The sequence below is a fragment of the Dyadobacter sp. HNCC25DJ184 genome, assembly GCF_056895215.1.
Genome location: NZ_JBXHAQ010000012.1, coordinates 115,344 through 230,686, shown reverse-complemented (window position 1 = coordinate 230,686; position 115,343 = coordinate 115,344). Strand labels below are relative to the sequence as shown.

The window sequence follows — 115,343 nt, the reverse complement described above, 5'->3', positions numbered from 1 at the left end:
ACCTCGGAAAGTTTGCCGAGGCCAAGCGAAACTATGATCTGCTGACAAAAGTAAATGACCGTGCAATCGCATCTGTGGCGCTAAGTCAGGTAGGGCTTATTCAAGTGGCGGAAATGGATACTGCAGCTGCGTTGGGATCTCTCATTGAATCATTGCGACTGGAATCGGATAATAAACTGGCAAGAGAAAACTATATTTTTTTAAAATCACATTTTTCGGGAATTGAACGGCAGAATCCGGAAAACCGGTCTTCGGAAAAAAGAAATCAAGAATTAAAAGAAGAACAAGCCACTCCCAAAGTATCTCAGCAGGAGGTTTTGGCCGATAAGAAGAAGGAGGATTTTCTAAATTCCCTGAAAAAAATGAATATGACCGAAGAGCAGGCACGGGCCGTGCTTGACGCCATGAAAACAAGTGAATCTCAATATATTTATCAGCTACGTAGAAAACAGTATGCTTCTCAAAAGCAGACAGATAAAAAGGTAGAATGGTAATTAACTTTAATCGATGAAAAGTATATCACAAACCAATTTTCAATTTCCGGGACAAACTGCGTTCTACAAGGGAAAGGTGAGAGACGTCTATTCCTTTGAAAACAAGCTTGTAATGGTTGCGACCGACCGTATCTCGGCCTTTGACGTCATTCTACCCCGTGCCATTCCATTTAAAGGTCAGGTACTGAACCAGATAGCGTCTCATTTTTTGAATTCTACCAGAGATATTGTTCCAAATTGGCTGGAAGAAGTGCCGGATCCGAATGTGAGTATTGGTTTAAAATGTGATGCATTTCCGGTTGAAATGGTAGTGAGAGGATATCTGGCAGGACATGCCTGGCGTGAATATTCAGCTGGTCGCAGGTTGCTTTGCGGCGTGGCGTTGCCGGAGGGACTGAAGGAAAACGACAAGCTTCCGGAGCCCATTATTACGCCGACGACGAAGGCTCATGAGGGGCATGATGAGGATATTTCGAGAGAACAAATCATTTCGTCAGGACTTGTGTCCGAGGAAGACTATACCCACCTGGAACGCTATGCTTTGGCACTTTTTGGTCGTGGTACCGAAATCGCTGCGGATCAGGGGTTGATTTTGGTAGATACAAAATATGAGTTTGGCAAATTGAAAGACGTCATCTACCTGATAGACGAAATTCATACGCCAGATTCTTCAAGGTATTTCTATAAAGATATATATGCTGATAATCAGCGGGATGGTAGGGCTCAAAAGCAACTTTCAAAAGAATTTGTCAGAGAATGGCTTATCCAGAATGGCTTTCAAGGCAAGGAAGGGCAATCAATCCCCGAAATGACGGACGACAAAATCGCCGAAATTTCAGAAAGGTATATCGAGCTTTTCGAAAAAGTAACAGGAAACAAATTCCAGAAAGGCCACCAGGAAGACCCGTTGGCTAGAATAGAAAAAGCAATTCTGAGAGCGGTTAGCAACTAGGTATCAGCTCTTAGTTCGTGTGCAGGCTTAACACCTAACATGTATGCGATACTCGCTAACCCCTAATAGCTAACAGCTAAAAGCTAAAGAACATGGAATATAAAATTGAAAGAAAAGAACAATACGCATTTATAGATCTGGAAGAGTCGGCGTTTTCAGGTGAAATTTCGGCCGAGTTTGAGCAGGTTGCACGTACTTTATTCAGAGAAGATTACCACAGCCTGATTGTTAATATGCAGGTTACTAAATCGGTAGACGCAGCAGGGATTACGGTGCTCAAAAAAGTTAACCGCTTATGCGCCAATGATCTTGGCCTGCTTGTGCTGGTAAGTCGCGACGATGATTTTATTGATATGATTGAAGCATTGCGAATTCCTGATCTAAGTATATTGCCCACAAAAGAAGAAGCAATCGATGCCGTATTCATGCACAACCTTGAAAACGAATTCGGCGCGGGAGATGACGATTATGACGATGAAGACTACGAAGGAGTAAGCGAAACTTCGGAATAGAAATATATTGACATAAATTTTACAGCCAGTAAGATGCCTCATGCAGGTTCTTTCTGGCTGTGTTCGTTTACGAAAATCCTGGCGGTGTCACCCCTTCGGGGTTTTGTGAATATGGGTGATTTGTCGTTTTCTATAATCGTGTCAGCCTTTCAGGCTTTTGATGCATAACGGGTGCCAGATTTTATCGGTTCTAATTTTGCAACAATCCCGAAGGGATATCATCATTAATTTTGTTTTCTATAATCGAGTCAGCCTTTCAGGCTTTTTATTCAATGCGGTTGGCAGATTTATCGGTTCTGATTTTGTAAAAATCCCGAAGGGATGTAACTATTATAGGAAGGAATGACAACGACAGCAAATAAATCCCGAAGGGATGATATCATTAATTTTGTTTTTTATAACCTTGACAGGCTTTTGATTCAATTCGGTTGGCAGATTTATCGGGTTTTATTTTTCAACAATCCCGAAGGGATGTAACTATTATAGGAAGTAATGACAACGACAGCAAATAAATCCCGAAGGGATGACATCATTATAACTGTTAATAGCCGAGCACCCCGGCAGAAAATGTCGGCGCTTTTATCGTTTACAATACTACGTTGCCCGATACCGAACTAATAACTAACCTCTAATAGCTGGCATCGCCCTATACGGTTGAATATACTTCCCAGAAAATGGTGGACTATGTACAGTGAAATTCACATATACGTCGGATTTATCGCAAAAAAAGCCATCTGTGCTTGGGCGGCATAGGTTTTTAATATCAGGGATCAATAACGAAATTTTGAAACCAACATTAAAAATCAAAATACCATGGAAACGAACAGCAAATTGGCAGAAGTATTAAACGATCTGATAAAAATAAATAATGACAGGATTGATGGCTATGAAAAAGCGATCGAAACTGTAGAAGGAATCGATGTCGACCTAAAAGGAATATTTCATTCAATGGCGAGCGAGAGCCGTGAAAACGTGGCCGAATTAACGCGGGAGGTTTTGGCTTTGGGCGAGGAAGTTGCAACTGGAACAACTGGTTCAGGGAAAATTTACCGGGTATGGATGGATATCAAAGCGACCTTCACCGGAAAAGACCGTGAGTCAGCACTCGAAAGTTGCGAATATGGTGAGGATGCCGCCCAAGAAGCATATGAAGATGCGTTAGCGTCTGATGCGGACCTTTCGGTAGAAATTCGCCAGTTGATCACAGATCAAAAAGCGTCACTTAAAAACTCGCATGATGCGATTAAAAAGTACCGTGACATGCAGAAAGCGGTTTCGCATTGATTATAAAATAATGAAGAATTTAGTGGAAAGCACCTCTTACCGGGGTGCTTTTTTTATTGGGTTTCGACATGAAATCAGTGCAGATTTCGATCTGAATGTCTTATATTGGATTATCAAAATGACATGTCGAAACGAAAATTGTTGCATTGTTAGCAATATTTTCAGAAAAATTGTAATAATAATATCAACTTCGCCCCATTGTAGAAAATTTTGCCATTTCGCTATTTCGCCAAATATTTTTTATGGTTAAATTGCGTGACTTTGCCCTATTCTATGGAAAGGCAAGGATTAACGAGCGTTTTAAATTGCTTATTTATATAAATTCTATATACGAATTTGTTAATTACTCTACAATCTTCGATATATGTCGCAAATGTCTGAACCAATGGTAGAAAATCAAGGGCTATACCGTCCTGAATTTGAGCACGATGCATGTGGGATAGGTTTCCGTGCAAACATTAAGGGTCGCAAGTCACATCAAATTGTGGCCGATGCTATTCATATGTTAGAACGTATGGAACATAGGGGGGCTACCGGTTTTGATCCGAATACGGGAGATGGTGCAGGTATTCTGATCCAGATTCCGCATGAGTTTTTTGTAGATGAGTGTTTGAAACTAGGGTTTCAATTGCCTCCAGCCGGTGAATATGGAGTCGGGATGGTTTTCTTCCCAATGGATGAGAAAGTGAGAGAGGAGAGCAAGGATATCCTTAACCGTAAGGCCAAAAAATTAGGTCTTCAAATATTGGGGTATCGTAAAGTTCCTACGTTAAACAGCACGTTGGGAGAAGGATCTCTTTCTGTTGAGCCATATGTTGAGCAGGTATTTATTAAACGTCCGGACGATATCACTGAAGACACCGCGTTCGAGCGTAAGTTGTTTATCCTTCGTCAGGTTTCGGCCCGTATCATAGCAGACACTGTTAAAGGTGTAAAAGGTACTTTTTATTACTCTTCGATGTCGTGTCGCACGATATCATATAAAGGCCAGCTGACTACTGCTCAGCTGAAATATTATTTCCCGGATTTAGAAAATGAATCGGTTGTGTCTGCTCTCGCGGTGGTTCACTCCCGTTTCTCAACCAATACTTTCCCGTCATGGGAGCTAGCTCAGCCTTTCAGATATATCGCTCACAATGGTGAGATCAATACCGTGAAAGGAAACGTAAACTGGATCAGAGCCGGAGAAAAAACGTTCTCATCTGACAAGTTTTCAAAAGAGGAAATGGATATGATTCTGCCAATTTGTGACAGAAACCAGTCTGACTCCGCAAACCTTGACAACGCAATTGAAATGTTGCATTTGTCAGGACGTTCACTGCCGCACGTGATGATGATGCTGATCCCCGAAGCATGGGATGGCAACGAGCAGATGGATGCAGAACGTAAAGCTTTCTACGAATACCACGCTGCCATTATGGAGCCGTGGGACGGTCCTGCATCTATCTCATTTACAGATGGAAAAATGGTAGGAGCGACCCTTGACCGTAACGGTCTTCGCCCTTCAAGATATTGGGTATTGGATGATGATACCATTATTATGGCATCTGAGGCTGGTGTGCTGGAAGTGGATCAGGCTAAAATTGTTACAAAAGGACGTTTGCAGCCAGGTCGTATGTTCGTTGTGGACATGGAACAAGGCCGCATTATTCCTGATGAAGAAATTAAGAATTCAGTTTGTTCGGCCCAACCATATCAACAATGGCTGGACGAAAATAAATTGCAGTTGGAAGAGTTGGATGCTCCGATTCGTACTTACCGTCCATATGAAGAAAATGCCTTGCTGAAACGTCAGGTAGCATTTGGATATAGCTCGGAAGACTTGCGTATGATCCTTGCTCCGATGGCTCAAACTGGCGCAGAAGCGATCGGATCGATGGGGACTGACGTTCCTTTGGCGATTCTTTCAGACCAAAGCCAGCATATGTCGAGTTACTTCAAGCAACTGTTTGCGCAAGTAACAAACCCGCCGATTGACTCGATTCGTGAGCGTGCGATCATGTCGCTGATTTCTTTTGTGGGATCGACTGAAAATATCTTGACAGAAACACCAGTTCATTGTCGCCAGATTGCCCTTCCGCATCCTGTGTTGACGGTTCATGAATTTGACAAACTTCGGTTTGTTGACAAAAGTGGTTTCCAGGCAAAAACGATCAATACATATTTCCGCGCCGATCAGGGTGGAAAAGCTTTGGAAAGAGCTTTGGAGCGCATATGTCGATATGCAGTTGATGCAATTGAGGACGGATTTGAAATCATCATTCTTTCTGATCGGGCCATCGACTCCGATCACGCACCGATTCCATCGCTTTTGGCAACCGCAACCATCCACCACCATTTGATCCGCGAAGGATTAAGAGGTCGTGTTGGACTACTTGTTGAAGCAGGTGATGTTTGGGAAACTCACCATTTTGCAACATTGATCGGATATGGGGCATCGGGCGTTTGTCCGTATATGGCTTTCGAAACCTTGAGTAATATGAATACCAAGGGCATGATCGAGCCGGGCTTCACGGACGAGAAATTGCATTACAACTATATCAAGGCAGTCAATAAGGAGCTTTTGAAGATATTCTCCAAAATGGGAATTTCAACGCTCCAGTCATATCAGGGTGCGCAGATTTTCGAGTGCGTTGGTTTGAATAAAGAAGTAGTTGACCGTTATTTCACAGGTACGATTTCACGTATCAGTGGTATGGGTATCGCGGAAATTGCGAGAGAAATTCTGGTTCGTCATAAAGTAGCTTACCACGAAACTCCTGATAAGCATCCAAGACTGGAAGTAGGGGGATATTACCAGTGGAAACAGCGTGGGGAATCACACATTTTCAATCCGCAGACGGTTCACTTGTTGCAACAGTCAACAAGAACGAACAGCTATGAGCAGTTTAAAAAATATTCGAAACTGATTGATGATCAGTCTCATAAGGCGTTAACATTGAGAGGCTTGCTTCGTTTCAAAAAGGGTACTCCCGTGCCACTTTCAGAAGTAGAACCTGTTGAAAGTATATTCAAAAGATTCGCAACGGGCGCGATGTCATTCGGCTCTATATCGTGGGAAGCGCATACTACGCTTGCCATCGCGATGAACCGTATCGGCGGAAAATCCAACTCTGGAGAAGGTGGTGAAGATGAACTTCGATATACCAAACTTCCGAACGGCGACAGCATGAATTCACAAATCAAGCAGGTTGCTTCAGGCCGTTTTGGTGTAACTAGCCATTACCTGAGCAATGCAGGCGAACTTCAAATTAAAACTGCTCAGGGTGCAAAACCAGGAGAGGGTGGACAGCTTCCGGGCTTCAAAGTGGACGACTGGATCGGACGCACGCGTCACTCAACTCCGGGTGTAGGTCTTATTTCGCCGCCGCCTCACCATGATATATATTCGATTGAGGATTTGGCGCAGTTGATATATGATTTGAAAAATGCCAACAGAGCTGCTCGTATCAGTGTTAAACTGGTATCAGAAGCAGGTGTGGGTACTGTAGCTTCCGGTGTCGCAAAAGCGCACGCTGACCATATCCTGATCTCAGGATATGATGGTGGTACAGGAGCATCGCCTTTGAGTTCGATTCGTCACGCTGGTTTACCATGGGAACTTGGGTTAGCTGAAACGCATCAGACTTTGGTAAGAAACAAACTTCGCGGCAGAGTTACAGTACAGGCTGACGGTCAGCTTCGTACAGGTCGTGATCTTGCGGTTGCTGCGTTGTTGGGTGCAGAAGAGTGGGGTGTGGCTACGGCAGCTTTGGTTGCAGCAGGTTGTATCATGATGCGTAAGTGTCACCTTAATACTTGCCCGGTTGGAGTTGCCACACAAAGAAAAGAATTGCGTGCGCTGTTCTCCGGAAAACCCGAACATGTGGTGAATATGTTTACGTTCATGGCTGAGGAACTTCGTGAGATCATGGCGCAACTTGGTTTCCGTACCGTAAATGAAATGGTAGGCCAGGCTCAATATCTTGAACTAAGAAATGATATCAAGCACTGGAAATATAAGAATCTGAATTTCGATTCGATCCTGTATAAAGAAGGTGATATTTCTGTCGCTCAATTCAAACAGGAGGAACAAGACCACGGCATCGACGGCGTAATTGACTGGGAATTGATCAAGAGTGCGGAAGCAGCTTTGGAGAACCAGGAAGAAGTGTATGGCGAGTTCCCGATCAATAACCTGAACAGGGCGACTGGCACGATGTTGTCGAACGAAATATCCAAGAAATATGGTGGCGCAGGATTGCCTACAGGTACAATTCATTATAAATTCCGCGGAACAGCCGGACAAAGTTTTGGAGCTTTCAACACAACAGGTCTTCGCCTGGAATTGGAAGGAGATGCCAATGACTACTTCGGAAAAGGACTTTGCGGAGCTGAACTGATCGTATATCCTGACCGCGATTCCAAGTTCAAACCGGAAGAAAACATCATTATTGGCAACGTGGCATTCTACGGAGCAACCTCTGGCGACGCGTATATCAGAGGTACTGCCGGTGAACGTTTCTGCGTTCGTAACTCCGGAGCGCGGGTGGTTGTTGAAGGTGTCGGAGACCACGGGTTGGAGTATATGACTGGCGGTCTGGCTGTTATCCTTGGTGAAACGGGCCGTAACTTTGCGGCTGGTATGTCGGGTGGTGTGGCTTATGTATTGAATAAGTCGGGCAATTTTGAGGAAAAAGTAAACAAGGAAATGGTTACCCTCGAAGCACTCGACGAGCAGGATCAGGCTATTTTGAGAGAATACCTTGACAAGCATTTCCAATATACTACCAGTAATGTCGCTTTCCAGCTGATTCAGGATTGGGAAGAGTCTGTGAAGCAGTTTGTTAAAGTAATGCCTGGTGACTTCAAGAAAGCTTTGGATAGCAGGGGTGTGACGCTTGCACAGCAGATTGCCGATAAAAATGTTGTTTATCAGGACATTGTCGTAGATGTTGAACATCTGTAAGACAAACCAATAAGCAAGTTTTTTATTTTTTTGAACGATTTTAATTAGTAAGTATATAATGGGAAAACCAACCGGATTTTTAGAGTTTGAAAGGGAATTGCCAAAAAAACGACCAGTTGCCGAACGTCTTAAAGATTACCAGGAAATAGAAGCTGCGCCAACCGATGCAACCTCGAAACAACAGGCTGCCAGGTGTATGGACTGCGGTATACCGTTTTGCCACAATGGCTGCCCACTTGGAAACATCATTCCTGAATTCAACGATGCTGTATATGACAGCAACTGGGGACTGGCATATGAAATCCTGACTTCAACTAATAATTTTCCAGAGTTCACCGGGCGTATCTGTCCGGCTCCGTGTGAGGCTTCATGCGTACTTGGAATCAATAAACCAGCCGTTGCGATTGAGTTTATTGAAAAGTCAATTATTGAAAAGGCATTTGAACTGGGTCTTGTAAAACCTAAGTTTCCTAAACATAAAACGGGTAAAAAAATCGCGGTTGTTGGTTCTGGCCCTGCCGGATTAGCCGCTGCGAATCAGTTGAATCAAGCCGGTCACGATGTTGTTTTGATCGAACGTGCTGACAAAATTGGTGGTTTGCTGCGTTATGGTATTCCTGATTTCAAGCTTGACAAGAGAGTGATCGATCGTCGTCTGGAAGTGATGCAGGAAGAAGGCGTTGAGTTCCGCACCAACGTAAATGTGGGTGTAGATATCAAGGCTGATGATCTGTTGAACGAGTTTGACGCCGTTGTTCTGACAATGGGCTCAACTGTTCCCCGTGACGTTAAAATAGAAGGAAGACATTTGAAGGGCGTTCACTTTGCTATGGAGTTCCTAAGTCAGCAGAATAAACGAGTGGCTGGTATTGAGCCAGTTGTGGATCACAAGGGTGCTGCTTATACCAATGGACAAATACTGGCGACTGACAAGCACGTAGTGGTGATCGGTGGTGGAGATACTGGATCTGACTGTGTTGGAACTTCCGGAAGGCATGGTGCAAAATCAATCACTCAGATTGAATTGATGCCGATTCCTCCAAAAGACCGTGATACGAGCACACCTTGGCCAAACTGGCCGATGATGTTGCGCACGTCGACTTCGCACGAGGAAGGCTGCGACAGGCATTGGTCGATCAATACGAAAGAATTTGTTGGTGACGAAGAAGGAAACCTTAAGTTCTTGAAAATTGTGGATCTGGACTGGCAGAAAGATGCGGAAACAGGAAGAATGCAGATGAAAGAAGTGGCGGGAAGTGAGCGTAAAATTCCTTGTGAATTGGCGTTCCTTGCGGCCGGTTTCCTTCACCCACAGCAGGAAGGTATATTGAATGACCTTGGACTAGAATACGACGAAAGAGGTAATATCAAAACCAACGGATATCAGTCTACTACCAACGAAAAAGTATTTGCAGCCGGTGACTGCCGTCGTGGACAATCATTGGTTGTCTGGGCGATCAGCGAAGGCAGGGAAGCTGCTCGCGCAGTAGATGAATACCTGATGGGAGAGTCGTTCCTGGAAGCGAAAGCTGTATCGATGTTGAGTCCGCAATTTGCAAACGCATAAAATGATATTGTCAGGTCTTGTAAGAATGGTCGCTGAACCATTCTCATAAGGAAGAGAATAATGTGTTCAGAAAACGATAATCTCTCTGATATAAAATTTCATAAAAAAGCTACCTAATGGTGGCTTTTTTACGTTAGAGATTTATATGCCGCGGCAAAACATATTGATGGCTCTATACGTATCTTTGGACAAGATTTAAAATTTCTTTCCGCTCATAATGAGTAAATATTTTCTGAATGTTTTTGCATTATTCTCCCTTCTGGCTTAAAGCGTTTTATCCAAAATTTTTGTGGCATATGCCGACGAAAGAAAAGGTTTTGTACCTCACTTTTGACGACGGCCCCATTCCGGATGTGACTGAGTTTGTGCTGGAAACCCTTGATAAATGGAACGCAAAAGCCACTTTTTTTTGCATTGGAGACAACGTGCGCAAGCACCCTGATATTTTTGCCAAGGTAGCATCGTCAGCACATTCTATCGGCAATCATACCTTTAATCATATGAACGGCTGGAAGTCTGACACTAATGAGTATATATCAAATATGCTCAAATGTAAAGATCAGCTTGCGATGCAAACGGATTTGTTCAGACCCCCATATGGCCGCATTCAAAAAAAGCAGGCCAGATTACTTCCTGAAAACACAAAAGTGGTGATGTGGGATGTGTTAAGCGGAGACTTCTCCGCAACAATTTCACCGGACCAGTGCCTTCGGAAATCCATTCAACACAGCCGGCCAGGGTCCATCGTTCTTTTTCACGACAGCATCAAAGCATCGCGGAATATGGAGTATACCCTGCCGCTATTTTTGGAGCATTTTACGAAGGAGGGATATGCTTTTGAGGCAATTCCTATGAAATGAGGAAATTCAAGTCGGGCATAGCTTGTGATTTCGAAGTGTTACGCAAAGCTAAAAACGATGAAAATGCGAAGACGGGAAAGTCATTGAATGAATCTTTGCAACCTTTGCCTAAACTTACCTTACTTTGCGTGAAACAAAAACAACGATGCGCACGAACGAATGCCTCTCCCAAATCAATCTCCCAAAATAAGTATCCTTATAGCCGCAAGAAATGAGGAAGAGAATATAGGGCGCTGCCTTGATTCCGTGGATCAACTTCATTTTCCCAAACACGATTTAGAGGTATTAGTCGGCGACGATGGTTCGACCGATGCAACGGCGATGATTGTCAGCCAGTTCATTCACGATAGGCCAGAATTCAAGTATATTCTTATCGATAAGCAAATAGCAGACTTGCGCGGTAAGGCCAATGTTTTAGCACAGCTAGCCCAGGCTGCGGAAGGGGAATATTACTTTTTTTGTGACGCAGATATTGCTGTAAATACTGAATGGCTGAATGCCATGCTTGCTGAATTTTCGGAAAAAACCGGGGTTGTCGTTGGCGTAACCAGAATGAATAAGGATACTATTTTTGCCAATTTCTTATCATTGGAATGGATGCAGGCGATGTTGGTCACCCGCTTTTTTTCTTTGCTGAGAATTCCGATAACTGGTTTGGGAAACAATATGGCAGTTTCCCGCAAAGCATATCAGGCAGTTGGAGGATATGAAAAACTTGGATTTTCGGTCGTTGAAGATTATACTCTTTTCATGGCCATTGTGAAGAAAGGCTTTGAGTTTAAAATGTGTTATAAAACAGAAGTCCTCTCACAGTCGGAACCGCTCGATTCATTATCAGGCTGGCTAGCGCAACGAACCAGATGGATGCAGGGCGTAATGCTTTCGACCTGGACTACCCAGGCAGTACTTATTCTAACAGCGCTTCTAGCGCCATTATTACTTTTATTAGCTATATGGCAGCCCGTACTGGCATTCTGGCTGTTTCTGGGAAATTATTTATTTGTAACGCTGTTAACCATTATTTCAGTGGTAATTTTGCGGCAGAATGACTTGTGGAAATCGGTTCCGCTGTTTTGGTTTTACCTTTCCTGCAGTACAACTTTGATGCTTTTTAATTACTTCAAGTCAGGTAAAGTGAGTTGGAAGGGGAGGGAATATTGAGTTACTTATTATAGAATAAGATTTTGGATATGATAGAAACGCATGCACATATATATAGCGACGAATTCGCCGACGATCGTTCAGGAATGTTATCCAGAGCCTGGGATGCAGGGATAGCGCAGATTTGGATGCCCAATTGCGATCACACAACAATCGAAGGAATGATGGTACTGGCAGAAACATATCCTGATCGGTGTTTGCCGATGATCGGTTTGCATCCATGTTACGTGAAGGAAGATTTCGAAAAGGAACTTGCCATTGTGGAAGATTATCTTTCCAAATATCCTTTCCTGGCAATCGGCGAGATTGGTATGGACTTGTTCTGGGATAAAACCTTTCGTGCGCAACAGGAGGTTGCTTTTTTGCACCAGTGTGAGTTGGCAATAAAACATGATCTTTGGATTGATATACATAGTCGAAATGCTTTTTGGGAGACTGTAGCATTGATTGAACAATTTGGTAACGAGCGTTTAACCGGCATATTCCATTGTTTTACAGGGAATCTGGAGGAAGCTCAAAAGGCGATTGAGTTGGGGTTTAAAATTGGAGTTGGAGGGGTTGTTACTTTCAAAAATGGCGGTTTGGATAAAGTGCTGCCTTATATAGATCTCGATCATGTAGTACTCGAAACGGATGCGCCTTACCTGGCGCCTGTTCCGTACCGGGGCAAAAGAAACGAGCCGGCTTATCTCCAGCTCATAGCTCAAAGAGTGGGCGATTTAAAAGAGGTTTCCAAAGAGGTTGTAATTGAATTAACGACTCAAACTGCATTATCGCTTTCCAAAAATTACTCAATAAATGGCATATCAAAGAATTGAAATCATGCCCGTTTCGCCTCAGCCGGGTCGTGGGTCGGTTTTGGTGATATATACGGGAGGTACACTCGGGATGGTATATGACGTAAAAGGTCGTCAGCTGGTGCCGTTCAACTTTGACCAGGTGGTGGAGCGTGTGCCCGAAATGCAGCGTCTTGATTTTGCCGTAACTTTTTTGTCTCTCGAAAAACCGATTGATTCCTCCAATATGTCGCCGGCGATATGGATCGAACTGGCGACTATCATTGAGACTGAATACGAACATTTCGACAGTTTTGTGATTTTGCACGGAACAGACACGATGGCCTATACTGCGTCAGCGCTTAGCTATTTATTGGAGGGGCTGAACAAATCTGTGATCCTCACAGGAGCTCAATTGCCGATAGGTGTGGCTCGATCGGATGCTCGTGAAAACTTCCTGACAGCTTTGGAAATAGCAACCGCAAAAGCTCAAAATGGTAATCCGATTGTGTCGGAAGTATGTATATTTTTTAATTCAAGATTGCTTCGGGGTAATAGGGCAAAAAAGCAGGAAAGCTCTGATTTTGATGCTTTTCATTCGGAAAACTATCCACTACTGGCAAATGCCGGAGTTAGGATTGAATTTTATTATCCATTTTTGAAGCCGTACAATCCTGCAGAAAAACTAAATGTTGAAAAGCATCTGAATACGGAAGTGGCTTTCCTGAAGGTCTTTCCGGGTATAACTTATGAAGTTGTGAATGCCGTTTTTAATATCCCGAACTTAAAAGGAGTGGTTTTAGAAACCTACGGCGCGGGTAATGCGACTACCGACGAATGGTTTCTGAACGCTGTTAAAGAAGCCATTGATCGTGAGTTGATTATATATAACGTTTCGCAATGCGATGGCGGCCGGGTCAATCAGGGGCAGTATGAAACAAGCCGGTTTTTGGGGCAGGTTGGTGTGGTGAGCGGCTCGGATATCACCATTGAGGCTGCGATAACAAAGCTGATGTATGTGTTGGAAAAGGAATCAGATTACAATACCCGTCGCAAATTACTAGCCACGCCGCTCAGAGGAGAAATGAGTGTGGAGTAAATTCCCGCTCAGGACTTGCCAGGTTTTCAGAGCCAGTTAAGTCTAATAGGAAGATCCCCAGTTACTTTGAATTTTTGAAATCCTTCGGAGATACCCCGTATTTCGTCTTGAAAACAGTCGAGAAATAGCTCTGGGAGCCAAAACCGGCCTCTTCGGCAACTTCTGCTATCGACACATCAGGGTTGGTAAGCATGCTGCACGCCTTTTCCAGCCTGATCGCCAGTATTAAATCGTTTACGCTACTTCCGGACAAGGCTTTGGTTTTTCGGTAAAGTTGAACGCGCGAAAGCCCTAGTTCTTTTCCTATATATTCCACACTCAAATTTGCATCCGCCATATTTTGCTGAATAACAGCCCTTAAATCATTCAGGAACTTTTTGTCTAACCGGGAATGAGTATTTCCCGATTCTGTAATATTCTGGCCGAAACCAGAAGAAGCCAGGATTTTCCGGTTAGCCAATAAACTTTTGATACTTTCAAGCAAAAATTGGGTACTGAAAGGCTTCGTGATATACATATCTGCCCCCGTTTGCATGCCTTCTATTTGTTGCTCTGTACTTCTTTTTGCAGTTAAAAGTATAATGGGGATATGCGATGTACGCATATCTGATTTTAAAGTCGTAGCCAATTTCAAACCATCCATTTCCGGGAGCATCACATCGGAAATAACCAAATCGGGAACAAAATCAAAACAGTTTTCCAGCCCGGTTTTTCCGTTTGTCGCGGTTACGACATGAAACTGAGTTTGCAAAAGGTTTTGTAGAAACGGCAACAAATCTTCGTTGTCTTCAACAACCACGACGGTCGGGGCGTCTGCGTCCAGTGCGACCGACTGATCATTGGATGCCTCCGATATCGTCTGCTTAAATCTTGAACCTGTAAGATGCTGAGTTTCGGAGCTAATGTCCTCCGGTCGAAGATGAGCGTTTCCGAGTGGCAAGGTAACAATAAATAGTGCCCCTTCACCCTTTTTGCTTTCGGCTTCAATGGTTCCCTGATGCAGTTCCACAAATTCCCGCGAAAGCGGCAGGCCCAACCCAGTACCTTTTACACTATTTCTGCCCTGATAAAACATTTCAAAAGCACTCGCAAGGTCAGTTTCTGACATTCCGGTACCATTATCCTGCACTTTGATCACTACCGATTCAGCCGTTTGTTCAAGATAAATGTAAATCCTGCCCCGGTCTTCAGTAAACTTAAATGCATTGGAAAGCAGATTAAATAATACTTTGTCTATCATATCCGTGTCAAACCAGACATTCAATTCATGGACTTTGGATATCAACCTGAAATCGATCTTTCGTTTTTTAGCAACGTATTCGAACGGAGCCATCAGATCATTAATGAAAGGCACAATGTCATTTTGCTGTGCGTGCAAGGTGATTTTTCCACTTTCAATTTTTCTGAAATCCATTAGTTGATTTACCAGCCAAAGTAATCTTTGCGCATTTTTTTGAATAAGGGCAAGGTGTTTTTTGGCAAAGTGATTATCATTTTTCCCTCTCAATAATTCTTCAAGTGGTCCAAGGATAAGCGTTAATGGAGTACGGAATTCATGCGAGATATTGGTAAAAAACCTGAATTTGGATTCAGTCGCCTCTTTCGCTTTTTCGGCAATATCCTGAATTCTATTGCGCTGAATCAATATCTCTTCATTTTTGGCCTTGAGTTCCTTATTTATTCTTTTATTTTCATACAGCGAATACAATACCACTGAGCCTAATATGATCGCGAGAAGGAACAGCGCCGTCATGACATACAGGAGTCCTTTCTGAGTTTTGTAAATTTCAAGTTGCTCGTCAATTCGTTGCTGCTGGCGTTCGATATCATTTTGGTGTTGAATAATCTTATCGGTTTGCATCCTGATCATGCGCACATTTGAAGAGTCGATGATGGCTGTCTGGAGTAAATTTTCTTTTTGAAACGGCTGTTTTTTAAGAATATTCAGGGCCACTCGAATAGCTTCCTCACCACCGGTGGGATATAGCGCCGTTGCGGTAATTTTCCGGTCATATACCATTTGAATATCGCCAAACTCACCCGGAAGGCCATCAACGCCAATGACTTTGATGTTTTTGTCAGGAAAAGTGGCTGCGCATACCTCGCTGGCTCCCAGCGCCATTACTTCATTTTGAGCGAAAACCAGACTCAGATCCGGGTGATTAGGTAATATCTTTGCCAGCTCTTTTTTTGCAATCGGTTTTTCCCATTGTCCATTCAATGTAGCAATAAGCTGGATATCCGGATGAGACGCGAGTGCATCCCTTAAGCCCTTCGTTCGATCGGAGGCCGGTGAGGATTTTGGTAATCCGGTTATTTCAATAATCTTGCCTTTTCCCTTAAGAATTGAGGCAATATACTGACCTGCCGTTTTCCCGACTTCATAATTATCGCCACCAACATAGGCTGTAAAGTAAGGCGAAGAAGTTCTACGATCTACCACCACAACGGGAATGCCGTTTTTATATGCTTCTTCAACGATGGGAGTGAGCGGCTCCGCCTCGTTCGGTGATACGATCAAAAGATTGATACCACTTTTCAGAAGCTCATGGATTTGGGCCACCTGGGTTTGGCTATTCGCATTCGCGTCTTTGAAAATCAGTTGCGTGTTGGGAGAAAACGCCAGTTCCCGCTTCATGCCATCAAGCATTGCTTTTCTCCATTCGTCGTCGCCTGTACATTGCGAAAAACCGATGACGTATTTTTCATCGGTTTTTACATCGCATCCCCAGCAGAGGGATACTAAAAATATCAGGACTAAACGAAACCTCATGGCGGCAAGTTCCTTTACTTATAATTCGTTTTTTTAGTAAATCAAACGCAGAGTTAGGGGTGTTAAACGCTGAGTTTCGCAGTGAAATCTTACCTGTCGCCTGTGTCTCGAAAGGATCTTCTTCAAAACACTCAAAGTTCCGTGTGAACAAGGCAAACGGTCGTAGAAAAACTCAGCGTAACCCCCACGATCCACTCAACTTAACTTAGCGTCTCAATCTTGATAGTGAGGATCCGGGCCACTATTGGATAAAAACGCTGCATAACTCCGCGACCCACTCCCACAACTCAGCGTTTCAACCCAAAGCGATCATCTACATCGACGGCTTCAACTTCGCATATTTCAAACTTTCTATTGATATCCCCGACGCCGACTTAATATACAATTTCGACATCTCTTTTTCCGGGAAAAATATATCGGTCATCACAGTCAACCCGCCGTCGGCAAAAAGCTCTACTGAGGCTACATCCGCCAGTAATGTGATCGACATAGCTTTGTTTTGAGATAATCTCGGAGCGATATGCTTTTCTGCAAAACCTTTTTCAAAATCCGTTTTACCAGATTTTGTCCGGTCGATATAATAATTGTTGCTAGCCTTGTCATACCCAATCACCATCTCATTGCCAGCGTCATTTGCCAGCACAATCGAGAAATCGCCGGCAACAGGAGCCGTAAAGTCAAGCCTGAAAAGTCCGGTTTTATTGTCGGCTTTTGAAGTTAAATCAAGAGAGCCGTTTACTTTGGTATTGTTTACCGAAAAACCGGTTTGCTGATACGCTGCCAATTCTTTCACAGGAACAGACGTCAGGTAAAGTTCTTTTCCAACCGCGGCCAGTCCCAATTCACGGGCTATTGTATTGGCACTTCGCCACGGATCGGTCGGCACCACGTTGGCATATTGCCAGTTGCTCATCCAACCCATCAATACGGTGCGATTTCCAGTGTTTGAGAAAGTAACTGCGGCATAATTGTCCGTTCCGAAATCCAGCCATTTGGTTTCTTTTGAATAAGCCGTAAAGACTTTCCCATCAAAATCACCCAAAAAATATTGTCCTGCCGAACCCAAATTTGGCCCACCCGGATTGATATTGACTATCAAAACCCAAACTTGCTTCCCGTTGTGCATGATCGGAAACAAATCCGGGCATTCCCATACACCACCGTGGCCACCTGCGTCGTGTCCAAACTCACTTTCACGAGTCCAGTCTTTCAGGTTTGGCGAAGAAAAAAATGTGATACGGTCAGTAGTAGCCAGTGTCAAGATCCACTTTTTGGCAGGTTCGTACCAACGCACTTTCGGATCTCGAAAATCGTTAATTCCCGGGTTTTTGATTACTGGATTTCCTGCATATTTGGTCCACGTTTTGCCTTCATCCAAACTATATGCAATGCTCTGCGTTTCGTGCGTACCGGTTTTCTTTTTTTCTAAAACAGGATCATGACTGGTAAAAATGGCCACCAGAGGCGTCTTTCCATCTTTTCCAAAGCCGGATGTATTTTTTGAATCCACGACTGCGCTTCCTGAAAAGATATATCCCAGACTATCAGGATAAAGCGCTATCGTCTGTTCCGTCCAGGCAACCATATCCTTACTCGTAGCATGACCCCAGTGCATGGGTCCCCAAACTTTGTCGTTGGGATAATATTGATAAAACAAATGATAGGTGCCATTGTGAAAAACCATACCGTTCGGATCGTTCATCCAATTGGCTTTCGGCGTAAAATGGAATTGCGGGCGGTATTTCTCTTTGCCCGTCTGAGCAATTGATTGTGAGGCAAATAGCCCAAGCAAAAGCAGCGCGCTGAGATATATTCTGTTCATATTTAGTTAGTTATCAACGATTAGCCCTTAGGCAATCGGGTTTGTGTTTAATTGAATTTTGACCCGTCAAATCAAAACGTAAATCAAAGTTTGTCATTCGTTCTTCGAACTCCTTTTAATATGCTGATTATAGCTTAGTTATTCTCTGCGAAAATCAATTCACATTGTAAACTTCACAAAAATTATTCATAAAGTGCGATTCTATTTTTATTAGCAAAAACAAAATCGAAAAATTGACGACACCCGCATCCTTCCAATCTCAATGCAGTGTGTCGTCATAAGTTGACTATCAGAAGCCGGGATTTTGTTGATAAAGTCCTTTGGTAAAACTGATTTCGCGCTGCGGGATGGGTAGGTATTCATCTCTTCCGGCCGTGAATTTGGCGGTTGCTAAAAACGGTCGTCTTACTTTCTCGACATCCAGATATCCGTTCAAAGTTTTTTCGGCAATACCCCAGCGCACGAGGTCAAAGAACCGCGGACTTTCCGTAGCGAACTCCAGTCGTCTTTCCCAACGCAACGCCTGACGGGCATATTCCTGCGTCCAGCCAGTGGCTGAATACTCTTTGATATTGTACTTGGATGCAAACGTACCATCTGCTTTTTTCAATCTACCCGTACTTGCCGCCGCCCTTTTCCTGATTTGATTGATCAGCGGAAGCGCCTGAGCTTGTTGGCCCAATTCGATGTAAGCTTCGGCTTGCATAAGCAGCACGTCGTCGTAACGAATGATATCGATGTTTTTGGACGAACCGATAAATGGGCCTTCTTTATGATAAGACGCGCTTGTAGCCAATTGCTGCTCTTTCATCGTATGGAAATAGCCGTAAACTCCCGGATCGCGCACCCAACTGTTGCTGAAAGGTAAGGCGTTATTGTATTTGTAGGGATGCCCGTCTATACCAATGGTGTGATCGACACGCGGGTCAACCGTATTGGCATTGAAATCTACATTGGCGTCATTGAATGTTTCGAAAAGTGGCAGACCGTTCCCATCCGTTTTGTATGCATTTGCAAGATTTTGACTAGGCTGGTGAAACCCGCAGCATCCATATTGTGGCGCGCCATGGGGATAGTTCAGACCTGTTACATAGCTCAGGCGTCCGGCGGCAGTTCCGTCATTGATCGAATACTGGATTGCAAAAATGGACTCCGGTCCGTTTTCATTTTCTGCAATAAAGTTTTCACCAAAATCGGGTTGAAGCGCATATTTACCTGAACTGATAACAGCTTGCGTTAGATCAACAACCTCCTGCAGACGGGTTTTGTTGATATTCGTCACTTTGTGGGTATCGTCCTGTTCATATGCCTGAAAAAGCCTCAGTTTTGCAAGATAGGCTGATGCCGAAATCTTGTTTGCCCGACCGATCTGACTTTGCGATACCGGCAGGTTGGCGATGGCAAACTCGAAATCTTCGCCGATTTTACTCCATAGCTCGTCATTTTTGTATTTGACATTCGACTCTTTTAATATGTCGTCGCTTGACATATTTTCGTCGATATATGGAATGTTCTTGAACAACATTTTCAACATAAAATGGGAATGTCCCCGAAGAAAACGCATCTCGGCAGTACGTGTTTGCTTTAACGGAAACTCGGCGTCTGTCACTGAGTTCAGGCTTTTCAGTGCTGCATTAGCTCTGGAAATTGCTTTGTAAAAATTCTCCCAGGTATATGGATGCATCCATCCCTGCTGTGGGCGGGTGAGATTGTAGTGCTCGTAAAAGTCTATATCAGAAACATCACCAACACCTCCGCCACCTTTATAGGCGTCGTCCGAGCGAACGGATCCGTAAACCCACATGCTGGTCATGGGTCCAATCATTTCATCATTACCTATTCCTGCGTAGGCAGCATTTGCCAAAGCCTCGATGCTGGAAGCGGATTTTACATCATCCGAAGACAAAAGACCTTGTGGTTGGTAGTCTAAAAAATCTTTGCAGGAAGTGGTGATCAATAGGCCACCTGCGATCAGCAAACTATATTTTAATATGTTATTTTTCATTTGGATCTGACTTTAAAATTAGAATGAAACATTAATTCCGGCTGTAAACGAGCGCGGAACGGGGATGGCATTGATATCCACGCGCTCAGGATCGGGACCTTCAAACTGCCTAGACTTGATCAGGAAAAGGTTGTCGATCATGACATACATGCGGAATCTTTCCAGACCAATTTTCTTTACGAAATCGCCGTTCAAACTATATCCCAGCTGAATGTTTCTCAGCTTGAAGTAAGAGGTATTCAGGTTGAAGTAATCGGAATTACGGGTTTCGCCATTCACGTCAGATAATGACAGTGCTGGGATATTAGAGCCGGTATTATTAATTGACCATGCATTGAACACTCCCGGTCCGACATTGTCTCTACCTCTAATGAAATTGTTATAAAAAGTATATGCATCAAAACCTGTTCTGCCAGCAATACCGGAACCGAAAATTGACAAATCAAAATTCTTGTAACCCGCGTCAATTCTCACATTATACTCGAATGACGGAAGTGATGTGCCATAGAAAAGCTGGTCCAGATCGTTGATTACATTATCTCCGTTGGTGTCGACATATCGAATCCTGCCGGGTCCGGCGCCCACCTGCGCAGGAGCAGCATCCACTTCAGCCTGGCTTTGGAACAATCCATCCGTCTTGTATCCAAATAAATCAAATTGGGAATGTCCTAAAATTGTATGGTCCACATTTCCAGGATATGCCGATCTTACTTCTTCCGGGAGGACGGTGATCTTGTCTCTGAATCGGCTGATTCCGGTCATGACGCTATATGTAAAATCGCCGATCGGTTTGGAGTAATATCCTAATGAAAACTCAAATCCATGGTTGGTTTTTGTAGCTCCGTTCACCACTTTCAACTGTCCTTCGCCAACTGCCGACGCAATTGGCGGCGTGATCAGGATATCACTTGTCTTTCTGGTAAAATAGTCAAATGAACCCTGTATACTTCCATCCAAAAAGGCGAAATCAACTCCGGTATTCAGCTCGTCTGTCGTCTCCCATTTCAGGTTAGGATTTTGCCCCTGAACGGAAACAAAACCTGATGGAAGAATTCCGGTGTTGGCTCCGTTCAGATCATATGCCGTTCCGATATTATAGTATTGATCGAAAAATGAATTGTGCCCGTTCGGGTATTGTGAAGCTCTTGCGCCATATCGCGTGTCATAGAGACCGAAGCGAGCAAGATCTCCAATTTCCTGGTTACCAACCCGTCCTACTCCCACACGAAGTTTCAGATTGCTGACGACTTTCGAATCTTTCAGGAAATTTTCACGATCCAATCTCCATCCCACGGAAGCGGCAGGGAAAATACCAAAACGGTTTTCACTACCAAATCGGGAAGATCCATCGCGGCGGAGCGTCACAGCGGCAAGGTATTTATCGGAAAAACCGTAATCAACTCTTGCGAATTGAGACAAAAGACGGCTGCCTGTACCGGTTCCTATGACGTTGGCATTACCGGTTCCCGCGTTCAAAACAAAGTAGTCTTCCGTTTGAACTGCAAATCCCTCTTTGCGATCGGTCTGATAGTTGATATCGTTTCTAATGGCTTCAACCCCCACAAGGAATTTGAAATGGTTATCACCTTTATCGAGATTGTATCTTGCGGTATTTGACCAGGTTACGCTCAGGAATCTGTTTTGATCAATGGTCAGACTATTGCTGGTTCTGCCAAAAGAACCTTCCTCAAATGATTGCTCGATGTTTTTAGAATAGTAATCCGCGTCGTCAACTCCAATATTGGACTTCAGAAACAGATTTTTAATCGGTTCGAATTCTACAAACACGTTTCCAAAAACGGAATATCTTTTGGTGCGATCCCACTTGTTGATGTCCTGCATATGGAGCGGATTGTTCCGGTCAGAATACCCAGACCCAATGGCACCGCCGTAAGTCCCGTCTTTCGCATATACCGGGATAGTCGGCGCGAGCGTAACGGCCAAACCAGGGGTAGCTGCACCTCCAATATCGGTAGAAGAAAGCGTTTCTTTGGAAGAAGAAACCTGCATATTTGCACCAATTCTAAGTCGATTATTGAAAGTACTGGTCATTCCGTTGATACGGCCTGTTAGCCTGCTGTAATTGGTATACCGCAACATTCCGTTGTTGTGATAATAGCCCAGACTTATTTCCAATGATGAGTTTTTATTTCCGGCGGTAATCGCAAGTTCGTTGTTAGTTACGACTCCTGTTTTGTACATCGTTTTTTGCCAGTCCGTATCTCCGGCTGGCATATTCGGGTTTCCTCCCACCAACGGTTTTACCGCAACACTATTCAGTTTTGGATTACTGAAATCCTTATTCCAGTCGAAGGTATAAATCTCGCCGTAACCATCTTCTGGATTAACGCCGTCGTTGACAGAGGCTTGCCATAATGCCCTTCCCCGATCGACCGAGTTGAGCATTTTAAAGCGCTGGTATTTTTCAGTCTGTGCAGAAATGCTGCTGTTAAAATTAATGGAAACCTTGCCATTGGCGTTGGCACCGTTTTTGGTCGTTACAATAATAACCCCGTTTGAAGCACGTGAACCATAAATTGAGGAAGCTGATGCATCTTTCAAAACCTGAATCGACTCAATCGACGCGGGGTTCAGGCTTTGCATGACTTCTGGTCTTTTCGTTGGCATACCATCGATAATATATAGCGGATCGGTATTTCCTAAGGTATTCGCACCGCGAATCAGAATTCTCGAGTTAGCACCGTTGGGTGAACCAGTTTTCTCAATATACAGGCCGGGCACACGTCCCTGCAGAGCCTGCATAGGATTTCCGGAGCTGATATTTTTGATAGGTGCCAGATCCACCACCGCAATTGCCCCTGTTAAATCCTGCTTTTTTGAAGAAGTATAACCAACCACAACTACCTCATTCAATATTTTGGAATCTACCGAAAGGATAACGTCGACAACGGATTTATTGGCAACTGCTATTTCCTTCGTTTCCATTCCGATATAAGAAAAAACCAATGTTGCAGTGGACGTAGTGGAAATGGAATAGTTTCCTGAAACGTCTGACACTGTGCCGTTTGGAGTTCCTTTTTCTAAAATGCTCACACCGGGTAGTGTCACTCCGTCGGTGCCTTTCACGACTCCTGAAACTGTTACTTTTGACTGCGCCCACGCCGTTTGAACGGCTGCGCAAAAGATGGTGAAGACCATCAATAGTAATTTTCTTTTCATTGAAAAATTTGATTAAAAATTAAACAAAATAGCGTCAGGCGATTCCGGTGCTGGTGCACTGTTTACGGATCAAGCCAGTGATATCGTCTTGCGTGTAAGTCGGTATGGCGCCTTGCTGACTGGCCACAAACGCACCAACAGCGCAAGCATATTCAAGAGCCTTTTCAACCGAGGTTCCGTTGAGTGTCTGGTTTAGATAAGTTGCTAAAAATGAGTCGCCGCTTCCAATCGTATCAGCTACATCCACTTTGAATCCTGGATGGGTGAAGTACCGGTTCTCTTCATTGAGGACAATTGCTCCGTCGGGCCCGCAGGTTACGATGATGGTATGCAGATCGAAGCTTTTTTTTAGATATGCCATCGCAGCAGATATATTCAGGTCTACAGAAAGCCATTCGCATACTTCCTTGATCTCATGCTCGTTCATTTTCACGATCCTGGCATATTTCATCAATTCCAGAACGCGCTCGGAAGTATAATGCGGAGGACGCAGGTTGATGTCAAAAACGGGAAGTTTGGCATCGGGAAGATAACGTAGCAGCGTAGTGTAAGTCGTGTCGTCACGACATGCAAGCGATCCATACACAAACAAAGCGCTTTCCTTTATCGAATTCAGTGCATTTTTATCGAACTGAATATAGTCCCAGGCTACCGGATGAAGGATTTTGTAAGTGACTTCGTTGCTATCCGAAATATTGGCTTTCGCAACCCCTGTCAAATGTGTTTCGCCAGTTTGTACCAGATCCAACGCAAGCCCCCTGTTCTCAAGGTAAACCAGCAATTCTTTCCCAAGATCATCGTTTCCGACGCGGCTGATAAATGCAGTATCTACTCCCTGATGATGCAGATGTGCGGCAACATTCATGGGGGCGCCGCCGGCCAGTTTGCTTGTTGGCAATACGTCCCACAAAATCTCTCCAAAAACGGTTATTTTCGGTGTCATATCAATAGTTTGTTAGGGTAATGAGCTGAAAATCAATGAAGGATAAGTGTCTTTTCGATTTGTTCCAGAGAAGTGCCCTTCGTTTCGGGCATCATTTTCCATACAAAAAGCAGTTGAAGAACCATCATGCCGCAGAAGATCATAAAGGTGTTTCCGCCACCTAATGTTTCAGCGATATAGGGAAATGTGAAAGCGATGATAGCCGCTAAAAACCAGTGTACAAAGCTGCCGAGCGACTGGCCGGCTGCGCGTACCTGGTTGGGGAATATTTCGGAAATGAAAACCCATATCACCGCACCTTGAGATAGGGCAAAAAAAGCGATATAAATAAATAGATAAACAGGAACAGCATATCCCCCCAGGTTACCGGAGTAGAAAGCCTGAGCGACCAGACCCAGCGTAGCGATAACTCCAAATGAACCGATAAACATGAGCGTTCGACGACCAAAACGGTCAATCAAATTGATCGCCAATAGCGTGAAACAGAAATTGATCAACCCAACTCCGGCGGAGGAAAGTAATGCCGAACTTTTACCTAAACCCGCCATTTCGAAAATACGGGGCGCGTAGTATATAATGGCGTTGATTCCTGAAAGCTGATTGAAAGCAGCAAATAATATGGCCAGCATGACAGGCACTTTATATTGTCCCGAGAAAAGCGAAGCTTTGGTTCCGGTTGCATCGGATGTATCGCCAGATCTTAAAATGTCCGAAACTATTTCACTAACATCGGATTGATTATTAGCGGTTTGTAAGATTTTTCGTGCCTCGTCAACTTTTCCTCTTTTGATAATCAGCCAGCGAGGACTTTCCGGAACGAACAAGATAGCAACCAAAAATATTAACGATGGAATAGCTTGAACGCCAAGCATCCACCGCCAATCGTTTTCATTCGTGCCCACCAGTAGATAATTAGACAAATAGGCAACAAGAATCCCGAACACCACATTGAATTGGAACATCCCGACCAATTGTCCCCGCGACTTGGTTGGCGATATTTCGGATATATATAGTGGAGCAGTCACAGACGAAATCCCGACACCGATTCCGCCCAGAAAACGGAATATCAAAAAGGTAACCCAGTCGGATGCAAGCGCTGTTCCCAGCGAGGAGAGGAGGTAAAGTGCCGCGATGGCAAATAGCGTATTTTTACGACCAAAACGGTCGGATGGAATGGCGCCCGTGAGCGAGCCGAATACTGTTCCTATTAATGCAATCGAGACGGTAAACCCGTGTTCGAAAGTGGTTAAATCCCAAAGCTGTTGAATGGATTTTTCCGCGCCGGATATTACAGCTGTGTCAAACCCGAATAAGAAACCGCCCAGCGCAACCGTGAAAGCCCAGAAGAATACCTTTTTGTTCGTCATGATTTTCGAATTAATTTTCGACGAATCTAACCGGTATTTATCTGAGCAATTTCTGAATTTGTACCAAAAATGTTAAAATTGAATACTAAGTGAATGTGTTTTTAACTTCCTGATTATAAGATATTTATATTGAAACTAAAATTGATATTTTAAATTTCGTATCAGGAATTTTAAAATTTGATACACCGTAAAATGTGTCGTGCGGAGACTTGCTAAGTTTTTAATACTTAGCCAATCCGCTTTATTTATCGAATGAGCAAAACACTTCCCCGCTTTTCAACCGGATCTCCTTCAATTGAGGTCGCGCGGACGAAATAGGTATATGTCCCGGCGGGAGCATCTCTACCCCGAAACGTCCCGTCCCAACCTGTTGTTAAGTTGGCCGTGTGAAATACAACTTGTCCATCCCGACTATATATAGTAAAAAAATAGAGTTTTTCTATGGCGATATATAGAGGCGCAAATCTTTGATTGTGAGTATCAGTGTTTGGTGTAAACGCGGAAGGGATATATAGGTGGGGTTTCTTCCTTACCCGGATTGTGGTCGTGTCAATGTCAGAACAACCGTAGGCGTTAATCGTGGTTAAAATGTAAGTTTGCGTGGAATCCAACATTGCGACCGGAAGGGGAATATTGGGGTTATCTAAGCCGTCTGCCGGCGTCCATAGGTATATTAAGCTGTTTTGGTCATCACGTGGATAAGCAAAAGCAGATAACTGGTAAGGCTCAAGAGCTTCAACTTCGCCATTCGGTGAAACGAGTATATGAGGTGACGGCAAAACGGTGACCGTGACCGAGTCTGACGATACACAAATGTCTTTTGAAGCGGTACCGATATATGTCGTGGTCTTCTTTGGATAAAATACAGGCGATCTTAAGGTGTAGTCACTCATGTCATTGGAGGGATTCCAGGATATGAAATCTGCGTTGGTTGTCGTCAAAAGTTCAAGTGACTCGCCCTCGCAGATCGTAGTGTCTTCAATGGTTTTGATTCGCGCAGGCTCTTTTAGACTAACCGTTAGCACCGTGTCGGTGATGCATCTGTGTGCGTCCATGAACAAGACCTTATATGTTCCATTGGGGGCAGTATACTGATTTTTTTCGCTGAAATCTAAACCATTAAAAGAATAATAGAAGGGAAGTGTGCCTGATGGCAGCTGCAATTTGATATGTCCAACGCCAGTACATGAGTCTTTGACCTCCATGTCAATTTTTGTAACACCGCAGATATATTTTTCAGTTGAGGTGGTGGTTTCCGCTCCGCAAGCTTTGTTAATAATTTTGAGAGTTGGCACTTTTTTTCCCTGGTTTTCCCATCGTACTAAATATGGTCCGCGGCCGGAACCTTTCACTATGACCCCATCTTTGAAATCCCATTGGAACTCATATTCAGGACCTTCGGGGACATTTCCAATAAATTTAATCTCGATATTCTGGTTTTTGCAAGAAGCGTTGGGGTCAATTTCAAATTGGAGCGAAGTATCTTTTTTGCTCATAAAACAACGGTTTTCATAATCCTCCTTTACTTTTTGACTAGTGGAATATTCGTTGGAAATCAGCAGATGAGCGAAATTGACAGAGCCTGTCTGACATGCTTCGGAAGGAGATTGGTGATATATTGATACCGGGCGGTTAGCTTTGCCGACGAACTTCTTTCGAGCGTCATCAATACTCGCAATTCGTTGATCGTCAATATAGATATCCAGTTTGTTTGACGGTTTGTTTCGGGTAATGGTGATAAGATGATACTGGTTCAATTTCAACTTTTCTTCCTTTGGATCGGACAAATTTCTAAAACCCAGGTAGATACTTCCAAGTCGGGTGTTTTCGTCCGCACTAATTGTGAGCGCTTCATTACTATTGGAACCAAAGTTTACCAATTTTATAGGAGTTTCTCCCCACTTTATATTTTTGACATATAGCTGAATTGTATATTGGTCAGTAACGGCCAATTGGGAGTTTTGATAAGTCAGGCCGTTATTGATTTTAGACTGATAAACTGTTCTGAAAGTTTGACAACCAACACTGTCCAGGCCGAAACGCGACGGAATGTTAGGTTTTGGGCAATTATTTCCGGTAATAGTTGCGCTCAGATCAGAGGAACATTCTGGCAACACCCCGTTAAAGTTGTTTTCAAATCGAAATCGCTGCTCCCTTTTTTGCCCAATCGCACAAAGATTAGACAATAAAATAAAGATGATTGCCAGGATGCTTAGCTTCATATCGAATCAAATTCTTATAGTAACTTCAATTTAAGTCGACTGGAGGAGGGGGATTGAACTATTTTAACATTTAAAGTTGTGTAATACAGAATAGATTTTATTCTACAAATTACTGCGTCTTATTTCTGAAAATTTATAGGATAAATTCCAAATAAAAAAGCCCAACCGAGGGTTGGGCCACACTAATTAGTAGATAGAGTAAGAATTAGCGTTATTATCTTAGTTTAATTGCATTTTTTCTGATCATCAGATTATTTTTTATTTTTAGATTATCATGTAAAAATAGTTTTACAAAACGATCTGCGTTTTTGGAAGGTTCGAGCCGCGTGTTAGTAGGCGCAGGGATACCCATCACGTCCAACGCTTTTCTAAACAATGTTTCGTTTTCGTCGCCAAATGGTTTGTAAGGAATTTGCGAGTCTTCTATATAATAAGTGGGGGTCATTCCATTCACAGTTCCGTAATCTGATTCCCCGTTCGCATTTGCAGTCTGTCCAAGCATCAGATATATGCCCCATGTCCATCGGTTTTGATCATCGCCGATCAGAGATCCAAACAAATTCTTTCCCGCAGTGTTCTCGCCAATCGTGATCACGTCCATATAAGGTTCAAGTCCGTTGATCACCAATTCGCTGGCAGAAGCGGTATTACCGGAAGTCAGCACGAATACCCGACTAAGGTTACCCCCGATGTTGTTAGCTTCGTTAAGGAATTTGTAGTTGAGCGCATCTGCGCCGTAGTTTTGCTTCCAATAGGCTGTGTACTTGTCGTTCCAAACTTCGGAATAAAACACCTTGGAAGACGACACCCCTTTGCCGATTAACGATGCCAGCGTTTCCGCCGAACTCAGATAACCGCCGCTATTCAGTCGCAAGTCGAGTACTAACTCATTCACTCCCTGTGTTTTAAAGTTTGCAAAGGCGTCACGTAATTCATTATCATATTTTTCAGAGTCAGCGGTTGTTCCGGGAACGAACTGAGAGTAAACCAGATATCCGATTGTTTTCCCGTAATCCGGCTTGTTGATCACGGTAGTATATACGACCGGATCTTCGCTCACTTCTGCTTTTGTGATCGCCGCAGTCGTCGTACTTTCCACTATCGCGTCGCCGGAAAGTGTACCCAACGTGAAAGTCGCTGTTTCGGTAGAACCCAGCAGGGAAACATAGTTTGTTGACGTTAATTGAGTACCATTAATTTTTAAAATGATATCTCCACGTTTCAGACCGGCCGTTTCAGCAGGGCTGCTTTTCACGACATAATTGACAAAGGCGGCTATATTCACTTTCCCATTGTCAAGATATGAAAGCGAGTAACTTATTCCGAAGATTTTGCTAACACCATTAAATTCACTTTCTAAAGCGTCGATGTCATCGGTGACCATCGAAAACCGATCAACAGTAGCTCGTTGGTAGACGAGATTTTCGAAGTAATCGTTTGGATTTTCAGATGCCGTAAGGGTGTTTTGAGCAGGCATATCGCTGTACCAGTAATATGCATCTTGCATCACATCGTAAAGCCAAGAATTAATATTCGTGTAATCGGTATTATCAACAGTGGTAGTCGGATCAACCTCGTTTTTGTTGCATGCCGACAGAAAAATCGCCGCTGCAAAAACAATCGAAATTTTAATAAACTTAAATTTGTACATAGTGGATCAGTTTGAAATGAGTGTAAACTGACAAAGCATAGGCTAAAAAAATAGATTTAAATTTGATCCGGATTCAAATCTATTTACGCTACTGAAAAGAATAGTGTTGCGTGCAGTCACAAAAAAAGCCGGACAAAATGCCCGGCCGTTTCTTATTTACCCTCCTCAGTTTAATAATTGATGTTTGTTTAAGTCGTCACACTATTCTAAATACCTGTAAGTTTACCAAAAAATTTACGGGCAGTAATTGCATATTCCAATGGGTTGGCTTTAGCAGGATCTTGCTCCGCCTCCAGAACGATCCAACCCTCATAATTACTTTCTTTTATAATCTCGAATAACCCCGGGAAATCGATGCATCCTTCAGGGTCGCCGGGAACGGTGAATACTCCTTGTTTCACGGCGGTCAAAAAGCTTAGTTTCTCGTCATGTACCCTTTGCAAAATGTTCGGACGAACATCTTTTAAATGGATGTGTGCTGTTCTGCCAATGTATTTCTTCAACGCCTCAATCGGGTTTTCACCAGCAAAATAGAAATGCCCGCAGTCGTAATTCAGAAACACATTTTCAGGATCTGTTTCATTCAGAAGCCTGTCGGTTTCAGCAATGCTTTGGATACATGTACCCATATGGTGGTGAAATGCCAGCATCATACCGCGGTCGCGGGCAATTTTGCCCAGTTCATTTAATCCATATGAAAAGTTTTTCCATTCGTCCAATGTATTCAGCATTCCCTTTCCTTCAAAAACAGGAACGTTCATTGCACCTTGGCAGCTATTGCCAGTTTCTCCACCGCCAATAACCTTGGCGCCCATAGTATCCAGAAAATCAAGTAATTGGATGAAATTCTTTTTGTTTTCATCCAGCGATTTGGTGGTCAATTCATAGCTGTTCCACTGGTTGCAGATTCTCAGTCCGCGAAGATTCAGTGCTTTTTTTAGCACATCTGTATCACGGGGAAACTTGTTCCCAACTTCGCATCCCGTAAAACCGGCGAGTGCCATTTCGCTGATACATTGTTCAAAGGTGTTTTCGCAGCCCAATTCAGGCATATCGTCATTAGTCCAGTTGATAGGCGCTATTCCGAGAGATATATTTTCAAAGTTCATTTTATAAAGGATGAAAGGGAGGATGGACTAGGGAGGAAGGGAGCTTCCGTCTGCGTGCATCCAGGGTTTAATTTAAAGGTTAAAAGGGGAGGATGGACGAAGGAGGAAGGTGGCTTCCAGCGGTGTTCATCCCCAGTTAAAATATTTTTTAAAGAATAAACCAGGGTTGCAAACGGAGTATCAGCACTTGGCATCTCAACTAAATCAAATTTGACATATTCAAATCGAGCCAATTCTTTTGTCCCTTCTTCCCTCGTCCTTTTCTCCTATAAAAATATCCGTTGCTGCTTCTTATTTTCCCGGTAAGTCTCGTACGCCTTTTGGACTGTCGGGGACGTCGAAACTTCGGCGACCGGTACTTCCCACCAGGCATGATATCCTTTTACAGTTCGGTATAAATTGGTTTCGATATAGATTACTGTTGCTACATCTCCTTCTTTCGCCGTTTGGAGCGCTTCGTCCAAAGATTTTTTATCAGTTGCTTTAATTACTTTAACTCCCAAACTTTCGGCGTTTTTAGCTAAATCGACAGGCAAAAAGGCACCGCTCAATTGGCCAGTGCTTTCTTCGCGGTATTGATATCTGGTTCCAAATCTTTCGCTACCAATGCTTTCTGAAAGTCCGCCGATACTTGCATATCCGTTGTTGTTCAAAAGAAGAACTGTAAATTTCACCCCTTCCTGAACAGCAGTCACCAGCTCGTGGTTGTTCATCAGATATCCGCCATCGCCGCAAATTACATATACCTCACGGGAAGGATCGGCCATTTTGGCACCCAAACCTGCCGCGATTTCATATCCCATACAGGAGAAACCATATTCGAGGTGGAAGTTTTTAGGATCCGTTGCACGCCATAATTTATGCAGATCGCCGGGCGCACTTCCGGATGCATTGATCATAATATCGCGGTCTTCCATAAATGTGTTCAACGCGCCAATTACAATTGCCTGGTCGATAGGAGGGACGGTGCTATTTCCTTCGGCATATATTTTCGTCACTTCGTCGTCCCATGCTTTATTGATCTCGGCAATTTTTTGACGATAAGAAGGTTCGACTTCAAAATCACCCAATTTTTCACCTAATTCTTCCAAGGTAACTTTCGCGTCAGCAGTGAGCGGCAATGCGGCATGCTTAAAGGCATCAAATTCGTTGATATTGATATTCACAAACCGAACGTCAGGATTTTTAAATATGGATTTGGAAGCTGTGGTGAAGTCGCTATATCTTGTGCCAATACCAATTATAAGATCGGCCTCATTTGTCAAATCAATTGCATATTTGGTCCCAGTCGCACCCAAACCTCCGATACTATAAGGTTGGTCAAATCGGACGGCCCCCTTACCTGCAAAAGTTTCACCAACGGGAATTCCAGTTTTAGTTGCAAACTCATGGAGTGTTTTACAAGCGTCGCTGTATATCGCTCCGCCACCAGCAACGATTACCGGTTTTTTTGAGTTTTTGATCCATTCTGCTGCTTTACTTAAAAAATTAGAATCAGGTCTCGGACGTGCTATATGCCAAACCTTTTTTGTGAAAAGCTCGTCAGGGAAGTCATATGCGTGAGTCTGTACGTCCTGGGGCATGCTTAACGTGACAGCTCCCATTTCCGACTGAGATGTTAATACACGCATTACTTCGGGAAGTGCATATATCAACTGTTCTGGCCTGTTAATTCGATCCCAATATTTTGAAACAGGCTTGAAACAGTCATTTACAGAAATATCCTGAGTACTGCTGCTTTCCAGTTGTTGCAAAACCGGATTGGGTTCCCTGGTCGCAAAAATATCACCGGGCAATAACAAAACAGGCAAACGGTTAATCGTAGCAAGTGCCGCTCCGGTAATCATATTTGTTGCACCCGGCCCGATCGAAGTGGTACAAACAAAGGCTCCCAAACGGTTTTTTACCTTTGCATATGCCACAGCAGTGTGAACCATGGATTGCTCATTACGGCTTTGGTAATATTTGAAATCAGGATTTTCCTGCAAAGCCTGACCTAAACCGGCCACGTTTCCATGTCCAAATATCCCGAAACAGCCACCAAAGTAAGGCTGCTCGACGCCGTCCCGCTCAATGTATTGGTTCTTTAAAAATTTTATAGTCGCCTGAGCAACCGTTAATCGTGTAGCCATTTTTTTAGTGGTTAGCTAGTAGGTGTTAGCTATTAGCGGATAGCTTTTAGTATTTGATCTCTTTTAAGTGCTTAGTATTTTGGATTGCCGGAAGCCCTCTCAGAATTCCTTTGCTTTGCCTGAGCATCCGAATAAGTCAAACTTTCCGAACATGAATTTTTGATATTCTTCCATAAATATTTTTCCTGGTGTGGTTGGCGCGAATTCGTCAGGGCGGTCTCTGAAAAACTCTCTGTTGACCATTGTCCATAGCAGCCGGGTATCAGTCGCGATATTTATCTTGCAGATTCCCAGAGGAATAGCCTTTCTGATCTCGTCTTCCTGAACTCCCTTTGCATCCGTTTTTAAATTTCCTCCCGCGGCATTGATACGTGTGACTACTTCGCTACTTACATTAGAACCTCCATGAAGCACAAGTGGAAACTCGGGCAAACGTTCCTGGATTTCTTTCAAGATATGCAGTTGTAAACCCTGTCCTCCGGAAAATTTGTAAGCTCCGTGACTTGTCCCCACGGCAATGGCCAGGCTGTCGCATTCGGTCGCGTTAACGAAGTCTTCAACTTCCTGCGGGTCAGTATAAAAAGAGCGGGAAGCGTCAACTGTCAAATCATCTTCAACACCCGCCAGCACACCGAGTTCGGCTTCAACGCTGACATGTTTTGCATGAGCCGCCTCAACTACCGCCTTGGTTCTTCTTACGTTTTCCTCAAATGGATCGTGCGAGGCATCAATCATTACCGAGGTATAGCCACCCCTCGACAGAGCATCGTATATATGACTTTCCACACCATGGTCCATATGAACTGCATAAACGGTATCCGGATAGATACGTGCCGCCGCAGCTATCATCGAAAGAAGCATATCGGCATTGGCGTAATCACGGGCAAAAGGTGTTGTCTGTACAATAAAAGGCGCCTTTGCCTTTTGTGCTGCTGCAAAAAGCCCATGTATTTCCTCCATAAAAAAAACGTTTACAGCAGGAATGGCATAGTTGCCATAACATTTTTGAAAGAGCTCCTTTGTCGTTAACTTCATTTTATTGCTTGAAAATCAATTATATAACTCACTGTATATATGAATTCTACCAAAATACAGTATACAGGGCGGCCAGAACTCCACATAATATGATCGAAGCGAGTGTAAAACCTTTGCCCGGCGAGAACATCGACGCTTCGATTTCCAATCCTTTCGGGTTATCCTTACTCTTCGGGTCAACCAATGTGATCACGATGATGATTGCACAAAGAATCAGGAAAATGATACCCATGCGGTCAAGAAAAGGAATTTCGGGCGCCAGAAACTTACCAGCCGTTGATAATGGAATTGTCAAAATAGCGGCGGTCAGGGCTGCAGCAGAAGTGGTCCTTTTCCAGAACATACCCAATATAAAAATGGCAAATACGCCGGGTGTGATGAAACTGCTGTACTCCTGAATGAACTGATATGCCTGATCCAAAGCCCGAAGTTGTGGGGCGATAACGATTCCAATTGCCATCGCCACCCAAATGCTATACCTACCGATTCTAACCAGCTGTTTTTCACTGGCTTTCGGGTTGATAAACTGTTTGTAAATATCCAGTGTGAAAATGGTGGATATGCTGTTCGCTTTACCCGCAAGTGACGCCACAATGGCAGCCGTAAGTGCTGCGAAGGCCATTCCTTTCAAACCCGGCGGCAATAAGTCAAGCAAAACAGGATATGCGTGATCAGGTTTCACAACACCAGCAGCATCCAGCATTTCAGTTTGGAACATGCCGTTTTGGTAAAGAACATATGCTGCAATCCCGGGTATTACGACTATAATTGGAATTAATAATTTCAGGACAGCTGCAAACAAAATACCTTTGCGCGCAGTCTTCAAGTTAGCACCCAAGCTCCTTTGAATAATATATTGATTGCAACCAAAATAGGCAAGGTTATTGATCCACATGGCGCCGATGATTACCGAAACTCCTGGAAGATCTTTGTAGAAAGGACTTGTTTTTGGCAAAATCATATGAAAATGATCACCCGCCTGACGCTTCAATTCTCCCAGCGCGTTAAAAATCCCAGGTTTATTGAAATGCGTTGAAACGAGATCGAGCGCAAGATATGTCGTTGCCAAGCCACCCAAGACGAGTACAATTACCTGAATGACATCGGTATAACCGATCACTTTCATTCCGCCAATGGTAATTATCACGGCAAAAATCCCTAATCCGATAATGCCATAGGTAAAATTAAGACCGGCAGTTACTTCAAGTGCCAACGCACCTAAGTAAAGGATCGAAGTGAGGTTTACAAAAACATATAGCAATAACCAGAAAACAGCCATGATCGTCGCAACGGTCGGATTATACCGTTCACGCAGGAATTGAGGCATGGTGTATATCTTGTTCTTGAGATATACCGGTAGAATAAAAACTGCTACAACAATGAGTGAAGCTGCCGCCATCCACTCATATGACGAAATTGCTAAGCCTATCGCAAAGCCCGAACCGGACATCCCGATGAAGTGCTCAGCAGATATATTAGATGCAATAATCGACGCGCCGATTGCCCAAAAAGTAAGCGAACCCTCTGCCAAAAAGTACTCCGTCGAGCTGACTTCGGAAGAACGTTTTTTCTTGTAAATCCAGTAACCGTAACCTGATACGCCTATTAAATAGATGAAGAAAACAATATAATCAAGAAACTGAAGGCCTTTGTTTGCCATGAAAATGCAATAATTTAGGGAGAGATTTAAAATTTAGCTTAGGTTAGAATTTTAAATTGAAACAATAAATATCTGATTCAACTTGTAAAGTATCATAGATCCCTATTTCTAATTTTCTATGTACTAGTGTTTTAGTTTTATGGGTTATGGTTCTCTCAATTTCTCCAAAAACCTCCGCACCAAACCGAAGCCAAATATAAACTGATTTAGCGATCGGTCTGACGCGAAGAGGTTGCACAATTTCAATCAAAAACTATATCTGAGCATATTCCAGCACTTCGTCCAGTCGTACGCTACGTCCTTCGGTAAGAGATTTCATCGCGGCAATACCCAACGCAGTTGCCATCAATCCATCATGCGCGTCAACCGGCGACGGCGTATCATTGACGATACAATCGATGAACGATTTCAAACAAACACGGTATGCATTTTCATATCTCTCTAAAAAGAAATGAAGTGGCAAAGCGCTGTGACCGCCGTTGTCATCATATTGAACTACTGTATCGCCCACATTATTCTCCGCTTTCGCCATGCCTTTTGATCCGAAAATTTCAAGACGCTGATCGTAACCATATACAGCTTTACGGCTGTTGTCAATCACACCAATTGCTCCATTGTCAAACGTCAGCACAATTACAGCCGTGTCAATATCACCGAATTCTTTGATTTCGGGATGGATCAGTGCGTTTCCTTTTACGAAAACCTCTTTCACTTCACTTCCTACTATATATCTAGCCATGTCAAAGTCGTGGATGGACATATCGAGGAAAATTCCGCCTGAAATTTTCAGGTATTCAACGGGAGGAGGCGCAGGGTCCCGACTTGTAATCCGAAGAATATGTGGTTCTCCAATTTTTCCGGCTTCAACGATGCGACGCACATTGATAAAATTGTTGTCAAAGCGTCTGTTGAAGCCAAGCATCAATTTTACATTGTTATCGTTCACCGCCTTTTCCGCCGCCTGAATTGCCTCTAATGTTACGTCAAGCGGTTTTTCGCAAAAGATATGTTTCTTCTGCTGCGCCGCCGCGACGGTATATGGCACGTGAAATGGAGTGGGGGAGCAGATTATGACAGCCTCCACATCAGGATGATTAATCACATCATATGCGTCTTTCGTTACCTCTTTGACGCCCAAATTTTTTGCGAAAGCATGCGCTTCTTCGGATATATCTGAAGCAATGACAACCTCAGCATTGGGCATATACTGCACCAGATTACTTAAATGTATCTGCCCAATCCGGCCAAGCCCGATCACACCGATTCTAATTTTTTTTGACATAAAGGTTAGGTTATGGGTTTTTTGATAACAGAGCATTTAGCTGTTAGCTATTGAGTGGATCCGACTGGATCGACTAATAGCTAACCCCTAAAAGCTAAAAGCTATTTAAAATTTCCTGTTCCACTCTTTCAACCAGCGTTCGATCACTACTTTGGTTTGAGTAAAGAACTCAACGGCATGCATTCCTTGCCCGTGAAGGTCACCGTAGAAGCTATCTTTCCACCCTGAGAATGGGAATTGAGCGACTGGAGCGGCCACGCCGATATTGATACCAATGTTTCCGGCTTCTGCTTCGTGGCGGAATTTGCGAGCATTTAATCCGCTACTTGTGAAAATACAAGCCATATTTCCGAACCGGCCGCCGTTGATAAACTTGATGGCTTCGTCGATCGTATCAATATGAACAAGGCTCAAAACTGGTCCGAAAATTTCGGTTGCAGCCAGTTCACCGTCTAACGGGATATTTTCAATAATGGTCGGTTCGATGAAGTTTCCATTTTCATATCCTTCGATTTTTGCATTACGACCGTCCAATAGAAGATTTCCGCCTTCTTTTAATCCTTTGTCAATCAAATGATTCACACGACTTTTGCTGTCTGCAGTAATTACCGGCCCCATCAACACCGAATCATCCAGACCAAATCCGGTTTTACGCGTTTTTGCACTTTCAACCAAATTTTCGGTAAAATCTTTATGTTCGCCCACCGTTACGATGGTTGAAGCCGCCAAACACCGCTGACCTGCGCATCCAAATACGCTGTCGATTACGATCTGAGTCGACATATCGATATCTGCATCGGGAAGTACAATCACTGGATTTTTTGCGCCACCTTGGGCCTGAACGCGCTTGCCATTCGCAGCGCCTTTTGAGTATACATATTTGGCAACAGGAGACGAGCCAACGAAGCTAATTCCTTTAATAACAGGGTGCTCCAAAAGAGCGTCAACTACTTCTCTGCCTCCTTGAACAAGGCCCAGAACACCTTTTGGTAAATTGAGCTGCTCCATTAACCCGACGATTTTCGTCATCGTCAATGGTACCTTTTCAGAAGGTTTGATGATATAGCTGTTTCCGCAAGCGAGTGCATATGGCAAGAACCAGAAGGTAATCATTCCAGGAAAGTTGAAAGGCGCGATGCAAGCGCAAACTCCAAGTGGCTGACGAATCATATATTCATCGATTCCTTTTGCAATATCTTCAGAAAACTGACCTTGAATTAACGTAGGTACACCACAAGCATTTTCGACGTTCTCGATCGCGCGAACCATTTCAGCTTTTGCTTCTAAAAACGTCTTTCCCGATTCCAGAACAATTGTTTTCGCGATATCGTCGATGTTATCTTCCAATATCGTTTTCAATTTGAAAAGATATTGAACTCGTTTTGAAACCGGGGTTGAACGCCATTCCTGAAAACCGTCGTGAGCTGCCTGGGCTGCCAGAGCAACATCCTGTGCAACTCCTTCGGGTACCAGCGCGATCACCTCCTGGGTCGCCGGGTTAAGCACATTCAACGTTGCAGAAGACTTGCTGTCAACCCATTGCCCGTTTATATAATTCTGTAATTTTTCCATAATCAGGTATTGCTTAATTCTATTAAATGACTGGTTAATAGCGGATTGGTATTGAATTTCTATCCACTTTATATATCAAAATCCTCCTCTTGAGTTCACAAATTCCAGCACTTCCTGTTGGGTCGGCATAAAGTTGGCACAGCCTTCGCGGGTCACGATAATGGCTCCGCAGGCATTGCCCATTCGCACACTTTTATACAGGTCCCAACCCTGCAAAACTCCATATGAGAAACCAGCACAAAATGCATCACCGGCACCCAGCACATTAAGTACTTCCACCGGGAAGCCAGGCACTTTCACTTCTTCTTTACCAGGCTGGAATATCGAAGCGCCATCTTTTCCTCTTTTTACTACCAGCGTCTCCACTCCGGATTTCAATATTTGCTGAATTGCATTATCGATATCACCTCTGATCTCAGGTGCAGAAATCTGCTGATGCTTGATGAGCAACTGTTCCTTATCCGTTAGGAAAGTGGCAAGTATCTCCTCCTCGGTGCCGACCACCACATTGAAACTCGACAAAGCAGCTCTAAGCGTAACCCCAAAAGCTCGTGGATCGAACCACTGATCAGCACGGAAATCAATATCCAGGATCCGTAAAACATCATGTTGTTTCGCCTGTTCCAAGGCAAAGAACATAGCGGTACGGCTCGGATCTTTACTGAAAGCAGTTCCGGAGAAAGCTGCGGCCCGGAAAGACTCAAAAGGAATATTTGTCACGTGATCCAAATCCAGATTGATATCAGCGCAATTGTCGCGGTAATATACCAACGGAAATTTATCCGGCGGCTCAATACCCAAAATCACGGCAGAACTGCGGCTTCCTTCAATCGTCGGAATCCAGTCGGTCGATATTCCCTCTTGAGTGAGAAAGTTTTTGATGAAATTTCCAACCTGATCGTTGCCCACACCCGTGAAAAGCGCGGTGCTCAACCCCAGGCGTTGACCGCCTGTCGCGATGTTCAGCGGGCAACCACCTACGAAGGCATTAAATGCCTCAATATTAACAAATGGGCTACCAACATTAGCCGAATACAAATCAATCGAAGAGCGGCCAAGAGTCAGTAAATCGTATTTTTTCATTAGCGGTTAGCGGTTAGCTTTTAGCTGTTAGTTTAATCAGGTTGAACTTTGTTACTATTATTGCGTAGTTTACCTAGAGAGACGAGTAGAAGATTATGGAATCCTTTTTACCAAAAAGCAAAAAGCAAAAAGCAAAAAGCAAAAAGCAAAAAGCAAAAAGCAAAAAGCAAAAAGCTAAAAGCCGTTCATCTCCGCGGTCACAACCGGCAATCTTGGATCTGCGCCTTTCCAGGTTCCGTATATCCAGTCGTGGTCCGGATCTGAGGTGTTGGCTAGTGACTGGTCGCTTCCGGCCAGGAAATTGAGGTAATACACGTTATAGCCATGACCGGCCACCACCGGGTGATATCCCTTTGGTACAAGTACAGCCTCGTTATTTTTTACCCTGACAATCTCGTCTAATGAACGATCGCTGGTATACACCTGCTGGATCGCATATCCCTGCGGTTTGTCGATTTTGTAGAAATATATTTCTTCCAGATTAGCTTCGACTAGATTGCCGTTTTCATCAACAATTCTTTCGTCGTGCTTATGAGCCGGAAAGGAGCTCCAGTTACCCGAAGGCGTATATACTTCAACACACACGATTTTATGACAATCGAAACCAGGTTCCAATAAACTGTTGATCTGACGGTTAGCATTATCTCCGCCTCTATATTCTATAGCGGTTTCCTCCGGACGCTTCATTCGCGACGGGTGATCTTCGTCGCTTTTTACCCAGCAAATCGCGATATCCGTACTCTCAGATTGTGCAGTTAATATAAAATCGGTATTTCTGGAAAGGTACATAGCGTGGCCGATTCCGCTAAAAACGTCCTTACGACCATTGCTCGTTTCCCAGACCTGACCATTGGATTCTACTTTGAAATTACCGCCCAAAAGAACGATGCAATACTCATATTCTCCTGTATTGTGCTTAATTTGCTCATCTTTGTGTAGCACTTTGGCCTCGAAATTGAGGTGAGTCCAACCCGCCTGATCGCTGGTTAAGGAATGATATGTACTGCTATTCTTATGCGGTGTAACCAGAAGTTTACTCATTGGATTATAATTACATTTGCACAATGATAGTCTTGTATAAATTAAATACAAAATGTAAATATGTTTATACTGAATGCAAACGTTTGAAAAAATGAGCAAACGTTTGCATTAATGTTTAATTTTTAATGATAATTATCCAAATAACATGCAGCCCTCTCGTCCAGTAACTATAAAGGATATTGCCAAACGTTTTCGATGCTCACCTTCAACCGTATCCAGAGCGCTCAACGATCATCCTGCAATTAATGAAGATACCCGCAAGAATATACAGGAATATGCGAGAGAGGTGGGTTATCAAAAAAACGAAGTTTCGCTCAGTTTACTCAATAAACGGACTGCAACACTCGGCGTCGTGGTTCCTTCGATCAGTAATTATTATGAAACGACGGTAATTGAAGGGTTGCAAATGACATTGCAACCCATCGGATATACGCTTAATATATGTGTAACGAATGAAAGCTATTTGATGGAAAAAGAATACCTGTCAAAGCTTTTGTCTAACCGGACCGAGGGAATATTCCTTTCCATTGCGCAGGAAACGTATGATGCGGGATATTATGAGCATTTAGAAAGTGTAATTCAAAGGAAAATCCCTTTGATATTCATTGACCGTGAATTTGAGGATTTTGAAACAAGCCGCTCATTAGTAGATGATTATCATGGAGCATTCGCCGCTGTGGAACATTTGATTACTATGGGGTACTCCAGTATAGCGCACCTGAAAGGGCCTAATGGGTTGACTGTTTCGGAACAGCGTTTTCAGGGGTATCTGCACTGTCTTAAAAAATACAATATACCGGTTCGCGACGAGTTGATTATCAACACCAATTTCAAAGTGGAAAGTGCAATTGTGCCGACTATGAGATTGCTTGATCTGGCCTCTCCGCCGGATGCCATTTTTGGTGTCAATGATCAGGTTGCGATAGGGGCAATGCGTGTGGTCAAAGATAAAGGGTTACGTATACCCCAGGATGTTGGGTTGGTTGGGTTCGACAATTCGCCGATATCGGCTTATACTTTTCCATCGTTAACTACTGTCAGCAGGCCAGGTCGGAAAATAGGGATGGAAGCCTCGCGTCTTTTCCTGAATCAGGTGAACGGTTCGGGTGATTTTTTGCACGAAAATATTGTGCTGCCTTCGGAGTTGATTATTCGGGAGTCGTCGTTGAGAATTTAGGGGTGAGGGAATAGCATTTAGCTATTAGGGGTTCGCTTTGGGTTTTGTAGGTTCTCAATTATCGCAAGACGGAATTCCATATCAGCATCCCACTCTTGTCCTGCTGACTTGCAGACTACCTATTTATTGGCATCAAATCCGTCGTTTTTTTAGATTGAGATACTTCTACCTAACGCCCCTGAATCTGATATTCCCCTGAAGTTTGCCGATAGTGTTAATTTTGCTTTGACAGCTGGAGGCTAAGCACCTTCATCCAAAAAATTACTCCTACAGATTTAACGAGTGAATTGGGGGATGCTGGCAGAATGATCATTTTTTCAGCAATCTGGATAGTGTATCTATATAGATCGGAAGGTGTGACAAGAACTTTTGTGAACGGATATGATTACGGAAATTGGAATTTGAAACAAATTCCGTCAATGACTATGGAGGTATGGCCAGCGAGCAGGAATAAACATGGATCGTTGCTAATCTCAGTATTTTAAACAACCGGAAATATTTCAAACCACTATATTTGCTGACTTACGACATAATTGAACCGGATGGAGAACGACATACAGTTACGGCGGGTAAAAGTGATCCGGTATGTAACGCCACTGCGGGAAGGTGGTTCGTTACCGGCTATTGTGGATGCTGATGACGATTTTTTATATGTGCTTAAATTCAGAGGAGCAGGGCAGGGAGTGAAGGCATTGATCGCTGAAATTATTGGTGGTGAGCTTGCGAGGGCTGTGGGTTTGAGAATTCCTGAAATGGTTTTCGCAGAGCTCGATGAAGCGTTTGGCCGCACCGAACCTGATGAAGAAATTCAGGATCTATTGCGTGCAAGCGAAGGCCTGAACCTGGGTATGCATTACCTTTCGGGAGCCATCACTTTTGATCCCGTTCTGCATACCGTTGACCCTGAGCTGGCTTCCAAAATTGTATGGCTGGATTGTCTGCTGATGAATGTGGATCGTACCGCCAGAAATACCAATATGCTCATGTGGAACAAGCAGTTGTGGTTGATCGATCACGGGGCTTCCTTATATTTTCACCACTCCTGGGACAATTGGGAGGAGCAATCAAAACGGCCGTTTGGGCAAATTAAAGATCACGTCCTGCTGCCATATGCTTCGAAATTGGAGGAAGTTAATGAGCAGTGCAAGGCATTGATTACAACAAATTTAATCCAATCAATCATTGACATCATACCTGCAGACTGGCTGTCCAGCGATCCGACATTAGACTCCGCAGAGGAGTATCGGGAAATTTATAAGCGGTTTTTGGAAAACCGTCTGTTAGAATTTGATAACATAGTAAAGCAAGCCCAGTATGCAAGAACTACACTTATATGAGTATGCCGTGATCCGGTTCGTACCAAAAGTGGAGCGTGAAGAATTTCTCAATGTAGGGGTGATACTATACTGTGCTTCAAAGGGATTCTTAAAAATTGGTATCGAACTCAATCCTGAAAAACTAGGTGCATTTGCCCCCGGGACGACGACGGAGGACGTGGCGGAATATTTGCTGGCCCTTCGTAATATATGTAACGGCGGAAAAAACGGCGGCCCGATCGGACAGCTCGGCAAAGCGTCGCGGTTCAGATGGATAACGGCCAACCGCAGCACGATCATCCAAACCTCCCGCGCGCATCCTGGGCTGTGTGAAGATCCGGAGATAACATTGGGTGCTTTAATGCAGAAGCTGGTTTTGTAAAAAAGTTGAGCGATTTTTCTGAAAATGAAATACTTGGAGGAAGAATTGATGTAATTTAGTCCACAGGGTCGGAGATCCAATCTTCACAATCTTGATTAAGTATAAGAGAATTTGTCTTCATTAAGCAAAGTGAACCAAATGATCACTGAAACGCCTAAAAGCCAACAGCTTAACTGTGCCAAGATCCAGATATGACACAATAATAGTAGGTGCAGGTCCTAATGGCTTAGCGGCAGCTATCTCTATGCGACAGGCAGGATTGTCGGTGCTGTTGATTGAGGGAAGCGAACAAGCCGGTGGTGGCGTAAGATCCAAGGAGCTAACATTGCCCGGGTTTATTCATGACGTGTGTTCAACGGTATATCCTTTCACTCGACTTTCTCCCTTTTTTAAAAATTTGCCCCTAGCATCTCACGGGTTAAAATTAGTGGATCCAATATTGGCTGCTGCTCATCCCCTCGACGACGGAACCGCAGGAGTATTAGCGCAATCCTTTGACGAGACTATTGAAAGACTGGGCAAAGACGGGAGGGTATATCACCGACTCATGAATGAATGGGTTGATAATATGCCTGATCTTCTTCCTGATGTCCTTTCACATTTCCCGAGCTTCCGTCATCCGCTTGCGTTGGCTTCATTTGGAAGCCGGGCACTTACTTCTGCGACGTATAGTGCAAACAAATTTAGTACTCCGCAAGGCAAAGGATTACTGGCCGGAATGGCCGCGCATTCCATGCAGCCGTTGAATAAAACGCTTACAACCGGCATCGCGATGATGCTGATGGGGGCGGCACATCATGCTAACTGGCCTATCGTTCAAGGGGGGGCACAAAATCTGACGAACGCATTAGTATCTTATTTTCAGGCAATTGGCGGAGAATTGCAAACCGGACATTTTGTTCAGCATATCAAGGATTTACCAGATTCAAAGGCACTACTTCTGGACGTGACCCCACGACAACTCATTCAGATGACCGGTGGTGCGCTGAAAGATTCGTATATCAGAAGACTGCAAAAGTATCGCTACGGCATGGGGGTGTTCAAAGTGGACTGGGCTTTGAGCGAACCGATTCCATTCACCAATTCAGATTGTCGAAAAGCAGGAACAGTTCATGTGGGAAATACTTTTGAGGAAATCGCCAGGTCGGAATTCCAGGCCTTTAATGGCATTCATTCTGAAAAGCCTTTCGTTTTACTTGTGCAACCTACCGTCTTTGACAGTGCCCGGGCACCTGAAAATAAGCATATCGCCTGGGGATATTGTCATGTTCCTGCCGGTTCGGATTTGGATCAGACATCGGCCATTGAAAATCAGATCGAGCGATTTGCGCCCGGCTTCAAAAATATTATACTCGCCCGACATACGATGTCAGCCACGGACATGGAAAGCTATAATCCAAATTATGTGGGTGGGGATATCAATGGCGGGGTTCAAGATATCTGGCAGCATTTTAGCCGACCTGTTCTCAGCTTATCACCATATCGAACTTCTACAAAGGGAATATACCTGTGCTCTTCATCCACACCTCCCGGTGGAGGAGTACATGGAATGTGTGGATACCTAGCATCGCAGCGCGCATTGAAAGATTTATTTTAGTGCTGTAAAAACCTGTTGATACATGTAATAATATTTGTACAAAAATTATTCTTATTTTTAGAAATATCTTGCTAATTTTCTTGCGTATTTATAACTTGTCAAAGATTTAATATTACGCAACAAAATGCGTTTATTAAATATGTAGGTCTCCTGCGTTTTCATCGCACCGCTATCTTTTTTTTGTATCGAGAATACTTTTGCAAACATCTCTTTGTGACTTCTAATCCTGGATAGAATTTGTTCCATGTTCGGATAGAAGGAAAAATACCCGCTAAATGGAGGGATCGGTAATCCGTAATTCAATTACTCTGTTATGAAAACTGAAAAAGAAATTAAGGAATTTATTCGGGCAAGCATTGAAAATGAGCCGGTTTTAAGTGAAGCACTAAAACAGGTGGAAATCAAAGTTGAAGATGAGACGGTAATCCTGATTGGCCGGATGCAAACCCATGAGCAGCATCAGCACCTCATCAATTTTATCTCAGGACTAAAAGATTTCAAGATTTTAACGAATATCACCGTCGAACCGGATATGTCGGAATCTTCTGCTGACGATAATCTTAAGAAGCTCATAACCAGTTCACTTCGCTCCGTTGGGATCGCCATTGAGAATCTGCAGATAAAGGTGAGCAGGAGCCGGGTATATCTTGATGGTAAGGTATACTCCGAAGACGAAAGAACAAGGATTTACAGATTTGTGGAGCGGATTTTTGGAGTACGTGCGATCTGCAATAACCTCACTTTCCCGAGGTCAAATGCCCATTACCAGCATAGGAGGCAGGAAGTGTAGATATATACTGTTAGTTCAGGAAAGTGCGATTTGCCATGACACGCCATATCGGTCGGCTATCCATCCGAACTTTTTGCTGAAAGGGTAGGTATCTAATGGCATAAGTACTTGTCCATCAGTGGATAAGTTTGAATAAAGATGATCCACTTCTTCTTCTGACTTGCATGTAATATAAATTGAAATAGCTGGAGTGAACGAAAACGCGTGTTCCATGGGGCTGTCTATCGCCATATACTCTGTACCGTCCAACACGAAACTTGCATGCATCACAGTGCCCTCGGGTCCTCCTTCGTTCGCTCCATATTTCTTAATATGATTTATTTGAGAGTTATCGAAAAGCGAAACGTATAGATTGATAGCCTCTTCTGCTTTTCCGCTGAACATTAGAAATGCGGTGGTCTTTTGCATGTCAGTTAACTATTTTATTTAAGGGATTAGTTGTAAATACTTAATTGTCAGATTTTTAGGAATTTATTTCAAAGTTAAATCTCAGAAACTCTATAATAGAAGTAGTTTCTGAGATTTTTTTGATGCCTTTATTTCTCAAGATTCATTTTGAGGTTCACCAAACTAGTCTCCAGGTCTTTTCCGAGCATACCTTCCATATCCATAAAGAGAAGCATGACATTCATTGGATAAGCCATAGAGCTTTGAAATGACCAGGTTACTTTCGTTTGATTGGCTCCATTTGCTTCCGTTACAACTTCAGTATATGCCTTCCCTTCAAAAGGTCTGACAAATCGAAGATCCGAAGCGACGCTTTCGCCATCAATAATTTTGGTGATCTCTTGCTCCCCCTCACCGACTTCATCACTTTTGCTGTTCCAGTAGTAAATAAACCCTGGCGTGCCGTCGGTTCCCCTATACTCAATTTTTGCATCAGGATCCCGCATTGCCCAGACATTATACTTCGTCTCATTTTTTAACAATTTCACATAATCGAAAACCTCCTGTTTAGGTTTGGCGATTGTGATGTCGCGATGAAGCGCATAGTCTTTTCTGGAAAAAATTCCGACAACGAGCAACAGGATAATAATGGCTAAAATACCCAGCAATATTCTTTTAACTACCTTCATAACAGTCGTGATATATAATTGCAATAATTAGGCGGGTAAAGTATAATTGATCATCCACTGCACTCCATATTGATCAGCAAAGCTTCCATAAAGTGCGCCCCAAAACATTCTTTCTAACTGCATTTCTACTTTACCTCCTACGGACAATCCATCGAAAAGCTTATGAGCTTCTTCCTCACTGTCTGGAGAAAGACATATATAGAAATTGTTCCCGAATGTGAGCTTGAATCCCATGGAATCGGGGGCGTCTGTTCCCATTAACAAACTTCCACCACCTATGGGTAATGCTACGTGCATGATCATGTCTTTGTTTTCGGCTGGAGTACTTTCGTCCCCTGGTATGTCTCCGAATCTTTGCAAAGCAGCAAACTCACCGCCAAATATGGATTTGTAAAAATTGAAAGCTTCTTCCCTGTTTCCGTTAAAGTTTAGATAGGGATTCGCCGTTGCCATGGTAATTTGATGATTAGTCGTTAAAATTTATTGATAGTAATTGGTATTCATTAGTTCGATCGGTATTAACAAAATTGGGTAACGCAGGACTATATATTCCTGCTATAAATCATTAACCTCGTTCCTGATAGATACCGAGGATATTTCCAGCAGGATCCTTGAACTTTACAGTAATTTCCCCGGCTTCTAAATCCAATTTTCCCATCATCTCTCCTCCATTTTTTTTCACCAATTCAATAGTTTCAGCGGCATTGTCCACCATAATATGAATCGTTAAGTTTTCACCATCATGCGGCTTGCGATTCAAGACCCAGGTTCCGCTTACTTCTCCCACACCGTCGTCAAAGGCAACCTCTCCGTCTCCACGTCGACGGATACGCCAGTTGAAAACTGATTCATAGAAGGCCGCGGAAAGCGAAACATCTATAGCCGGAATTTCGAGATAGCAAATCTTTCCGTTACCATATGTCGGTTCTTTGCTCATTGTAAAAATTGATGTAAAAATGATAACTCATTGTCTGTTAAAACATGAACGTCATACCCCAAACTTTCCAGCAGCATCACAATAAATGCGTTGTCTAAGTCACCTTTCTCTGACTCGACCCGCAATATCTTGTCACAATCTTCGAGATCGAAATTTACAAGGTAGGTGGGATATCGATTAACTATTAGCGAGATAACGAATCTTGCCTGTACTTGGTTTTCGACATTTGTCTTGAATACTTCAATCATCCCGCGGCTTGTTTAGAAAATGCACGAATAAGATCTGAGCTACTATTTTGCGCGAAACAGTGGCGCGTATTTATCCCGATTGACATAGGCAAGGAATAAATTACCCAATAACAGAAATATGGCGACGGGAAGCCCTTCGGGCGACAAAAAAGCATGGAACATGAAGATATTCAATACGATTGGAAAGATGATTACCGTTACCAGCGGCAAAAAAAAGCCTGTAATCAATAATATGCCACATATCAATTCAATGATTTTTAGCATGGGCATGAAGTACCCCGATGCTGCTATACCTTCGTTAAATTCTTTAACTGCGCCGTGCAACTCCGGCTGTGGCACGAGATGAAATAAGACTACGATGGCAGAAGCGGCAAAAAGAAAACCCATCAGACATCTTACTATGATAATCGCTATTCTCATGACTATTAGATATTTAGTTAAGTTTTTACGAAACAGGAGTATTTTTTGATACGATACTCAGACAATTTGAACAGAAGATTCCGGACAATAAAATCAAAAAATTTTCATAAGGTAAAGCTTTGTCATGCCATATACTATTTCCGGTCACGTCACAAAATTAGGCGGATATATTAACTATATGGGATGCTGTACAAGACAATGATGGGGGGCGAATGTGCCATAAGTCAAGCCCGCTGATGTTATAACTGATCGCTGAAGGGCAAAGTCTGGCGAAAAAAGCAAAGGCTCGCAGACGGCGGAAAGTAATAAATGGATTGCGACAAATGCGAAAGGAATTCATTCGAATTTTACACACAAGCGGCATGGAGATATTGACCCGGGATCGTTGATATCATGCGTTTGATTGCGAGACAAGTGGATACCAAAATTCCAAAAAAGTGAGTTGGAGCGACGGAGTTCCTCTGGCCGGAATCTGTTAAAAAGAAAATGGCAAGCTAAATATTCATCGACCACTTCGAAAAAGATGATACAGTGAAGAATTGGCTTACCACTTCTTATAATTTTAAAGAAAACGGGCACGACTATTATCTGATGGGCTAAGTGCCTGTTAAGGATTAATGAGCATCGGCCGCCCTCTCCATATTGAAATCGGGATTTTATAAAGTTGTAATCGAGCGTTATTGTAATATTGTTGACATATGGATCATGGAGTAGTGTAAAGGGCTTACTTTTTCATTTTCTCAGCCAACTCAATGACGTTCTGAACCTTCATTTTTGCCAGGATACTACGTTTAACGGCACTTACTGTACTGTTATGAATGCCAAGACCATTGGCAATTTCGAAAATACGGCTTCCTTTGATCAGTCCATCCAAAACGTCACGTTCACGTGAGGTCAAATGAACGGCACCGGTTAAAGGTTGTGATTCACGGCCTGTGATCAGATCGTTCATAAGCTTTTGACGTAGCTCAGGACTTAGGTATTTTTCCCTTCTCAGTATAGCCTGAATGGCCTCTGTAAAGTTTTCGATTCTCGCAATTTTCGACAGATATCCATCTGCCCCCGCTCTGATAATAGGCAAGCCGGCATCATTTTCATCTTTGTGCGAAAACACAAGAATAACGGTTTGCGGATACCGTTCCCTGATTTTCTGAATATTTAAAACAGGATCCTCTGTAGCATTGTTAGAGGCTTCAATAATCACAAGGTCAAATTTGCTTGATGAAGGTAGAGCAAAGATTTCCGATGGTTGTTCCGTTTCGACAATACTAGCGTTTGGAAAGGCCTTATTCAACATTAAGGTCAATCCGTAACGAACAACGGGAAAAGGTTCACAAATTAGAACGGTGGTCATAGATTTATCAAATGTATACAGCTTGTTTCCATAATCGCAACGCATAGGTGCTTTTCAAGATCAAAGCTAGTTGTTATTGTTAATTAGAATCTTAATATTTTTATGGTGGTTTTCGATATGGCTGTAATTTAAGAAAACTGACATCACGCCACCCTGCAAGGTATCATCTAGTGTCAAAATTATTGTTTATGACATATTTGAACATCGTCTCTTCTTGGCTAAATGCAAATACTGCGATCGGGATCAGCAAGCATTGAGGCGTTGACCAATTACGCGACCGCCAATAAACTGAAAGGCTTCTTTTGGAGTACATTGTTTGTTGATGTAAATTGATTAAGTGAATGTGAAACCTAGAACTATTTTAAATTAAAATCTTACAGTTCGCTGTCGAAAACGTTTATGCCCCAACCGCTTTCGTGCGGAATTAAGCTCAACATTGTTGATACGATAGTGCCTTTATGAGGGTTGGTTTAGTTGAGCTAGCAGTTCATTTGCCGTCATTTGTAGTATTTGACGCCAAAATCTCCTTACCTTTTTCCACAGGGAAGAACCCCGAATTTCATAACGCTAGCTGATCACGTAACAACTTTTGAAATAGTCAATTACGCAATGCCTGTTCAGACTTTTGCCTGCAAGATTAGCAGTTTCCGCGATATATGAAACACTTTTAGAAACATTTTGTTTTTTTTATGTAAATTTTTAGTTCATAATACTACTATTATCATTAGACTCCTCAAATTATATTGTCAAGTATGTTTGAGGTCATCGACCTGCATATGAGCATTTCCTGTACCTTGGATAATACATTTATGTGTTAAGGCATTGGCAATAGCTTTTTACTTCATTTAGTCGCAACGACGCTTAGATTGACAATCAAATCATCTGACATTGTCATACTCTTTCCTCCCACTTTAAAGTCCCTCCGGTTAAGCGGCACCGATGCGGTGAATAAAAATCCGTTGCCTTGCCGCAAGCCTTTGAACTCAAACTGAATCACCTTACTCACTCCCCTGATCGATAAGTTTCCCGTCATTTGAAATATCCCCTGGGCATTAGAACTAATCTTCGATGAGCTGAAATGAATAGACGGATATTTGTCAATGTCAAAATACTGATCATCCTTCAAGTGCTTGTCTCTCAGATTGTTGTCTGTGTCCAGAGACTTTGTGGGAATATCAATTTCAAATTTAGAAGCGGCAGGATTCTCAGGAAAAAATTCGATACTCCCACTAATGTCCCGAAAATACCCCGTTGTGTTAATTCCCAGATTTTTAATTGTAAAAGAAATTTTAGATTCCTTCGCATTAGGTTTAAGTTCTTGCGCATTAGCTGATAGTGTTGCAACTCCAATCAGTGAAATGGCGGCCCCCCAAAAAAAAACAAAGACTTTACACTTGCTTATGTTGACTCTCATTATCTCGTGTTTAACCATTTTGGGAATATAAGATTTCCAATTTGGTTATTAACCAGTTGCCCCCCAGTTTTTTAAATTCAGGAGTGGAATCCTGACATCTACGGCAACATGGACCTTTGAAATCTAGCCATTGCAACACAAATCCACAATATTCCGTGTATCCTGTTTCATGCATCAACGGCTGATGCTATACAACTTCCTCAATTCCAGTTCTGTGAATAATCTTCATGGCTTTATTTCAGGTATTAACTTCCAGTTCAATCCGCTATAATTGTACCAATAACTGCTACATTAAAATTCTTCAAAAATGTGAGTGTCTGTCGCATTTATTTGATTGATGTATTAAATCAATTCATTCAATAAAATTAGAACCTCATGTATAAATCGCTCATTGATGGCTCACATATCATGCCTACGAGTTAGTCTAAAAATTTCCTTCTCAATTTTCAATGTCCAAAGTTTAGTGCTGAGGTTCAATGAGACCTGAAAATTACACAACCGATTAATTTAAGATGCCACATCAACTAGTAAACCTCTACAAATCCTTCGTGCAAGCAATGTACGAAATAGTTGTGATTTCATTGTAGTTTTGTTTGTAAAACTATCTAATTAAAAAAGTTATAATTTAGTTGTACTTAAAAAGCTAAATAAAGTACTAAATGTTAGATGCAATAAATTGTGATTGGTAACAATTTTCGTGACAGGATTTGGACTGAATTTCTTGTTAAATGTTGATATACAGTGATATGTGACTTACGAATATGGTTGTAGTTACAAACGGTTGTCTTTCAAAGCTGCCGAATTAGTTTTGTAGCCGCTGCGGGATAGCGAACATTTGATGTCGAAACCGGGAGGGCTTGGTTTGGAGTTTTTCTTTAAAGGTTTGAAAGATGGTTTTGGAACCTTTTTTCGAGTAACAGGCAGGGTTGGAGTTCAGTCTCCTTGAAAACTCTCAATTTTATACATAGTATTGTATCCATCACAGGTTTCAAATCAGACGACTTCAATTATATGAGCATCATACAACTAAGGCAGGCACTGGATCTGGCCACCAAGGGGGACACAGTTATTATTGACGCGCGCGGCGGTTCGGATGCACTCTCACGCTTCGAAAACGGGCATTTGGATGGAGCACTTTTTGTGGATTTGGAAACGGATCTATCTGATAAGAGTATATCCGCTGACGCCGGAGGGCGGCACCCATTGCCATCAGTGCAGGAATTTGGAAGACTTTTGGGTTCGTTGGGTATTAAGCCTGATACCGCTGTCCTTATATATGATGACAAAAAGGGGGCGATGGCAGCGGCGCGTTTTTGGTGGATGCTGAGGGCGGTCGGCCATGATAAGGCTTTTGTGATTAGCGGGGGACTTGATGCACTTGTTGCTGCGGAAATACCTTTATCGACGGATACATTGACTCTGGTTTCCGAAACGGAGGACTATCCGGTAACGGAATGGATCTGGCCGACTGTTACGTCTGACCAGGTGGCGGCTGCGGCTGCTAGTGAAGATTATGTGGTAATTGACGTTCGAGAAAATTTCCGTTATCGCGGCGAAAGCGAACCGATTGATCTGATCGCAGGCCATATTCCTGGCGCGATAAATATTCCTTATATTGAAAATATGGGCAGCGACGGTCAGTTTCTCAGTGCAGAAGAATTAGCTCAGAAGTATGGAACGGCATTACAGGATAAGAATCCATCCAATATAATTGTTCACTGTGGTTCGGGTGTTACCGCTTGTCATACATTATTGGCATTGGAAGAAGCAGGAATTTCAGGTGCTTCCTTATATGTAGGCTCGTGGAGCGAGTGGTCCAGAAGTGACCGGCCGATTGCAAAAGACAATCTGTAACAAGAATTTGCTGTTCAGACCCAGGTTAAATCAAAAGTGTATTGAACTTGCGTAATGGCACGAGGAGAGAAGATTTACATTCAAGGTCAATCTTTCCATTTTCGTGCCTTTATCGTTACTCATTTTTTAAAAGATAAAAGACAAAATTTATTGTGGTTTTGATTGTTTACAAAGCTGCGATTCATTCGCAGTATTTTATAGACAATCTTTTATTTGTACCCGAACATCTTCACTTTTGGTGAGAAGCTGTTGTCTGATAACAGCGTACCATGTATGTCGCTGATTTGAGGCGAGTTCGTAAAAATTCGTAGCGTGACGATAGAAAAACAAATAGTGTCCGATAGTGTTTTCCACCTCTCATAAAGTTCTGCGAATGCCAGAAAACCATCACTTCAAGCTAGAATTCAATGCGCTGTTTAATAGCGCTTCGCTAGGAATCATTATCGCGAATTAAAATGGTGAAATTATACTGGCGAAACCTTTTCAACTCTCTCAATTTTGTTATGAGAGATCAGAGCTGAAAAGATTTATTTTAATTCTCACGAGCAATGACAATGAAAAAGAAGACAAGTTACTGGCCATCGCAGATAGTTCACTGGAGAAGAATGTGACGGATAGTCTTGTCGCGTTGTATAAGAAATACAGTCCTGATAAAAGTGACGGTTACTCGATTGATCTTTCGAGGAATGACCTGGCTTCAATTGCCCATGTGGTGAAGGAATGGGTAATTAGTACATTGAGCGATCTTAAAGATGAAAACCTGATCGATATTAAGGGTGGTCAAATTCACACCCTTGATTATGCTAAGCTTGAAAAAATGTACAATTAGCCCCGTTTTAAATCTGAAATCTATTGGATTTTAGGCTTACCTGGCCTTAGCACTCAATAGAAAACGTAGGAAACGTAGTGAGTAAATACGTGTCATTTGGTTGCCTGTAATATGACATTTGGGATGCCAGAATGACGATCCCACTTGTACGCAATCTTTTCATTCAATTTTTAAGAAAGAATTTACCGAAAATTCACTGCCATAAGATCTCTTTGCAAAAAGAACCAGCGACTGGCCCATTCCCCGAGCCTTGGGAGCTTGCAGATAATGGTCCCGATACCGGACATGATTCGCCACATAACGCCGGGGAATGAGTGTTTCTATGCGCTTCCAATCAGATCCTGGTCATTATAGCAAAAAGCTCCTTCGCCTTTGGATTTACCACCACGATTGCAGGTGATTTATCGACCACGACGATTCCCTCGGTGGTATGTTTAAACAGGGCGTCCAGCATTGCGATATGCCGTCTAATTAACTCTTTCTGAGTCAGTAAGTCGCTAAACATAGCAATATACTTTAAAAGTAGGTCGGACAAGTCGATAGTGGCGTGGAGATCCAAGGCTAACTCGATCTTCGTAGTAATATCATTTTCGACAGGCTTGGCTTCGGCGGTAGTGTTATTGACCACCGGACTGATTACCTACGGATCTTCGATTGCGTTTACCGCCATGCTGCGCTCATAGGCCCAGTCCACGTTGCCGGCAGCTTACCAAACGCTTCTTCTACCTTGATTTTGATTTTTTCGCTTTTCAAAGCGGAATACCCTATTAGTGCATTTGCCACAGCCTCTGCCAGTTCGGTGTCGGTTCTTTACTTTTCCGTGAAGATGTGTTCAACAATATCTTTTTTTACTGCTTTGATACGCAGGTTGCCTGTTGGGTTAGCCCGGCTTATGACTGTTATATACGTTCATTTAGGCTGACGGAACTTTCAGTCCAGGATCACCATCGGCGCGCTGAATTTGGTATGGGATGATTTTTGATGGTAAACCAGAAGAGGAACATGGGTTTCCGTAGCAAGCTTTTTGGTCATCGACGGATTGACGATTTTTTCAAAAAAGCTGCGGTGACGGTGGGAAACGATCAGCAGATCGGCCATTACTCTCTCACAATATTCTTCAAGTGTATGCATCACAACTTCACCAGTGAGCAGGGTGATATCTCCCCGGCGGATGCCCAGCTCTGTCTCAATTTCGTCCATATATTGCCTGTCAGACTGAATATTTAGCTGCTCATCCGAATTTACTTTTACAAGTTTTAATTTGCCGCCCAATTGCTTGACAAGCGCAACAACACGCTGTAATGTTTCTTTTTCGTCAAATTCGAGCTGGGTTGCATATATGATATAATTGAAACGCGCTGTTTTTCGGTCCGGAGGGATAATCAGTACCGGGCAAGAGGCGTGTAGCGCGATGCCGGTTGCCGAGCTGCCTATCATTCTATCTAAAAATTTTCCATGCCCGGTACGGCCAACCACGATGAGATCGGCTGAGGTATCGTGAGCTTGCCTGAGTACTGCTGGTTCCACTCCGTCTGTCTCGAAAATAGCATCGGCAAGGTGACCTTCCTGCCGGGCGCTGGAGACAATTTCATTGAGTTTGGAGCGGTAATCGTCTTCGAGTTGCTGGTAAACAGGTGCGTTCACAATTGACTCGGGGATTATATAGTCCCCAACATAAGGCTGATATGCGTACATAATCAATAGTTTCGCGCCTGTTTTGCTAGCGATCTGCTTGGCGGCGGTCAATGCCTTGTCTGCATTCTCGGAAAAATCGGTTGGTACCAGTATCGTTTTCATAACGGTTAACGGGTTGAATTAGGGTTGCTTCTTTTTCGATGTGTTACAAAAGTAGAATAAGTGTAACTGTATGGAAATGAGGAATGTCATTCCTCTTCGAAACAGAGATCAGCCTGTTCAAAGCCAGGCATAGCTTATTGAGCAGATGGCAACCCGAAGTAACGGAGGAATTCATTTACTTTTGCTCGTCGGTTATTTTCAAGTTAATCAAAAAAAACAGGTAGATAAAACCGGCAGGCAAGCCAGCTGGGGCAGCCAGTTAAAGTGCGGTTTGACAAAGAGTCCTCTGAGAATGAGATTATTGCTGGAACCGCCTTTCTACTGAGCGTTGGTCACGCCGTGCGTTTATTTGTTACCGAGCAGGGTTTTGAGTGTTCCGGCGAGCTGGACTTCAATGTGTGCGAAGCTAAGTTCAACTTTGAAAATCCGGAAATAATTGAGTGATTTTCCGAGGCAATGGAATCGGCTTATCTCAGCAGCGATAAGATCAGGAGTTCGATTCAAGCCCCGGGAAAAGGATGCATTGGAAGATAAAGTGCATATTTTTAATGCAGGAAGTGCCCTGGAGTCGGAGGGAAGTGAATCTTTTCATCCGCATCCTGAGGCACTAGCAAGACACCCTCGGCTGATGAACGACTACATCACGTAAATACACCCTCCGGCTGATTAATCTCATACAGTCGGCTTTTCAAGGTCATATCAGCAGACTTAGGCTTGGTTTATTTTTATCATGAAAATAAACCGATATTCTTATGAGCAAATCGCGTACCCACATTTACTCCGAAGTTGCTTCGACTGTCAGTGAAACATCAGGGAATTCAACCCCATTGAAACTTGGCATGGGGTTGATTACTATACTATTTGTCGTGTTTTTCATGGGACGGCTGAACCTTTATCTCAGGTTCCGCGGCGAGGTAGCGCAGCTGTTTGCGAATTCAAAAGATATTTCATCACAAAAGTATCATGAGCGGCAATTGGAAAGACTTCCGCAACCTGTGCAGCAGTACTTCCGGCATGTCCTGAGAGACGGGCAGCCTTACATTAGTAACGTACATTTATTGCATAACGGCGCATTCAAAACAGATTTAAAAAAGGGCTGGATCGACATTGCAGGTGAAGAATATTTCACAGCTTACAAACCTGGCTTTGTGTGGAAAGGCAAGACAGCCATATTCACGGCCAGGGATATGTACATCGCGGACAAAGGCGGGCTGGTAGTTTCTTTATTTTCACTTTTTACTATTGAAAATCAGCATGGCACAAAGTATGATAAAGCGGAGCTCATGCGCTGGCTGGCAGAGAGTGTTTGTTTTCCTACGAATCTACTGACGGACAGAAACCTGAAATGGTTGCCTGTTAACGACAATTCAGCGATTCTCGAATACGAACACCGCAATCTGACTGTATCCTTCGTGGTTCTCTTCAATGATCGGCATGAGATCGTCGAAATGCGTGGACTTCGGAATATGGGCGAAGGTCCGAGGCAGCCCTGGGTAACCAAATCAAGCCTCTATCAAAATTGGAATGGCGTCCTGATTCCGTCTGTTTTAGAAGCAGGCTGGGAGATCAACTGTGTGTACCAGCCTTATGCCCGGTTTAAAATTCAAGATATCAGCTACAATCAGACATTCTAAGCTATGGGAACACGCATTAGTGACTCGGCGCTTGCTGGTCAGATCATAAGTGCCCTGCATCAAAACACCCAGCTTGATGACAGCGACATACAGATTTCTGTCGACGAAGGATGGGTCTCGCTGGATGGCAAGGTGGGGCAGGAAGCAGACAGGCTTCTGGTACAGTCCTGCATGGAAAATATCCCTGGCGTTTCCGGCGTTACCAATAACCTCACTTTTTCCAGGCTATATCCTAAATGCAAGGCCGGATAGTTTAAACCGACACGATATTATTTTCCGATGGAAGGCCCAATAATGAAGCTGGAAGTGTTCCTACGAAATTATCTTGTCGTAGGAGGTTCAAGCTACCAAGAGTCAAAAAAAATCATTCAACAAGCATCCGGTGACAAGTTCGAATACTCGAATATGGGATACGCACTGCTTGGTTTTCTCGTCGAAAGGATCTCCAAGATGCCCTTTGATAAATATTGTCAAAGGTATTTATTTGCTCCCCTGGAAAATGCACCAAACTAACCGGTTTCTTGATAATATTGATCCAGATAGGCTTGCAATCCCCTATACCTTTTCTAATTCGATGGAGGTCTTCCAGAAGCGTCAACAGAGTACTTTCCCTGATTATCCTGCTGGCCAACTACGCAGTAACTTAGGAGATCTGGCTAAATTTATGGCATATTGGGTTAACAACGGTGAGTTTAATGGAAAGACCATCATAGATAGTCTGGCCGTGCAAACACTCACGCCCAAGGATATGAGTGGGCTATCACACCTGGTTTTTATACTTGTTGAATACTGAAACACCCATTTACAGTCATAATGGACATAGTCCCGGTGTCTCCACTTACATGTTTTCCGCCAAAGACTGATCGCACCAGAGCATCGTTATCTGGACTGATTCAAGTTTTCTGTGATCCTCCTTTGTAGAAGGATACAAAGCCACGGATTGAAATATAGTAAGATACAATTCCGGCGATCACATATAAAATCATGACTTGCTAATGATTTGTTTCCTTCTATTTTCCGACAAAATTTTGTAACTTCAGAAATGCAAGGAAGGAAAAATTACTCAGAAAAGCTGTTCATCAGCTTCCAACTTTCAGATCGGGTTCCGAAGGAAAATTTCTATCGCAAACTTAGCGAAACGCTCGATTTGCAGTTTTTATATACAGACACTCGAAAGCTATATTGCAAAACCGACAAACCCATCAATTGATCTGGTTGTGTTCTTCAAATTGATGCTGAAAGGATATCTGGAAAACATTACATCAGATCGTCGTCTAGTCGATAAATGCTCGATGAGAAGGGATATACTGTACTTCATCGGGTGAGATTTAGACGTGGCAGACGTCGTTTTGTACCAGCTCATAACGCGACCTTAGAAAATCTCGGAGCATGGGGTGCTTCCCTTATTTCAGCCGGTCTAAAACAAAAAGTAATTGATAATAAAAAAGGTGAGCTTTGCACAATTGTAAATCGGGCGCCAGGTAAAAGGGCACAAATAATCGGGAATGGCAAATTGGCTGAGTCAGTTAGTGTGCCCGTTTTGCAATTGGGAAAAACTTGAAGGAGGTAGTTGAACTGCGAACATATCAGGTGGCTAAATAGGAAGCGTGAAATATATTAACAATGTTCAGAGGAGGTTTCTTTGATTTTTAAATGAATAAAAATGTACCTTTTAGGAACAGAATAAAAAGGGTCTTGTCAGCACTCGTTTACTTAGACTATACATATTGTTCGCGGACATACCCAATTTTACTACTTTTGTATTTATTTACCTGTTTATAAGATATGAAATTTAGTATCGATCATAAAAGTCCGGTTCCTCTACACATTCAAGCCGAGGAACTACTGCGTACAATGATCAACGACCCGGAGCATTCCAGTGGTAAATTTCTGCCCAACGAAGTCGAATTGGCAAAACAGCTGGCGATATCACGGTCAACACTGCGTCAGGCTTTGAACAAGTTGGTCTACGAAGGATTGCTTATTAGGAAAAAGGGTATCGGGACAAAAGTAGCCGAGACTGCAATTAGCTCAAAATCAAAGAATTGGTTAAGTTTTACCCAGGAAATGAATGCCAGGGGGATTGTTATTAAAAATTTTGAATTGCATGTCACCTGGGTTACTCCAGAGGAAAAGATTGCCAATTTTTTTGATATTAGCACATCCAAAAAGGTGCTGAAGGTAGAGCGCCTTCGAGGAAAGATTGAGGGGCCGTTTGTATACTTTATCTCTTACTTTCATCCAAGAGTTGGTCTGACAGGCGATGAAGATTTTAAAAGGCCGTTATACGATATTCTTGAAAAGGACCATCTTGTAGTTGCAACGCTTTCTAAAGAAGAGATCGCGGCAATTGCTGCTGATAAACTCATAGCTTCCAAACTGGAAGTGGAGCCAGGAAGCCCTATACTTTTTAGGAGACGATTTGTATATGATCAGGGTGAGAGACCAATCGAATACAATTTGGGATACTACAGGGCTGACAGTTTCATCTACACCGTAGAAAGTGTCAGGGAATAGTCTCCATTACTTAGAATTCGTATTATGCGAAATAATTTTACCATCTTCTCGAGAGTAGAAGTGTTCGAGAGATGTCACGCTGACGCTGCCCGAAGGAAAAGTATATAAGATGGCAACTCCTTAAATTATCGAGCAGAATTGGTAAACAAACCGATTCTTTTCTCCGACAACAAACTCACCTGTTTACAACGTTTGCACTTGGAAGTTTCGCTTTGGCGTGAAAAGTGGAACCAAGGAGGATTTTTGGAAAGTAAAACCCACAGGGATTTGTCGAATTTAATATCCGCCTTCGATAAATATCTTTATCGCTCACCACCTGGCGGGTCTTGGTGCCAAGGAAATTGCAGAAATTCTTGAAACAATTTCTTAATGTACATACATATATACATAATTAAGTATATTTATGAAAAATTACAACTCGCAATGAAGTACAGGATTCTGTTCTTATTGATTACTTTTTTATCATGCAACCGACAATCGCGTGACAACGAGCAAGCTGTGGCTATGCCAGAAGTGAACGAAAAGGAATTTACAGCAGCTCCGGCACCGGAATGGTCGAATTTGTTTCTGAGGAAGTCGGGCTGGCTTGGTGGTGACGGCATATTTGCGATTCCGTTTTCAGGAAAAGATTCTCAAAAAAGCGACAGTGTGCTTTTCTTGTTCAGTGATACGATGGTCGGAGAAATTGACGGTGGCAAACTCAAACCGGGCTTGAAACTTGTGAATAACTCGGTGGGATTGATGAAAGGGAAAAAACCTGATTCATTAGGTATAGCATTCAATATCAATGGCGAAAGAGATACTCCCCGCGCAATTTTCACGCCCAAGTCAGACAGGCCCGATAAGGATACGTATTTTTGGCTTGGTGATGGATTTGCCAATCCGGACTCAGGCAACGACATGTTTATCTTCGCCTACAAAATAACCAATACCCACGATGGTTCTGCTTTTCCCTTCAAAGAATCCGGCAATTCGCTGATCCGTGTTCCGGCAGGAAGCCGTTTCCCTTATAATGATCAACAGCAATTTACATTGCCATTCAATAACTACAAAACGGGAGAGGAAACGATTTCGTTTGGGTCGGCGGTGTATAATAACAGCAAATCGGCTGGTGAGCCGGAACCCGACGGGTTTCTGTATGTGTATGGAACAAAAGGGGTTACCAAAAGACTTGTTTCAGCAAGGGTAAAGCCTGCTCAGGTGACATCGTTCAATCAATGGGAGTTCTGGAATGGTAAAGGTTGGTCAAAGGACGTCAAGGCAGTGGCTGCTTTAAGCGATTCTGTGTCCAATGAACTGAGTGTTAGTTTATTGTCGCCAGGCAAATATGCCTTGGTTTACCAGTTGGGCAGCCTTTTTCCTGAGATTTGTATGCAGGTCGGACCTACTCCTGTCGGGCCATTTGGTCCCAGGATCGTACTTTACAAAACATCCGCCGATATTAAGGACCCTGACTTGTTTACATATAATGCCAAAGCCCACCCCGCATTATCAGCACCCGGCGAGCTGCTTATTTCCTATAATGTAAACAGCTTCAAGTTTTTGGAAGTTGTCGATAAGCAGCCTAATATGTACCGTCCGCGGTTTGTGCGGATTAAATTTAACAACAGCATTAAAAAATAACTGATAATGCGCTCCAGTTACGACAAGTTCCCGTATATAGAAGTAAGCAAATCCTCAGAAGTGTGTTTTGCTGGCTGGAAAAGTATTTTTGACGAGATAAAGCTCTTTTTCCACACCAAAAACAAAAGAAAAACTGTAATCTGTATTGATCTCTACCATGGTGTTAATAAGGGAGAAGTACTATATGCTATAAAGGAAAATCTGGAAACCGCCATAGTGATTCAGACGAACGATTTTCTCAAAAGTGCGGGTCAAATCAGTGAAATGGTATATCCGTTTGTGACGGACGACCAAGTGTTCGGTAAGATGAACGGCTTGGAAGTATCGGACTTTTTTGAGGCAGAAAGTGTGGGTCGGGAAAGGGAGAGAATCCAATCAATTGAATCCGGAATCGTGGTTATTTGTGGTGAAGGAGCGGCTCTTTTTGCTGATGCGGATGTCCTGATTTACATGGATTTAGCCCGTTGGGAAATTCAGAAAAGGATGAAGCGGAACGAGGTAGGCAATTTTGCAATGGACAACCTCGACGAGAGTTTTTCATTGAAATACAAACAGGGCTATTTCCTTGACTGGCGCCTGTTAGACAGGCATAAGCTGAGCTTTTTTGATCAGATTGATTATTTCATAGACGCCAATCACGGTGCTCAACCCAAAATGATTGGTGCCGAAATGTATAATAAAGGATTGGATGAAGCTGTACGTCGGCCATTCAGGGTCGTTCCTTTTTTTGACCCGGGGCCATGGGGCGGGCAGTGGTTGAAAGAAGTCGTCGATCTGGACCGTGAGGAGGTTAACTATGCGTGGGGTTTCGATTGTGTTCCTGAAGAAAACAGCCTGCTTTTCAAGTTTGGCGAAAATATTTTTGAACTCCCCTCTATTAATCTTGTGCTTACCAGACCTGAACAATTATTAGGGCAGTCGGTTTATAGCAAATTCGGAGCAGAATTTCCAATCAGGTTTGATTTTCTGGATACGATGGGAGGTGGTAATCTGAGTTTGCAGGTACATCCAACACGTGCTTACATCCGGGAAGAATTTGGAATGGACTATACCCAGGATGAGAGCTATTACTTCATGGAAGCAGAGCAGGATGCCTGCGTTTATCTGGGTACGCACAAAAATGTGAATGCAGGTAATATGATTGCAGACCTGGAAAGAGCACAAAACGGTCTGGTAGATTTTGACGCGGAAAAATATGTTAACAAGCTGCCCGTTAAAAAGCACGACCATATTCTGATCCCGGCGGGAACAATACATTGCTCGGGCAAGAATGCGGTGGTGCTGGAGATTTCAGCGACCCCTTACATTTTTACTTTCAAATTATGGGATTGGGGCAGACTGGGATTGGATGGCAAGCCTCGACCGATCAATATTGAGCATGGTAAAAAAGTCATTGACTGGACCCGGGATGAGGATTGGGTGAAAAAAAACCTTTTCAACAATATCACAGAAATTTCAGTAAATGGTCATTCTAAAGAGGAATCCACAGGCTTGTACGGAACACAATTTATTGAAACCAGAAGACATTGGTTTGATGGAAAAGTAATCCATTTTACTGGCGGAAACCTGCATGTGGTCAATCTGGTGGAAGGAGAGGAAGTAATCGTTGAAAGTCCTGAGGAGCTTTTCGAGCCTTATGTGATCCACTATGCAGAAACATTCATTGTTCCAGCCAATGTGCCCTCATATATGATAACTCCATATGGGCAGTCGGCCGGAAAAAAATGCGCAACCCTGAAAGCATATGTGAGGGTATAGCGCTTGGAACGTAGGGGATTTTCAAGTTTGACTAATACGCCATTGGTTCAAATTCAGCAAAAACCTGGTTTACGCTACTAGAAATTGTTTCCAGTTGGTCTGAGACATAGCAATCAAATACGAGTTGGCCTACTTCTGCCGACAGCTTAGAGTATACCGCAGAAAGTGTAAAAAAATATATTTGCGTTTGGGAGATTTGCCCTTCAACAGGGGGGGGCGTCCATTTGCGGCTGGCAGACTTATTGTGCCAATCATCTCAGAAATGGTTTGGCAATATTGTATCATCAATTATCAATATTGGGCAAAATTGTAGGACTAATTTTAGGTATGTTTGTAAAATGCATCAAAAGGAGCTTTCAACAGGAGAGATGGCTAATTCGATTTCTGAGTTTGGATCGCCCCTTATGGGATTGATGTATCGTTGAAAGTTGTAATCTCTCGTGTCTAGAATTCGCTAACAATATTCATATTATATCCGCGAATTATTATTTTAAATATTATTTGCTACTTCGATAATATGTTTATATGTTTGTACATAATAAAATCTTTGAATATTTAAACTTTGGTGATTAAGCATCTTGCGCCTTGGTGTATGCTCGTGGGTTCGCTTGTTTTGATCATTCGTCACAGGCATATGCGTGGGTTGCAATGTGAAGGGTATCGCTACGGCGCTTTCAACCAGTGGCCCATTATCAACGACCTTTCTTAGGAGGTCAACGTATAGCCACATAGGTATGTTTGTGAGCAGCTGTTGGGAACATCTATTCGACCAAGGATTGCTTCAATGCCTTTCATCTTATAGTTAGGGATTTGTTACGTATATCAGCGGGGAAGCTTTCTTAACGAAGGTAACCTCCTTTCATCAGCAACTTCGAGCGCCTTTCAATTGAATAACCTCTGATACCCGTGGATAGCCCCGGGCGACTTTTAATAATAAATAATCGCATTTATGAGACCAAAACTACTTACGGAAAATGGACATAAGGCGTCATGCGCTTTTTGGGGGCTCGCGCTGGTGAGTCTTCTGACACCATCAGTGTGGGCGAACAACAACCCGCCATCTGGTGTTGCTACTCATCCTGTAAATGAAGCCCGCATTGTCGCCGAGCAAACTATTAACGGAAACATTACAGACGAAAGCAACTCGGGGATACCGGGGGTGAATGTGTTGGAAAAAGGCACCAACAACGGTGTAGTGTCGGATAAAGATGGAAAGTATTCAATTAATGTAAAGGACGGTAACAGCGTTCTTGTGTTTTCATTTATTGGTTATGTAACAAAAGAGGTTCAGGTAGGCTCGGGCTCGACGATTGATATTAAACTGGAAGTTTCCTCGCAGGAACTGAACGATGTGGTTGTAGTAGGGTATGGTACCCAGAAGCGGTCGGAGCTGACCAACGCGGTAGTGCAAACAACAGGAGCAGAGATAAAAAAATCAAGTGCAGCATCTTTATCCAATTCGCTTGCAGGTAGAATGGCAGGAGTATATGTCACCCAAAGAAGTGCTGCTCCGGGTTTTGATGATGCGCAGATCCTGGTAAGGGGTGCAAGTACTTATCGCAATACCTCGGCCCTGATTGTAATTGACGGGGTTGCCAATGCAGACCCCGATGGGCTAAACAGACTGGACCCCAATGATATCGAAACTATTTCAGTGTTGAAAGATGCCTCCGCGGCCATTTATGGTGCGCAGTCCGCGGGTGGTGTAATCTTGGTCACTACCAAGAGAGGTGTATCAGGCAAACCTGCATTTGATTTTTCTACAACGCAGTCCTGGCAATCACCGACTATGAAAGTGAAATCAGCAGACGCATTTCAGTATATGCAAGTACTAAATGACCGCAGAGCGCTCGAGGGAACACCGCCGGATTTTCCCGATGCACTGGTAGAGTCATTTAAAAACGGAACCAGAAGACCCGAAGATTGGTGGAATGCACTGATCGGGCCGCCGGTAAGGCAGGCAAGATACTCCCTAACCATGCGGGGCGGCACTGACCGAGTAAGGTATTTTGTTTCTTTGGGTACGGCTTCACAGGGCGGTATTCTTCGCGGCGACAACAAATCGAAACTGAATCAATATAATGTAAGGAGTAATGTTGATGTAACGGTGACAAAAGACCTGGAAGTAGGGCTTGACTTGTCAATGCGTGAAAAAGCAACAGAAACACCTCAAGGTGGTCCCGGTGGGGAAGTGGGCTCACTGGCGAGTACCAGTCCTTTGCAAGAAGCTTATATAGGAGGAGACTATAGGTATCCGGGAGAGGGGTGGTCGCACTTGAACCCCGCGGCGCGTTTGCTAAGCCCCGGTTATCGCAAGTACAAATCAGACGTGGTCAGTGGAACGCTTCGCTTCAAGTATAACATGTCTTTTGTGAAGGGTTTAGGAGTGGATGGATATTTATCTGTTGTCAAAACAATCGGTTATGACAAGCAATTTAATTATATATGGCCTTACTATGAAAAGGCACCGGATGGCACGATTGTAAAGAAGCAGTCGAGGTCGGTAGAGGATATCGGTTTGCGGGAGGATTTTAGACAGAGTTTACGCATCACCGGAAATGTAAAACTCTCATACAACAGGACTTTTGCACAAGATCATAAAGTTTCTGCCTTCGTTGCCTATGAGCAAATGACGTATGACGACAATACCTTCTGGGCTCAGCGTCTTGGTTATGACTCCCCTTTGATCGATCAGCTTTTTGCCGGTACTACAAACCGTTTGAACTGGAATAACAGTGGTTCCGCTACGGAATCGGCCCGCCAGAATTTCTTTGGGCGCTTAAGCTATGATTTTAAACAAAAATACCTTTTTGGTTTCAGTGCCCGTTATGATGGTTCGCCTATCTTTCCAAAGGACAAGCGTTTTGGATTTTTTCCACAAGTGTCTGCTGGCTGGGTAATCAGCAACGAGTCATTTATGCCCAAAAATGTAATCAGTAATTTAAAACTCAGAGCATCCTGGGGACGTCTCGGGAATGACCGGGTTAATCCATTTCAATACATTGCCGCCTACGGATATGACGCAGGCTGGGTCGTGAACGGAGTGGATGCACGTGGTATTGCGGTTAAATCGACACCGAACCCTAATATTACTTGGGAAGTGAGTGAAAAGACGGATATAGGCTTGGAAGCGGCTTTTTTGAACAACCGCTTAACTTTTGAACTGGATCTTTTCCAGAACAAAACTTCAAACATTCTGGGCAGAAGACAGGCGTCAATCCCTGGTTATACCGGATTGCTGCTACCGGATGAGAACATTGGTAAAATGAACAGTCAGGGTATTGAATTTCAAGCAGGGTATAGACACAATTTTTCAGACCTTACCATGCGGATCAATGGAAACATTTCTTATAATAAAAACAAGATTGTTTATTTCGACGAAACACCTCAGGCAGAGGATTATCAGAAGCTGGAAGGGCAGCCGTTCGGGTCCCGGCTGGTGTATAAATCAATCGGAATTTACAGGACTCAGGCAGACCTCGACAACAGCGTTAAATATCCGGGAGCATCATTGGGCGGCTTGATTTTCGCCGATTTGAACGGAGACAAGATTATCGACAGCAACGACCGTTACATGTTCAATACGACCAATAACACGGACGATGCAGGTGTTACGACTATTTTCCCAAGCACACAGTACGGGCTGAGTATCGGGCTGAATTACAAGAATTTTGACTTGGCCATGTTGCTACAAGGACAAAGCGGTGCGAAGTTTCGTTTGAGCACGTCGTTCAATTCCGGTGCTGGCGGTAACGGATTGGAATATGTAGCGCTGAACAGTTACTCATTAGGAAATGTGAACTCGGAGCTTCCAATGATTGCGCCAACGGGATTTGCAAATTCAGATAGCGACTTCTACTACCAAACCGCGACGTGGATGCGTATGAAAAACATGCAGCTGGGTTATACTCTGCCAAAAACTCTTCTTTCAAAAGTAAAAATTGCTGCATTGAGATTTTACGTGTCGGGAGACAACGTCTTTATGATCTTCAATTCGCTTAATAAATATGGTAACGGTGATCCGGAATTTCTTAGTGGAAACGGCGGTGCTTATCCTAACATGAAAACACTGGGCTTCGGAGTAAACCTTACCTTCTAATCAAAGACAACCTATGAAATATTTAATAGCAAACAGACTGGTAAAGAGAGCAATGACGCTAGCATTCATTGGTATCATCGCTACTACCAACTCTTGCAATGTGCTGGATAAGAAGCCGCTGGATGCCATTTCGGATGATGCAGTTTTCAATGATCCCGTATTTTTGCAAAACTACGTTTACAACGTTTATAACGGAATAAAACCACCTTGGGCTCCCGGAACCGGAGGATATGACGCGCTGACAGATATTGCGGTAAACCAGCCTGAAACACACGAGCGGTCCGCAGGTATCCGTAATTATCTGGAAGGTAACCTGACAGCCGATAATGTTAATGATCTGGCGTCAATTGTAAACGGACTACCGGCCGCAACGCCGCTATGGGACTATGAATACAGCTTTATAAGGAAAGCCAATGTGTTTTTTGAAAACATCGAAAGTTCCACCATACCGGTCGAAACACTTGATCCGATGAAAGGCGAAGTGCATTTTTTACGGGCGTGGATGTACTTTGAACTGATGCGTACTTTCGGAGGTGTACCGATCATCGAAAGCAGCTTTCAACTGAACTCGGAGAGCTTCGATGTTCCCAGAAATACATTTGACGAATGCGCACAATTTGTACTGAAAGAAGCGGATCTGGCGATCGGGTTTTTGGATGGTCAACCCGTTAGTTCAGGGAAGGTTAGCAAGGCTGCAGCGCTGGCTTTCAAGGCGCGCGTCCTGTTATACCTGGCCAGTCCATTGAATAACCCAAGCAACGACCTAACCAAATGGCAGGCCGCAGAAGCAGCCACAAAAGCCATCTTTGATCTGGGTTTCACCCTGCATCCGCAGTATAGTGAAATTTTCAAAAAACCACTGAAAACCGACGAAACTATCTTTGGGAAGTCATTTACACCGGCAACAAGAATTCCTGGATGGGGTTATAATTACGACTTCTGGCCAAGCGGTTTCGATGCCCAGCAACGGCTTGTTCCTACCCAGAATTTCGTGAACATGTTCCAATTGACAAATGGCGAATATCCATATGCAGCGGATGGTGTGACTGTCAATGCTGCATCAGGATATGATCCTCAGCAACCTGAAAAGAACAGAGATCCAAGGTTCTACGATTCGGTGATCTACCCGGGTGCGGGTCCGTTGAATATTATCGACGGCTCTAAAAGTACGCAACGCCTTTACGAGTATTGGGAAGATGCAAACCCCAATGCGGACAACGCACCGCCCTATATCAATCCTAATAAAGTTGATCCCAAAAATGGGCAGAACCTTTTTGATTTCGGTCGTGATTCTAAAACCTATTGGGTTAAAGGTTTGACACCGTTTCACTGGAGAGTGCAAACCGGTTATACGTTCAAAAAAACCGATGATTTCGCCGGGCCTCGAGCTAGCTTTGATAATGATTATAATCAGGTAGTTGTGTTCATGAGACTGACTGAGTTTTACCTGAACTATGCTGAAATCCAGATCGCGTTGGGTAACGAGGCTATAGCAAGGGAATACATTAATAAGGTCAGGAAGAGAACCTCTGTAAATATGCCTGATATTAAGAGTACCGGAGCAGCCCTTGTACGGGATTACCGAAATGAAAGGGCAATAGAATTACACTTGGAAGACTCTCGGTTCTTTGACCTGATGCGATGGAAAGCTGCACCGGGAAATGTGGACATTGCTGTAAGGGGACTTACAAAAGTTACAATGGATTGGAGTGGTGCCAAGCCCGGGGATGCACTGGGTAAATTGACGTATACCTATGGGGTGATCCCAGAGGCAGAGGTAAGAAAACCTTGGAAGGGCGATTATTATTATCTATTCCCGATACCCAATACGGAGATCAGAAAAAGTAACGGTACCTTGAAACAGAACCCAGGATATTGACAGGAAAACATCTATAGATAGGTATTAAAGTTAGTAAATGTGTTTTTAACCAATGGCGGGCAATTGCCGCGCCATTGTTTTTTTTAAACACAGGTACTAAAAAATGTCTTTGAAACCATTTGATTTTAATATGAAATCCATTCTCGTATTTCTCTTTGCTGGAACCCTGATGTTTTGTAGTGCCTGTAAAAAGAGTGATAAGCTTTTCCAGTTAATAGAGTCGGATCACTCGGGCATTGATTTCAGCAACAGGATCATTGAGAATGACACGATCAATCCGATCAACCTGATCAATGTTTACAATGGCGGCGGCGTGGGAGTCGGTGATTTCAACAATGACGGGCTGCAGGATATCTATTTTACCGGCAATATGGTTTCCAATAAACTGTATCTGAACAAAGGTAAAATGCAGTTTGAAGATATTACGGAAAGTGCTCAAGTCGGCGGAGACGGGAAATGGTGCAGGGGGGTAGCCGTGATAGATATCAACAACGATGGATGGATGGATATGTATGTGTGTGCGTCTGTGCACGGGAACCCCGAGAAGAGAAAAAATCTGCTATACATTAATCAGGGCAAGAATGAAAACGGTTCTGTCACCTTTAAAGAATCAGCTGCTGCATACGGGCTTGACGATACTTCTCATACCACCATGGCCAGCTTTTTTGATTATGACAATGATGGTGATCTGGATGTGTACCTGGTTGTGAATGAAATGGTTCCAAAAGTAGATCCTTCCACATTCAAACAAAAAATTACAGATGGATCATTCCCTAGTACCGGCAGGCTTTACCGGAATGACCCTAATCCTGCTTTAAAACACCCGGTATTTACAAATGTGTCCACCGAAGCGGGAGTGACGATCGAAGGCTATGGGCACAGTGTCAATATTACGGATATAAACCGGGATGGTTGGAAGGATATCTTTGTGAGTAATGATTTTATTTCAAATGACCTTTTGTACATCAACAATCAAGACGGGACCTTTACGGATAAGGCCTCATCTTATTTCAAGCACACTTCTGCGAATGGAATGGGACAGGATGTGATCGACATCAATAACGACGGACTTTCCGATATTGTCGAGCTGGATATGAACCCTGAAGACAATTACCGCAAGAAAATGATGATGATGCCTGGCAGTTACCAGTCATTTCAGCTGAACGATTTTTACAAATACCAATATCAATATGTAAGAAATACGGTCCAGGTGAATCAGGGGCCGAGGGTAAATTCAAACGACTCCATCGGAGATCCGATTTTCAGTGAGACTGGGTATCTGTCCGGGATCACGGCGACCGATTGGAGCTGGACGCCGCTGGTGGCGGATTTTGACAACGATGGGTTGAGAGACCTGATCGTGACCAATGGTTTCCCAAAGGATGTGACCGATCACGATTTCATGACTTACCGGCTGGAAGCTGCGCCTGTGACTTCGCAAACAGAAACATTGCGCCAGATACCAGAGGTCAAGCTGCACAATTATGCATTTAAGAATGCGGGAGAATGCGTATTCACGGATGTTTCGGACAATTGGGGATTTACCGCGAGCTCTTTTGCAAATGGCGCAGCCTATGCGGATCTGGACAACGACGGCGATCTGGACGTGGTTGTAAACAATATCAATGACGTAGCCTCACTATATGAAAATACGATGATGGATGCCAAGCCTGCCGACAAGCATCACCTAACGGTGCAACTGACAGGTGATTCGCTGAACCGTGACGGGATGGGCGCGTGGATTGATCTGTATTATGCCGGAGGTCATCAGGCTTATGAGCAGACACCGTACCGTGGTTACTTGTCATCTGTACAGCTGAATCCCTATTTTGGTCTTGGTGCAGTGTCGGTGATCGATTCATTGATTGTCAAATGGCCTGACGGCAGCAGGCAGCTGATGGCGAAAGTAAATGCAGACCAGACCGTGAAGGTCGATAAAATCTATGCCGACAAAAATTATGACTGGAATCGTACTGCGTTGGCGAAAGATGCTGTCTTTCGGGATGTTACGCGCTCACTGGGCGTAAACTTTGTGCACGCACAAATGGATCATATTGATTTTACCATTCAAAAATTACTTCCCCACAAACTTTCCGAATATGGCCCTTCGTTGGCTGCGGGAGATCTGAATGCGGATGGACTGGATGATATTGTGGTTGGGGGAAGCTCCACTTCTGGTACCACTATGCTGATACAACAATTAAATGGTTCGTTTATACAAAAATCGATTGTGCCACCTGGGGCGGACCCGAATGTGCATTATCAGGATATGGGAATGCTGCTGTTCGACGCAGACCGTGATGGTGATCAGGATCTTTACATTGCCCGAGGTGGATATAATGCCAAATCCGGGACGTCGGCTTATCGTGATCAGTTTTTTGTCAATGACGGGAAAGGCAACTTTGCCTTAGATTCCATGGCATTTCCTGGAAATCTTACCAGTAAATCTTGTATCAGGGCTGCTGATTATGACAAGGATGGCGATCTTGACCTTTTTATAGGCGGAAGGGTCGATCCATGGAATTATCCCAAACCTGTTTCTAGTTTCATTTACAGGAATGATTCGAAAAATGGCAAGGTGACTTTTACCGATGTTACGAGGCAGACAGCCGGAATTTTAGAAAACATTGGATTAGTGTGTGATGCAGTTTTCAGTGACTTTGATAATGACGGCTGGCCGGACCTCATACTGGCCGGCGAATGGATGCCCGTCACATTTTTAAAAAATGAGAAAGGACAATTCAAGAATGTAACAGCCTCAACCGGCATTTCAGGTCAGAATGGTTGGTGGAACAGCGTTACACCCGGTGATTTTGATAACGATGGTGATACAGATTATATCGTCGGAAACCTTGGGCGTAACTCATTCTTTCAGGCAACGGAAGACCATCCGGTCTCTATTTATGCCAAAGACTTTGACAACAACGGTAGTTACGATGCCTTTCCGGCCTTGTATATACGCACTAGTCAGGAGGATCCGGTCTGGAAAGAATATCCGGCGCATATGCGAGATGATGCGGTGAAGCAGATGATTGGAATGCGTGCCAAATTTCAAAACTACAAAACGTACGCCAATGCAACGATGGACAAGCTTTTTACAAGCGAGCAGCTGGAAGGTGCATTGGTTTTAAAGGCCAATAACCTCAATTCTAGTTATTGCAGGAATGATGGTGGCGGCAAGTTCACATTGGTCTCTTTACCATTCACTGCGCAATTGTCGGCATTGAATGGCATGATAGCCGATGACTTCGATGGCGATGGCAACCTGGACCTGATTATCAACACGAATGATTACGGAACAGACGTGAGTATTGGACGTTACGATGCGTTAAATGGTCTTATGCTTAAAGGCGATGGTAAAGGGGGGTTTGTGGCAAAGTCAATTCTCGAAAGCGGGATTTTTATTCCTGGCAATGGAAAAGCGTTGGTGAAACTAAGGGGGAAGGAAGGGAGATATCTGGCCGCAGCAGGGCAAAACAGAGGGCCTTTAAAGATTTTTGAACTCAAACAAAAAATGAACACGATCCTTCTGAATCCGGGAGATATACGTGCCGATATCACATTCACAGATGGTAGAACACAGAAAGCGGAGGTAAATTACGGCTCCTCATTCCTTTCTCAATCAGCCAGATTTATCGGTATCGGAAAAAACGTTAAGTCGGTTTTCGTTACTGAAGGTACCGGCCAGGTAAGGACAATCGATTTTTGATATTCCGGACCGTAATCTCACTTCAATAAAGAGTATGAAGATATCAGGAAAATCGCTTTGCATCTCGATCATTTTGTTAAGTCTGATAATGGGCTGTGTGCGAAGAAAAAGGTTCAATATGGATGATCCGGAGATATTGCACCAAAATCAGGACATGCTTACCCAAGTGATTATTTATGATGTATTTTCACCGCCAGTAGCGGCCCGCATCTACGTATATTCTTCCCTCGCTTCTTACGAAGCGTTGCGCTTTAACAAAAAGGGAAGCCAGTCTATAGCGGAAAAGCTCAACGGATTTGGTAAAATGCCTCAGCCCGAAAATGGCAAATCCTATAATTACACATTAGCAGCTACCAAGGCATTCTTCACTGTCGTGAGGATGGTAAAGGTGTTTTCAGTCGATTCACTGAGTGCATATGAAGAATCTGTTTATAACAATTTCAGGGAGAACCTCGACGATTCAACCTACCTGCGGTCCGTTGCTTTTGGAGATGCTATAGGGAAAACCATCCTGGCAAGAGCAAAAGTTGACGGCTATTTGAAATCGCGCGGAAAACCAAAATACCTGGGTAGCGCGGACCCGGGAAAATGGAGGCCAACACCACCCGACTACCTCGATGGGGTGGAATGGTGCTGGAATACTATGATGCCTATGGCACTTGACTCTGCGTCGCAGTTTGCGCCACCGCCGCCGCCAGTATATACCACGGATACCAACAGTGCCTTTTACAGGCAAGCAAAGGAGGTTTATTTGGTAGGAAAAAATTTAACCGAAAAGGAGATTGAAATAGCGCGATTCTGGGACGACAATCCTTTCGTAATGGAGCATTCGGGGCACCTCACCATTGGCAAAAAGAAGATTACACCTGGCGGACATTGGATGGGTATTGCGGCCATTGCTGCAAAACAAACAAAGGCCGATCAGGTAAAAACGGCTCAGGGATACGCTTTTACGGCAATTGCATTGTATGACGCCTTTATTGCCTGCTGGGACGAGAAGTATCGGAGCAGCGTCGTTAGGCCTGTAACGGTTATCAATGAAATGATCAGTAGGGATTTTGTGCCCTTTTTGCAAACGCCGCCATTTCCGGAATATCCAAGCGGGCACAGCAGCATCACCGCGTCCGCAGCCACGGTTCTGGCGCACTTGTATGGAGGCAGTTTCGCATTTCAGGACACGAGTGATCTCAAGTATATTGGCATGCAACGACATTTTAATTCGTTTCAGGAAGCTGCGGCAGAAGCATCTGTCAGCCGTTTGTACGGAGGAATTCATTACCGGAAAAGTGTCGATGAAGGTGCGAAGCAGGGGAAGAAAGTAGGGGAGAATATTATTAACAAACTTCGATAGGGCTCGGCCAGGCTAGCCAGTAGGTCTATTTATGAGTATGTATATACATTATATACATAATGCTATGTTTGGGACTGTTAATTATCAAAGTACTATAGGTTTTACGCGCAGCCTTCAATGATTTTTCACTGTCAAAACATTTGTTATATGGCTAATTATAAGGATAATAAGATATAATTACTGTATATTTTCAATATCATAATTAATACAATTTATTGTAAGTTAACCATATGTTAGTATATTTGAACATATAATACAAAGTACCATAATTACCAATTTGACAACATTTTCATGAAGAGTCTGGGGTTGGATATCGGCGGAAGTCACGTGACAGCGAGTGTCATTGAAACGTCGGATACTGGCAGGCTCCCCCTTCGTCTGGTGAGAAAGGACATCAATAGTTTCGATACCGCATTTAATATTATTCAGGCGATCAGTAATTGTATCAGAGAAGCACTGAATGATGGGACTTCGGTTGCGGAAGTTGGAATTGCATTTCCTGGTCCTTTCGATTACCAGAAAGGTGTCAGCACAATCCACAACGTGGGCGGGAAGTTTGAATCAACTTTTGGTATTCATCTGAAACAGGCATTGAAAGACGCCTCAGATCTACCCGATACATTGTTCCAATTTTCAAATGATGCGCATTGTTTCGCTGCCGGTGCCTATGCCCGTGCCAGCCTGAGTAGCAAACGGACTGTTTTTGTTACGTTAGGGACAGGGTTCGGATCGGCATTTATGGAAAATGGACGATTGCTGACGTCTCACCCCGAAATTCCTGCAACAGGCGCATTTTACGATGAGCCTTTTCTAACATCAATCGCCGATGATTATTTTTCCACTCGGTGGTTTCATAACAAATACAAGCAGGCGACAGGCCGTGACATTCTGGATGTTCGGGAGCTTGCCAAGCAGGATAATGAGATCTCGAAGCGTATTTTTAAGGAATTTGGTGTTAATCTGGGCTCATTTCTTTTGCCATGGCTGGAAAAATTTGATTGTGACGAGTTGGTAATCGGCGGGAATATTTCCAGGGCCAACCCATTGTTTTTAGACTCATTAACAGCACATTTAGCCCCTCTGAGTAAAGATCTCAGCATTCTTTTTTGCGAAGACACCGAGGAATGCATTTTAACAGGTGCGGCACATCTCGCAAAACTGGAAAATCGACCCAGCGATGTTGGGATCGACGTCGAAAGCTATTCAGCCGATTACAATACCAGTATGTTAGCCGGGCAATTATGCGACAAAAGAGCGGTGAAGATTGACGGCGCTGTTATGGGTTCCTGGGAGAGTGTCCGGAACCAGCTGCATCTTGCATTGAGAGAAAAAGATAAAAGTGTTTTTTGGTATGACATCAATGCCTGCCTTAAATCCGGGATCGAGTTCAATCAAATACTGATGAATAGTTCAAATAATTTATCACCGTTTTTTGATGAGCAAAAGATCAGAATGCTACGTCCGGACGAGACAGTGGATTTGTGCATTGTATATGGCACCGGGGCCTCATTAAGTGAATGGGAGGGACAATTGATTAACCTGAACTTGTCCCAAAGCAAGTAGTGGATGAGGGATCGCGGTGATAACTAACTTTAAATAAATGATGTATTGGAAACAAAGCAGGTGAAACATTTTATCTCCCTGATCACGCTTATTGCGACACTTGGAGGCTTCCTTTTCGGGTTTGATATGGCGGTAGTAAGCGGCATTATCGAACCGGTTAGAGCACAATATGGCTTGTCCGCCGCTGAGGAGGGTTTATTTGTTTCATTTGCGCTGGTAGGTTGTATTGCAGGCGTTGCTTTCTCGGGCTACCTCAGCGACAAAATTGGAAGGAAGAAAGTCCTTTTTATTTCAGCTATTTTATTTTTGATTGCGGCTCTGGGGTTCTCGTTGTCAGGTACATATACAGTTCTCATCGTTTTTCGGATACTTGCCGGAGTAGGCGTTGGGGTGGCGTCCAATGTTTCCCCCCTCTACATTTCTGAAATAGCGCCTGCCTCAAAACGGGGAGGGTTGGTTACTTTTTACCAGCTTGCTATCACTATCGGTGTGCTGGCAGCTTACATCAGCAATTTGTTTTTGCAGCGATATGCGTTCGAACATGCCGGAACCGGGAATGGAATGTTTCATTGGTTGTTCGTGGAACAGGTTTGGAGGGGTATGTTCTTTGTGAGCGTGATCCCGGCATCTCTGTTTTGTTTTTTATTGACGATCGTTCCTGAAAGCCCACGCTGGCTGGCAAAGAATGGCAAGGACACGGAAGCATTGGATATATTAGTCAAAATAAGCGGTGAGGAAGAAGGGCGTTTCGAACTGGAAGCGATCAAAGAGGTAGCAGCTCAAAAGTCTGGAGGTATAAAGGAACTGATGAAGTTTCCATTGCGAGGGTTGCTCGTGATGACAATGATATTGACTGCATTGTCGCAGTTCAGTGGCATTAACGGGGTGATTTTTTACGGTCCGACAGTTTTGAAATCGGCTGGGATCGTTATCAGTGACGCATTGCTTTATCAGGTAATGCTGGGAACTGCCAGTATGCTTTTCACCTTGATCGCCATCTGGAAGGTGGATACCTGGGGGCGCAGGTCACTCTATTTGATAGGCTCGTTCTGGTCGGCTGTTGCACTCGCTTTGACAGGCATTTGTTTTATGTATCATGTCAACGGGTGGGGTATGTTGCTCTGTATTATGATGTTCCTTTTGTTTTTCGCGTTCTCGCTCGGCCCGTTGAAATTCGTCATCGCAACCGAAGTTTTTCCAATGCATATCCGAGGGACGGCATTGTCGATTTGTATTATGACTATGTGGGTCTCCGACTGGATCGTTAACCTTTTATTTCCAATTATGCGGGATGGGTTGGGGATCGCAAATACTTTTTTTGTGTTCTCATTTTTCTGCGCCTGTTCATTTGTGTATGCCAAAATAAAGTTGTTTGAAACCAAAGGAAAGAGACTGGAAGAGATTGAGCAGTTGTTCAATTCGGTTGATGTCAATAGCGAAATAAAGGTTTGAATGTTCCAGGTAAAAACGATTATTATAAAATGAAAAGATATATTTTACTTATAACGGCATTGTCTGGCGCGATAGCGTTTCTGGCGGTTTCGTGTTTTCAAAAGAACGGGACAATGCAGACCGGATCGGGCAATAACCCGGTGAGCTACAATTTTGACATCCGTCCGATCTTGTCTGACAAATGTTATGCCTGTCATGGGCCTGACGCCAAAAAACGGGAAGCGGGTTTGAGACTCGATGTCGCAGAAAGTGCCTATGCGAAATTAAAGGACGGCAAAGGCTTCGCTATTTTTCCAGGTAAACCAGAGCAGTCAGAAGTATACAAAAGGATCACGTCCGTAGACCCCGAATACCAGATGCCGACGCCTGAGTCGCATTTGGGACTTTTGAATGAAAATGAAATAGGGTTGGTAAAAAAGTGGATAGAACAGGGTGCTAAATACGAGAAACACTGGGCGTTTAATGTGCCGGTACTGCCAGCTTTGCCAGAGGTTTCCAATTCAAATAAGGACTGGCCCAGAAATGAAATCGACCGGTTTGTGCTGCAGAAAATGGAAGGCGCTGGATTGGCACCTAACGAAGAAGCAGACAAAAGCCATTTGCTGAAAAGAGCTGCATTAGATCTGACAGGCCTGCCACCGACAGTCGAAATGCAAAAGAAGTTTGAATCTGACAAAAGTGATAAAGCATACGAAAAGATTGTGGATGAGCTGCTCGCGCAAAAAACATATGGTGAAAAAATGGCAGTTTATTGGCTCGACGTAGCCAGGTATGCTGATTCATATGGTTACCAGGACGACGAGTATCGCACGCAATGGCCATGGCGCGACTGGCTCATCAATGCCTTCAACAAGAATATGTCTTATGACCAGTTTCTTTCCTGGCAGATAGCGGGGGATATGCTACCGAATGCGAACAAGGAGCAGATCCTGGCCACCGCATTTTTCAGAAACCATAAGTACACAGAGGAAGGGGGCGTAATCCCTGAGGAGTACCGGATCGAGTATAATATTGACAAAACGAAAACTTTCAGCACCGGGGTTTTAGGGTTGACGGTAGAATGCGCGCAATGCCATGACCATAAGTATGATCCTATTTCACAGGAAGATTATTACCGGATGTTCGCGTTTTTTAACAATTCGAGGGAGCAGGGTTTTGAAGGCGACATTTCGCAGACAAAGCTTGCTAAAAACCCGGTCATGACGGTTTCTGATGAAGAAGCAAAAACATTGTTATCCTTCATTAACAGGCCGGACACAAGTAGTCTGATGATCTCCGTCATGGGCGACCTTGATACGCTCAGACCCACGCATATTCTTAATCGGGGTGTGTATGACGCACCTGGAAGGGTGGTAACTGCCTCGGCGCTTCCTGCGGTCATGAAGTTTGATACCCTCAGACTTCCGCAGAACAGGCTGGGTCTTGCCAAATGGACTACAAGCAAAAGTAATCCATTGACGGCGCGGGTTTTTGTAAACCAGATCTGGCAGGAGTTCTTTGGACGGGGCATTGTAAAAAGCACAGGTGATTTCGGAATGCAGGGCGATTTACCGACCAACCCGGCATTGCTCGACTGGCTTGCGGTGGACTTCATGCATCACGGCTGGGACATCAAAAGATTGGTAAAGCAAATCGTGACATCGTCTACTTACCGGCAGTCGGCAAAGGTTACGGAAGAAAAGCTCAAAGCCGATCCTGATAATATTTTCTTGTCCCGTGGCCCGCGTTACCGGTTACCTGCTGAGCTGGTGAGGGATATGGTATTATCGACAAGTGGGCTGCTGAACCCGAAAATAGGGGGACCGAGCGTGAAGCCCTACCAGCCAAAAGGGCTTTGGGAAGCAGCCACTTCTGGCCGCGGCACGTTACGGACCTACCAGCAGGACAGAGGCGAGGCATTGTACCGCCGGGGAATGTATACGTTTATCAAACTGACAGTCCCGCCGCCTTCGATGATCATTTTCGATGCCAGTAACCGGGACCATTGCGAGATCAAACGCTCGAAGACGAACACGCCTTTACAAGCACTGGTGATGCTCAATGATCCTACTGTGCTGGAAGCATCCCGTGTACTCGCGGAACGGACGGTAGTGAAATCGACCAACGTTGAAAACAACATTAGAAGTTCGTTTCAACGGATTGTTTGCCGACAGCCGACAGACAGGGAAATGAAGCTGTTAACAGACTACTACAACAGCGAATTATCAATGTTTTCGAAGGATAAAAAGCATGCGTTCAAAGTGCTGAATGTGGGAGAATACCCGCACGAAGCGAAAAGGAACGACGTACAAGCGGCTGCGCTCATGAGGGTGATCAATGCTTTGTACAATATGGAAGAAACGATTACAAAAAGCTAGTTTTCAAGTTGTTAGCTACGGCTTTTGATGAAATCAGATTGAATCGTGGGGTACAGAATTGAAATTGGAATTGATAAAGATATTTAAAGGCAAAAAAGCTGACAGCTAAACGCTAATAGCTCAAAAAACATGGAGAAGCAGATATTTGATTACGGAATGAATACTACCCGGAGGCACTTCTTGTCCAAGTTGAGTCTTGGACTAGGCAGCGTCGCACTAGGATCGCTTCTTATACCTGACCTTTTCAAAGGTGCAGGCGGAGAAGGAGACGTCGATGCACTGATGGCCGGCCTGCCGCATTTTGCGCCAAAAGCCAAACGTGTTATCTACCTTTTCCAAAATGGTGCCCCTTCTCAGCTGGATTTGTTTGACTACAAACCCATGCTAAATAAGATGCATGGTGAAGACTTGCCGGAATCGATCCGGGGAACCCAGCGATTAACCGGTATGACGGCCAACCAGGCAAAATTTCCGCTGGCGGGTTCAATCTTTAACTTTAAGCAACACGGAAAGAGCGGTGCGTGGATGAGCGAACTTCTGCCTCACATGGCAAGCATTGCTGATGATCTTTGCATTATCAAAACCCTTAATACGGAAGCGATCAACCATGATCCTGCCCTTACTTTTTTTCAAACAGGTGCGCAGGTAGGCAACCGGCCTAGTTTTGGGTCATGGCTGAGCTATGGCTTAGGAAGCGAAAACCAAAACCTTCCCGGTTTCTGCGTGTTATTGTCGCGCGGCAAGGGAAATGGTCAGGGAGTATACTCCAAATTATGGACCAATGGCTTTTTGGATTCTGTTCACCAGGGAGTACAGTTCAGCAGTGGCGAAAATCCGGTTTTGTACCTCAATGATCCCGAAGGCATGGACAGGACACAGCGCCGGAATATGCTCGACAAGGTAGCAGAACTTAACCAGGGAACTTATAATGAGTTTGGTGACCCCGAAATCACGGCCAAAGTACAGCAATACGAAATGGCATTCCGAATGCAGACTGCGGTTCCGGAAATCACCGATATGGGCAAGGAACCTGAATCTATCGTGAAAATGTACGGTCCGGAATGCCTGGTGCCGGGAACCTATGCAGCTAACTGCCTTCTGGCTAGGAAGCTTTCCGAACAGGGCGTGCGGTTTGTGCAGCTATATCATCAGGGCTGGGATAGTCACGGCGGACTTCCAACCGAGATAAAAGGCCAATGCATGGATGTTGATCAGGCTTCGGCTGCCTTAATTACCGACCTCAAACAACGCGGCTTACTGGATGAAACGCTGGTGATATGGGGTGGAGAATTCGGGCGTACAAACTATTGCCAGGGGACACTTACCAAAGATAATTATGGCCGTGACCACCACCCAAGGGCTTTCACTGTCTGGATGGCGGGCGGCGGGGTTAAACCTGGCATTGTATATGGTGAAACCGATGAATTCGGATATAACATTGTCAAGGATCCTGTCCACGTTCATGATTTCCATGCGACGATACTCAATCAGTTGGGGCTGGATCATGAAAAACTCGTTTTCAGACATCAGGGACGCCGTTACCGACTCACGGACGTAGCCGGCAAGCTGGTAAAAGGGATAATCGCTTAATCATGTACTAAATTCTCATACAGTGCGCAGATATTTGTCCGATTGGAGAGGGCTGATTTACAATTTGGCCTTCTTCCTTAATGGTTTACTTGTATTTCTTCTACTTTTTGAAAATCGCTTTACTCCCCCTTTCTGGATGCAGGCGGTGGGTAGGATGCACCCCCTCGTTTTGCACTTTCCCCTGGTTGTGTTAATGCTCTATGGTTTGTGGGTGGTGATAGTCGAAAAGCCGGATTCAACCCGCTGGAATGTGGAGATTGCTGAAAGCTTATTGCTCATTGGTACGTTTACCGCAGTTCTTGCCGCTTTTTCGGGATTTGTCTTGTCAAAAGAAGCCGGGTATGAGTCCGATACTTTATTGTGGCATAAATGGCTGGGAACTGCTATTTCACTGGTTAGTATTATTTGGTATGGATCTCGTAAATATCTGCAACCCTGGAAGATGGCTTCCAAATTGGTCGCAGCTTCGTTTCTGGTATTACTTTTTGTGGGAGGGCACCTGGGCGGGAACCTGACGCACGGTGACGACTTTTTGATTTCTCCGCTGGGGCCATCAGTTGAAGATAGCCCGAAGGTTGCTTTTGAAGAAGCCAGGGTTTTCAACGACCTCGTGAAACCAGTGCTTGAACAAAAATGCCTTTCTTGCCACAATGAAGAAAAAGCCAAAGGAGGTTTACAGGTACAGACGCAGATATTGCTTAGTAAAGGCGGCAAAGGTGGAGTGCTCTGGGACACTACCAAAGCCGATCTTGGCTTGCTGATCAGAAGGTTACATTTGCCATTGGATGACAAAAAACATATGCCGCCGCGTGGAAAAGTGCAGCTGACTGACGAAGAGGTAGTGCTGCTTGCCGCATGGGTAAAAAGCGGGTCTCGTTTTGACCAGCTCGTGAGCTCTTTGTCGCCACAAAATCCGGTGTATACTTATGCTCAAAATATATTGGGCGGTGACCGGACACAAGAGCAATACGATTTCAGTGCCGCGGATGCGGATGAGGTCAAAAAGCTGAATACTTCTTACCGTCTGATAAAAGCTTTGTCAGTAGGGTCGCCGGCGTTATTTGTAAATTTCTATAACCGTGCCAATTTCAAAAGCGAAGATATTGAAGGGTTAATGCCGTTGAAAGAGCAGATCGTTTCTATGGATTTGAGTAAAATGCCCTTGAAGGACGGAGACATCAAAATTCTTGCCGGGTTCCCAGAACTTCGAAAACTGATCTTGAACTTTACAGATATTTCTGGCGCGACATTAGGGGACTTGAAGAAACTGACAAACCTTCGGGAGCTTTCGTTAAGTGGCACTGCCGTGAAGCTGCCCCAACTGAAATCGCTGGACGCTATTCCGTCTTTAAAAAAGGTATATGTATGGAGCACCGGGCTGAGTGCGCCAGAGCTGGCGACATTGAAAAACGGACAAAAAATCATATTTGAAACCGGCTTCCGTAGTGATACGCTGATCCTGGCGCTGAACCCGCCGATCATTGTAACGGAAAATCAACTCGTTTCCAAAAATGAAGCGGTCTCGTTGAAACATCAGATCGCCGGAACCATCATTCGATATACCCTTGATGGTACGGAACCCGATAGCGCGAAATCGATGATTTACGACAAACCTATTTCAATTAGCAAAAACGTAGATCTGAAAGCAAAAGCTTTCAAGACAGGGTGGTACGGCAGTAGGGCGATCGATAAGTATTTTTTTAAAGCAGGTTACCATATTGACAGCGTACAATTGATCACACCGGTGGATCAGAGATACAAGGCTAAGGGCGCGTCCTCGATTTCCGATGGTAAAGTTGGAGATACAGAGCGGGTTAGCGGGAATTGGCTCGGCTACGTCGAAAATGATTTCCAAAGCTACCTGTTTTTCAAAAAACCTGTAAAGGCTGGCAATGTTACTCTTAGCATGCTGCGGAACTTAGGAAGCTCCATTTTTCCGCCTACCAGAATAGAAGTTTGGGGTGGTGCGAATGAAAAGTCGCTTAAATTACTGAAAGTGATTACTGAGGCGGTGCCTGCGAAGGATATGGCCGGTGCCCAAAACCTTGTTTATGAAGCCGCGTTTGAACCCGTGGAGTTGAGTTGCATTAAGGTAATAGCCAAGCCGTTGGCCAAATTACCGGAGTGGCATGCGGGCAAGGGGAAAAAGGCGTGGGTGTTTGTGGATGAGGTGCTTGTGAATTAAATAATCCCGAAACCAAAATGATTTTACAAAACGGTCTCCATTTTTTTGCAAGGGCGTTATGCTTTTTGCTTTTACCTATTTTAACTGTACAGAAATCCTACGGTCAGCAAAAAACAATATGGAAGATCGGGGAGGCTGATAATTCAGCGTCAGGTATGGCACTTGCGCCGAATCAGTTCAAGCGTTTTCTTGAAAAGGATTTTGGCTATGAGGATAATTTTTACCTGATTGGGCTCGCCAATAGTGAAAAAGACTGGCCATATGTGTTGCCCGGGCCGGTCAATGGCTGGGGTGGTACAGGCAACACTTCTGGCATCAGGTCTCATTTTCTTACTATTTTGTTTGATATTAAACAAAAGCCAAATTCAGCTAAATGGCAGCTTTTGATTGATATCCTGGAAACCGACTCGCTTTCCGCACCGTTTTTTAAAGTTTTGGTCAATGGTAAATCATGGGAGTTCCAGCTGGCAAAAGGGTCCGGTTTTAAAGATCCGGGTCGATTCACTGCTAGGCCCAAGGAGCAACTTGTAAAGATTGACATTCCCGCAGAACTTATCAAAACCGGGGTTAATGAAATTGTGATGACGACGCTGCAAGGAGGATGGTTGGCATTTGACCAGGTGAAACTGGAAGGCCCGGCGCAGGCTACGCTGGCTCTTCCCGGCAAAGTTTTACTTCGAAATATCGAAGCGGCTGATTACGAATTGAATGTGGACGGGAAACTCATACAGCCACTGCTGGTGGATGTTACCCAGCTCAAAGGGCAGCCGATACTCGAGGTCAAGCTGGATGGCAACGTGATTCTGACCGAGAAAATAGAGCAAGGTCGATACATTTTTGAAGCCCCAATGCCTGCTGCGAGTCAGCATATGTCAGGCAAATTCGAAATTTTCGCAGATAAACAGCTGATCAGTTCGGGGAAAGTAGACCGCGCAAAAAAGAATCTTAAAACGCCAGCCGGGTATGTCAATACCATGCTCGGAGCAGGGCATTCCAGATGGATGATCGCACCAGGTCCGTGGATGCCTTTTGGGATGGTGAAATTAAGTCCTGATAATCAGAATGGTGGTTGGCAGGCGGGCTACGATCCTACTTTTGAATCGATCGGTACATTCAGCCACATTCATGAATGGACCATGACCGGCCTTGGTATTTTCCCCACTGCAGGGTCATTGCAGATCAAAATGGGTGATCAGAATAATCCCGATGAAGGTTACCGTTCAAAGATTGACAAGAGCTCGGAGGAAGCACCTTTGGGTTATTATAAAGTGAATTTGACGGACAACAACATTATCGCGGAGTTAACCGCAACTACGCGTTCATCCTTTCAAAAATATACCTACCAAAACAGCGATGTGGGCCGGGTGATGGTCGACCTTCAGATTCCCACCGAGTATGGCTACCAGTTAAAGAGCGTCAAAGTCGACAAGGTCAGTGCGCAAAGGATCGAAGGTTATTGTGACCAGCTTTCCCGCAATGTCTGGTCCGGCGGAATTGATCAGCAGTATAAAGTACATTTTGTTATCGAATTTGATCACCCTATCCAAAACTACGGTATCTGGTTAAATGATGAAATTAAACTGCAAACCAGTCTTTCGGCAGATAGTGCCAAAAACGCCGGATTATATTTTGAATTTGACACAAAAGTAAACAGGCAATTGCAGGTAAGATCGGGAATTTCCTATGTAAGCATTGAAAACGCCGCGCTCAATTTGAAATCTGAAATCTCTGACCCGTTCAACTGGGATTTTGACAAAGTTAGAGCCAACCAGGAAAAAGTATGGAATGAACTGCTTGGAAGAGTGGACATATCGAGCAACGACAAGCGCGAAAAGGAGCGCTTTTACACCAATATGTACCGTTCATTGGCTAGCAGGAATACCTTCAGCGATGTGGACGGAAGCTGGCGGGATGCTGATGAAGTGGTAAATAAATTTCGAAGCAAAGATGATGTAGCACTTGGCTGCGACGCTTTTTGGAACACCTTCTGGAACCTGAACCAGTTCTGGAACCTTGTGACACCCGAATGGTCTAACCGTTGGGTAAAATCTCAGCTTGCAATGTACGACCGTGGAGGCTGGCTGGCTAAAGGACCGGCTGGTATGGAATACATTCCGGTAATGGTAGCCGAGCACGAAGTCCCGCTTATTGTGGGCGCATATCAGATGGGCATCAGGGGCTATGACGTCGAAAAGGCCTATGAAGCTGTTCATAAGATGCAAACAACCGCTGCCGAATCAATTGGAGGCGGGCGGGCCGGTAATGAGGACCTGGTTACTTATCTGAAGCACCAATATGTCCCCTATGACGAAGGCAGGTTCTCCAATTCGCTCGAATATAGTTTTGACGACTATACTGTGGCACAATTTGCAAAGGCTTTAAATAAAACGGCAGATTATAAGTCATTCAGTGAACGAGCCTCCTGGTGGAAAAATGTGATTGATCCGAAAACAGGCTTTGCCCGCATGAAAGATGCAAAAGGCAATTGGCTGGCGGACTTCGATCCGTTCAAATCCGGTGCAAATCATCACTATGTAGAAGGAAATGCCTGGCAGCTGACTTTTTTTGTGCCTCAGGATGTGCCCGGCCTTGCTAAAACTATTGGAGAAAAAGTATTTTCAGATAGACTCAGCTGGGGTTTCCAGGAAAGTGTAAAATGGCGCTACAATGGGCCCAATGATCAATATTGGGATTATCCAGTTGTGCAGGGAAATCAACAGTCGATGCATTTTTCGTTTCTTTTCAACTGGGTAAAAAAGCCGTGGCTGACACAGAAATGGAGCCGGTCGGTGGTTGACAGGTATTACGGACATGAAGTTTCCAATGCCTATCTCGGAGATGAAGATCAGGGGCAAATGAGTGCCTGGTTTGTGATGGCCACGCTCGGGCTTTTCCAGACGGATGGCGGTACACGGGTTGATCCGATCTATGAAATTGGAAGTCCGCTGTTTAAAAAATCCGTGATTAATCTGGGCAAGCAATTTGGAAGAGGCGAAAAGTTTACAATCGAGGCCAAAAATACATCCCGGAAAAACGTATATGTACAAAAAGCAACACTGAATGGCGCACCGCTGAAAAACTTTTGGTTCAAATCTTCTGATCTTTTAAAAGGCGGTTCGCTCGTTTTAGAAATGGGTCCCAACCCTAATGAGCAGTGGGGGGTAAACGGGCTTCCGAAAGCACAGTGAGTTCCAGAGTAAACTCGATCAGCAGGCACAAAAAACAGAGGGATATTTTAAGCAGACTTAGAGACTTGCCGAAACCTTACTTCCGAGTCTATTTTGAAGGATGCTAGGTCAACCATCCGCCTAAGGGTGTGATGATATTAATATAGTTGGGTTTACAACCGGCTATCACTGTCTAAATCGGTGGTTAAAATGAAATTTGGATGGTAACAAAGATGTAGTTTTGGAGCTGATGAACATCCTTCAAAGTTCAATATGAAAAAAGTCATGAACCTTCAACTGTACCCACAATTCTCGTAAAGAGGATATACTGCTATAAAGAGATTTGAGAGGGTGCTTTTCCAAACTGTTTTTTTTAAACATAGGAAAAATGAGATATATCTTCAAACCCAACCTCAAGATAAACATCGCTTGGACGCTGCTGATGCTGAGTGATTTGAAAATAAGCTTCATCTAAACGTTTCTTTTTTAGCCAGCTTCCGGGTGTCATTCCGAAAGTCTTCTGAAAATCACGTTTAAAGGATGACTCGCTTCTTCCTGTCAGAAACGCAAACCGTTCGATACCGATTCGGACATTTGCACACCTTTTTGCCAAATGACAAATAATTCCATTTTGATTGATAGCACCTTTACGCTATCGAAACATCAAAAATAGAAAAATGGAAAAGACGGTATTAGTTACAGGAGCCTCGGCCGGAATTGGAAAAGCAACGGCGATACATCTGGCACAAAATGGCTACAAGGTGTATGGTGGAGCGCGCAGAGTAGAAAAAATGCAGGAGTTAAAGGTTTTCGGAATAAAACCGGTTTCTTTGGATGTCAGCAGCGAGGAGAGTCTAGCCGCCTGTGTTGATCAAATTTTGAAAGAGGCCGGACGCCTAGATATTTTGATCAACAATGCGGGATCGGGCTTCTATGGTGCGCTGGAAGATATGCCGATGGCTGATGCAAGATATCAGATCGAAGTAAATGTTTTCGGTGTGGCCCGGATGATTCAGTTGGTGTTGCCGTCTATGCGGAAAAATAACTTCGGGAAAATCGTGAATATTTCATCGGTGGGTGGGAAGGTATCATTGCCGATGGGCGGCTGGTATCACGCCAGTAAATTTGCCATTGAGGGCTTGAGCGATGCACTGCGTAAAGAAGTGAAATCTTTCGGGATAGACGTCATTGTGATTGAACCGGGCGGCACAAAATCGGAAATGACGGGGCTTGGGGCTGCGTATATGATGGCAGTTTCAGGAAATACCTTTTACAGTGCCCTGGCGAAAGGCGTTAGTAAGTTGTATGCTAGCATAGAAAAAGACGCTGCAGAACCGATCGTCATAGCAAAACTTATCAAAGAAGGAATTGAAGCAAAAAATCCGAAAACGAGATACGTGGGCGCTTCCGGTGCGAAACTGATGTTATTTTTCAGAAGAATTCTGTCAGATAAACAGTTTGACAAAATGGTAATGAGTCAAATTAAATAAAAAATCGAGTGGAACTGACGCCATGGAAACACTTATCAATTATTTATTGCAATTCGGTAATTTGAACCCCACTCAAATTGATCTCATTAAAAGCAAAGCGATTTTTAGGGAGATTAAAAAAGGCGAATATTTTCAGGAGGCGGGAAAAATACCTCATGAGATTATTTTTCTGACAGAAGGGATCATGAGAATTTGTTATTACAACAATAAGGGCGATGAGATCACGAAATATTTCATGGAAGAGAATCATTTTCTGGCAGATATAAACAGCTACAATCAGGAAATCCCGTCAACAGAATATATCCAGGCTATTACCGACTGCTCGTATTTTGTTTTGTCTAAAAATGCGATGAAAGAGCTGTCGATGACGATCATCGAATGGGACAACATCATTGCCAAGATTACCTCCAAGGGTTTGGCCGACAAAGTGAACAAAATTAGTCCTATGATGTCGGAAGACGCGAAGCAGCGCTACCTTTCCTTCCTTGAAAAATTTCCCAGTCTGGCTAACCGCATTCCGCTTTCCTATCTGGCTTCTTATTTGGGAATCACTCAATCCTCTCTTAGCAGGATAAGAAGGAATATCCGATAAATGATATCAACTTACCACTACCAAAGCGGGATACTGATACCCACAGTCAATTATTTTTGGTTTGAGAGTGGGTATAAATTTCTTCATCGGCACTAATTGGCTCATTCCTTTGCTCCTGGCGTCAATGGGGTAAAGAAATTTAAAAGGTTTTTATCGGGATCATGGAACAACATCGAGCGGTTTCCCCAAGGCATTGTTGTTGGTTTTTGAACAACGTTATCACCCAGGAATTCCTGAAGATTATCATATTCTGCGTCAACGTTATTTACCTCAAACTCCAGTATTACAGACCGATTAGATGCAGGTGTTGCAAGATGAGCTCCTCCAAAAAGTTCCAGGGTGCGCGTGCTGCCAATGGCTAGTTTAAAAAATGGCGTGTGAAATTCCGCGAAATCTTCCGTATACTGAACTGCCGACAACCCAGTAATTTTTTCATAGAATGCTAATAGCGGTTTAATGTCTGCGGTAATAATTCTGATTGATGCAAATTTCATAGTATTAAATATTTTGATTGTGATTTTCCAAAAGTATGTAGTCGGAATGACAACAGTATGTCAGTAGTAAACCGTTGCCCGAAAGCCAGAGATCGCATGTGCATTTTAGATTCGCTTTCAATCGATCTCATACTCAGAAGTACTCTCTGGAATAACTAATAAAGAAATTTGCGACCACCCGGTTGTCACAGATGAGGATATTTTGTTGCTAAACACATCTGGTATACTCAGATGTTCATAAACTCGAACTGTCAGAGATTTTGGAGGGCATAGATGGTCGCAAATGAATTCTATGCGGTTGTCAGCCAAAAAATTGAATGAAAACTCGATGGAGATTCCCCCGTTTTGGCCATAAATAGCCCGCGGAAATAGGTGGGATCGTTATAACCAAGCTAGTAGGGAATCTCATTTTTAGTAAGGAGATATGCAAGAGCCGGGTGAGTTTTTGAAAAATCAACATCACAATGCTCTTCGGTCCACGAGTATGTAGCCCTGATTAGCACGAGTTTGGGGTAAGTCGGGATCGCTGCAATTCCTGCAGATTTATGCACTAAACTTTTATCCGGTGATTTTCAATGAGCTGATCAATTTATCATTCAGTTCAAGGTGATACTGCATTACAGCGGGACTCCCGGGAAACGTGCCGGTTACTTCCACAGTAAGCTTACCCTTTGAACCGGTCTGAGTAAAATCAATTGGTTTTACTTGCGTGTTATACTTTTCAGCCGTCTGCTGAACCCACTGCTCAATTTCGGCCCGCCCGGAATAGGACGATCCTTCATCGGAAACGGTGGCGTTTTCTGTAAAGAGTTCCGCGAAAGTTGTGCTCTCCAAGTCATTCTGTGCCTTGATAAGAGGTTCAATGTTGTCAGGAAATTTCATAACAATTTAAGGTTTGTATAGATTGAAAGGTGATTTTTGTTTGGATAACCGTTTGGCACATGCCTGTCTATATCGTGGGTATTGTGCCGCCGTCAATTACGTATTCGGTGCCGGTCAGGTAAGCTGCCCTGGGCGAAACCAGGAAACCAACAAGTTCGGCGACTTCCTGAGGCCAGGCAGGTCTGCCAAACGGAATGCCGCCCAGTGCGTTCATTACGCTGTTTGCGGCCTCTTCGATAGTTCCGCCCGTGCTCTGGGCGATACGCTCCATCATCCTGTTGGATGCAGTGGTCAGAATCCAGCCCGGTGATACTGTCAGCACTCGAACGCCTTTCGGAGCAACTTCATTGGATAAGCTTTTGCTGTAATTGAGAAGAGCCGCTTTTGCCGCGGCGTAGGGGAGGGTCGAGTCATATAACGGCAATCTTGCCTGGGTAGACGCGATGTGGATAATAACCCCAGTACCATGCTCGATCATGCTGGGCAAAAAGCCGCGATTCAGTCGCACCGGCGCCAGCAAGTTAGTCTGAAAGGATAACTCCCAATCGTCGTCCGAAAGCACTGCAAAACGGCCTCCTGGCGTTTCCGCGCCACCCATATTATTAACAAGGATATCCAGGCGCCCAAATTTGTCAATTACTTCGTCGACCACTTTTTGGGTTCCTTGTGGTTTGCTTAGATCTGCCGCGATAAAATAAATGGCGCTGCTTTCATCCTCTGGCTTATTTCTAGCTGTAATGATCACCTTTGCCCCGGCTTTCAGAAGCCGACCAGCGATGGCGTTTCCTGCTCCCTTGGTTCCTCCGGTTACCAGCGCGATTTTACCCGCCAGTTCGTTTTCAAAATTAAAGTCCATGACTATGCTGATTTGTTTAGGACAAATTTCGGCACTATGGCTGCTGCTGACAAGTACGGATTTACGATTCATATAGGGATAAATTTATCCCTATTGAACTGCCAGATACATATAGCTATATTTGCATTATGTACGAAAGAAAAACATTGCCCGACCTGAACTGCGGGCTGGACCTGTTTGCTGAAGTGCTTTATGGCAAATGGAAAATGCGACTTTTGTGGTTTATCACCCAAGGTTTTCAACGTCCAAGCGAGCTTCAAAGAAAAATCCCGGGGGCATCCCGGCGTGTATTGAATGTACAGTTAAAGGAACTGGAAAGCCATGAACTGATTGGAAAGGTGATTTACCCGGTTGTTCCACCAAAAGTCGAATATTATCTGACCGATTTTGGAAAGTCACTATTACCAGTTATCGGAGCAATCGGACAATGGGGTGACCAGCATGAACAGCGTTTACGGACGCTCATTGAGAAGAGTATTCAATCATAGAAACTGCCATGACACTTATCGTCATAGTAGGTTATTTGTCATATATCCCATTGTCTTTAAGTGGGTACGCATAATAGCCTCTCATGGGTTTGTAGCTTGACGGATTGAGTAAAATCAGGGAATATTAACCCAGGCCTTATCTAAGGATAAATCGAAAAGTCATCTTTGATTTTATCCGTTCTGTGCTTATCAGAGAAGCCCTGTTAACGTCTCATCGTTGTTCTTTTCCAATTTTCAAGTGTCATTTCAAATTTTGTTTCGTCTGCTCCGTGCATACCTGCAACCGTCCAGCCTCTGTTCTTGTAAAAAGTTTCAGCTTTTGTTCCTTGCTCTGTGCCTAACCAAATAGTGTCATTAGTTTGACTAAAATACCAATCAATCATAATATCGTGAAGTTTTCTGCCGATACCATTGCCTTCAAATTCTGGATGTACAAAAAGAGCCCAAACATTGCGTTGTGTAAGTGCGATCACAGAAAAGCCAACAATCCTGTTGTCAATTTCACACACCCATCCTTTGCCATCTTTTGTTAAATACTTCACATTATCTTCTCTTGTTACTAATGCTGGATTATTTAGAATATTTTCCTTAACAGCCATTCTCACAGTCATATAGCTCTCAATGTCGTCTGCGGTTGCTTCTCTAAAAATCATATAATTCTATTTTAAATATTGATTTTTTTGAATTTGACCTTCGTTCCAATAAATATGAACATTGCTCTTATATAGTTGAAAATAAGATAAAATATAGTAATTAAAACAAGTCCAATAATAACAGGTAACGCTCCCCCAAAAGTGTAAGAAAGTCCGATGACAAACCCTAAAAAGTATTCTGCTTTGTATATTGGAACAAATAATGCAACGATAAATAGTATTAAAAACATTGAATATGATACTTTTGAATTTCCCGATGAAGAGAATGCAATTATAAGAATACCATATCCTAAAGCAATTAGGAATGGCACAATATGTTTCTTGAAGAAAATTTGATTTGTCAAATTTGAGTTGAAGTCAATCCTTTTTTCAATTCTTTTAAATGCAAAATAGGTTACTATTGGTAATAATAAGAGTCCCCACCAATTTGATATTTTCGGAAGATCTTTTCGTTTCAAAAGGTTATGTCCAGGAACTCCACCGTGGAAGTAGTCCCAAAGTGTCAATCCTAGAATTGTAATTGTTATAAATAGAGTAAAAAGTATAGTTATTTGTTTATATTTTTTTTGGGTCATGATTAATTTTATTTGGTAGATCGTTTAGTCTGTTTTGATTTTGTGTTGGTTTTCGAAATGACCGCTGACGGTGTGATGTGCCCTGTAAAGTAAAATGGAGCAGTCATGAATGAAAGAATATTGCCTCGTGATAACTACAGAGACCAAAAATTGAATAAATAGTTGGAATATTTAAATAAAAGTTTCCAGATATTGATAACGATTACAATAGTTAAAAAACGATTAGAATAGAATTTTAAACCATTGAAGTATCACTCGAATTTTTCAGTAGCCTTTTCTTGGGTTTATGACGTCGGTAGGGGCATACAAATGATTGATTCTCCCTTCAGTACTTTGTCGAGTAACAGCGAATGGAATTTTTCTAAGAGGAGTAAGGCAGGAGGAACACATGCTCCCAAATTAGTTTCAGATACTAGATCAGACGTCTGCCATCATTCGAAACACGGTCAGGTTTACTATATTTGCCGTAACCCATGGCTACTAAAAATGACCAGAAAAACAAAATCTATTCCAGTACATTCCTTGCCACCGGGTCATAATATTGGTATTGCAGTCGGCAGGATGTCATTTAAGACGATGCCAATGGAAGAAGCAAGCCGCGCACACCGACACGATTTTCATTTCTTTATCATACAGGAAAAAGGGGTAACTGCTTTTGAGGTTGATTTTAAAAAATACAGCCTAAAAAAGGCGACTATTGTCTACATTCACCCCAATCAGGTGCACCGCTTTTTAACAACAACCCATACTACCATTTTCGGTTTACTCATTACCAATGAAAATATACATCCTGAATACCTTAACCTGTTGGATGACATTGTTCCGGCAGAACCATTGCTGTTAGATTCAGAGGATTTATCTTTAATTTCGGATGCAGCGACACTCTGTCTAAAGCTATTTGAACGAGAACCAGATAAACTATATCACAGTTTACTAAAAGACAATTGCAATGCTCTGGTAGCACTGATACTATCAAAATATTTGGAACAGGTGAAGCCTATTGAGCGGCTTACGCGTTTTGAAACCATTTCGAAAAGATTTAAAACTACACTGGATCATAACTTCACATCACTGAAACGACCAGGCGATTATGCAAAAATTTTAAACATCTCCACGCCATATTTAAATGAATGCTTAAAGAATGCTACCGGGCAACCCGTTTCATATCATATACAGCAAAGGATTGTATTGGAAGCAAAGCGCCTGCTGTATCATTCCGACAAGTCGGTAAAAGAAATTGCGAGCGAACTTGGCTTCGATGATTACCCCTATTTTTCGCGCCTTTTCAATAAAGTTGCAGGGATGACCGCGATCACCTTCCGGAATAAAAACCACGATTAGTCCAATACTTACACAGTTTACTCATTGCCGCCCGGGGGTGGAAGTTGTTGCTTTGCATTGAAATAAATAACAACGCAATGATCTCTAGTTTACCAAGGTGGATCGGGGGCTTGCTGGAAGGCGCACTTAGCTCCAACGTCAAGGTTCTGCAAACCACTTACATCAGTCCGCAGATAAAGAAAATACGTTTTCAGGGGAACGTATCAAAAATGAATGTTCAGATCGGATACGCTAACGTAATTCGTGTTAGTGAAACGGAATTCAGAAACTATACCATTGCTTATCACGACGATAAGAACGGCATCTTTGATATAATTTTTCATATTCACGGAGCTGGCGTCGGAAGTCAATTTATTGACGGCTTAGGAATAGATGAAGAATTGTATATCTCTCCGGCGAGAGGAAAAAAAATGTACGATCCGGGTGTATCAAAACAAATCTTTTTCGGAGACGAGACATCTTTGGGCTTCGCCTGTTCAATTCTCCCGAGCCTGAGACAAAACAATCACCAGTTTCAATTTTATTTTGAGTTACATGAAAAAAACAGCGATGCGCCCCGATTATTAGGACTGGAGCACTACGCTATATTTCCAAAAAACGATTCCTTTAATCATGAAAATTGGATACGGGAATTACCAGTTTTTAAGAATACTGATTGGCAGGACGCCAACTTCATTTTAACCGGGAATGTGAAATCGGTTCAAACTTTCAGAAAAGTTTTGAAGGGAAAAAAGGTTGGCAATATACTTTCTCAGGGCTACTGGCTCGAAGGCAAAAAAGGGCTTTGAACAAAACAAACACGAGGTCGCAAGCACACAATTATTGAAACAAAAAAACGACGAACACTACAATAATCCTGCGGTATATACCCTAAATGCAGCGCGGTAGGAGGCGTTTTGGAGCTTCTGCACCCTGCCGGGGCCTGGCACCATTAGGTGACCTGGAAGTCTTAAATCAGCTGGCGTCCCAGACTGTTGTTGTCAATATGCCGGTGTCATAACTGTTGATCTCTCATGCACCGGAAGTAATTGTATCAGCCGATATTCTGAAAGGGAAAAAACTGACGGGCTATTGGAATATTCAGGTTGATTTGAAAAACGCTGGAGGCAGCGTATCCGATGAACCGGTAGTAACGGATGGCAACCTGATAACCAGCAGGCATCCTATCGATGTTGCTGACTTCTCGCGGGCTGTTGAAAAATGGCTTGTGCAACGTTGAGACCTTGATTATTCAGGCATATCATATCGTTGTTTGCTATTAAAATTCGGTATTAGATGTACTTGAAGGTAAGGCAACTAATACCGAATTTAGACATCTCTCAGTTCGGCTATTCCACAACCCAATAATTCAGATTGTTGTGCTCGGTCTCGATAACGATCTTGAAATATTTGGAAGGAATTTTTGAAATGTCCACCTCGGCTTTCTCATCCGCTATGGCCACCTCATTCATTAATATGTAAAGGTCACGCTCTCCTTTTTTAAAATTATTGGTGGTCGAGACCCATATCTTTGCTTTTCCTGTTTTCTCAACCGCTTTCCACGAAACAATCAGTTTTTTATCCTGCTTGGTCACCAAAGGGTGTATTGCCGAGATTTTACCGGTCAGCGAAACTCCGTCAATTTCAAACGACTGCTCTTTGGGCAGGTTGATATCCATATGCCTTGCAATGGTTGGCATGATATCGACTACACCTGGTGTCAGGCCTGAGGCTGCATTACCTTTAAAATTTTCGTTCAAATTCTTCGCATTGGTCACAATCCAGGTACTGCGCTCCCGGTCGGACTGTCCGCCATGGCCTTTACCGGTTTTTGCATCGCGGCCATGATCAGTCGTTACCACCATCAGCCAGTCTTCGTTGAAGTTTTTTTCACGGAGCTGGATAGCCTGATAAAGTTTGCCCATCTGAACGTCCATCATTTGAATTGCCTTGTGGAATTGCTCGCTGTCTCCATATTTGTGTCCCATATCATCCGTATACTCCAGATAGACCCATGAAAGGTCGGGTGCATTCGTACGAATTTGGGCGGCGGCTTCTTCTACTACTTTTTCATCGATTTGGTGAATATAAAGGCTCTGCTTGTCATGCGGAAAATGGATTGTGTCCAGTTCGAATCCATCAAATGGATAATCGATCCGGATTTTATTGGTTTGAGCCAAACCCTCTCCAACGAGCTTAGTGCGATTGTCCAGCCAGGTTGAGAATATAGCGCTCCTTTTTTGCGGGTATTGTTCTTCGAAAAACCGGAAGATTGTCCAGTAGTTGTAGTTTGGATCTGCAATATCATTATCCCAAACATTATGTTTGTTGACCCAGGTTCCGGTTAGCAGACTGTTATATCCGACCGCCGAAATGGTAGGCGTTTGAGAATATGTTCCCTTGTTTCCACCAACATGGGCACGAGTATATCCCCCTGCCTTTATGATGGCATCCAGATTGGGCTTCTGTATTTTCTCGATTACGTCGCTTGAAATACCATCTACGATCACAAACAAGGTTTTCTTCTGGCGAACCTGGCCATATACTGAATTCAGGCCGATGACAAGCGCAATGAGGATAAGGTATTTTTTCATAGATATAAATTGAATCAAACCGCAAAGATTATTCCTTTTCGGTTATGTTAATTAATTTTAATACTGGTGTGGATGATAGGTATTCAATACAGTGCCGTCGCTATACAATTGTAAAATGGCATATCCCGGAGGAGTTTCCTGATAATAGAAAGGAGCGGCAGATTCGGCATCGCCCTTTCCCCACCAGAAGCCACTCATTGCGCCGTTGCAGCAGTATTGCACCCCATTATAGTCGGTATGGTCCAGCAGATGCTGATGGCCGCTCAGGCAGATCCTGACTTTGTCTTTGTGTTTATAGAACAGGGATTTTAGTTTCTTGAAATCTGAGTGACCTCCTCCAACCAATATCGGGGTAGCTCCAAGAATGGGGTAGTGCGACATAATAACTACGGGCGTGTTAGCGGCAAGCTTTTCCAGATCCTGGGAAAGCCAGTTGAACTGCTCATCATCGAGTGAAACATTTTTATTGTTTCCGTCCAGAATTATAAAATGCCAGCCCTTTTTGGAAAAGCTATAAAAGCGGTTTGGAATACCGAGTCTTTTAACAACATAATCCTTCCCGTACATCTCATCAGATTTGTCAGGAGCAGCCCACCAATTGTCATGGTTGCCGATGCAACTATGAATCTCAAACTGATTTCTGATATCCTTCACGCAATCGTCCCAAATGCTCCATTGGCTTAGCATTTGCTCACGAGTTACATGATCGTAATCAGCTGCGTGGATCGAATCGCCACCGTTCAAGAAAAAGTCAATGTTATGCTTTTTAACCTCATTCAGGCATTTCTTAAATCTTTCGGGGGCATTATCTCCTTCCCGGATGTGAACGTCGGTGATATGGGCGACGGTTAAAACAGGTTTTTTTCCGGCCAACATTTCTTGCTTGCCTAAAACTGGTGCCGCCGTAGCGACACCAGTCATTAAACCCGTGGTTTTAATCCACTTTCTTCTATTCATGAGTTATAATAATTATCGGGAAAACTACCAGCCGAATATTTGTTTGAGGGCGGGGTTTAACAAAATTTGCTGTTGAGGAACCGGACGATAATAATATTTCGGCTCCTGGAAGGTACGTGTCGCCGTTTCAGTGACAGTAGCTCCTCCATTTGTGCCGTTTTTCAAATATACTGTAACATCCTCTCCAATTGCACCAGCCTTATAGTATATCAGCGTCACGCCGAGGCTATTTTTCTCTTTTTGTGCCTCTGCGGGAATCGAAGCACTTTTGTCGATTAAGATAATATCCACAACCCCGTCTCCCGTCAGATCAAATTTGCCGAGGCCAGAGAAGTACATTCCTTCTGGGATATTGGTCAAAAGCTTTCCGGCATGCCACCTCATCAGGTCGTCGAAGCGTGAATTTTCAAACGAAAGCTCCACACGGCGCTCTCTTCTGATTTCCAGAATCACGCCCTTATTTGTTCCTGAAACGTCGGGATATTTAGAGGTCATTACAGGGTCTGGGCTGGCATTGGCGGCAGCCATTATCAAATCCGGCATACCGGCTCTCTTCCTGAGTAAATTGACAGACTGATCCAAATCTGCCTGCGTGAGAGTACCTAATTCAGCTAATGCTTCTGCATAAATCAATAGTGCTTCCGCATAACGATAAACCGGAAAATCTACTGCACCAATAACAGTGGCATCGGTACTGTTCACATATCCTTTCAACTGGTGGTAGCCGGTAAAGTTCTTGTTAAGCCTTTGGATATAGGGCGCTGACTCAGGCTGTCTGATCCAGCCTGGATAAACCAATGTTTGCGAAAGACGGGGGTCTCGATTTTCAAATTCTTTTACAAATCCCAATTTTTCGTACCCTGCCACGTCCGTAAAACGTGACCCGTCTTTCATCAGGTAGGTCTGGATCAAATCGCGAGATGGAGATTGCTCATATTCACCAAAAACAACTGTATTGACGTTTTGGTCCCTGTTTTTGGTTCTGTCAAATGCGTTGACAAGTATCACTTCGGAGTTTGTCAGCAAATCCGGGCTATTGAAAAGAACTGAATAATCCTGCTCGGGTTTCCCGGTTGAGTAAAGAGAAAACTTGCCTGAGGCCATTATTTCGCTGGCTATTTTACCTGCTTTCTCAATAAAAGAATTGGCAGTGCTTTGCAGATTAAGTTCCGGGTGATATTTACGGTATGTCCCTTCATATAAAGCGATCCTGGCATAACGCATTTTAGCGGCCCATTTTCCGGGAGTTCCTGTCGGTACACTTTCCCGAACGTTGGTCGAGGCAAATTCCAGATCCGCCATAAGGCTGTCGACTACAACAGCGCGGCTATCCTGTGCCTTATACAAATCCTCATCTCCAGGATTCAGTGTTTTCGAATACCATGGGACATCGGAATACCGCTTGATCATTGAGATATAAAACTCGGCGCGATAGTATTTGGCCAATCCGGCATAATGATTTTTCACTTCGTTAGAAACTGCAGCCTTTTGATAGTTATCCAAAAAGTAATTGATGTTTCTCAGTCTTCCCCAGCTCCATCCGGACGTGATATTCTCGGCGGTTGGAGTGCCGGTCATGATCGTTTTCATTTCAACTGCGCCCGTCGTGGCCGCATTATCTGTATTTTGATCGTTCAGGTACGAATTCCGGTCGGGCATTGACATTAACCCGTTGACGTACAGCGATAGGTCTTCTTCGGTATTGAAAAAAACTTCCGGTGAAATTTCAGTTTGCGGGTAACGGTCAAGTTCTTCGCACGACGACAAGCCGATCAGAAAGCCGAGCGCGATGATTAGTGAATATTTTTTCATGATAAGTCAAGTAAGATGATTCTAAATCAAAATTCGATATTTAGGCCCACAGCCATTTTTCGCTGGAAAGGGTAAGTCCATGCCGCCGCACCAGCGTTGACAGCTTCGGGGTCTATGAACTTCTTGATCTTAGAAAATTCGAACAGGTTTTCACCCGTCACATAAACCCTGAACCGCTGAATCTTTGCTCTTCTCATCAATGAAGAGGGCAGCGTATATCCGATGGTAGCGTTCTTCACCCGTAGGTAAGCACCGCTCAACAGGTATTTTGTTTGCGGGATATCCAGCCCCGAACCATAGTTGGCGTCGGCCAGCCAGGATTGCATCACCGGATATTGCGGGTTCAGGTTCGCGTCAGCGAGGCCAGCAGCGATATATGAGGCAGAATGCTTCTCGCGGTCCTGATCTGAGTCGGCGGTGGCGCGGTAGAAGTCGAGGTTCCAGGGGTATACATTGGCATATGGTTGTTGGTATGGCCCCCAGAATAAATAATGATGCGGATAATAGTCTCCTTTCAATACACCTTGTAAAAATACTGACGCATCAAATCCGTTCCAGTCAGCGCTCAGGTTTAGACCGATTTTGTAACGTTGGGTGCTATTTCCGATAATTTTCAGGTCTTTCGGATCTTTTGCTGATAACCCCTTCTCAATCTTTCCATCGCCATTGAGGTCCTTATATTTAGGCCAACCGGGAATAATATCCAGTGCTCCCCAAGGCACAATAGCAGTTTCATCAAGCTTCTCAATCTCTTGCTCATCTTTAAAGAAGCCGTCGCTTTCAAGGCCCCATATTTCGCCAAGTTCCTGACCTTCTCTGTAATAGGTCTTACTTGTTGTGGAAAGAAGCTCCTGGTCATTTTTGAATTTGGTGATCTTTGCACGCGAATCCGACAGCACTACTTTGGCATCGAACGTCAGCGGCTTGGATGCCAGATTATACGAGTCGTGGTAAGTCAATGACATTTCCCAACCTTTCGTTTTCAAATCCGCAGAATTTTGCGAAGGAACATCGGCTCCCAAAACCCCGGGCAATTCCTGTCCGCCGGTAAGCATGCCGGTCGTATTACGAATGAAATAATCGTAATTCAAAAGAATTTTGTTTTTGAATATTCCAAGATCCAAACCAAAGTTGTTCGTAGCAACCCTTTCCCACGTATATGAATTCGGGTCGATCGAAAGTGGCGGCGAGCTGGTGATAATCATGCTCTGAGCACCATTGATCAAATAACTGGAAAGTCCCGTCGGGAGTGTCTGGAGGTAAGCGAAGTTGGAAACATTCTGATTTCCAAGGGCACCATAAGAGGTCCTGAATTTAAGTGTTGAAACGGTAGGCTTGAGGAAGTCCATGAATTTTTCCGAACTGGCAATCCATGCTGCTGATACCGAAGGAAAAAAGCCCCAGCGACGTTCTTTTGGAAAACGTGATGAACCATCCCTGCGACCATTGACTTCGAATATATAGCGGTCATTGTAGGTATAGTTCACCCGGCCGAAATAACTTCTGGTTGCGTAGGCGCTGTAAGTAGGCACTATCAACGCTGTACCAGTGGTAAGACCAATATAGGGTAAGGATGAGGAAATCAGTACGTCACGACTCGCTCTAACGGTACTATATGCGTAAGACTCCTCGTTGTAGCCACCCAAAACACTGATTGCATGCATGCCAAAGTCTTTTCTATAGTTGGCATAAAGGTTGATCACATTGTTTTTGATATCTCCTTTTTTCTCTGCCACATTGCCGGTTCCACCTTCTTCGCGAACATCGTCAGGTCCGTAACCGATTTTGTATTTGCGCGTGTTCTCGTAGTAGTTCCACATTTCTTTTTTGAAACTTACATCCGCATTCACTTGAAGGTCTCCATTAAAAAAGGTCCCCACTGCGCTGGCGATATTTTGTAACCCGAACATATTTTCCTGGTTGTTTCCACCGTCAACAAGTTGTGCTGCAAGCCTTCCCGCGGAGGTGTTCGCCCAGGTTCCATCCGGATTAGTAGCTACATCGGTCGGTTTCAAATAGTATACGTCCGTCACGTCAACCCGTGGTTTTTCCTTTCTGGTTTGATATATAGACAGGTTGTTGTCTATTTTCAGCCATTTCAATGGTGAAAAATTCAAACGCGCTTTTAAACCATATCGGTCCCAGTAGTCCGAGGCTATTTTATTCAAACCATTTTCATTGGTATAATCCGCTGAAACATAATATCCAATCGGCATCTCATTGACTTTGGCACCTCCTGTAAATGACAGGCTGTGTTTTTGGGAAAAGGCCGCCTTGTTAAAAAAGTAATCATACCAGTCGCTGTTTCCCATGTAAGCCCATTTGGTCGGATCTGACGGATCTAGTCGGGTATCGGGCAAGGACGGGTTGTCGGAACGTTGCTTCGCCCAGGCATAGTATTCGTCAGAATAATTGACATAATCCCATGGGGTATTGTCTGTTGAAGTTTCCAGAACGCGCGAAAATATATAAGGGTCCGTTACAGGCTTGGCAAGTACGGTTGGCCTGCCCCACGAGAAATAGGTATTATAGCTGATCGACTGACGTCCGGCCCCGCCTTGTTTGGTCGTGATGAGTATCACGCCAAAGGCTGCTCTGGCTCCGTAAATGGCAGCTGATGCTGCATCGCGAAGAACTGTAAACGAAGTAATATCTGCCGGGTTCAGGCGAAGCATATCATAACCATCTGAGGCCGGAATTCCGTCTATCACAATAAGAGGAGCACCGCCATTGATAGAGGTATATCCCCTGATGTTGATATCAGGTACGGTACCTGGCGCACCTGAGCCATAAGTAATGTTTAACCCCGGACTAACGCCCTGCAACCCTTGCATGACGTTTGCGATAGGGCGTGCCTCCAGCTGCTTGCCTTCGATCTGATCAACCGCCCCTGCGATATTGATCTTCTTTTGGGTCCCAAAACCGACAACCACGGTTTCTTCCAGGTTGTTTACATCCTCTTCCAGTGCCACACTCAAATCAGTTTTGCCGTTGAGCGGTACGTCTGCTCTTTTGTAGCCGATAAATGAAAAGCTCAAAACAGCATTTGGCGAAACATCGGCAAGCTCAAAATTGCCCTGAGCATCCGTGTTTGCGCCACGTTGCGTCCCTTTGATGAGAATACTTACTCCCGGCAACGACTCTTTGTTTGAGGCGTCTGTGACTTGGCCACGAATTGTTACACCCTGCGCATTCACATAACTGGCGACAGTCAGCGACAAGCAGCAGATAAGCAGATGCCTGAACAGCCTCTGTCCGGCTTTTTTTTGTAGTTCTTTTAACATAGAAAATGGGGTTAAGGATACATATCATAGCCTTTAAAGAATGAAGTAGCAAATTTCATTGATTTTAAAGGCCTGAACGTTAAGTGATTGTTACGGAATTGTAAACATATATTAATTGAACATTCATTCAAAATATAATTAATAAATTTTATGGCTTTTCCGTGAAAAACGGCTATATTGCTCGCAGTCAGATCATTTAATCTTTGTATGGGAAGGAAGAGCTTAAAAGAAGCCCGGCAAAAAGAAATTATTGAGGAATTTTATAAACTTGCTAAGAAGGAAGGCCTGGAAAACACTTCAATTGCAAAGATTGCGAAGAAGATGGATATCAATCCGAGCCTGATCATACACTATTTCCAGACGCGCGAAGACCTTACCTACGGGCTGATCGACTATATACTTGATAAATACCTGCTGATATTTAAGGTTGGGCAAAAGAAAACGCTGAACTCGAAGGATGCCTTGCTGGAAATAATAGATAATATTTTCTCAAAAAAGTGGAATACCCTTTTCGATGACGGGCTGTTTTACAGCTGTTATTCGCTTGCTTTCAGAGAGCCCAAGATAGCAGATATGTACAAAAAGCTGCTGGAAGCACTTCGTAAAAGTCTTAGTGAATATATTGAACAATGCAGACTGGACGGATTCCTGGAGGTCAATGATTCGGAGGAGATCGCGGATAATATCTTTGTGATCGTAGACGGAGCCTACTTTTACCTGAGCCTGGTGAGTGATAAAAAGGACCATGAAAAAAAATTGAAGCAGTATAAAGAGCAGGCTGTTAAAATGCTTGGGCTAATCAGTACTCCCGCTCTTTTGCCTGAGTGAAATCACAAAGCGCCTTGAGATGGCGACGAGGCCAATGACCAACCATACCACATTCACCACAAGATTTGGCGTGTCCATATGAAAGTAGGCGTCTGTGATCAGGCCGATTGCTCCGAGGATATTCAAAATATGGAATAAATATCCATTTGATTTGAGCATATTAATACTCAATGAGAAATAAGCTGTCACGTAAAAAACTACTCCAAGCCAACCTGCTATCTCTACTACTAGTTCTTTATTCATAATGTTGAGTCTGCGGTGAAGCTTTGTACAATACCCCGATGCCCGAACGAATTTAGCATATGTTGATATTGTTGCACGAGCTTGTGTTACCTGATTTATTCCCAAAATATTGTGTTGATTCAATTTTCAGGACCCGAGATTTGAAGTTGTTTGCCAAAAATAACAGCTTTGCAGAAAGAAAGGGGGGATTTACGTTACAAATAATATTACCGGTGAATCCTTCAAGGCGAGGAGGCGATCTGAACTTCACTACTTTCCAGGTTTTGCGTTTGATCTTCCTTTGATTGTCAGCCTCTTGATCTATCCTGACTATTATAGACACGGATTATTGTACATGCTTTCCCAGATAAATACTATATTGGATCGAAATAAGATCTTCCGCGCCGGGTCAACGACGCAGCTACGGAATCACTATTGTTACTAACATTACTCAACATAAAACCGGTCGAAATTTGATGCCAATGTTTAAAACGTGTCTGGAAGTTAGCGGTGTTTTCCTTATCCTAATGTCCCTGATCCCTCTTATAAGAAATGATTACTGGTTCTTTCGTGTTTTTGAATATCCAAGACTTCAAAAGCTGTTTCTTAATCTGGTTGTAATCATCGTTTACACCTCTCTGTTCAGTATTTCGGAATCGTTTGAGATCATATTTCTGGCGGCATGCATTGCCAATTCGGCCTACCTTTTTTATCAGATATATCCGTTTACGATTTTTGCGAAAAAGGTAATATTCAAAACCGATCATGACGATCCTTCCAATCGCATAAAAATAGTATCGTCCAATGTGTTCCAGGATAACAAGAATACCAGCGGTTGCATGAAAATGCTTGAACGTTGCGACCCTGATATCATCTTACTTTTAGAGACGGACAATTTTTGGCTCGAGGGTGTATCGACGCTAAAAGGACGGTATCCCTATTCTGTTCTGATTCCGTTGGAAAATACGTATGGTATGCTGCTTTTTTCCAAACTTGAGTTGGTTGCTCCACAAAAACGTTTTCTGGTAGATAAAGAAATTCCATCGATCAAGACGTTGGTCAAATTACCGTCTGGAAATATGGTGGAGCTATATTGCGTACACCCAACCCCGCCTGTTCCGGGAGAGAACGACCATTCGACGGAAAGGGATAAAGAGCTTTTGCTAGTCGCCAAGGAGGTGGAAGAAAGCAAAAGGCCAAGTATTGTTATCGGAGATCTTAACGATGTGGCGTGGTCATACACTACCGATCTTTTTACCAAAATAAGCGGCCTGCTGGATCCAAGGATTGGAAGAGGATTTTATAATACTTTTCACGCCAGAATTCCTTTTCTTCGTTTTCCTCTTGACCATGTTTTTTGTTCAACTGACTTTAAATTGGTCGCGCTCTCTAGAATGGAAAACTTTTCTTCAGACCATTTCCCGATTATGATATCCCTTCAATATGAGCGTCGGGCTGCTTTGGAGCAGGAAGAACCTCAAGCGGACGAGGAGGAGAGGAAACTCGCGGAAGAGAAGATCCGCAAGGAAACAGATGATTAACATCGAATATTATGCTTTGAAAGTGTCTTCAATGCGAAATACTTAAGCGGAGTGGATACGGCCATCTGGCACGGTTATGGCAAATCACATTAAGTGAAAGCGGAGAATTGCACCTGTTAGAAGCTGATTTTCTGATTTTTTTTGAGAAGTTTATTTGCAAGTACCGTGTTGACCACACCATTTATGATCTGAACCGAGCATGTAAAAGCTCCATCAAAAATGAAAATAGCTACCTTCAATATCAATGGAATTAATGGACGGTTGCCGGTTCTCACCAGGTGGCTAACTGAGCAGCAACCCGACATAGTTTGTCTTCAGGAGCTTAAGGCGCCAACAGATAAATTTCCGGAGAAAGCGCTGCTTGAACTGGGATATAATGCAATTTGGCACGGTCAAAAAATGTGGAATGGCGTGGCAATTCTGGCGAAAGGAATGCCTATCCAAGAGGTTCGCAACTTTCTTCCGGGCGACGATGACGATGATCAAAGTCGATATATCGAAGCTATAATTGGCCAGGTACTCATCTGCTGTCTCTATTTACCGAATGGCAATCCCGCTCCGGGTCCTAAGTTTGACTATAAACTTGACTGGTTTAAGCGCTTGAAAAAACATGCAAAATATTTGCTGTCGGAAGATATCCCGATCATATTGGCAGGAGATTATAATGTAATTCCAACGGAACTCGACGTTTACAAGCCTGAAAGCTGGGTTGATAATGCGTTGTTTTTTCCCGAATCCAGAAAAGCGTTTAAACAACTCGTAGATCAGGGGTGGACGGATGCGCTACGGCATCTGTATCCAAATGAGCGGATCTACACTTTCTGGGACTATATGCGAAATGCATATGGCAGAAATGCCGGGCTTCGACTTGATCATTTTTTACTGAGTCCACAGATCCTGGACAGACTCAAATCAGGCGGCGTAGACAAGGAGGTAAGAGGGTGGGAGAAGACGAGCGACCATGCTCCGGCGTGGATTGAACTAAAGGATTGACGACTGGCAAATTTATTTTCCCGATGAATTGATCACGTAATCGAGTTTTGATTTTTTTTCTGGCACACGATTTTAAATGTAACACTTACGATCCTCGATTGGCAGAGGAAAGTATTGATTAGTGCAATTAAATGTCGTAAGTGCTTTATGAACAAATTTATCGAAAATCCATTTGAGTCTTTTTGGATGGCCGGCTTCGAATGCTCCGATCAGCTCAACAATCGTGGCGAGCGAGTGGATTTTTTGCATATCACGTCTCATTTTGATCTTATTAATCAGGATTATGAGGCTCTGGCGGGTTTGAATATGAAGGTAGTTCGGGAAGGAGTGCGATGGAGCCAGATTGAGATCCAACCCTATATATATGATTTTAGCCTGGTTGAGCAAATGATATTGGCCGGCAGAACAGCGGGAATTCAACAAATTTGGGATTTATGTCATTTTGGGTTTCCCGACGACCTGAGTCCTCTTCATCCTCAATTTGTCCGTCGATTTGAAGCATTCTGTCGCGCATTTGCCAGTTTCTACAGGAATATCAATCATGAGCAAGTGCTTATCGTGACCCCTGTAAATGAAGTGGGATTTATTTCCTGGCTTGGAGGGGATGTTGCCGGAACAGCACCATATTGTCATAACAACGGCTGGCACGTAAAGTATGGGTATATGAAAGCTTATATAGCTGGGGTGAAGGCGTTAAAAGAGATTGATCCAGAAGTGCGTATACTCACTACCGAACCACTGGTCAATATCACAATTAGAAAGTGGGCAAATGAAGCAGATAAGGAAAAAGCAACACTTCATCACGAATTTCAATATCAGGTATTGGATATGCTTTGTGGCCGAATATGTCCTGAGTTAGGTGGTAAGGAGGAGTACCTGGATATTATCGGTTGTAATTATTATTACAACAACCAATGGACCTTGGATCCGCATCAGGTGCTACGGTGGGGTGAGATAGTACCGGAAGAAAATTTCAAACCTTTGTCTGAAATGATAGCGGAAGTATATAAGCGATATAACCGTCCGATCGTGCTCGCAGAAACAAGTCATCCGGGTGTGGATCGGCCAAAATGGATTCAAAGAATAGGAGAGGAGTCAATAAAGCTCCTCGAAAATAATATCCCATTTTGGGGAGTTTGCTGGTATCCGATCATTGATCGTCCTGACTGGGATAATTTAGTCGATTGGCATCATTCTGGCATATGGGATAGTGTGGGGGATTCGATCGGAGAGAAACGAGTTCTTCATCAGCTGACCGCGGATGCATTGCTGCTTACCCAACAAAAGGTTGCGAATGCGCTCAATGCCTCTGAAAACCAAAAACGATACCAAATAGAAATTAAAACTGACGAAAATGGAAGAACTTCAAACAGCATCTTTCGAACAGCGATTGGGTGAGATTGACACAGTTAAAGTCAGTTCGTTCGGTAAAAGTATGGTTATTGCACCCCATCCAGATGATGAGACGCTAGGGTGTGGAGGCACGGTTGCACTTCTGCTCAATGAGAACATTCCGGTACATTTCATATTCATGAGCGACGGAACGATGTCTCATCCAAACTCCAAACAATATCCGTCCGACAAATTAAGAGCGCTCAGGGAAATTGAAGCAATCGAGGCGGTCAAGATACTGGGAGGAAATGTTGATCATATCGAATTTCTTGCTTTTCCAGACAGGAGCGTTCCTTCGCTTGAAAGTCTTTTTTTCGAGTCAGCAGTGAGATTGTTAATCGATCGGATTAATCAGATAAAGCCGGATACCATATTTATTCCCTGGCAAAATGACCCTCATCCCGACCATCGGGCTTCGTGGCAAATAGTTTTTGAGGCAGTTTCCCGCCTTAAAAGTAAACCCGAATTGGTACAGTATCCGATTTGGCTTTGGGAAATGGGAAACAGATACGATATAGAGCAAATTGAGACAATGAGAGTTTTTTGCGTGGATATCAATGAAACACTACCTTCGAAAATGAAGGCCCTGGCTGCTCACGAATCACAGGTAAGCAATCTGATCGATGATGATCCGTATGGCTTTCGGCTTTCAGAACAGGATATAGCCCATTTCAATCGCAACCGGGAAATTTTTTTCAAAAACCAAATTGACCAATAACAATGGAAATTGATAAATCGCTGAATGCAGAATATTTTAACAAGCTATACCAACAAAATCCGGATCCATGGAATTTCGAGGAAAGCGCATATGAGAAAGAAAAGTATGCCGAAACCCTCAAGATGATCCCTCGCGAATCATACTCCAGCGGCTTAGAAATAGGATGCGCCAATGGTATATTGACGAAGATGCTGCTTAAAAAATGCGACCAGATTCTGGCGGTGGATTCGAGCGGAATTGCAGTCGGGAAAGCCAGGGAGCGGCTGGAAGGATATCCTGGCGTGCGTGTGGAAGAAATGGAAATTCCGAAAGGATTTCCTGACGAAAAGTTTGACCTAATGCTCCTTTCCGAGGTAGGATATTTTTTAATTGAAAAAGATCTGATCGAAGCCAGGAATATGATGGTAGATGCTTTGCTTCCAAATGCACACCTGCTTTTAGTACACTGGACGCCGGTTGTTCCCGAATTCCCCCTCACGGGCGATCGGGTACACGACCTTTTTCTCTCACTTGCGGGTGATGATGCTAAGTTGCCGCTGGAGCATCTTGATCAACGTATTGAATCTCAGTACAGAATGGATCTTTTTATGAAAAAATAAAGTCAGGCCTGTTTTCGATTCGAAACATTGGAAATCTCTCTTTTCAGATCGTCAATGACTTCTACAATGTCCCGGTTGGGCCAGAGGGACGACCAATTATTTTCAATCAATTTTTCTTCAATCGCTTCCCACAGACTTCCGAAATAAAATGCGGTTTCAGCCTGGGAAGTCAGCCAGGAGTCGTCGAGATGAAGCATATTACAAACTTCGCCTAGAAGAGGTAGATTGCTGACATTCAAGCCAATCCTGCTAGCTTTCCAAAAATCACGCAAGAGCTTTCTGGCTTTTAGTTTTAGGATCAATGACCCCACTGGCTCTACCAGCAAAGGGTCCTTAGAGTCGTTCATTTCTCCCCATTGTTTCAATTGGATCGACAGACCGAAGTCTACCCGGCCTTCCGTTCTCGACGAAGTAAAAACCTTTACCAAAGGACTCATCCTGATTCTGGCATCGACTCTGATCAGCGACTTGTGAAATGCCATATCTTCAAGAAAAGGAATCACAGGAAGCCTCCCACACAAATCGTAAACCCGGCAGGTAACCGCAAAACTTGCTCCGAAACATTGAAAATGACGTGGCCAGGGATCATTGATCACCGGGTCAAGCAAATCTTCAAATCGGGACACCAGATGTTTGTATGTAATGTCTCGTAAATAATATAGACGGAAAGAACTGTTCTCAGGTCTCGTAAGAATGCGTCCGCCTACTACATCATTTCCGTTTTCTATCTCCTTGATTGTGTTGTATATCCATAACGAATCTACTTGTGAATCACTGTCCGTGCTCGCAATTATGCCCGAATCTTTCCGTATCTCACTGAACCGTTCAAAAGCTCCATCCATCAAAAGGCGTCGCACGGTACCGATATGGGCATCGGGAACGGGAAGATCAACCGCCTCGATATGTAATGGAAAAGCCGGGTATTTTTGTTGATATGAACGGGCTATCGAAACCGAATTGTCGGTGCAATTATTGGCGAGCAAGAGAATCTCGTAAATCTCATAAGGTAATTGCTTCCCGAGTTCATTAGTTTGCATGCGAAGCGCGTCAAGTGTTTTGATCAGATTATCTTTCTCGTTTCGTACTGGAAGAATGACAGAGATTTTCAATTCCGGGTTTATCGGGAATTTTCTGAAAAGCTTTGATTCTGAAATTGATCCGGAGATTTGCTGGGTGGCGGAAGAATTAATCATATCCACTATCAAAAAATTTAAATTCTTAGTGCAGCTGATATCAAAATAAAATTTCGTGCCAAAACCATCAATCGCAAGCGGTGGGCAGTTGGGTACGATAATAATAGGGTCATGTACTACCGGCTCAAAAAATCATATATGGATATAGAACGATTGCGACCACTCGTGGAGCAAATAAAGGAATATGCAGCAGCAAGCGATCATGACGATATGTTTCCGGAGCGGGAATTTGAGCTGATTAAAGGGGCGGGAATGCTACATATCCTGCTCGATATGCATCCGTATAGTTACAAGCAATTTCAGACCAAGTATCTGGTTGAATTTCTGAAGTTATTAGGAAAAGCAAGCTTGCCCGTCGGAAGAATATATGAAGGGCATGTCAACGCACTGCACCTTATCGAAGTATTCGGAAACCCGGTTCAGAAAGATCGATATTTCGGGGAAGTATATCGCGAGGGAAGCTTGTTCGGGGTTTGGAATACCCAGGCAGAAGACGGCGTTACGATTAAGGATATTGGCGGAGGCAAATTCATAATGCAAGGTTCTAAAACCTTTTGCTCTGGCGGAGGATGGATCAACAGACCATTGGTTACCGCAGAACTCACCACGGCGACCGGCAAAGGCTGGCAGATGTGCATCATTCCTGCTGAGAAAGTGAAGGATATTATTTCAGACCGAAGCTTTTGGAAGCCTTTGGGCATGCGGGCATCAGCGAGTTATAAGATGGATTTTTCAGGAATAGTATTGGATCAGACTGACTTATTGGGCGTTCCGGATGCTTATTATAAAGAACCTTACTTTTCAGGTGGTGCCGTTCGGTTCGCCGCCGTTCAACTGGGTGGTGCGCTGGCAGTTCTGGAGGAAACACATCAATTTTTACGGGAATTGAACCGTACCGGCGATCCCTTCCAAAGAGCGCGGATTGCAGAGATTACTTATCTGGTAGAAACCGGAAACATGTGGGTAAATCGGGCGGCCATGAAGTCGGATAAATGGGAGGTGTTACATTACAGCACAGATGAGCTGATAGGATATGTGAACATGACCAGGACGGTCATTAATGAGCTTTGCCTGCGATGCATGCAGCTCTCGGAACGTTGTGTGGGTGCCCGGGGACTGATGAGACCGTATGCGTTGGAAAGAATTCACAGAGATTTGACCACCTATTTGAAGCAGCCGTTTCCTGACGGGGTTATTACATCAATAGGGGCATATGTGCTCGAAAAACAAGATATCTCAACGCTTTGGAAGTGAAATGATTAAACAGCTGAGCTAGCTAATTTTGACAATCGCAAGCGCAAGATTAGTTTGCGGGAAGGGAAAAGTTGTCGTTAAATCTTCGATGAATTTCGTTGTCGAACGTGTGTCTAATAAACCTGATTTGGTGTCCCAAAAATAAATCGTATACTTCCCCGAAATCAGATTAGGCACTGCTAGTGTGACTTCGGTCGCCCGCTTCTTTTTTCCGGAAAGCAACCATATCACAGCCTGGGTACTATCGCCACATCCAAACACCTTGACAGCCGGCTGATCAACGTTAATGGTTTCACTTAAATTTATTCTTTTGAACTTTCTCCAGTCAATCAATTTTAGAAACATGGACAAGTTCAGTTGTGCGTCCCGCATGCCATGAGTAAGTACGTGAGGATGTCGGTAAGGCCAGCGCATTCCGCCGCCGCACGCGCCTGAAGCCAAATGAGCCCATTGGATATGAAGAAAATATTCATTGTCAAAAGCCTCCGGCAAGCTACGTCGGTTTCTGCTGAAAAACGATATAGGACCATGTTCACTGTCGAGAAAGGGACGACCTTCAATTGTTTTTCCCAATGCGTTTTTAACCATATCTCCTGTTACCAAGGCAGGGGTATATGTATTTTTTGGATAATCGATCGAACCCCTGTCATAAAAGTGGGTTGAGGCGAAATCCAACATGGGATGCCGGAAAACCAAATCCTGCATATCATATTGAGCAAGGATGGGCGCATATACGGAAACGGTCTGCAAGTGCGATCTGCTGAAAAGTGACTCCTCTTTTTGCCGGATATGCAGACTAATAGATTCAATAAAGTTAACGACCTTATCGATACTTTTGCCTGCGTTCAGCGGACTTGGTTCATTCCAAAGATCCCACGCGAATATTGCACCGCTCGCGCCCCATCTTTCTATAAAAAAATCGAAACGGTTTTTGATGGAAGCCAACATCGGTTCGGAAGTCATCCACTGCCATTTACTGCTGCATGGGCCTCCTGATAGTTTATTGTATGGATGAAATTTCCAGCGCCTCGCCATCCAGAAGGTGTCGAACGGGGTTACGAGCACCCTGATTTTATGTTTATGACAAAGAGCAAAAAGATCATCCCAGAACTGCACCATATTAGGCTGAAACCTGCCCACCGGTTTTTCCAGATATCTATTTTCCGTTTGACAATATTCCATCATCATGCGAATGCAGGTGACTCCCCGAGACGCCAAATAAGCCATATGCCGATCTACAGCCTCCGGATTTTTTCTGAGGAATAACTCATTGAAGTCAGGCCAGGTGAGAGCATCGTTCTGGCCGATTGGTGTCCACGTTTCCCCGTTATCGTCTTCGAAGTAGGGTGCCCCTTCGCATACTTTAATCCAGGTCATTTCTGAGGAATTGGCAATATCAGACTTTATCAATTTGATCATTGGTCAATTCTTCAGTGTTTTAATTTACGAATTTTATAGCCCCGACTGATCGATACTAGTGGTGTCGGCAGTTGAAGTATCTTCTGATTCGAGCTCCGCAATGAACTTTTCCAGAGTCTGAAAATTCTCTACTGCTGCTCCCATTGTGTTATTAAAATAGATATATACCTCTTTTTTCGCATTAAGCCAATCCCGCACGATCCCCGCATATTCATACAAAAAGCCTTGGTCATAACTTCCTTTGTAGTTGCCATCGGGCCCATGAAAACGCAGGTATACGTGGCCTGCATTCATCTCCTCAAAGGGCGACTCACTGCCGGATTTGTCGTGATATACCATCGTCGCGCCATATGTATTCAGAAGATCATAGGCTTCCGCAGTATACCACGATTTACTTCTGAATTCAACAGCTATCAACCATTTGCTGTTGTTAAGTTCCTGTAAAACAGATAGTAATGTTTCGACTTTATCGAAGAGTGAAATTTTGACAGAAGGTGGAAACTGAACGAGAATACATCCTCTTTTCGCGCCAACCTCTTCAATAACCTGAAAATATTTCATTAGGTCGTCGCCATTGAAGTTTAGTCCCTTGCAATGAGAAATCTCTCTCCAGAGTTTAAACGTAAACCGAAAATTTTCACCTACCGACTGGCTCCAGGCGGAAACCGTGTTTGCTCTCGGAAGTTTGTAAAATACTGAATTGATTTCTATCGAATTGAAAAGCGTTCCATATACTTCAATGCGGCTGCGGCCCTCAAGTGCCGGAGGGTATGAGTGCCTGTTTTTAAAAGGTAAAACCAGGCCACTCATTCCACCGTATAATAATCCGTGCTCAGCCATGGTCACAGACTGGCTAGTTTTCTCCATTTCAACCACTAAGCGCGCTGATCGATTCTGAGGTAATTGATGCTGTCGTCGACCCACTCACCTAGATGGTTTTCAATGTAAGTATTAGACATCAATGTCACCATTTTGGCGAAGGTGATATCCCACGACATGGTCAGGAGGAACTCGTCCGTTTTTTGTAGCCATTGTTTTTTTTCTTCCGCGTTTAACCAATAGTCTATTGCACCGATGAATGATAACTTGCTGTCGGCGATTGAAACCAGCATATTCGCACCATAAGGGTTCACAATATCCCTGATCGGAGTGGAAACAACCGGTCGCCCGGCAGATAAATATTCAGGTGTCTTCGTCGGGCTCACAAATCTGGTTGAGTCATTGATAAGAAACGGAACCATCGCGACGTCCCATCCCGATAAATACGCAGGTAGTTCCTGATAGCTCTTTTGACCTAAATAATGGATATTGGATCTGCGCGGAAGTGTTGCCTGATCAATTTTGACCACGGGCCCGATAAGTATGATATTCCAATCAGGACGAGATTCTGCCACTGCGTCGATTAAAGCTATATCAAAGCGCTCGTCGATTACTCCGTAAAACCCGACTTTCGGCCCTTGTATAGATGCCTGATCGGACGGTTCAGTTTGATTGAATCTTGCGCTCGCGAAATGGTCTTTATCGATACTGCTCGGGCAGGCAAAGATATTTGGATGCTGTGTTTTCTTCTCTTCATATAATGAATGACCGCCCGTGAATACAATCCCGGCCTTTTCAAACAGTATTCCTTCTCTGGCTTCCAATTCTTCCGGAGCAAACTTGAACGCAGCCAATTCGTCCATACAGTCATAGACCGTGAGGCCAGGTGTTAGATGGCTCGAAAAACCGAGTGCCATAGGGGTATAGTACCAAAATATGAAATCGGACGTGTCTCTTCCTGAGAAGAAAAATTCCAGCAGCTTTGCCAGCTCTTCGTTTATCTGGTCGTGAGTCAAACCCTGCTTCAGATGCGGCACACAAACCCATAGCTCTTTGGATTTTTTTGAAACGGCCAGATATGATTGCTCAGTTTCTTCAAAAATGGGCTCTTCCAGAAAATACACGGCTGCGATGTTGCTGAACCTGGTCATTAAATGTTGAGGGCGCTGGTATACAAAATCCCATCTCAGATGTGAAAAACATAACAGGTTTTTTGGTAAGGCCTTCTCTGGTGATTTGGTGTCAATAGTTTTCGATGATAGCAGTTGACGTTTTTCAAATGATGCCGTGTTCATATCAAATTGGTTTAGAATAATTGATGTTGATTGGAAGCGTTATTAAAAAATTATTCCAAACAGGGCGTGCCTGAAAGTGTGTGGATACCATTCATAGGACATCAACCTGCCGAATAAAAAGTGATTGAGCCAATCGGGATTTCGTGATCTGAGTCGTATAATGAAGTAGCGTAAGGCGATGCCGGGACGGTTGGCACGATAATAAGCAGTGTATTGAAATGTTTATATTCTGACCGGACGAATCCATCGTTTATCAAAGACGACTTTAATTGATTACAAAGATTTTCTTCTGTATTAAACTGAATATCAAAAGTTTGTAACCTTATAGATACATGCCGCTATGAAAGATATGAACCTTATTGTCATGATAGATGATGACACGGATGATCACGAAATCTTTAAAATGGCGCTATCTGACGTCGAGTTGCCATATCACTGTTTATTTTTTCTGGATTGTGAAAGCGCAGT

The 115,343-nt window shown here is 43.6% G+C and carries 92 protein-coding genes (2 of these 92 cut by a window edge); 51 read left to right on the top strand and 41 right to left on the bottom strand.

Annotated features, from left to right (window positions below):
* From AC1XUD_RS18685 to AC1XUD_RS18640, 10 genes are all read left to right on the top strand, one after another.
* A protein-coding gene (locus tag AC1XUD_RS18685) for a hypothetical protein (protein WP_483362564.1) crosses the window boundary here: on the top strand, positions 1-494 show its 3' portion. It extends 211 nt beyond the left edge of the window; the window shows 494 of its 705 coding nt (coding positions 212-705); the start codon falls outside the window, past its left edge; its stop codon occupies positions 492-494.
* Positions 495-507: 13 nt separating this feature from the next.
* Positions 508-1,446, top strand: coding sequence for a phosphoribosylaminoimidazolesuccinocarboxamide synthase (locus AC1XUD_RS18680; RefSeq protein WP_483362563.1), 939 nt, complete (start codon positions 508-510; stop codon positions 1,444-1,446).
* Positions 1,447-1,538: 92 nt separating this feature from the next.
* Positions 1,539-1,958, top strand: coding sequence for an STAS domain-containing protein (locus tag AC1XUD_RS18675; protein ID WP_483362562.1), 420 nt, complete (start codon positions 1,539-1,541; stop codon positions 1,956-1,958).
* Positions 1,959-2,771: 813 nt separating this feature from the next.
* Positions 2,772-3,242, top strand: coding sequence for a ferritin-like domain-containing protein (locus AC1XUD_RS18670; RefSeq protein WP_483362561.1), 471 nt, complete (start codon positions 2,772-2,774; stop codon positions 3,240-3,242).
* A gap of 364 nt (positions 3,243-3,606) precedes the next feature.
* Positions 3,607-8,190, top strand: a complete 4,584-nt coding sequence (gene gltB, locus AC1XUD_RS18665) for a glutamate synthase large subunit (RefSeq protein ID WP_483362560.1) — start codon at positions 3,607-3,609, stop codon at positions 8,188-8,190.
* A gap of 58 nt (positions 8,191-8,248) precedes the next feature.
* Positions 8,249-9,757, top strand: a complete 1,509-nt coding sequence (locus AC1XUD_RS18660; protein WP_483362559.1) for a glutamate synthase subunit beta — start codon at positions 8,249-8,251, stop codon at positions 9,755-9,757.
* A 236-nt stretch (positions 9,758-9,993) separates the two neighbouring features.
* On the top strand, positions 9,994-10,617 hold the full coding sequence (locus AC1XUD_RS18655; protein ID WP_483362558.1) for a polysaccharide deacetylase family protein: 624 nt from the start codon (positions 9,994-9,996) through the stop codon (positions 10,615-10,617).
* 159 nt (positions 10,618-10,776) lie between these two features.
* Positions 10,777-11,778 carry a glycosyltransferase gene (locus AC1XUD_RS18650; protein ID WP_483362557.1) on the top strand — a complete coding sequence of 334 codons (1,002 nt, stop codon included), beginning with the start codon at positions 10,777-10,779 and terminating at the stop codon, positions 11,776-11,778.
* Between the two features lie 29 nt (positions 11,779-11,807).
* On the top strand, positions 11,808-12,596 hold the full coding sequence (locus AC1XUD_RS18645) for a TatD family hydrolase (RefSeq protein ID WP_483362556.1): 789 nt from the start codon (positions 11,808-11,810) through the stop codon (positions 12,594-12,596).
* The gene (locus tag AC1XUD_RS18640) at positions 12,577-13,653 is read left to right on the top strand and encodes an asparaginase (protein ID WP_483362555.1); all 1,077 of its coding nucleotides are present in this window, start codon (positions 12,577-12,579) and stop codon (positions 13,651-13,653) included. The genes AC1XUD_RS18645 and AC1XUD_RS18640 overlap by 20 nt, the downstream gene beginning before the upstream one ends.
* 61 nt (positions 13,654-13,714) lie before the next feature.
* On the opposite strand, the gene AC1XUD_RS18635 is transcribed toward AC1XUD_RS18640, so the two are convergent.
* The 16 genes from AC1XUD_RS18635 to iolB all read right to left on the bottom strand — a co-directional run bounded on the left by AC1XUD_RS18635 (position 13,715) and on the right by iolB (position 40,530).
* The gene (locus AC1XUD_RS18635) at positions 13,715-16,426 is read right to left on the bottom strand and encodes a substrate-binding domain-containing protein (RefSeq protein ID WP_483362554.1); all 2,712 of its coding nucleotides are present in this window, start codon (positions 16,424-16,426) and stop codon (positions 13,715-13,717) included.
* Between the two features lie 313 nt (positions 16,427-16,739).
* On the bottom strand, positions 16,740-18,248 hold the full coding sequence (locus tag AC1XUD_RS18630; RefSeq protein WP_483362553.1) for a glycoside hydrolase family 32 protein: 1,509 nt from the start codon (positions 18,246-18,248) through the stop codon (positions 16,740-16,742).
* A gap of 289 nt (positions 18,249-18,537) precedes the next feature.
* Complete coding sequence (locus AC1XUD_RS18625; protein ID WP_483362552.1) at positions 18,538-20,253, bottom strand: RagB/SusD family nutrient uptake outer membrane protein; 1,716 nt, start codon at positions 20,251-20,253, stop codon at positions 18,538-18,540.
* Positions 20,254-20,271: 18 nt separating this feature from the next.
* A complete protein-coding gene (locus AC1XUD_RS18620) occupies positions 20,272-23,433 on the bottom strand; it encodes a SusC/RagA family TonB-linked outer membrane protein (protein ID WP_483362551.1) in 3,162 nt (1,053 codons plus the stop codon).
* 34 nt (positions 23,434-23,467) lie between these two features.
* Positions 23,468-24,376, bottom strand: coding sequence for a carbohydrate kinase family protein (locus AC1XUD_RS18615; RefSeq protein ID WP_483362550.1), 909 nt, complete (start codon positions 24,374-24,376; stop codon positions 23,468-23,470).
* 32 nt (positions 24,377-24,408) lie between these two features.
* Positions 24,409-25,743: a sugar porter family MFS transporter gene (locus tag AC1XUD_RS18610; RefSeq protein WP_483362549.1), complete on the bottom strand. Its 1,335-nt coding sequence runs from the start codon at positions 25,741-25,743 to the stop codon at positions 24,409-24,411.
* A gap of 245 nt (positions 25,744-25,988) precedes the next feature.
* Positions 25,989-27,965: a T9SS type B sorting domain-containing protein gene (locus AC1XUD_RS18605; RefSeq protein ID WP_483362548.1), complete on the bottom strand. Its 1,977-nt coding sequence runs from the start codon at positions 27,963-27,965 to the stop codon at positions 25,989-25,991.
* Between the two features lie 214 nt (positions 27,966-28,179).
* Positions 28,180-29,616: a S41 family peptidase gene (locus AC1XUD_RS18600; protein ID WP_483362547.1), complete on the bottom strand. Its 1,437-nt coding sequence runs from the start codon at positions 29,614-29,616 to the stop codon at positions 28,180-28,182.
* A 206-nt stretch (positions 29,617-29,822) separates the two neighbouring features.
* Positions 29,823-30,725 carry a myo-inosose-2 dehydratase gene (gene iolE, locus AC1XUD_RS18595; RefSeq protein WP_483362546.1) on the bottom strand — a complete coding sequence of 301 codons (903 nt, stop codon included), beginning with the start codon at positions 30,723-30,725 and terminating at the stop codon, positions 29,823-29,825.
* A gap of 266 nt (positions 30,726-30,991) precedes the next feature.
* Entirely contained in the window at positions 30,992-32,857 is a 1,866-nt protein-coding gene (iolD, locus tag AC1XUD_RS18590; RefSeq protein WP_483362545.1) for a 3D-(3,5/4)-trihydroxycyclohexane-1,2-dione acylhydrolase (decyclizing), read from the bottom strand.
* Positions 32,858-32,956: 99 nt separating this feature from the next.
* Positions 32,957-33,892, bottom strand: coding sequence for a class II fructose-bisphosphate aldolase (locus tag AC1XUD_RS18585; RefSeq protein WP_483362544.1), 936 nt, complete (start codon positions 33,890-33,892; stop codon positions 32,957-32,959).
* A 46-nt stretch (positions 33,893-33,938) separates the two neighbouring features.
* Positions 33,939-35,552 carry a sodium/sugar symporter gene (locus AC1XUD_RS18580; RefSeq protein WP_483362543.1) on the bottom strand — a complete coding sequence of 538 codons (1,614 nt, stop codon included), beginning with the start codon at positions 35,550-35,552 and terminating at the stop codon, positions 33,939-33,941.
* 253 nt (positions 35,553-35,805) lie between these two features.
* Positions 35,806-36,834: an inositol 2-dehydrogenase gene (iolG, locus tag AC1XUD_RS18575; RefSeq protein WP_483362542.1), complete on the bottom strand. Its 1,029-nt coding sequence runs from the start codon at positions 36,832-36,834 to the stop codon at positions 35,806-35,808.
* A gap of 105 nt (positions 36,835-36,939) precedes the next feature.
* Entirely contained in the window at positions 36,940-38,406 is a 1,467-nt protein-coding gene (locus tag AC1XUD_RS18570) for a CoA-acylating methylmalonate-semialdehyde dehydrogenase (protein ID WP_483362541.1), read from the bottom strand.
* Positions 38,407-38,481: 75 nt separating this feature from the next.
* Positions 38,482-39,489 (bottom strand): 5-dehydro-2-deoxygluconokinase, encoded by a 1,008-nt coding sequence (gene iolC, locus AC1XUD_RS18565; RefSeq protein ID WP_483362540.1) that lies wholly within the window; start codon positions 39,487-39,489, stop codon positions 38,482-38,484.
* A gap of 174 nt (positions 39,490-39,663) precedes the next feature.
* A complete protein-coding gene (gene iolB / locus AC1XUD_RS18560; RefSeq protein ID WP_483362539.1) occupies positions 39,664-40,530 on the bottom strand; it encodes a 5-deoxy-glucuronate isomerase in 867 nt (288 codons plus the stop codon).
* A 145-nt stretch (positions 40,531-40,675) separates the two neighbouring features.
* Here iolB and AC1XUD_RS18555 point away from each other — a divergent pair, with 145 nt between their 5' ends.
* From AC1XUD_RS18555 to AC1XUD_RS18535, 5 genes are all read left to right on the top strand, one after another.
* Positions 40,676-41,707 (top strand): LacI family DNA-binding transcriptional regulator, encoded by a 1,032-nt coding sequence (locus AC1XUD_RS18555; protein WP_483362538.1) that lies wholly within the window; start codon positions 40,676-40,678, stop codon positions 41,705-41,707.
* Between the two features lie 542 nt (positions 41,708-42,249).
* Complete coding sequence (locus AC1XUD_RS18550; protein WP_483362537.1) at positions 42,250-43,044, top strand: HipA family kinase; 795 nt, start codon at positions 42,250-42,252, stop codon at positions 43,042-43,044.
* Positions 43,022-43,405 carry a DUF3037 domain-containing protein gene (locus tag AC1XUD_RS18545; RefSeq protein WP_483362536.1) on the top strand — a complete coding sequence of 128 codons (384 nt, stop codon included), beginning with the start codon at positions 43,022-43,024 and terminating at the stop codon, positions 43,403-43,405. The genes AC1XUD_RS18550 and AC1XUD_RS18545 overlap by 23 nt, the downstream gene beginning before the upstream one ends.
* A gap of 175 nt (positions 43,406-43,580) precedes the next feature.
* Entirely contained in the window at positions 43,581-45,002 is a 1,422-nt protein-coding gene (locus tag AC1XUD_RS18540; protein ID WP_483362535.1) for a phytoene desaturase family protein, read from the top strand.
* Between the two features lie 313 nt (positions 45,003-45,315).
* Positions 45,316-45,792: a BON domain-containing protein gene (locus tag AC1XUD_RS18535; protein WP_483362534.1), complete on the top strand. Its 477-nt coding sequence runs from the start codon at positions 45,316-45,318 to the stop codon at positions 45,790-45,792.
* A gap of 15 nt (positions 45,793-45,807) precedes the next feature.
* Here AC1XUD_RS18535 and AC1XUD_RS18530 read toward each other — a convergent pair whose 3' ends face one another.
* The 8 genes from AC1XUD_RS18530 to AC1XUD_RS18495 form a co-directional block, all read right to left on the bottom strand.
* The gene (locus tag AC1XUD_RS18530; RefSeq protein ID WP_483362533.1) at positions 45,808-46,200 is read right to left on the bottom strand and encodes a VOC family protein; all 393 of its coding nucleotides are present in this window, start codon (positions 46,198-46,200) and stop codon (positions 45,808-45,810) included.
* A gap of 128 nt (positions 46,201-46,328) precedes the next feature.
* Positions 46,329-46,868, bottom strand: coding sequence for an SRPBCC family protein (locus AC1XUD_RS18525; RefSeq protein WP_483362532.1), 540 nt, complete (start codon positions 46,866-46,868; stop codon positions 46,329-46,331).
* A gap of 27 nt (positions 46,869-46,895) precedes the next feature.
* Positions 46,896-47,321, bottom strand: a complete 426-nt coding sequence (locus tag AC1XUD_RS18520) for a VOC family protein (RefSeq protein WP_483362531.1) — start codon at positions 47,319-47,321, stop codon at positions 46,896-46,898.
* Between the two features lie 112 nt (positions 47,322-47,433).
* Positions 47,434-47,805: a VOC family protein gene (locus AC1XUD_RS18515; protein ID WP_483362530.1), complete on the bottom strand. Its 372-nt coding sequence runs from the start codon at positions 47,803-47,805 to the stop codon at positions 47,434-47,436.
* On the bottom strand, positions 47,802-48,053 hold the full coding sequence (locus tag AC1XUD_RS18510) for a hypothetical protein (protein ID WP_483362529.1): 252 nt from the start codon (positions 48,051-48,053) through the stop codon (positions 47,802-47,804). Before AC1XUD_RS18510 ends, AC1XUD_RS18515 begins: the two co-directional genes overlap by 4 nt.
* A gap of 42 nt (positions 48,054-48,095) precedes the next feature.
* The gene (locus tag AC1XUD_RS18505; RefSeq protein WP_483362528.1) at positions 48,096-48,473 is read right to left on the bottom strand and encodes a DoxX family membrane protein; all 378 of its coding nucleotides are present in this window, start codon (positions 48,471-48,473) and stop codon (positions 48,096-48,098) included.
* 724 nt (positions 48,474-49,197) lie between these two features.
* Positions 49,198-49,827 (bottom strand): LuxR C-terminal-related transcriptional regulator, encoded by a 630-nt coding sequence (locus tag AC1XUD_RS18500; protein WP_483362527.1) that lies wholly within the window; start codon positions 49,825-49,827, stop codon positions 49,198-49,200.
* 841 nt (positions 49,828-50,668) lie between these two features.
* Entirely contained in the window at positions 50,669-51,241 is a 573-nt protein-coding gene (locus AC1XUD_RS18495) for a YceI family protein (protein WP_483362526.1), read from the bottom strand.
* Positions 51,242-52,252: 1,011 nt separating this feature from the next.
* On the opposite strand from AC1XUD_RS18495, the gene AC1XUD_RS18490 reads away from it, so the two are divergent.
* Complete coding sequence (locus AC1XUD_RS18490; protein WP_483362525.1) at positions 52,253-53,095, top strand: sulfurtransferase; 843 nt, start codon at positions 52,253-52,255, stop codon at positions 53,093-53,095.
* Positions 53,096-53,702: 607 nt separating this feature from the next.
* A complete protein-coding gene (locus tag AC1XUD_RS18485; RefSeq protein WP_483362524.1) occupies positions 53,703-53,924 on the top strand; it encodes a helix-turn-helix domain-containing protein in 222 nt (73 codons plus the stop codon).
* A 334-nt stretch (positions 53,925-54,258) separates the two neighbouring features.
* On the opposite strand, the gene AC1XUD_RS18480 is transcribed toward AC1XUD_RS18485, so the two are convergent.
* Both AC1XUD_RS18480 and AC1XUD_RS18475 read right to left on the bottom strand, forming a co-directional pair.
* Positions 54,259-54,552 carry a hypothetical protein gene (locus AC1XUD_RS18480; RefSeq protein WP_483362523.1) on the bottom strand — a complete coding sequence of 98 codons (294 nt, stop codon included), beginning with the start codon at positions 54,550-54,552 and terminating at the stop codon, positions 54,259-54,261.
* A 302-nt stretch (positions 54,553-54,854) separates the two neighbouring features.
* Positions 54,855-55,721 carry a universal stress protein gene (locus tag AC1XUD_RS18475; RefSeq protein WP_483362522.1) on the bottom strand — a complete coding sequence of 289 codons (867 nt, stop codon included), beginning with the start codon at positions 55,719-55,721 and terminating at the stop codon, positions 54,855-54,857.
* A gap of 436 nt (positions 55,722-56,157) precedes the next feature.
* Between AC1XUD_RS18475 and AC1XUD_RS18470 the strand changes: the two genes are divergently transcribed.
* From AC1XUD_RS18470 to AC1XUD_RS18375, 20 genes are all read left to right on the top strand, one after another.
* Positions 56,158-56,370 (top strand): hypothetical protein, encoded by a 213-nt coding sequence (locus tag AC1XUD_RS18470; protein WP_483362521.1) that lies wholly within the window; start codon positions 56,158-56,160, stop codon positions 56,368-56,370.
* Positions 56,371-56,473: 103 nt separating this feature from the next.
* Entirely contained in the window at positions 56,474-57,355 is an 882-nt protein-coding gene (locus AC1XUD_RS18465) for a DUF6544 family protein (protein WP_483362520.1), read from the top strand.
* Between the two features lie 3 nt (positions 57,356-57,358).
* Entirely contained in the window at positions 57,359-57,607 is a 249-nt protein-coding gene (locus AC1XUD_RS18460; RefSeq protein WP_483362519.1) for a BON domain-containing protein, read from the top strand.
* Between the two features lie 27 nt (positions 57,608-57,634).
* The gene (locus tag AC1XUD_RS18455; protein WP_483362518.1) at positions 57,635-57,868 is read left to right on the top strand and encodes a serine hydrolase; all 234 of its coding nucleotides are present in this window, start codon (positions 57,635-57,637) and stop codon (positions 57,866-57,868) included.
* Positions 57,855-58,148, top strand: coding sequence for a hypothetical protein (locus AC1XUD_RS18450; RefSeq protein WP_483362517.1), 294 nt, complete (start codon positions 57,855-57,857; stop codon positions 58,146-58,148). Before AC1XUD_RS18455 ends, AC1XUD_RS18450 begins: the two co-directional genes overlap by 14 nt.
* Before the next feature lie 265 nt (positions 58,149-58,413).
* Complete coding sequence (locus AC1XUD_RS18445) at positions 58,414-58,680, top strand: transposase (protein ID WP_483362568.1); 267 nt, start codon at positions 58,414-58,416, stop codon at positions 58,678-58,680.
* Positions 58,641-58,916: a hypothetical protein gene (locus AC1XUD_RS18440; RefSeq protein ID WP_483362516.1), complete on the top strand. Its 276-nt coding sequence runs from the start codon at positions 58,641-58,643 to the stop codon at positions 58,914-58,916. Before AC1XUD_RS18445 ends, AC1XUD_RS18440 begins: the two co-directional genes overlap by 40 nt.
* A gap of 224 nt (positions 58,917-59,140) precedes the next feature.
* Entirely contained in the window at positions 59,141-59,872 is a 732-nt protein-coding gene (locus AC1XUD_RS18435) for a GntR family transcriptional regulator (RefSeq protein WP_483362515.1), read from the top strand.
* Between the two features lie 423 nt (positions 59,873-60,295).
* Positions 60,296-61,495 carry a DUF4185 domain-containing protein gene (locus tag AC1XUD_RS18430; protein WP_483362514.1) on the top strand — a complete coding sequence of 400 codons (1,200 nt, stop codon included), beginning with the start codon at positions 60,296-60,298 and terminating at the stop codon, positions 61,493-61,495.
* Between the two features lie 6 nt (positions 61,496-61,501).
* Entirely contained in the window at positions 61,502-63,253 is a 1,752-nt protein-coding gene (locus AC1XUD_RS18425) for a class I mannose-6-phosphate isomerase (RefSeq protein ID WP_483362513.1), read from the top strand.
* Positions 63,254-64,202: 949 nt separating this feature from the next.
* Complete coding sequence (locus tag AC1XUD_RS18420; RefSeq protein WP_483362512.1) at positions 64,203-67,352, top strand: SusC/RagA family TonB-linked outer membrane protein; 3,150 nt, start codon at positions 64,203-64,205, stop codon at positions 67,350-67,352.
* A 13-nt stretch (positions 67,353-67,365) separates the two neighbouring features.
* Entirely contained in the window at positions 67,366-69,231 is a 1,866-nt protein-coding gene (locus tag AC1XUD_RS18415) for a RagB/SusD family nutrient uptake outer membrane protein (RefSeq protein ID WP_483362511.1), read from the top strand.
* Between the two features lie 130 nt (positions 69,232-69,361).
* Entirely contained in the window at positions 69,362-72,940 is a 3,579-nt protein-coding gene (locus tag AC1XUD_RS18410; protein ID WP_483362510.1) for a VCBS repeat-containing protein, read from the top strand.
* A gap of 34 nt (positions 72,941-72,974) precedes the next feature.
* Positions 72,975-74,291, top strand: a complete 1,317-nt coding sequence (locus AC1XUD_RS18405) for a vanadium-dependent haloperoxidase (protein WP_483362509.1) — start codon at positions 72,975-72,977, stop codon at positions 74,289-74,291.
* Positions 74,292-74,582: 291 nt separating this feature from the next.
* Positions 74,583-75,854 carry an ROK family protein gene (locus AC1XUD_RS18400; RefSeq protein WP_483362508.1) on the top strand — a complete coding sequence of 424 codons (1,272 nt, stop codon included), beginning with the start codon at positions 74,583-74,585 and terminating at the stop codon, positions 75,852-75,854.
* Positions 75,855-75,899: 45 nt separating this feature from the next.
* Positions 75,900-77,306, top strand: coding sequence for a sugar porter family MFS transporter (locus AC1XUD_RS18395; RefSeq protein ID WP_483362507.1), 1,407 nt, complete (start codon positions 75,900-75,902; stop codon positions 77,304-77,306).
* Between the two features lie 29 nt (positions 77,307-77,335).
* On the top strand, positions 77,336-79,663 hold the full coding sequence (locus AC1XUD_RS18390) for a PSD1 and planctomycete cytochrome C domain-containing protein (RefSeq protein WP_483362506.1): 2,328 nt from the start codon (positions 77,336-77,338) through the stop codon (positions 79,661-79,663).
* A 129-nt stretch (positions 79,664-79,792) separates the two neighbouring features.
* Complete coding sequence (locus AC1XUD_RS18385; protein ID WP_483362505.1) at positions 79,793-81,253, top strand: DUF1501 domain-containing protein; 1,461 nt, start codon at positions 79,793-79,795, stop codon at positions 81,251-81,253.
* Positions 81,254-81,275: 22 nt separating this feature from the next.
* The gene (locus AC1XUD_RS18380) at positions 81,276-83,438 is read left to right on the top strand and encodes a chitobiase/beta-hexosaminidase C-terminal domain-containing protein (RefSeq protein WP_483362504.1); all 2,163 of its coding nucleotides are present in this window, start codon (positions 81,276-81,278) and stop codon (positions 83,436-83,438) included.
* A 17-nt stretch (positions 83,439-83,455) separates the two neighbouring features.
* Entirely contained in the window at positions 83,456-86,626 is a 3,171-nt protein-coding gene (locus AC1XUD_RS18375) for a GH92 family glycosyl hydrolase (RefSeq protein ID WP_483362503.1), read from the top strand.
* A 352-nt stretch (positions 86,627-86,978) separates the two neighbouring features.
* On the opposite strand, the gene AC1XUD_RS18370 is transcribed toward AC1XUD_RS18375, so the two are convergent.
* Positions 86,979-87,218 carry a helix-turn-helix domain-containing protein gene (locus AC1XUD_RS18370; RefSeq protein WP_483362502.1) on the bottom strand — a complete coding sequence of 80 codons (240 nt, stop codon included), beginning with the start codon at positions 87,216-87,218 and terminating at the stop codon, positions 86,979-86,981.
* A 64-nt stretch (positions 87,219-87,282) separates the two neighbouring features.
* On the opposite strand from AC1XUD_RS18370, the gene AC1XUD_RS18365 reads away from it, so the two are divergent.
* Entirely contained in the window at positions 87,283-88,095 is an 813-nt protein-coding gene (locus AC1XUD_RS18365) for an oxidoreductase (protein WP_483362501.1), read from the top strand.
* 22 nt (positions 88,096-88,117) lie between these two features.
* Entirely contained in the window at positions 88,118-88,687 is a 570-nt protein-coding gene (locus tag AC1XUD_RS18360) for a Crp/Fnr family transcriptional regulator (RefSeq protein WP_483362500.1), read from the top strand.
* A 101-nt stretch (positions 88,688-88,788) separates the two neighbouring features.
* Here the strand turns inward: AC1XUD_RS18360 and AC1XUD_RS18355 are convergent, their stop codons facing one another.
* From AC1XUD_RS18355 to AC1XUD_RS18345, 3 genes are all read right to left on the bottom strand, one after another.
* On the bottom strand, positions 88,789-89,181 hold the full coding sequence (locus AC1XUD_RS18355) for a VOC family protein (protein WP_483362499.1): 393 nt from the start codon (positions 89,179-89,181) through the stop codon (positions 88,789-88,791).
* A gap of 558 nt (positions 89,182-89,739) precedes the next feature.
* Positions 89,740-90,063: a nuclear transport factor 2 family protein gene (locus tag AC1XUD_RS18350; RefSeq protein WP_483362498.1), complete on the bottom strand. Its 324-nt coding sequence runs from the start codon at positions 90,061-90,063 to the stop codon at positions 89,740-89,742.
* Positions 90,064-90,130: 67 nt separating this feature from the next.
* Positions 90,131-90,919 (bottom strand): SDR family oxidoreductase, encoded by a 789-nt coding sequence (locus AC1XUD_RS18345; protein WP_483362567.1) that lies wholly within the window; start codon positions 90,917-90,919, stop codon positions 90,131-90,133.
* 128 nt (positions 90,920-91,047) lie between these two features.
* On the opposite strand from AC1XUD_RS18345, the gene AC1XUD_RS18340 reads away from it, so the two are divergent.
* Entirely contained in the window at positions 91,048-91,407 is a 360-nt protein-coding gene (locus AC1XUD_RS18340; protein WP_483362497.1) for a winged helix-turn-helix transcriptional regulator, read from the top strand.
* 203 nt (positions 91,408-91,610) lie between these two features.
* On the opposite strand, the gene AC1XUD_RS18335 is transcribed toward AC1XUD_RS18340, so the two are convergent.
* Complete coding sequence (locus tag AC1XUD_RS18335) at positions 91,611-92,060, bottom strand: GNAT family N-acetyltransferase (RefSeq protein WP_483362496.1); 450 nt, start codon at positions 92,058-92,060, stop codon at positions 91,611-91,613.
* Positions 92,061-92,071: 11 nt separating this feature from the next.
* Complete coding sequence (locus AC1XUD_RS18330) at positions 92,072-92,635, bottom strand: hypothetical protein (protein ID WP_483362495.1); 564 nt, start codon at positions 92,633-92,635, stop codon at positions 92,072-92,074.
* Between the two features lie 486 nt (positions 92,636-93,121).
* On the opposite strand from AC1XUD_RS18330, the gene AC1XUD_RS18325 reads away from it, so the two are divergent.
* The 3 genes from AC1XUD_RS18325 (at position 93,122) to AC1XUD_RS18315 (ending at position 95,195) form a co-directional block, all read left to right on the top strand.
* On the top strand, positions 93,122-93,976 hold the full coding sequence (locus tag AC1XUD_RS18325) for an AraC family transcriptional regulator (RefSeq protein ID WP_483362494.1): 855 nt from the start codon (positions 93,122-93,124) through the stop codon (positions 93,974-93,976).
* A 77-nt stretch (positions 93,977-94,053) separates the two neighbouring features.
* A complete protein-coding gene (locus AC1XUD_RS18320; RefSeq protein WP_483362493.1) occupies positions 94,054-94,764 on the top strand; it encodes an FAD-binding oxidoreductase in 711 nt (236 codons plus the stop codon).
* A 215-nt stretch (positions 94,765-94,979) separates the two neighbouring features.
* Complete coding sequence (locus AC1XUD_RS18315; protein ID WP_483362492.1) at positions 94,980-95,195, top strand: DJ-1/PfpI family protein; 216 nt, start codon at positions 94,980-94,982, stop codon at positions 95,193-95,195.
* 109 nt (positions 95,196-95,304) lie between these two features.
* On the opposite strand, the gene AC1XUD_RS18310 is transcribed toward AC1XUD_RS18315, so the two are convergent.
* From AC1XUD_RS18310 to AC1XUD_RS18295, 4 genes are read right to left on the bottom strand one after another with little or no spacing between them, the layout of a single operon-like run.
* Positions 95,305-96,549 carry an alkaline phosphatase family protein gene (locus AC1XUD_RS18310; protein ID WP_483362491.1) on the bottom strand — a complete coding sequence of 415 codons (1,245 nt, stop codon included), beginning with the start codon at positions 96,547-96,549 and terminating at the stop codon, positions 95,305-95,307.
* A 57-nt stretch (positions 96,550-96,606) separates the two neighbouring features.
* The gene (locus tag AC1XUD_RS18305) at positions 96,607-97,506 is read right to left on the bottom strand and encodes a metallophosphoesterase family protein (protein WP_483362490.1); all 900 of its coding nucleotides are present in this window, start codon (positions 97,504-97,506) and stop codon (positions 96,607-96,609) included.
* Between the two features lie 24 nt (positions 97,507-97,530).
* On the bottom strand, positions 97,531-99,318 hold the full coding sequence (locus tag AC1XUD_RS18300; protein WP_483362489.1) for a RagB/SusD family nutrient uptake outer membrane protein: 1,788 nt from the start codon (positions 99,316-99,318) through the stop codon (positions 97,531-97,533).
* Positions 99,319-99,344: 26 nt separating this feature from the next.
* Positions 99,345-102,602 carry a SusC/RagA family TonB-linked outer membrane protein gene (locus AC1XUD_RS18295; protein WP_483362488.1) on the bottom strand — a complete coding sequence of 1,086 codons (3,258 nt, stop codon included), beginning with the start codon at positions 102,600-102,602 and terminating at the stop codon, positions 99,345-99,347.
* Between the two features lie 207 nt (positions 102,603-102,809).
* On the opposite strand from AC1XUD_RS18295, the gene AC1XUD_RS18290 reads away from it, so the two are divergent.
* Positions 102,810-103,430 (top strand): TetR family transcriptional regulator, encoded by a 621-nt coding sequence (locus AC1XUD_RS18290; RefSeq protein ID WP_483362487.1) that lies wholly within the window; start codon positions 102,810-102,812, stop codon positions 103,428-103,430.
* On the opposite strand, the gene AC1XUD_RS18285 is transcribed toward AC1XUD_RS18290, so the two are convergent.
* Positions 103,398-103,673 (bottom strand): CBU_0592 family membrane protein, encoded by a 276-nt coding sequence (locus AC1XUD_RS18285; protein ID WP_483362486.1) that lies wholly within the window; start codon positions 103,671-103,673, stop codon positions 103,398-103,400. The two genes, AC1XUD_RS18290 and AC1XUD_RS18285, sit on opposite strands and share 33 nt — an antisense overlap.
* A gap of 461 nt (positions 103,674-104,134) precedes the next feature.
* On the opposite strand from AC1XUD_RS18285, the gene AC1XUD_RS18280 reads away from it, so the two are divergent.
* From AC1XUD_RS18280 to AC1XUD_RS18260, 5 genes are all read left to right on the top strand, one after another.
* Entirely contained in the window at positions 104,135-105,193 is a 1,059-nt protein-coding gene (locus AC1XUD_RS18280; RefSeq protein WP_483362485.1) for an endonuclease/exonuclease/phosphatase family protein, read from the top strand.
* Positions 105,194-105,412: 219 nt separating this feature from the next.
* On the top strand, positions 105,413-106,186 hold the full coding sequence (gene xth / locus AC1XUD_RS18275) for an exodeoxyribonuclease III (protein WP_483362484.1): 774 nt from the start codon (positions 105,413-105,415) through the stop codon (positions 106,184-106,186).
* A gap of 147 nt (positions 106,187-106,333) precedes the next feature.
* On the top strand, positions 106,334-107,584 hold the full coding sequence (locus AC1XUD_RS18270) for a glycoside hydrolase family 5 protein (protein WP_483362483.1): 1,251 nt from the start codon (positions 106,334-106,336) through the stop codon (positions 107,582-107,584).
* A complete protein-coding gene (locus AC1XUD_RS18265) occupies positions 107,541-108,296 on the top strand; it encodes a PIG-L deacetylase family protein (protein ID WP_483362482.1) in 756 nt (251 codons plus the stop codon). The genes AC1XUD_RS18270 and AC1XUD_RS18265 overlap by 44 nt, the downstream gene beginning before the upstream one ends.
* A 2-nt stretch (positions 108,297-108,298) precedes the next feature.
* Positions 108,299-108,895 carry an SAM-dependent methyltransferase gene (locus AC1XUD_RS18260; protein WP_483362481.1) on the top strand — a complete coding sequence of 199 codons (597 nt, stop codon included), beginning with the start codon at positions 108,299-108,301 and terminating at the stop codon, positions 108,893-108,895.
* A gap of 2 nt (positions 108,896-108,897) precedes the next feature.
* On the opposite strand, the gene AC1XUD_RS18255 is transcribed toward AC1XUD_RS18260, so the two are convergent.
* Entirely contained in the window at positions 108,898-110,088 is a 1,191-nt protein-coding gene (locus AC1XUD_RS18255; protein WP_483362480.1) for a glycosyltransferase family 2 protein, read from the bottom strand.
* Between the two features lie 138 nt (positions 110,089-110,226).
* On the opposite strand from AC1XUD_RS18255, the gene AC1XUD_RS18250 reads away from it, so the two are divergent.
* Positions 110,227-111,342: an acyl-CoA dehydrogenase family protein gene (locus AC1XUD_RS18250; RefSeq protein ID WP_483362479.1), complete on the top strand. Its 1,116-nt coding sequence runs from the start codon at positions 110,227-110,229 to the stop codon at positions 111,340-111,342.
* A gap of 18 nt (positions 111,343-111,360) precedes the next feature.
* Here AC1XUD_RS18250 and AC1XUD_RS18245 read toward each other — a convergent pair whose 3' ends face one another.
* Genes AC1XUD_RS18245 through AC1XUD_RS18235 form a run of 3 tightly spaced genes read right to left on the bottom strand, consistent with a single transcriptional unit; the run spans position 111,361 to position 114,875 of the window.
* The gene (locus tag AC1XUD_RS18245; RefSeq protein WP_483362478.1) at positions 111,361-112,761 is read right to left on the bottom strand and encodes a glycoside hydrolase 5 family protein; all 1,401 of its coding nucleotides are present in this window, start codon (positions 112,759-112,761) and stop codon (positions 111,361-111,363) included.
* 33 nt (positions 112,762-112,794) lie between these two features.
* A complete protein-coding gene (locus tag AC1XUD_RS18240) occupies positions 112,795-113,628 on the bottom strand; it encodes a DUF72 domain-containing protein (protein ID WP_483362477.1) in 834 nt (277 codons plus the stop codon).
* 8 nt (positions 113,629-113,636) lie between these two features.
* Complete coding sequence (locus AC1XUD_RS18235; protein ID WP_483362476.1) at positions 113,637-114,875, bottom strand: glycosyltransferase family 1 protein; 1,239 nt, start codon at positions 114,873-114,875, stop codon at positions 113,637-113,639.
* Between the two features lie 340 nt (positions 114,876-115,215).
* Here AC1XUD_RS18235 and AC1XUD_RS18230 point away from each other — a divergent pair, with 340 nt between their 5' ends.
* A protein-coding gene (locus tag AC1XUD_RS18230; protein WP_483362475.1) for a response regulator crosses the window boundary here: on the top strand, positions 115,216-115,343 show its start. It continues 259 nt past the right edge of the window; the window shows 128 of its 387 coding nt (coding positions 1-128); it begins with the start codon at positions 115,216-115,218; its stop codon lies off the right edge, out of view.

Coding starts and splice junctions, on each gene's coding strand:
- AC1XUD_RS18680 (WP_483362563.1), top strand. CDS start 508: ATGAAAAGTATATCACAAACCAATTTTCAATTTCCGGGACAAACTGCG.
- AC1XUD_RS18675 (WP_483362562.1), top strand. CDS start 1,539: ATGGAATATAAAATTGAAAGAAAAGAACAATACGCATTTATAGATCTG.
- AC1XUD_RS18670 (WP_483362561.1), top strand. CDS start 2,772: ATGGAAACGAACAGCAAATTGGCAGAAGTATTAAACGATCTGATAAAA.
- gltB (WP_483362560.1), top strand. CDS start 3,607: ATGTCGCAAATGTCTGAACCAATGGTAGAAAATCAAGGGCTATACCGT.
- AC1XUD_RS18660 (WP_483362559.1), top strand. CDS start 8,249: ATGGGAAAACCAACCGGATTTTTAGAGTTTGAAAGGGAATTGCCAAAA.
- AC1XUD_RS18655 (WP_483362558.1), top strand. CDS start 9,994: ATGTTTTTGCATTATTCTCCCTTCTGGCTTAAAGCGTTTTATCCAAAA.
- AC1XUD_RS18650 (WP_483362557.1), top strand. CDS start 10,777: ATGCCTCTCCCAAATCAATCTCCCAAAATAAGTATCCTTATAGCCGCA.
- AC1XUD_RS18645 (WP_483362556.1), top strand. CDS start 11,808: ATGATAGAAACGCATGCACATATATATAGCGACGAATTCGCCGACGAT.
- AC1XUD_RS18640 (WP_483362555.1), top strand. CDS start 12,577: ATGGCATATCAAAGAATTGAAATCATGCCCGTTTCGCCTCAGCCGGGT.
- AC1XUD_RS18635 (WP_483362554.1), bottom strand. CDS start 16,426: ATGAGGTTTCGTTTAGTCCTGATATTTTTAGTATCCCTCTGCTGGGGA.
- AC1XUD_RS18630 (WP_483362553.1), bottom strand. CDS start 18,248: ATGAACAGAATATATCTCAGCGCGCTGCTTTTGCTTGGGCTATTTGCC.
- AC1XUD_RS18625 (WP_483362552.1), bottom strand. CDS start 20,253: ATGAAAAATAACATATTAAAATATAGTTTGCTGATCGCAGGTGGCCTA.
- AC1XUD_RS18620 (WP_483362551.1), bottom strand. CDS start 23,433: ATGAAAAGAAAATTACTATTGATGGTCTTCACCATCTTTTGCGCAGCC.
- AC1XUD_RS18615 (WP_483362550.1), bottom strand. CDS start 24,376: ATGACACCGAAAATAACCGTTTTTGGAGAGATTTTGTGGGACGTATTG.
- AC1XUD_RS18610 (WP_483362549.1), bottom strand. CDS start 25,743: ATGACGAACAAAAAGGTATTCTTCTGGGCTTTCACGGTTGCGCTGGGC.
- AC1XUD_RS18605 (WP_483362548.1), bottom strand. CDS start 27,965: ATGAAGCTAAGCATCCTGGCAATCATCTTTATTTTATTGTCTAATCTT.
- AC1XUD_RS18600 (WP_483362547.1), bottom strand. CDS start 29,616: ATGTACAAATTTAAGTTTATTAAAATTTCGATTGTTTTTGCAGCGGCG.
- iolE (WP_483362546.1), bottom strand. CDS start 30,725: ATGAACTTTGAAAATATATCTCTCGGAATAGCGCCTATCAACTGGACT.
- iolD (WP_483362545.1), bottom strand. CDS start 32,857: ATGGCTACACGATTAACGGTTGCTCAGGCGACTATAAAATTTTTAAAG.
- AC1XUD_RS18585 (WP_483362544.1), bottom strand. CDS start 33,892: ATGAAGTTAACGACAAAGGAGCTCTTTCAAAAATGTTATGGCAACTAT.
- AC1XUD_RS18580 (WP_483362543.1), bottom strand. CDS start 35,552: ATGGCAAACAAAGGCCTTCAGTTTCTTGATTATATTGTTTTCTTCATC.
- iolG (WP_483362542.1), bottom strand. CDS start 36,834: ATGTCAAAAAAAATTAGAATCGGTGTGATCGGGCTTGGCCGGATTGGG.
- AC1XUD_RS18570 (WP_483362541.1), bottom strand. CDS start 38,406: ATGGAAAAATTACAGAATTATATAAACGGGCAATGGGTTGACAGCAAG.
- iolC (WP_483362540.1), bottom strand. CDS start 39,489: ATGAAAAAATACGATTTACTGACTCTTGGCCGCTCTTCGATTGATTTG.
- iolB (WP_483362539.1), bottom strand. CDS start 40,530: ATGAGTAAACTTCTGGTTACACCGCATAAGAATAGCAGTACATATCAT.
- AC1XUD_RS18555 (WP_483362538.1), top strand. CDS start 40,676: ATGCAGCCCTCTCGTCCAGTAACTATAAAGGATATTGCCAAACGTTTT.
- AC1XUD_RS18550 (WP_483362537.1), top strand. CDS start 42,250: ATGGAGAACGACATACAGTTACGGCGGGTAAAAGTGATCCGGTATGTA.
- AC1XUD_RS18545 (WP_483362536.1), top strand. CDS start 43,022: ATGCAAGAACTACACTTATATGAGTATGCCGTGATCCGGTTCGTACCA.
- AC1XUD_RS18535 (WP_483362534.1), top strand. CDS start 45,316: ATGAAAACTGAAAAAGAAATTAAGGAATTTATTCGGGCAAGCATTGAA.
- AC1XUD_RS18530 (WP_483362533.1), bottom strand. CDS start 46,200: ATGCAAAAGACCACCGCATTTCTAATGTTCAGCGGAAAAGCAGAAGAG.
- AC1XUD_RS18525 (WP_483362532.1), bottom strand. CDS start 46,868: ATGAAGGTAGTTAAAAGAATATTGCTGGGTATTTTAGCCATTATTATC.
- AC1XUD_RS18520 (WP_483362531.1), bottom strand. CDS start 47,321: ATGGCAACGGCGAATCCCTATCTAAACTTTAACGGAAACAGGGAAGAA.
- AC1XUD_RS18515 (WP_483362530.1), bottom strand. CDS start 47,805: ATGAGCAAAGAACCGACATATGGTAACGGAAAGATTTGCTATCTCGAA.
- AC1XUD_RS18510 (WP_483362529.1), bottom strand. CDS start 48,053: ATGATTGAAGTATTCAAGACAAATGTCGAAAACCAAGTACAGGCAAGA.
- AC1XUD_RS18505 (WP_483362528.1), bottom strand. CDS start 48,473: ATGAGAATAGCGATTATCATAGTAAGATGTCTGATGGGTTTTCTTTTT.
- AC1XUD_RS18500 (WP_483362527.1), bottom strand. CDS start 49,827: ATGACCACCGTTCTAATTTGTGAACCTTTTCCCGTTGTTCGTTACGGA.
- AC1XUD_RS18495 (WP_483362526.1), bottom strand. CDS start 51,241: ATGAGAGTCAACATAAGCAAGTGTAAAGTCTTTGTTTTTTTTTGGGGG.
- AC1XUD_RS18490 (WP_483362525.1), top strand. CDS start 52,253: ATGAGCATCATACAACTAAGGCAGGCACTGGATCTGGCCACCAAGGGG.
- AC1XUD_RS18475 (WP_483362522.1), bottom strand. CDS start 55,721: ATGAAAACGATACTGGTACCAACCGATTTTTCCGAGAATGCAGACAAG.
- AC1XUD_RS18465 (WP_483362520.1), top strand. CDS start 56,474: ATGAGCAAATCGCGTACCCACATTTACTCCGAAGTTGCTTCGACTGTC.
- AC1XUD_RS18460 (WP_483362519.1), top strand. CDS start 57,359: ATGGGAACACGCATTAGTGACTCGGCGCTTGCTGGTCAGATCATAAGT.
- AC1XUD_RS18455 (WP_483362518.1), top strand. CDS start 57,635: ATGGAAGGCCCAATAATGAAGCTGGAAGTGTTCCTACGAAATTATCTT.
- AC1XUD_RS18450 (WP_483362517.1), top strand. CDS start 57,855: ATGCACCAAACTAACCGGTTTCTTGATAATATTGATCCAGATAGGCTT.
- AC1XUD_RS18440 (WP_483362516.1), top strand. CDS start 58,641: ATGCTCGATGAGAAGGGATATACTGTACTTCATCGGGTGAGATTTAGA.
- AC1XUD_RS18435 (WP_483362515.1), top strand. CDS start 59,141: ATGAAATTTAGTATCGATCATAAAAGTCCGGTTCCTCTACACATTCAA.
- AC1XUD_RS18430 (WP_483362514.1), top strand. CDS start 60,296: ATGAAGTACAGGATTCTGTTCTTATTGATTACTTTTTTATCATGCAAC.
- AC1XUD_RS18425 (WP_483362513.1), top strand. CDS start 61,502: ATGCGCTCCAGTTACGACAAGTTCCCGTATATAGAAGTAAGCAAATCC.
- AC1XUD_RS18420 (WP_483362512.1), top strand. CDS start 64,203: ATGAGACCAAAACTACTTACGGAAAATGGACATAAGGCGTCATGCGCT.
- AC1XUD_RS18415 (WP_483362511.1), top strand. CDS start 67,366: ATGAAATATTTAATAGCAAACAGACTGGTAAAGAGAGCAATGACGCTA.
- AC1XUD_RS18410 (WP_483362510.1), top strand. CDS start 69,362: ATGAAATCCATTCTCGTATTTCTCTTTGCTGGAACCCTGATGTTTTGT.
- AC1XUD_RS18405 (WP_483362509.1), top strand. CDS start 72,975: ATGAAGATATCAGGAAAATCGCTTTGCATCTCGATCATTTTGTTAAGT.
- AC1XUD_RS18400 (WP_483362508.1), top strand. CDS start 74,583: ATGAAGAGTCTGGGGTTGGATATCGGCGGAAGTCACGTGACAGCGAGT.
- AC1XUD_RS18390 (WP_483362506.1), top strand. CDS start 77,336: ATGAAAAGATATATTTTACTTATAACGGCATTGTCTGGCGCGATAGCG.
- AC1XUD_RS18385 (WP_483362505.1), top strand. CDS start 79,793: ATGGAGAAGCAGATATTTGATTACGGAATGAATACTACCCGGAGGCAC.
- AC1XUD_RS18375 (WP_483362503.1), top strand. CDS start 83,456: ATGATTTTACAAAACGGTCTCCATTTTTTTGCAAGGGCGTTATGCTTT.
- AC1XUD_RS18365 (WP_483362501.1), top strand. CDS start 87,283: ATGGAAAAGACGGTATTAGTTACAGGAGCCTCGGCCGGAATTGGAAAA.
- AC1XUD_RS18360 (WP_483362500.1), top strand. CDS start 88,118: ATGGAAACACTTATCAATTATTTATTGCAATTCGGTAATTTGAACCCC.
- AC1XUD_RS18355 (WP_483362499.1), bottom strand. CDS start 89,181: ATGAAATTTGCATCAATCAGAATTATTACCGCAGACATTAAACCGCTA.
- AC1XUD_RS18350 (WP_483362498.1), bottom strand. CDS start 90,063: ATGAAATTTCCTGACAACATTGAACCTCTTATCAAGGCACAGAATGAC.
- AC1XUD_RS18345 (WP_483362567.1), bottom strand. CDS start 90,919: ATGGACTTTAATTTTGAAAACGAACTGGCGGGTAAAATCGCGCTGGTA.
- AC1XUD_RS18340 (WP_483362497.1), top strand. CDS start 91,048: ATGTACGAAAGAAAAACATTGCCCGACCTGAACTGCGGGCTGGACCTG.
- AC1XUD_RS18335 (WP_483362496.1), bottom strand. CDS start 92,060: ATGATTTTTAGAGAAGCAACCGCAGACGACATTGAGAGCTATATGACT.
- AC1XUD_RS18330 (WP_483362495.1), bottom strand. CDS start 92,635: ATGACCCAAAAAAAATATAAACAAATAACTATACTTTTTACTCTATTT.
- AC1XUD_RS18325 (WP_483362494.1), top strand. CDS start 93,122: ATGACCAGAAAAACAAAATCTATTCCAGTACATTCCTTGCCACCGGGT.
- AC1XUD_RS18320 (WP_483362493.1), top strand. CDS start 94,054: ATGATCTCTAGTTTACCAAGGTGGATCGGGGGCTTGCTGGAAGGCGCA.
- AC1XUD_RS18310 (WP_483362491.1), bottom strand. CDS start 96,549: ATGAAAAAATACCTTATCCTCATTGCGCTTGTCATCGGCCTGAATTCA.
- AC1XUD_RS18305 (WP_483362490.1), bottom strand. CDS start 97,506: ATGAATAGAAGAAAGTGGATTAAAACCACGGGTTTAATGACTGGTGTC.
- AC1XUD_RS18300 (WP_483362489.1), bottom strand. CDS start 99,318: ATGAAAAAATATTCACTAATCATCGCGCTCGGCTTTCTGATCGGCTTG.
- AC1XUD_RS18295 (WP_483362488.1), bottom strand. CDS start 102,602: ATGTTAAAAGAACTACAAAAAAAAGCCGGACAGAGGCTGTTCAGGCAT.
- AC1XUD_RS18290 (WP_483362487.1), top strand. CDS start 102,810: ATGGGAAGGAAGAGCTTAAAAGAAGCCCGGCAAAAAGAAATTATTGAG.
- AC1XUD_RS18285 (WP_483362486.1), bottom strand. CDS start 103,673: ATGAATAAAGAACTAGTAGTAGAGATAGCAGGTTGGCTTGGAGTAGTT.
- AC1XUD_RS18280 (WP_483362485.1), top strand. CDS start 104,135: ATGTTTAAAACGTGTCTGGAAGTTAGCGGTGTTTTCCTTATCCTAATG.
- xth (WP_483362484.1), top strand. CDS start 105,413: ATGAAAATAGCTACCTTCAATATCAATGGAATTAATGGACGGTTGCCG.
- AC1XUD_RS18270 (WP_483362483.1), top strand. CDS start 106,334: ATGAACAAATTTATCGAAAATCCATTTGAGTCTTTTTGGATGGCCGGC.
- AC1XUD_RS18265 (WP_483362482.1), top strand. CDS start 107,541: ATGGAAGAACTTCAAACAGCATCTTTCGAACAGCGATTGGGTGAGATT.
- AC1XUD_RS18260 (WP_483362481.1), top strand. CDS start 108,299: ATGGAAATTGATAAATCGCTGAATGCAGAATATTTTAACAAGCTATAC.
- AC1XUD_RS18255 (WP_483362480.1), bottom strand. CDS start 110,088: ATGATTAATTCTTCCGCCACCCAGCAAATCTCCGGATCAATTTCAGAA.
- AC1XUD_RS18250 (WP_483362479.1), top strand. CDS start 110,227: ATGGATATAGAACGATTGCGACCACTCGTGGAGCAAATAAAGGAATAT.
- AC1XUD_RS18245 (WP_483362478.1), bottom strand. CDS start 112,761: ATGATCAAATTGATAAAGTCTGATATTGCCAATTCCTCAGAAATGACC.
- AC1XUD_RS18240 (WP_483362477.1), bottom strand. CDS start 113,628: ATGGAGAAAACTAGCCAGTCTGTGACCATGGCTGAGCACGGATTATTA.
- AC1XUD_RS18235 (WP_483362476.1), bottom strand. CDS start 114,875: ATGAACACGGCATCATTTGAAAAACGTCAACTGCTATCATCGAAAACT.